Annotated in this window: 105 protein-coding genes, 2 tRNA genes and 1 riboswitch (1 of these 108 cut by a window edge); of the genes, 63 read left to right on the top strand and 44 right to left on the bottom strand. The window is 71.4% G+C overall.

Features of this window, described 5'->3' with window-relative positions; all coding sequences use genetic code 11:
- On the bottom strand, nt 1-852 hold the 5' portion of the coding sequence (locus ACZ7J0_RS19850; protein ID WP_470889278.1) for a VldE C-terminal domain-containing protein. The gene continues 96 nt to the left of window position 1, outside the view; only the first 852 of its 948 coding nucleotides appear in the window; it begins with the start codon at nt 850-852; its stop codon lies off the left edge, out of view.
- Nucleotides 853-883: 31 nt separating this feature from the next.
- Between ACZ7J0_RS19850 and dapE the strand changes: the two genes are divergently transcribed.
- Nucleotides 884-1,984: a succinyl-diaminopimelate desuccinylase gene (gene dapE, locus ACZ7J0_RS19845; RefSeq protein ID WP_470889010.1), complete on the top strand. Its 1,101-nt coding sequence runs from the start codon at nt 884-886 to the stop codon at nt 1,982-1,984.
- 75 nt (nt 1,985-2,059) lie between these two features.
- Nucleotides 2,060-2,809, top strand: a complete 750-nt coding sequence (locus tag ACZ7J0_RS19840; RefSeq protein ID WP_470889008.1) for an LOG family protein — start codon at nt 2,060-2,062, stop codon at nt 2,807-2,809.
- A gap of 64 nt (nt 2,810-2,873) precedes the next feature.
- On the opposite strand, the gene folP is transcribed toward ACZ7J0_RS19840, so the two are convergent.
- On the bottom strand, nt 2,874-3,734 hold the full coding sequence (gene folP, locus ACZ7J0_RS19835; protein ID WP_470889006.1) for a dihydropteroate synthase: 861 nt from the start codon (nt 3,732-3,734) through the stop codon (nt 2,874-2,876).
- 104 nt (nt 3,735-3,838) lie between these two features.
- Here folP and ACZ7J0_RS19830 point away from each other — a divergent pair, with 104 nt between their 5' ends.
- Nucleotides 3,839-4,189, top strand: a complete 351-nt coding sequence (locus tag ACZ7J0_RS19830) for a DivIVA domain-containing protein (RefSeq protein WP_470889005.1) — start codon at nt 3,839-3,841, stop codon at nt 4,187-4,189.
- Nucleotides 4,186-4,845 carry a DNA-3-methyladenine glycosylase I gene (locus ACZ7J0_RS19825; RefSeq protein WP_470889003.1) on the top strand — a complete coding sequence of 220 codons (660 nt, stop codon included), beginning with the start codon at nt 4,186-4,188 and terminating at the stop codon, nt 4,843-4,845. Before ACZ7J0_RS19830 ends, ACZ7J0_RS19825 begins: the two co-directional genes overlap by 4 nt.
- Nucleotides 4,846-4,951: 106 nt before the next feature.
- On the opposite strand, the gene chcB is transcribed toward ACZ7J0_RS19825, so the two are convergent.
- Nucleotides 4,952-5,752 carry a 2-cyclohexenylcarbonyl CoA isomerase gene (gene chcB / locus ACZ7J0_RS19820; protein ID WP_470889001.1) on the bottom strand — a complete coding sequence of 267 codons (801 nt, stop codon included), beginning with the start codon at nt 5,750-5,752 and terminating at the stop codon, nt 4,952-4,954.
- A 300-nt stretch (nt 5,753-6,052) separates the two neighbouring features.
- On the opposite strand from chcB, the gene ACZ7J0_RS19815 reads away from it, so the two are divergent.
- The gene (locus ACZ7J0_RS19815) at nt 6,053-6,220 is read left to right on the top strand and encodes a DUF3117 domain-containing protein (protein WP_003966491.1); all 168 of its coding nucleotides are present in this window, start codon (nt 6,053-6,055) and stop codon (nt 6,218-6,220) included.
- A 169-nt stretch (nt 6,221-6,389) separates the two neighbouring features.
- Here ACZ7J0_RS19815 and ACZ7J0_RS19810 read toward each other — a convergent pair whose 3' ends face one another.
- A complete protein-coding gene (locus ACZ7J0_RS19810) occupies nt 6,390-7,055 on the bottom strand; it encodes an O-methyltransferase (RefSeq protein ID WP_470888999.1) in 666 nt (221 codons plus the stop codon).
- Nucleotides 7,056-7,217: 162 nt separating this feature from the next.
- Between ACZ7J0_RS19810 and sigE the strand changes: the two genes are divergently transcribed.
- A complete protein-coding gene (gene sigE, locus ACZ7J0_RS19805; RefSeq protein ID WP_469119131.1) occupies nt 7,218-7,976 on the top strand; it encodes an RNA polymerase sigma factor SigE in 759 nt (252 codons plus the stop codon).
- Nucleotides 7,973-8,920, top strand: coding sequence for a zf-HC2 domain-containing protein (locus ACZ7J0_RS19800; RefSeq protein ID WP_470888997.1), 948 nt, complete (start codon nt 7,973-7,975; stop codon nt 8,918-8,920). The genes sigE and ACZ7J0_RS19800 overlap by 4 nt, the downstream gene beginning before the upstream one ends.
- Before the next feature lie 113 nt (nt 8,921-9,033).
- Here the strand turns inward: ACZ7J0_RS19800 and ACZ7J0_RS19795 are convergent, their stop codons facing one another.
- Nucleotides 9,034-9,360 (bottom strand): hypothetical protein, encoded by a 327-nt coding sequence (locus tag ACZ7J0_RS19795; RefSeq protein WP_470888995.1) that lies wholly within the window; start codon nt 9,358-9,360, stop codon nt 9,034-9,036.
- 337 nt (nt 9,361-9,697) lie between these two features.
- Between ACZ7J0_RS19795 and ACZ7J0_RS19790 the strand changes: the two genes are divergently transcribed.
- The 3 genes from ACZ7J0_RS19790 to ACZ7J0_RS19780 all read left to right on the top strand — a co-directional run bounded on the left by ACZ7J0_RS19790 (nt 9,698) and on the right by ACZ7J0_RS19780 (nt 12,773).
- Nucleotides 9,698-11,308 carry a S1C family serine protease gene (locus tag ACZ7J0_RS19790; RefSeq protein WP_470888994.1) on the top strand — a complete coding sequence of 537 codons (1,611 nt, stop codon included), beginning with the start codon at nt 9,698-9,700 and terminating at the stop codon, nt 11,306-11,308.
- Between the two features lie 90 nt (nt 11,309-11,398).
- Nucleotides 11,399-11,848 carry a sec-independent translocase gene (locus ACZ7J0_RS19785; protein ID WP_470888992.1) on the top strand — a complete coding sequence of 150 codons (450 nt, stop codon included), beginning with the start codon at nt 11,399-11,401 and terminating at the stop codon, nt 11,846-11,848.
- A 256-nt stretch (nt 11,849-12,104) separates the two neighbouring features.
- A complete protein-coding gene (locus tag ACZ7J0_RS19780) occupies nt 12,105-12,773 on the top strand; it encodes a hypothetical protein (protein WP_470888991.1) in 669 nt (222 codons plus the stop codon).
- 167 nt (nt 12,774-12,940) lie between these two features.
- On the opposite strand, the gene ACZ7J0_RS19775 is transcribed toward ACZ7J0_RS19780, so the two are convergent.
- From ACZ7J0_RS19775 to ACZ7J0_RS19765, 3 genes are read right to left on the bottom strand one after another with little or no spacing between them, the layout of a single operon-like run.
- Nucleotides 12,941-14,074, bottom strand: a complete 1,134-nt coding sequence (locus ACZ7J0_RS19775) for an Mrp/NBP35 family ATP-binding protein (protein WP_470888989.1) — start codon at nt 14,072-14,074, stop codon at nt 12,941-12,943.
- Nucleotides 14,075-14,118: 44 nt separating this feature from the next.
- The gene (locus ACZ7J0_RS19770; RefSeq protein ID WP_468711817.1) at nt 14,119-14,673 is read right to left on the bottom strand and encodes a DUF1003 domain-containing protein; all 555 of its coding nucleotides are present in this window, start codon (nt 14,671-14,673) and stop codon (nt 14,119-14,121) included.
- Nucleotides 14,660-15,946 carry a magnesium transporter MgtE N-terminal domain-containing protein gene (locus tag ACZ7J0_RS19765; protein WP_470888987.1) on the bottom strand — a complete coding sequence of 429 codons (1,287 nt, stop codon included), beginning with the start codon at nt 15,944-15,946 and terminating at the stop codon, nt 14,660-14,662. The genes ACZ7J0_RS19770 and ACZ7J0_RS19765 overlap by 14 nt, the downstream gene beginning before the upstream one ends.
- A gap of 175 nt (nt 15,947-16,121) precedes the next feature.
- Here ACZ7J0_RS19765 and ACZ7J0_RS19760 point away from each other — a divergent pair, with 175 nt between their 5' ends.
- Complete coding sequence (locus ACZ7J0_RS19760; RefSeq protein ID WP_470888985.1) at nt 16,122-16,883, top strand: hypothetical protein; 762 nt, start codon at nt 16,122-16,124, stop codon at nt 16,881-16,883.
- A gap of 35 nt (nt 16,884-16,918) precedes the next feature.
- Here the strand turns inward: ACZ7J0_RS19760 and ACZ7J0_RS19755 are convergent, their stop codons facing one another.
- A complete protein-coding gene (locus tag ACZ7J0_RS19755; RefSeq protein ID WP_470888984.1) occupies nt 16,919-17,428 on the bottom strand; it encodes a hypothetical protein in 510 nt (169 codons plus the stop codon).
- A gap of 24 nt (nt 17,429-17,452) precedes the next feature.
- Nucleotides 17,453-18,580 carry a magnesium and cobalt transport protein CorA gene (locus ACZ7J0_RS19750; RefSeq protein WP_468711813.1) on the bottom strand — a complete coding sequence of 376 codons (1,128 nt, stop codon included), beginning with the start codon at nt 18,578-18,580 and terminating at the stop codon, nt 17,453-17,455.
- A 428-nt stretch (nt 18,581-19,008) separates the two neighbouring features.
- Between ACZ7J0_RS19750 and ACZ7J0_RS19745 the strand changes: the two genes are divergently transcribed.
- Nucleotides 19,009-19,593 carry a suppressor of fused domain protein gene (locus ACZ7J0_RS19745; protein ID WP_470888982.1) on the top strand — a complete coding sequence of 195 codons (585 nt, stop codon included), beginning with the start codon at nt 19,009-19,011 and terminating at the stop codon, nt 19,591-19,593.
- 30 nt (nt 19,594-19,623) lie between these two features.
- Here the strand turns inward: ACZ7J0_RS19745 and ACZ7J0_RS19740 are convergent, their stop codons facing one another.
- Entirely contained in the window at nt 19,624-20,862 is a 1,239-nt protein-coding gene (locus tag ACZ7J0_RS19740; RefSeq protein WP_470888980.1) for an MFS transporter, read from the bottom strand.
- A 190-nt stretch (nt 20,863-21,052) separates the two neighbouring features.
- On the opposite strand from ACZ7J0_RS19740, the gene ACZ7J0_RS19735 reads away from it, so the two are divergent.
- From ACZ7J0_RS19735 to ACZ7J0_RS19725, 3 genes are all read left to right on the top strand, one after another.
- Complete coding sequence (locus ACZ7J0_RS19735) at nt 21,053-21,691, top strand: DUF6758 family protein (protein ID WP_470888978.1); 639 nt, start codon at nt 21,053-21,055, stop codon at nt 21,689-21,691.
- 166 nt (nt 21,692-21,857) lie between these two features.
- Nucleotides 21,858-22,718: a PHP domain-containing protein gene (locus ACZ7J0_RS19730; RefSeq protein WP_470888977.1), complete on the top strand. Its 861-nt coding sequence runs from the start codon at nt 21,858-21,860 to the stop codon at nt 22,716-22,718.
- Between the two features lie 100 nt (nt 22,719-22,818).
- On the top strand, nt 22,819-23,424 hold the full coding sequence (locus tag ACZ7J0_RS19725) for a MarC family protein (RefSeq protein ID WP_468711808.1): 606 nt from the start codon (nt 22,819-22,821) through the stop codon (nt 23,422-23,424).
- 100 nt (nt 23,425-23,524) lie between these two features.
- Here ACZ7J0_RS19725 and ACZ7J0_RS19720 read toward each other — a convergent pair whose 3' ends face one another.
- Nucleotides 23,525-23,677 (bottom strand): hypothetical protein, encoded by a 153-nt coding sequence (locus ACZ7J0_RS19720; protein WP_468711807.1) that lies wholly within the window; start codon nt 23,675-23,677, stop codon nt 23,525-23,527.
- Between the two features lie 174 nt (nt 23,678-23,851).
- Between ACZ7J0_RS19720 and ACZ7J0_RS19715 the strand changes: the two genes are divergently transcribed.
- Nucleotides 23,852-24,769 carry an NYN domain-containing protein gene (locus ACZ7J0_RS19715; RefSeq protein WP_470888974.1) on the top strand — a complete coding sequence of 306 codons (918 nt, stop codon included), beginning with the start codon at nt 23,852-23,854 and terminating at the stop codon, nt 24,767-24,769.
- On the opposite strand, the gene ACZ7J0_RS19710 is transcribed toward ACZ7J0_RS19715, so the two are convergent.
- Together ACZ7J0_RS19710 and ACZ7J0_RS19705 are read right to left on the bottom strand one after the other, a co-directional pair.
- Nucleotides 24,760-25,635 (bottom strand): alpha/beta fold hydrolase, encoded by an 876-nt coding sequence (locus ACZ7J0_RS19710; protein WP_470888972.1) that lies wholly within the window; start codon nt 25,633-25,635, stop codon nt 24,760-24,762. The genes ACZ7J0_RS19715 and ACZ7J0_RS19710 overlap by 10 nt on opposite strands.
- Before the next feature lie 138 nt (nt 25,636-25,773).
- Nucleotides 25,774-27,801, bottom strand: coding sequence for a DEAD/DEAH box helicase (locus ACZ7J0_RS19705; protein WP_470888971.1), 2,028 nt, complete (start codon nt 27,799-27,801; stop codon nt 25,774-25,776).
- A 492-nt stretch (nt 27,802-28,293) separates the two neighbouring features.
- Between ACZ7J0_RS19705 and ACZ7J0_RS19700 the strand changes: the two genes are divergently transcribed.
- Nucleotides 28,294-29,064: a ferritin-like fold-containing protein gene (locus tag ACZ7J0_RS19700; RefSeq protein ID WP_470888969.1), complete on the top strand. Its 771-nt coding sequence runs from the start codon at nt 28,294-28,296 to the stop codon at nt 29,062-29,064.
- Nucleotides 29,065-29,091: 27 nt separating this feature from the next.
- Here the strand turns inward: ACZ7J0_RS19700 and ACZ7J0_RS19695 are convergent, their stop codons facing one another.
- From ACZ7J0_RS19695 to ACZ7J0_RS19680, 4 genes are all read right to left on the bottom strand, one after another.
- Nucleotides 29,092-29,361 (bottom strand): hypothetical protein, encoded by a 270-nt coding sequence (locus tag ACZ7J0_RS19695; RefSeq protein ID WP_470888967.1) that lies wholly within the window; start codon nt 29,359-29,361, stop codon nt 29,092-29,094.
- Nucleotides 29,362-29,687: 326 nt separating this feature from the next.
- Nucleotides 29,688-29,915 carry a DUF3107 domain-containing protein gene (locus ACZ7J0_RS19690; protein ID WP_355831773.1) on the bottom strand — a complete coding sequence of 76 codons (228 nt, stop codon included), beginning with the start codon at nt 29,913-29,915 and terminating at the stop codon, nt 29,688-29,690.
- A gap of 142 nt (nt 29,916-30,057) precedes the next feature.
- On the bottom strand, nt 30,058-30,699 hold the full coding sequence (locus ACZ7J0_RS19685; protein WP_470888965.1) for a TetR/AcrR family transcriptional regulator: 642 nt from the start codon (nt 30,697-30,699) through the stop codon (nt 30,058-30,060).
- A 145-nt stretch (nt 30,700-30,844) separates the two neighbouring features.
- Nucleotides 30,845-31,072, bottom strand: coding sequence for a hypothetical protein (locus ACZ7J0_RS19680; RefSeq protein ID WP_470888963.1), 228 nt, complete (start codon nt 31,070-31,072; stop codon nt 30,845-30,847).
- A gap of 149 nt (nt 31,073-31,221) precedes the next feature.
- On the opposite strand from ACZ7J0_RS19680, the gene ACZ7J0_RS19675 reads away from it, so the two are divergent.
- The 7 genes from ACZ7J0_RS19675 to moeZ all read left to right on the top strand — a co-directional run bounded on the left by ACZ7J0_RS19675 (nt 31,222) and on the right by moeZ (nt 39,710).
- Complete coding sequence (locus ACZ7J0_RS19675) at nt 31,222-32,181, top strand: alpha/beta fold hydrolase (protein ID WP_470888962.1); 960 nt, start codon at nt 31,222-31,224, stop codon at nt 32,179-32,181.
- A gap of 8 nt (nt 32,182-32,189) precedes the next feature.
- The gene (locus ACZ7J0_RS19670) at nt 32,190-33,494 is read left to right on the top strand and encodes a DUF3152 domain-containing protein (protein ID WP_470888960.1); all 1,305 of its coding nucleotides are present in this window, start codon (nt 32,190-32,192) and stop codon (nt 33,492-33,494) included.
- 229 nt (nt 33,495-33,723) lie between these two features.
- On the top strand, nt 33,724-35,367 hold the full coding sequence (locus tag ACZ7J0_RS19665) for a DUF3492 domain-containing protein (protein WP_470888959.1): 1,644 nt from the start codon (nt 33,724-33,726) through the stop codon (nt 35,365-35,367).
- Nucleotides 35,368-35,380: 13 nt separating this feature from the next.
- Nucleotides 35,381-36,577, top strand: a complete 1,197-nt coding sequence (locus ACZ7J0_RS19660; RefSeq protein ID WP_470888957.1) for a hypothetical protein — start codon at nt 35,381-35,383, stop codon at nt 36,575-36,577.
- 137 nt (nt 36,578-36,714) lie between these two features.
- A complete protein-coding gene (locus tag ACZ7J0_RS19655) occupies nt 36,715-37,674 on the top strand; it encodes an NAD-dependent epimerase/dehydratase family protein (RefSeq protein ID WP_468707356.1) in 960 nt (319 codons plus the stop codon).
- Complete coding sequence (locus ACZ7J0_RS19650; RefSeq protein WP_470888955.1) at nt 37,662-38,435, top strand: spherulation-specific family 4 protein; 774 nt, start codon at nt 37,662-37,664, stop codon at nt 38,433-38,435. The genes ACZ7J0_RS19655 and ACZ7J0_RS19650 overlap by 13 nt, the downstream gene beginning before the upstream one ends.
- 96 nt (nt 38,436-38,531) lie before the next feature.
- Entirely contained in the window at nt 38,532-39,710 is a 1,179-nt protein-coding gene (moeZ, locus tag ACZ7J0_RS19645; protein WP_470888953.1) for an adenylyltransferase/sulfurtransferase MoeZ, read from the top strand.
- Nucleotides 39,711-39,830: 120 nt separating this feature from the next.
- Here the strand turns inward: moeZ and ACZ7J0_RS19640 are convergent, their stop codons facing one another.
- The 3 genes from ACZ7J0_RS19640 to ACZ7J0_RS19630 form a co-directional block, all read right to left on the bottom strand.
- Nucleotides 39,831-41,402 carry an alpha/beta hydrolase gene (locus tag ACZ7J0_RS19640; protein WP_470888951.1) on the bottom strand — a complete coding sequence of 524 codons (1,572 nt, stop codon included), beginning with the start codon at nt 41,400-41,402 and terminating at the stop codon, nt 39,831-39,833.
- A gap of 103 nt (nt 41,403-41,505) precedes the next feature.
- On the bottom strand, nt 41,506-43,071 hold the full coding sequence (locus ACZ7J0_RS19635) for an alpha/beta hydrolase (RefSeq protein WP_470888949.1): 1,566 nt from the start codon (nt 43,069-43,071) through the stop codon (nt 41,506-41,508).
- 91 nt (nt 43,072-43,162) lie between these two features.
- The gene (locus tag ACZ7J0_RS19630) at nt 43,163-45,784 is read right to left on the bottom strand and encodes a lysylphosphatidylglycerol synthase domain-containing protein (protein WP_470889276.1); all 2,622 of its coding nucleotides are present in this window, start codon (nt 45,782-45,784) and stop codon (nt 43,163-43,165) included.
- 492 nt (nt 45,785-46,276) lie between these two features.
- Here ACZ7J0_RS19630 and ACZ7J0_RS19625 point away from each other — a divergent pair, with 492 nt between their 5' ends.
- The 5 genes from ACZ7J0_RS19625 (at nt 46,277) to nudC (ending at nt 56,583) form a co-directional block, all read left to right on the top strand.
- Nucleotides 46,277-46,666 carry an MGMT family protein gene (locus ACZ7J0_RS19625; RefSeq protein WP_470888947.1) on the top strand — a complete coding sequence of 130 codons (390 nt, stop codon included), beginning with the start codon at nt 46,277-46,279 and terminating at the stop codon, nt 46,664-46,666.
- Nucleotides 46,667-46,884: 218 nt separating this feature from the next.
- Nucleotides 46,885-50,490, top strand: a complete 3,606-nt coding sequence (locus ACZ7J0_RS19620) for an ATP-dependent helicase (protein WP_470888946.1) — start codon at nt 46,885-46,887, stop codon at nt 50,488-50,490.
- Between the two features lie 104 nt (nt 50,491-50,594).
- Nucleotides 50,595-54,161 (top strand): ATP-dependent helicase, encoded by a 3,567-nt coding sequence (locus ACZ7J0_RS19615; protein ID WP_470888944.1) that lies wholly within the window; start codon nt 50,595-50,597, stop codon nt 54,159-54,161.
- 10 nt (nt 54,162-54,171) lie between these two features.
- The gene (locus tag ACZ7J0_RS19610; protein ID WP_470888942.1) at nt 54,172-55,596 is read left to right on the top strand and encodes a dipeptidase; all 1,425 of its coding nucleotides are present in this window, start codon (nt 54,172-54,174) and stop codon (nt 55,594-55,596) included.
- Nucleotides 55,597-55,635: 39 nt separating this feature from the next.
- Nucleotides 55,636-56,583 (top strand): NAD(+) diphosphatase, encoded by a 948-nt coding sequence (gene nudC / locus ACZ7J0_RS19605; protein WP_470888941.1) that lies wholly within the window; start codon nt 55,636-55,638, stop codon nt 56,581-56,583.
- Nucleotides 56,584-56,672: 89 nt separating this feature from the next.
- On the opposite strand, the gene ACZ7J0_RS19600 is transcribed toward nudC, so the two are convergent.
- Nucleotides 56,673-56,915, bottom strand: a complete 243-nt coding sequence (locus ACZ7J0_RS19600) for a mycoredoxin (RefSeq protein ID WP_468707331.1) — start codon at nt 56,913-56,915, stop codon at nt 56,673-56,675.
- Nucleotides 56,916-57,128: 213 nt separating this feature from the next.
- Between ACZ7J0_RS19600 and ACZ7J0_RS19595 the strand changes: the two genes are divergently transcribed.
- The 5 genes from ACZ7J0_RS19595 (at nt 57,129) to ACZ7J0_RS19575 (ending at nt 61,020) form a co-directional block, all read left to right on the top strand.
- A complete protein-coding gene (locus ACZ7J0_RS19595) occupies nt 57,129-59,315 on the top strand; it encodes an ATP-dependent DNA helicase UvrD2 (RefSeq protein ID WP_470888939.1) in 2,187 nt (728 codons plus the stop codon).
- A gap of 170 nt (nt 59,316-59,485) precedes the next feature.
- Entirely contained in the window at nt 59,486-59,821 is a 336-nt protein-coding gene (locus tag ACZ7J0_RS19590) for a hypothetical protein (RefSeq protein WP_470888937.1), read from the top strand.
- A gap of 196 nt (nt 59,822-60,017) precedes the next feature.
- Entirely contained in the window at nt 60,018-60,386 is a 369-nt protein-coding gene (locus ACZ7J0_RS19585) for a WhiB family transcriptional regulator (RefSeq protein ID WP_468707326.1), read from the top strand.
- Complete coding sequence (locus tag ACZ7J0_RS19580; RefSeq protein ID WP_469119170.1) at nt 60,383-60,706, top strand: hypothetical protein; 324 nt, start codon at nt 60,383-60,385, stop codon at nt 60,704-60,706. Before ACZ7J0_RS19585 ends, ACZ7J0_RS19580 begins: the two co-directional genes overlap by 4 nt.
- Nucleotides 60,707-60,819: 113 nt before the next feature.
- Entirely contained in the window at nt 60,820-61,020 is a 201-nt protein-coding gene (locus tag ACZ7J0_RS19575; protein ID WP_470888934.1) for a hypothetical protein, read from the top strand.
- Nucleotides 61,021-61,027: 7 nt separating this feature from the next.
- Here ACZ7J0_RS19575 and ACZ7J0_RS19570 read toward each other — a convergent pair whose 3' ends face one another.
- Nucleotides 61,028-62,503: an ABC1 kinase family protein gene (locus tag ACZ7J0_RS19570; protein WP_470888932.1), complete on the bottom strand. Its 1,476-nt coding sequence runs from the start codon at nt 62,501-62,503 to the stop codon at nt 61,028-61,030.
- A 41-nt stretch (nt 62,504-62,544) separates the two neighbouring features.
- Complete coding sequence (locus tag ACZ7J0_RS19565; protein WP_470888930.1) at nt 62,545-63,696, bottom strand: ThiF family adenylyltransferase; 1,152 nt, start codon at nt 63,694-63,696, stop codon at nt 62,545-62,547.
- A 208-nt stretch (nt 63,697-63,904) separates the two neighbouring features.
- Between ACZ7J0_RS19565 and ACZ7J0_RS19560 the strand changes: the two genes are divergently transcribed.
- The 4 genes from ACZ7J0_RS19560 (at nt 63,905) to ACZ7J0_RS19545 (ending at nt 67,674) form a co-directional block, all read left to right on the top strand.
- Nucleotides 63,905-64,480, top strand: a complete 576-nt coding sequence (locus ACZ7J0_RS19560; RefSeq protein ID WP_470888929.1) for a M48 metallopeptidase family protein — start codon at nt 63,905-63,907, stop codon at nt 64,478-64,480.
- A 108-nt stretch (nt 64,481-64,588) separates the two neighbouring features.
- Complete coding sequence (locus ACZ7J0_RS19555) at nt 64,589-66,205, top strand: TerD family protein (RefSeq protein ID WP_470888927.1); 1,617 nt, start codon at nt 64,589-64,591, stop codon at nt 66,203-66,205.
- Nucleotides 66,206-66,218: 13 nt separating this feature from the next.
- Complete coding sequence (locus ACZ7J0_RS19550; protein ID WP_470888925.1) at nt 66,219-66,899, top strand: AIM24 family protein; 681 nt, start codon at nt 66,219-66,221, stop codon at nt 66,897-66,899.
- Between the two features lie 19 nt (nt 66,900-66,918).
- A complete protein-coding gene (locus ACZ7J0_RS19545) occupies nt 66,919-67,674 on the top strand; it encodes an AIM24 family protein (RefSeq protein ID WP_468707312.1) in 756 nt (251 codons plus the stop codon).
- A 52-nt stretch (nt 67,675-67,726) separates the two neighbouring features.
- On the opposite strand, the gene ACZ7J0_RS19540 is transcribed toward ACZ7J0_RS19545, so the two are convergent.
- Nucleotides 67,727-68,251: an NUDIX hydrolase gene (locus ACZ7J0_RS19540; RefSeq protein WP_470888923.1), complete on the bottom strand. Its 525-nt coding sequence runs from the start codon at nt 68,249-68,251 to the stop codon at nt 67,727-67,729.
- Nucleotides 68,248-69,654, bottom strand: a complete 1,407-nt coding sequence (locus tag ACZ7J0_RS19535) for a zinc-dependent metalloprotease (RefSeq protein ID WP_470888921.1) — start codon at nt 69,652-69,654, stop codon at nt 68,248-68,250. Before ACZ7J0_RS19535 ends, ACZ7J0_RS19540 begins: the two co-directional genes overlap by 4 nt.
- A gap of 191 nt (nt 69,655-69,845) precedes the next feature.
- Between ACZ7J0_RS19535 and ACZ7J0_RS19530 the strand changes: the two genes are divergently transcribed.
- The 4 genes from ACZ7J0_RS19530 (at nt 69,846) to ACZ7J0_RS19515 (ending at nt 73,099) form a co-directional block, all read left to right on the top strand.
- Nucleotides 69,846-70,955: an SDR family oxidoreductase gene (locus ACZ7J0_RS19530; RefSeq protein ID WP_470888919.1), complete on the top strand. Its 1,110-nt coding sequence runs from the start codon at nt 69,846-69,848 to the stop codon at nt 70,953-70,955.
- A gap of 79 nt (nt 70,956-71,034) precedes the next feature.
- The gene (locus tag ACZ7J0_RS19525; protein ID WP_470888917.1) at nt 71,035-71,496 is read left to right on the top strand and encodes a molybdenum cofactor biosynthesis protein MoaE; all 462 of its coding nucleotides are present in this window, start codon (nt 71,035-71,037) and stop codon (nt 71,494-71,496) included.
- 232 nt (nt 71,497-71,728) lie between these two features.
- A complete protein-coding gene (locus ACZ7J0_RS19520; RefSeq protein WP_470888916.1) occupies nt 71,729-71,899 on the top strand; it encodes a hypothetical protein in 171 nt (56 codons plus the stop codon).
- 111 nt (nt 71,900-72,010) lie between these two features.
- Nucleotides 72,011-73,099 carry a YlbL family protein gene (locus ACZ7J0_RS19515; RefSeq protein WP_470888915.1) on the top strand — a complete coding sequence of 363 codons (1,089 nt, stop codon included), beginning with the start codon at nt 72,011-72,013 and terminating at the stop codon, nt 73,097-73,099.
- A gap of 62 nt (nt 73,100-73,161) precedes the next feature.
- Here the strand turns inward: ACZ7J0_RS19515 and ACZ7J0_RS19510 are convergent, their stop codons facing one another.
- Complete coding sequence (locus ACZ7J0_RS19510) at nt 73,162-73,719, bottom strand: PPA1309 family protein (protein WP_470888914.1); 558 nt, start codon at nt 73,717-73,719, stop codon at nt 73,162-73,164.
- A gap of 136 nt (nt 73,720-73,855) precedes the next feature.
- On the opposite strand from ACZ7J0_RS19510, the gene ACZ7J0_RS19505 reads away from it, so the two are divergent.
- From ACZ7J0_RS19505 to ACZ7J0_RS19490, 4 genes are all read left to right on the top strand, one after another.
- Entirely contained in the window at nt 73,856-76,750 is a 2,895-nt protein-coding gene (locus tag ACZ7J0_RS19505; RefSeq protein WP_470889274.1) for a UPF0182 family membrane protein, read from the top strand.
- 108 nt (nt 76,751-76,858) lie between these two features.
- Nucleotides 76,859-76,932, top strand: a tRNA-Met gene (locus ACZ7J0_RS19500).
- Nucleotides 76,933-77,129: 197 nt separating this feature from the next.
- Entirely contained in the window at nt 77,130-79,217 is a 2,088-nt protein-coding gene (locus ACZ7J0_RS19495; protein ID WP_470888913.1) for a tetratricopeptide repeat protein, read from the top strand.
- 67 nt (nt 79,218-79,284) lie between these two features.
- A tRNA-Met gene (locus tag ACZ7J0_RS19490) sits at nt 79,285-79,358 on the top strand.
- A 142-nt stretch (nt 79,359-79,500) separates the two neighbouring features.
- On the opposite strand, the gene ACZ7J0_RS19485 is transcribed toward ACZ7J0_RS19490, so the two are convergent.
- Nucleotides 79,501-79,917: a Fur family transcriptional regulator gene (locus ACZ7J0_RS19485; protein ID WP_470888912.1), complete on the bottom strand. Its 417-nt coding sequence runs from the start codon at nt 79,915-79,917 to the stop codon at nt 79,501-79,503.
- Between the two features lie 123 nt (nt 79,918-80,040).
- Here ACZ7J0_RS19485 and ACZ7J0_RS19480 point away from each other — a divergent pair, with 123 nt between their 5' ends.
- Nucleotides 80,041-81,510 (top strand): catalase, encoded by a 1,470-nt coding sequence (locus ACZ7J0_RS19480; RefSeq protein WP_468707284.1) that lies wholly within the window; start codon nt 80,041-80,043, stop codon nt 81,508-81,510.
- A 75-nt stretch (nt 81,511-81,585) separates the two neighbouring features.
- On the opposite strand, the gene ACZ7J0_RS19475 is transcribed toward ACZ7J0_RS19480, so the two are convergent.
- Complete coding sequence (locus tag ACZ7J0_RS19475) at nt 81,586-81,987, bottom strand: CBS domain-containing protein (protein ID WP_470888911.1); 402 nt, start codon at nt 81,985-81,987, stop codon at nt 81,586-81,588.
- 127 nt (nt 81,988-82,114) lie between these two features.
- Nucleotides 82,115-82,915, bottom strand: coding sequence for a histidinol-phosphatase (gene hisN / locus ACZ7J0_RS19470; protein ID WP_470888910.1), 801 nt, complete (start codon nt 82,913-82,915; stop codon nt 82,115-82,117).
- 123 nt (nt 82,916-83,038) lie between these two features.
- Between hisN and ACZ7J0_RS19465 the strand changes: the two genes are divergently transcribed.
- Nucleotides 83,039-83,635, top strand: a complete 597-nt coding sequence (locus ACZ7J0_RS19465) for a TetR/AcrR family transcriptional regulator (protein ID WP_470888909.1) — start codon at nt 83,039-83,041, stop codon at nt 83,633-83,635.
- Here ACZ7J0_RS19465 and ACZ7J0_RS19460 read toward each other — a convergent pair.
- The 4 genes from ACZ7J0_RS19460 to ACZ7J0_RS19445 form a co-directional block, all read right to left on the bottom strand.
- Nucleotides 83,601-83,924, bottom strand: coding sequence for a DMT family transporter (locus ACZ7J0_RS19460; protein WP_470889272.1), 324 nt, complete (start codon nt 83,922-83,924; stop codon nt 83,601-83,603). The two genes, ACZ7J0_RS19465 and ACZ7J0_RS19460, sit on opposite strands and share 35 nt — an antisense overlap.
- A 91-nt stretch (nt 83,925-84,015) precedes the next feature.
- Entirely contained in the window at nt 84,016-85,029 is a 1,014-nt protein-coding gene (rsgA, locus tag ACZ7J0_RS19455; RefSeq protein ID WP_470888907.1) for a ribosome small subunit-dependent GTPase A, read from the bottom strand.
- Nucleotides 85,030-85,033: 4 nt separating this feature from the next.
- Entirely contained in the window at nt 85,034-86,371 is a 1,338-nt protein-coding gene (gene aroA, locus ACZ7J0_RS19450; RefSeq protein ID WP_470888905.1) for a 3-phosphoshikimate 1-carboxyvinyltransferase, read from the bottom strand.
- 20 nt (nt 86,372-86,391) lie between these two features.
- Complete coding sequence (locus ACZ7J0_RS19445) at nt 86,392-87,075, bottom strand: M50 family metallopeptidase (RefSeq protein ID WP_470888903.1); 684 nt, start codon at nt 87,073-87,075, stop codon at nt 86,392-86,394.
- 49 nt (nt 87,076-87,124) lie between these two features.
- Between ACZ7J0_RS19445 and ACZ7J0_RS19440 the strand changes: the two genes are divergently transcribed.
- The 8 genes from ACZ7J0_RS19440 (at nt 87,125) to def (ending at nt 94,635) form a co-directional block, all read left to right on the top strand.
- Entirely contained in the window at nt 87,125-87,940 is an 816-nt protein-coding gene (locus tag ACZ7J0_RS19440; protein WP_470888901.1) for an SOS response-associated peptidase, read from the top strand.
- Nucleotides 87,941-88,010: 70 nt separating this feature from the next.
- On the top strand, nt 88,011-88,649 hold the full coding sequence (locus tag ACZ7J0_RS19435) for an alpha/beta hydrolase family protein (RefSeq protein WP_470888899.1): 639 nt from the start codon (nt 88,011-88,013) through the stop codon (nt 88,647-88,649).
- A gap of 223 nt (nt 88,650-88,872) precedes the next feature.
- Nucleotides 88,873-89,529, top strand: a complete 657-nt coding sequence (locus ACZ7J0_RS19430) for a sigma-70 family RNA polymerase sigma factor (RefSeq protein WP_352186978.1) — start codon at nt 88,873-88,875, stop codon at nt 89,527-89,529.
- On the top strand, nt 89,526-89,831 hold the full coding sequence (gene rsrA / locus ACZ7J0_RS19425; protein WP_470888897.1) for a mycothiol system anti-sigma-R factor: 306 nt from the start codon (nt 89,526-89,528) through the stop codon (nt 89,829-89,831). Before ACZ7J0_RS19430 ends, rsrA begins: the two co-directional genes overlap by 4 nt.
- Before the next feature lie 193 nt (nt 89,832-90,024).
- Nucleotides 90,025-91,557: an HD-GYP domain-containing protein gene (locus tag ACZ7J0_RS19420; RefSeq protein ID WP_470888895.1), complete on the top strand. Its 1,533-nt coding sequence runs from the start codon at nt 90,025-90,027 to the stop codon at nt 91,555-91,557.
- 38 nt (nt 91,558-91,595) lie between these two features.
- Nucleotides 91,596-92,849 (top strand): HD-GYP domain-containing protein, encoded by a 1,254-nt coding sequence (locus ACZ7J0_RS19415; protein ID WP_470889270.1) that lies wholly within the window; start codon nt 91,596-91,598, stop codon nt 92,847-92,849.
- A gap of 114 nt (nt 92,850-92,963) precedes the next feature.
- A complete protein-coding gene (locus ACZ7J0_RS19410) occupies nt 92,964-93,944 on the top strand; it encodes a tetratricopeptide repeat protein (RefSeq protein WP_468707437.1) in 981 nt (326 codons plus the stop codon).
- A gap of 61 nt (nt 93,945-94,005) precedes the next feature.
- Nucleotides 94,006-94,635 (top strand): peptide deformylase, encoded by a 630-nt coding sequence (def, locus tag ACZ7J0_RS19405; protein WP_470888893.1) that lies wholly within the window; start codon nt 94,006-94,008, stop codon nt 94,633-94,635.
- Here def and ACZ7J0_RS19400 read toward each other — a convergent pair.
- The 7 genes from ACZ7J0_RS19400 to ACZ7J0_RS19370 form a co-directional block, all read right to left on the bottom strand.
- Nucleotides 94,611-95,000 carry a ribosomal maturation YjgA family protein gene (locus tag ACZ7J0_RS19400; protein ID WP_470888891.1) on the bottom strand — a complete coding sequence of 130 codons (390 nt, stop codon included), beginning with the start codon at nt 94,998-95,000 and terminating at the stop codon, nt 94,611-94,613. The two genes, def and ACZ7J0_RS19400, sit on opposite strands and share 25 nt — an antisense overlap.
- Before the next feature lie 4 nt (nt 95,001-95,004).
- Nucleotides 95,005-96,027 (bottom strand): ribonucleotide-diphosphate reductase subunit beta, encoded by a 1,023-nt coding sequence (locus ACZ7J0_RS19395; RefSeq protein ID WP_468707256.1) that lies wholly within the window; start codon nt 96,025-96,027, stop codon nt 95,005-95,007.
- Nucleotides 96,027-98,375, bottom strand: a complete 2,349-nt coding sequence (locus tag ACZ7J0_RS19390; RefSeq protein ID WP_470888889.1) for a ribonucleoside-diphosphate reductase subunit alpha — start codon at nt 98,373-98,375, stop codon at nt 96,027-96,029. The genes ACZ7J0_RS19395 and ACZ7J0_RS19390 overlap by 1 nt, the downstream gene beginning before the upstream one ends.
- Nucleotides 98,376-98,514: 139 nt before the next feature.
- Nucleotides 98,515-98,636: riboswitch (cobalamin riboswitch) on the bottom strand.
- Between the two features lie 63 nt (nt 98,637-98,699).
- A complete protein-coding gene (locus ACZ7J0_RS19385; protein ID WP_470888888.1) occupies nt 98,700-99,203 on the bottom strand; it encodes a GNAT family N-acetyltransferase in 504 nt (167 codons plus the stop codon).
- A gap of 84 nt (nt 99,204-99,287) precedes the next feature.
- Nucleotides 99,288-100,922 carry a monocarboxylate uptake permease MctP gene (mctP, locus tag ACZ7J0_RS19380; RefSeq protein WP_470888886.1) on the bottom strand — a complete coding sequence of 545 codons (1,635 nt, stop codon included), beginning with the start codon at nt 100,920-100,922 and terminating at the stop codon, nt 99,288-99,290.
- Entirely contained in the window at nt 100,919-101,164 is a 246-nt protein-coding gene (locus ACZ7J0_RS19375; RefSeq protein ID WP_469119199.1) for a DUF3311 domain-containing protein, read from the bottom strand. The genes mctP and ACZ7J0_RS19375 overlap by 4 nt, the downstream gene beginning before the upstream one ends.
- A 161-nt stretch (nt 101,165-101,325) precedes the next feature.
- Nucleotides 101,326-102,090, bottom strand: coding sequence for a GntR family transcriptional regulator (locus ACZ7J0_RS19370; RefSeq protein ID WP_470889268.1), 765 nt, complete (start codon nt 102,088-102,090; stop codon nt 101,326-101,328).
- A gap of 322 nt (nt 102,091-102,412) precedes the next feature.
- Between ACZ7J0_RS19370 and ACZ7J0_RS19365 the strand changes: the two genes are divergently transcribed.
- The 4 genes from ACZ7J0_RS19365 (at nt 102,413) to ACZ7J0_RS19350 (ending at nt 107,257) form a co-directional block, all read left to right on the top strand.
- Nucleotides 102,413-103,696 (top strand): extracellular solute-binding protein, encoded by a 1,284-nt coding sequence (locus tag ACZ7J0_RS19365; RefSeq protein ID WP_470888884.1) that lies wholly within the window; start codon nt 102,413-102,415, stop codon nt 103,694-103,696.
- A 136-nt stretch (nt 103,697-103,832) separates the two neighbouring features.
- Nucleotides 103,833-104,855, top strand: coding sequence for a carbohydrate ABC transporter permease (locus ACZ7J0_RS19360; protein ID WP_470888882.1), 1,023 nt, complete (start codon nt 103,833-103,835; stop codon nt 104,853-104,855).
- Between the two features lie 65 nt (nt 104,856-104,920).
- Nucleotides 104,921-105,739, top strand: a complete 819-nt coding sequence (locus ACZ7J0_RS19355) for a carbohydrate ABC transporter permease (protein ID WP_468707429.1) — start codon at nt 104,921-104,923, stop codon at nt 105,737-105,739.
- A 9-nt stretch (nt 105,740-105,748) separates the two neighbouring features.
- Nucleotides 105,749-107,257, top strand: a complete 1,509-nt coding sequence (locus ACZ7J0_RS19350) for a glycoside hydrolase family 3 protein (protein WP_470888880.1) — start codon at nt 105,749-105,751, stop codon at nt 107,255-107,257.
- Nucleotides 107,258-107,336: 79 nt separating this feature from the next.
- Here ACZ7J0_RS19350 and nagB read toward each other — a convergent pair whose 3' ends face one another.
- Nucleotides 107,337-108,122 carry a glucosamine-6-phosphate deaminase gene (gene nagB, locus ACZ7J0_RS19345; RefSeq protein WP_470888878.1) on the bottom strand — a complete coding sequence of 262 codons (786 nt, stop codon included), beginning with the start codon at nt 108,120-108,122 and terminating at the stop codon, nt 107,337-107,339.
- A 184-nt stretch (nt 108,123-108,306) separates the two neighbouring features.
- Here nagB and ACZ7J0_RS19340 point away from each other — a divergent pair, with 184 nt between their 5' ends.
- Entirely contained in the window at nt 108,307-109,353 is a 1,047-nt protein-coding gene (locus tag ACZ7J0_RS19340; RefSeq protein WP_470888876.1) for an SIS domain-containing protein, read from the top strand.
- A 785-nt stretch (nt 109,354-110,138) separates the two neighbouring features.
- Nucleotides 110,139-111,605, top strand: coding sequence for a sensor histidine kinase (locus ACZ7J0_RS19335; protein WP_470889265.1), 1,467 nt, complete (start codon nt 110,139-110,141; stop codon nt 111,603-111,605).
- A gap of 175 nt (nt 111,606-111,780) precedes the next feature.
- On the opposite strand, the gene ACZ7J0_RS19330 is transcribed toward ACZ7J0_RS19335, so the two are convergent.
- Both ACZ7J0_RS19330 and ACZ7J0_RS19325 read right to left on the bottom strand, forming a co-directional pair.
- Entirely contained in the window at nt 111,781-112,038 is a 258-nt protein-coding gene (locus ACZ7J0_RS19330; RefSeq protein ID WP_003953983.1) for a WhiB family transcriptional regulator, read from the bottom strand.
- Between the two features lie 316 nt (nt 112,039-112,354).
- Entirely contained in the window at nt 112,355-113,323 is a 969-nt protein-coding gene (locus tag ACZ7J0_RS19325) for a diacylglycerol/lipid kinase family protein (RefSeq protein ID WP_470888875.1), read from the bottom strand.
- A gap of 80 nt (nt 113,324-113,403) precedes the next feature.
- Between ACZ7J0_RS19325 and ACZ7J0_RS19320 the strand changes: the two genes are divergently transcribed.
- Entirely contained in the window at nt 113,404-113,838 is a 435-nt protein-coding gene (locus ACZ7J0_RS19320) for a hypothetical protein (RefSeq protein WP_470888874.1), read from the top strand.
- Nucleotides 113,839-113,929 lie beyond the last annotated feature (91 nt).

The raw sequence follows: 113,929 nt of genomic DNA, 5'->3' as shown, positions 1-113,929 counted from the left end.
GCGCCCCGCGTACATGACCTCGTCGATCCGCAGGACGTCCGCCCGCGCGACGGCCCACTGCGCCAGCTCCCAGCCGCGCCGCGCCTCGCCCCCGCCGCCCGCCCCGGCAGGAGCCCGTACGGGCACGGAGACCTCGGCGGCCGCCGGAGCGCCCGCCCGGCCCGCGCCGCCCGGCAGCACGTCCTTGCCGAACGCCCGGACCAGCTCCGCCCGCACCTGCCCGGGATCGCCCGGGCTGCCGTCCCCCCGGCCCGTCGTACACGTCAGCGACGCGGCCGAACGGCCGGTGAGCGCGGCGGCCAGCAGCGTGGCGTCCGGCTCGTGCTTCGCGTACGCCTGTGGGAAACCGCTGCGCTGGACCCGCTGGGCCGCCACCGTCAACGGAAGCCGCGAATAGCCCGGGACCTCGGCGAGCCGCTCGTAGAAGATGCCCGCCGAGTACACGGGATCGAGAATCTGCTGCGGGGTTCCCCAGCCCTGTGAGGGGCGCTGCTGGAAGAGGCCGAGGGAATCGCGGTCGCCGTGGCGGATATTGCGCAGCGCCGACTCCTGGAGCGCGGTCGCCAGCGCGATCGTGACCGCACGCTCGGGCATGCCCCGGGCCGTGCCGACCGCCGAGATCGTCGCCGCGTTCGACGCCTGCTCGGGGGTGAACTCGTACGCGTTGTCCCCGCTGCCCACCCGGCACTTCGGTGGACCACCGCCGGACATCACGTAGTGCACCACCACATATCCGACCACCGCGAGCAGCACGAGAAACGCCGCGACGAAGCGGCCTCGGCGGCCGCGGCGGCCCCCGTGACCTCGGGGGGCGGAACCGGGAAGGATGGCGGACTCGGACACGGAGCCCACCGTACTGGAGCCCCGCGTTAGGGTCGGCACCATGTCAGACACCGCTCCCGCCCCCTCTCTCGATCTCTCTCTGGACGGTCCGGCGCTGACCGCCGCGCTCGTCGACATCCCCTCCGTCAGTGGCACCGAGAAGCCCCTCGCCGACGCGATCGAGCGGGCGCTGCGGGCCCTGCCGCACCTCACCGTCGACCGCCTCGGCAACAACGTCGTCGCGCGGACGCGCCTGGGACGGGCCGAGCGAGTCGTCCTGGCCGGACACATCGACACCGTGCCGATCGCCGACAACGTCCCCTCCCGGCTCGACGCCGACGGCATCCTGTGGGGCTGCGGCACGAGCGACATGAAGTCCGGCGTGGCGCTCCAGCTGCGGATCGCCGCGACCGTCCCCGAGCCCAACCGGGACCTCACCTTCGTCTTCTACGACAACGAAGAGGTCGCCGCGGACCTCAACGGTCTGAAGCATGTGGCCGACGCACACCCCGACTGGCTCGAGGGGGACTTCGCCATCCTCCTCGAACCGTCCGACGCCCAGGTCGAGGGCGGCTGCCAGGGAACCCTTCGGGTCTTCCTGCGCACCGAGGGGGAGCGGGCACACTCCGCGCGCAGCTGGATGGGTTCCAACGCCATCCACGCGGCCGCGCCCATCCTGGCCCGCCTCGCGGAGTACAAGCCGAGGCGGCCGGTCATCGACGGGCTCGAGTACCACGAGGGCCTCAACGCCGTACGGATCGAGGGGGGCGTGGCCAACAACGTCATCCCCGACGCGTGCACGGTCGTCGTCAACTACCGCTACGCGCCGGACCGCTCCATGGCCGAGGCCGAGGCGCACATCCGGGAGGTCTTCGCCGACTGCCCGATCTCGGAGTTCGTGGTGGACGACCACAGCAGCGGCGCCCTCCCCGGGCTTTCGCACCCGGCCGCGGCGGCGTTCATGGAGGCGGTCGGCGGGACCGCGCAGCCCAAGTTCGGTTGGACCGACGTGTCGCGGTTCAGCGCGCTGGGCGTGCCGGCGGTCAACTACGGCCCCGCGGACCCGCTCTACGCCCACAAGCGGGACGAGCATGTGGCCATCGACAAGATCCGTCACTGCGAGGAGCGGTTGCGGGACTGGCTCACTGCAGGACTGCGGTAATTTCGCTTTTTGTCACGTCTGTGGACCTACCCTGACCGGACCGGAAGATCAGTGGATCGGTGGAGGGAGCAGGCCATGGTCAACCCCGAGGACGCGGCGAAGCCGGAGGAGCAGCGACTGGGCCCGGTCGTCAGGCGCAGGGACCAGATCCAGGCGGGCACCACGGATCAGCGGCTGCTGGACACCGAGGGCGACTCCGAGTGGGTGCACACGGACCCCTGGCGGGTCATGCGCATCCAGTCGGAGTTCGTCGAGGGCTTCGGTGCCCTGGCCGAACTGCCGAGCGCGATCAGCGTCTTCGGCTCGGCCCGTACCAGGCCGGACACCCCCGAGTACGACGCGGGCGTAAGGATCGGCAAGGCGCTCGTCGACGCGGGCTTCGCGGTGATCACGGGCGGCGGGCCCGGCGCGATGGAGGCGGCGAACAAGGGGGCGCGGGAAGCCCGCGGCGTCTCGGTCGGCCTCGGGATCGAGCTGCCCTTCGAGCAGGGGCTGAACCCACACGTCGACATCGGCGTCAACTTCCGCTACTTCTTCGTCCGCAAGACGATGTTCGTGAAGTACGCGCAGGGCTTCGTGGTCCTGCCGGGGGGCCTGGGCACCCTCGACGAGCTCTTCGAGGCCCTGACCCTGGTCCAGACCCGCAAGGTGACCCGCTTCCCGATCGTGCTCTTCGGGACCTCGTACTGGAGCGGCCTGGTCGACTGGCTGCGCAACACCGTGGTGGCCGAGGGGAAGGCCTCGGAGCACGACCTGCTGCTGTTCCACGTGACGGACGACGTCGAGGAGGCGGTGGCGCTGGTCACGAAGGAGACGGGGAGGTAGGAGGGCGGTGCGCCGGGGCCGGTGTCCTCGCGGGCTCCGACGGCCCCGGCGCGTCATCCACTGCTCAGGCGAGGCCCCTGCGGGCCACCGCGGGGGGCCGGTGGCCCGCGATGGACGCCACCATGTCCAGCACCTGCCGCGTCTCCGCCACCTCGTGCACCCGGTACACCCGCGCCCCCAGCCACGCCGACACCGCCGTCGTCGCCAGGGTCCCGAGGACCCGTTCCTTCACCGGCTTGTCGAGGCTCTCGCCCACGAAGTCCTTGTTGGACAGCGAGACCAGCACCGGCCACCCCGTCCGCGTCATCTCCTCCAGGCGTCGTGTCGCCTCCAGGCTGTGACGGGTGTTCTTGCCGAAGTCGTGGCCCGGATCGATCATGATCCCGTCCCGCCGCACGCCCAGCTCCACCGCCCGCTCGGCCAGCCCGACCGTGACGCGCAGGATGTCCTCCATCACGTCGTCGTACTCGATCCGGTGCGGACGCGTCCGGGGCTCGGCGCCGCCCGCGTGGGTGCAGACCAGGCCCGCGCCATGGCGCGCGGCGACCTCCGCCAGCCTCGGATCGACCCCGCCCCACGCGTCGTTGAGGACGTCCGCGCCGGCCTCGCAGACCGCCTCGCCGACCTCGTGACGCCACGTGTCCACGCTGATCACCACGTCCGGGTGGCGCCGGCGGACCTCCGCGACGAAGCCGACCGTGCGGCGGGCCTCCTCCTCGGCGCTCACCTCCTCGCCGGGGCCGGCCTTCACCCCGCCGATGTCGATGATGGCCGCGCCCTCCGACACGGCCTGCTCCACTCGCGCGAGAGCCGGTTCGTCCCTGAAGGTCGCACCCTGGTCGTAGAAGGAATCAGGGGTCCGGTTCACGATCGCCATGATCACCGGCTCGTGGGGCCCGAATTCACGCCGTCCCAAGCGCAGCATCCCGTGTGTCCTCCTCGCGTTCGGTCGCCTGCGACCTTAACTGTCGGTGGCGCATGGCACGATCGGGACCGGTACGTTTTCCGCTCCCGGGGAGAGGCACGCGCGTGTTCTGGTTCTTGCTGATCGCGATGGTCGTGGTGGTCGCCGCGGTCACCCTCGCGGTGGTCGGCGGCGGTGACAGCGAGGTGCTGCCCGAGGTCGCGCCCGAACAACCGGTGGATCCGCTGCCGACGACCCGTCCGGTCGGTCGCGCCGACATCGAGGCCGTGCGGCTGCCGGTCGCGCCCCGGGGGTACCGGATGGCGGACGTGGACGACGTACTGGGCAGGCTGGGCGCGGAGCTCGCCGAGCGGGACGCGCGGATCGCCGAGCTGGAGGCGGAGCTCGCCGGGGCCCGGGCGAGCGCGGCGCGGCCCGACCTCCTGCGCAAGCCCGGAGAGGAGGAGGGGCGGTGAGCGAGCCCGTAGCCGGTGCGCCGGTCCTCGGGGCGGCCGTGCCGGGGCCCGACGGACGACTCCGCTGCCCCTGGGGGCTGTCCACCGAGGACTATGTGACCTACCACGACGAGGAGTGGGGCCGGCCGGTCCGCGGCGACGACGCCCTCTTCGAGCGGCTCTGCCTGGAGGCCTTCCAGTCCGGGCTGTCCTGGATCACCATCCTGCGCCGCCGTGAGGGCTTCCGGCGGGCCTTCGCCGACTTCAAGATCGCCGCGGTCGCGGAGTTCACCGAAACCGACAGGGAGCGGCTCCTCGCCGACGAGGGCATCATCCGCAACCGCGCCAAGATCGACGCGACCCTCGCCAACGCGAAGGCGCTCGCGACCTGGCAGGCCGGGGAGCTGGACACGCTGATCTGGTCGCACGCCCCCGACCCGGCGATACGCCCGGCCCCGCACACCCTCGCCGACGTCCCCGCGATCACGGACGAGTCGGTGGCCCTGTCGAAGGAGCTGAAGAAGCGCGGCCTGCGCTTCATCGGCCCGACGACGGCCTACGCGCTGATGCAGGCCTGCGGCCTGGTCGACGACCACCTCGACACCTGCGTGGCGCGCGGGGCGGGCAGGGCGGCGGCACGGGCGGACAGCGGCCGGGAGCGGGTGCGGGAGGCCTGAGGCGGCCTCCCCGACCCGTGCCGCGGTCCTCGGGACTGTCTCTTGGATCTTGCCCGGGGCCGATCCCGAAGACGGGCCCCAGCCGCCCAGGTACCTCGGCCGGCCTCTAGCGGCCCAGATACTTCGGCTTCTCCTTCGACAGGAACGCCTGAACCGCGATGGTGTGGTCCTCCGACGCGCCCGCCCTCGTCTGGAGCTCGTCCTCCTTCTCCAGCGCCTCGGCCAGGGAGTGGTCCGCCCCGTATGCCAGGGACTCCTTCAGCGCCGCGTAGGCCACCGTGGGGCCGTCGGCCAGGGCGCGGGCCACCGCGGCCGCCTCCGTGGCCAGGTCCGCCGAGGGGACCAGCTTGTTCACGATGCCCAGGTCGTGGGCCTCCTTCGCCGAGATCGTGCGCGGGAAGAGAAGCAGGTCGGAGGCGCGGCTCGCGCCGATCAGCCGGGGGAGCGTCCAGGAGATGCCGGAGTCGGCGGTGAGCGCGACCCCCGCGAAGGACGTGTTGAACGCGGCCGTGTCCGCCACCACGCGGTAGTCCGCCGCCAGGGCGAAGCCGAAGCCCGCTCCCGCCGCGACGCCGTTCACCCCGGCCACCACGGGCTTCGGCATCCCCGTCAGCGCCCGCACGATCGGGTTGTAGTGGTCGCGCACGGTGTTCATCGTGGCGCGCGAGCCGGTCTCCCGGTCGGCCGCGAGCAGGCCGACATGCTCCTTGAGGTCCTGGCCCACACAGAACGCGCGGCCCGTCGCCGTGAGCAGAACCGCCCGTACGGCCGGATCGGCGGCAGCGGTTTCCACGGCCTCCCGCAGCGCCACCTTCGCCTCGATGTTCATCGCGTTCATGGCCTCGGGCCGGTTGATCGTGATCGTGGCGAGTCCGTCGGTCACGTCGTACAGCACTGTGTCGGCCATTGCGGGGTCCCCTTTGCGGCGTGGACGTCGATGTCCCGCTCAGCATGGCGGAGATCATCGGCCACCGACATGTGACCTGCGTCAAAGAATCGCCGCCCCCGCCTCGACCTGCGGCGGCGAAGTATCGCAGGCCGATCCCCGAAATGAGGGGTTTTGCGCGAGCGCGTTGCGCAAGCGATGCCGTCCGATGTTGGTCATCGGGTCCTGCCATGCGGGATAATGGCCAGGAAGCAATGTGTTCGATGCCGGTGACACCTGGGTTGTCGGTTGCATGAGCTGGTTTCAGGAAGGGGAACGAGCATGGCGGCCATGAAGCCGCGGACGGGCGACGGCCCGCTCGAGGTGACCAAGGAGGGGCGGGGCATCGTCATGCGCGTTCCGCTCGAAGGCGGCGGTCGGCTTGTCGTCGAGCTGACTCCGGACGAGGCCGATGCGCTCGGCGATGCTCTCAAGAAGGTCGTCGGCTGAGGCGGGAACGCACATAACAGCTCTCCTCTGCCCCGGCTCGGGTGATTCACACCGAGCCGGGGCAGAGGTGCGTCCGGGCCCGGGACCGCGGACCCGGGCGGTCATGACGATCGTCGACACCTGAGACCGACACCGACACCCGGCGCCGGCGTACGAGGAGGGCGAGAGGTCAGCCGCGGCGGGCCGCGCACAGCAGGCCGTCGCCGATCGGCAGCAGCGCCGGCAGCAGCTCCTGGCTCTCGCGCACCGCCCGCAGGAGCTCGCGGACCTTCAGTACCTCGGCCGGCTGGGCCGCCGAGTCGACCGTGCGGCCCTCGGAGAAGACGCCCTCGAAGCAGACCAGACCGCCCGGTCGCAGCAGGCGCAACGATTCAGCGAGATAGTCCAGCGACTCCAGCGGGTCGCCGTCGCAGAAGACGAGGTCGTACCCGCCGTCCGCCAGCCGGGGCAGTACGTCCAGGGCGCGGCCGGGGATGAAACGGGCCCGGTTCACGGCGAAGCCCGCCGCGCGGAACGCCTGCCGCGCGAACTGCTGGCGCTCCGGCTCGGGATCGACGGTCGTCAGCACGCCGTCCGGCCGCATTCCGTGCAGCAGATAGATCCCGGATACGCCCGTGCCCGTACCGATCTCCGCCACCGCCTTGGCGTCCGCCGTGGCAGCCAGCAGGCGCAGCGCTGCGCCAGTGCCTGGCGACACCGAGGGCAGGCCTGCCTCCCGGGCCCGCTCACGGGCCCAGCGCAGTGCTTCGTCCTCGGCGACGAAGGCGTTGGCGAACGCCCAGCTCGTCTGCCGGTTGGCGGTAATGACCCTCTCCTGTCCCCGTAGTTGGCGCAACGGTGACTGTATCCGCTGCGCACGGGAACCCGCAGATGGGACCGGGCGTTGGAAAGAGACAGGGGGAAGCGCGTGGAGAGAGACGAGACGGGGACCCGTTCGACCGGGCAGGCCCCAAATTCGCGTAAAGATTCTTATCCGGAGCTAACGGGCGAGGTGGCTATGGTAGGGGCTCCGCTGGACACCACCAGAGCCGACAGGGGAGGTGCGGCTGCGCCTGTGGACCGGGGAGGAGTGCTGAGGCGCCTTCTCAGGTCGGCGGGTGAGCCGAAATCCGTGACCAACACCGCTGACCGTTTCCGCACCGCCGACTCCGCACCCACCACCGCGACCTTCGCATCGGATGCGGAATCGCAGGCGTGGACCCCTCCCAGCTGGGAGGAGATCGTCAGCACGCACAGTGGCCGGGTCTACCGCCTCGCGTACCGCCTGACCGGCAATCAGCACGATGCCGAGGATCTCACCCAGGAGGTCTTCGTCCGCGTCTTCCGCTCTCTGTCGACGTACACGCCGGGGACGTTCGAGGGCTGGCTGCACCGCATCACCACCAACCTGTTCCTGGACATGGTCCGCCGCAAGCAGCGGATCCGGTTCGACGCGCTCGGCGACGACGCGGCGGAGCGGCTGCCGTCGCGCGAGCCCTCGCCGCAGCAGGTCTTCAACGACACCCACTTCGACGCCGACGTACAGCAGGCGCTGGACACCCTCGCGCCCGAATTCCGCGCGGCCGTCGTTCTCTGTGACATCGAGGGACTCTCGTACGAGGAGATCGCCGCGACGCTCGGAGTGAAGCTCGGAACCGTCCGCAGCCGCATCCACCGCGGGCGCTCGCACCTGCGCAAGGCGCTGAAGCACCGTTCGCCGGAGGCCAGGGCGGAGCGTGCGTTCGTGGCCGTCGGAGGGGAGGTCGGACCCGCGTGAGTGGCACAAGCCCGACCCCTGCGGAACAGCACCTCGGGGACCGGCTCGCCGCGCTGGTCGACGGCGAGTTGGGCCATGACGCCCGCGAGCGGGTGCTGGCCCATCTGGCGACCTGCGCCAAGTGCAAGGCGGAGGCCGACGCCCAGCGCCGGCTGAAGAGCGTCTTCGCGCAGGCCGCGCCGCCTCCTCTGTCCGAGGGGCTTCTGGCGCGCCTTCAGGGGCTGCCCGGGGGACCAGGATCGGGGGGTGACGACGACGAGCGGGGGAGACCCTTCGGCTCGGGACGTTTCGCCGACGGAATCTTCGGAGTGAGACCGGACGGCTTCGGCACGGCGCCGAGGGTGCCGTCGGGGACTTCGGCCGGCGTCCTTCCGGGCGGCGCCCGGGGCTCGGGTTTCCGGATCCACGAGGTCGGGCGCCCGGAGCAGGACCGGTCCCCGTGGCGTGGCCGCAGGTTCGCGTTCGCCGCGGCGAGCGCGGTCTCCTTCGCGGCGATCGCGCTCGGCGGCGCGCTGCCCATGGAGGCGGGGGTCGAGGCGAGCGCACGCGGTGAGGGGACCGGTAGCAATGTCACCCCCGTCCGCGCCTCGGGCAGCGCGGCCGACCGGGTCGCGGACGGCACGACCGCCGTCGGTACGCAGATGGAGCGCCGGCGCGGCTCGGGCAACGGCCCGGCGCGATCGGCGGAGCGGCCCGCGGGTGCGGTGCCGGGCATGCCTCCGGTGTCGGCGCTGAACGCGACCGCGACCGCGCTGACCGCCCCGAGTACCCCAGCGCAACTGCTCCAGCCGTTCGCGGCGACCGCGCTGTCGCCGCTGATACGTCCGACGGGGCCCGCGCTCCAGCTGGCGTTCGCCCCCGGTGTCACCCCGTCGGCCACCCCTGCACCCACCCACCTCGCGGCGCCCACGCAGTCCGGCACCCCTCTCGTCGCCCGGCGCTGACCGGTCCCCTGCGCGGAGATCGGCAGACCTGGTTGAATCCAGGGGCATGGGCGCCCGCTGGGGCGCGGACGGGCCAGTTGCGGGGAGAACATGGACGACGGGAAGCCCACCGGTCAGAAGCCGAAGTGGTGGAGCCGCCCTGCGCGGCCGGCGACCCACCCCACCCCGGCCGGGCCCGGGCACCCCACGCCGACGGAGCCCCCGACCACCGAGGGGGCGCCGGGCCCGTCGGCGTCGCCCGCGGCGACCGAGGCGGCCGCGGAATCGGCAACGCCGGAGACCGGCGCGGCGGCCGAAGCGGCACTCCCCGGTTCCTCCGGCGCCCTCGCCGTGCCGCCCGGTGCTTCCGAGGCTCCTGGGAACACCGCGCCGACGGCGGCGGAGCCGGGAGCGGCTTTGCCCGCGGCCACGACGCCGTCGGCCGCCGAGACCGAGTCCACCGATGCCGACAGCGTGCGCGGGGGGCGTGCCGGAGAGACCGCGTCCACCGGTGGGGGCGTCGCACTCCCGGCGTCTGCCGGTGAGCCCGGCCGCGCTCCGGGGGACGCGACGCCGTCCGCCGTGGAGACGGCAGCCGCTTTCCCGGCTCACGCCTCGCCGGCGCCCGCGGCGACCGCACCCGCCGATGGCGGCGATGTCCCCTTGGCACCGCCCACCGAGACCGGACCGGCTTTCCCGGCCGACGCGATGCCTGCCCCAGCGGCATCCGCACCCGACGGCGGGGCGCAGTACCCCGACGCGACGCCTGCCGCCGGTGACACCGTCCCGGCCGACGTGATGCCTACCCCAGCCGGATCCGCACCCGACGCCGGGGCGCAGCACCCCGACGCGATGCCTGCCGCTGGCGTCACCGTCCCGGCCGACGCGACGCCTGCCGCATCCGCACCCGACGCTGGGGCGCAGCACGCCGACGCGACGCCCGCCCCAGCCGCACCCGACGCCGGGTCCCCGCACCCCGTACCGCCTCGTGTCAGCCCGCTTCATGAGCCGGATCCCTACAGCACCCCGCCCTACGGGGGGCCGGGGCCCTGGGCGCCCGCTCCGCCCGTGCAGCGGCCCGTCGGGACTCCGGCGCACGGGACCCCCGTACCGCCGCCCGCGTACGGCATACCGCAGCCGCACCCCGCGCCGCACCCTCAGCCGCAGGGAGCCCACCCGCACCCCCAGCAGCCCATGCCGGCCGCCGCGGCCCCCCTGCTTCCCCTTCCGTACGACCCCTGGAGCACGCCCGGGCAGCATCCGCTGACCCACTCCGGCGCTCCCGCGCCCAAGAAGGCCAGGCGCGGTGTCGGTCTGGCCGCCACGCTCGTGCTCGTCGCGGTCGCCGGGGTCCTCGGTGGGGGCGTCGGTGCCTATGTCGAGCGCAACGGTGGCATCACGACCGTCGAACTCCCGCAGGCCGGCCCCGAGGACACCGGGCGCGCCCCGGACAGCGTCGCCGGGATCGCCGCCAGCGCGCTGCCCAGCGTCGTCACCATCCACGTCAGTGGCGGTGGTTCCCAGGGCACCGGCACGGGCTTCGTCCTCGACCCGCAGGGTCACATCCTCACCAACAACCATGTCGTCGAGCCGGCCGGAACGACGGGGAACATCTCCGTCACCTTCAGTGGCGGCGAGACCGCCCGCGCCAAGCTCGTCGGCAAGGACAGCGGTTACGACCTCGCCGTCGTCCAGGTCACCGGCGTCTCCCACCTCAAGCCGCTGCCGCTGGGCAACTCCGACAACGTCCGCGTCGGCGACCCGGTCGTCGCCATCGGCGCCCCCTTCGACCTCCAGAACACCGTCACCTCCGGCATCATCAGCGCCAAGGAGCGGCCGATCACCGCCGGCGGCGAGAAGGGCGACGGAAGCGACATCAGCTATGTCGACGCACTCCAGACCGACGCCCCGATAAACCCGGGCAATTCGGGTGGCCCGCTGCTCGACTCCAAGGCGCGTGTCATCGGCATCAACAGCGCCATCCGCGCCGCCGGCAGCGCCTCGGGACCCGAGGGCGGCGGCACCCAGTCCGGCTCCATCGGCCTCGGCTTCGCCATCCCCGTCAACCAGGCCAAGCGCGTCGCCGAGGAGCTCATCAACACCGGCAAGGCCACGCACCCGGTCATAGGGGTCAGCCTCGACATGAAGTACACCGGCGACGGCGCCAAGGTCGGCGACAAGGGCAAGGACGACTCCCCGGCCATCACCCGCGGCGGCCCCGCCGAGCGGGCCGGCATCAAGCCGGGCGACATCATCACCAAGGTCGACGGGCAGCGGGTGCACGGTGGCGAGGAGCTGATAGTGAAGATCCGATCGCACCGCCCCGGCGACCGGCTGGAGCTGACGGTGCTGCGCGGTGGCAAAGAACTGACCAAGACGTTGACGCTCGGTTCCTCACAGGGCACCTGAGCGCCAGGCGGCCGTCACCGGAAGGTACCGCGCCGACAGTTTCGACGGGTACCGTGGAACGGGCCCCGGACCCCGTGAAGGAGCAGCAAGGTGTTCAACGACATAGGCGCACTCGAGCTCGTGACGCTCGTGGTCCTCGCCGTGCTCATCTTCGGCCCGGACAAGCTGCCGAAGGTCATCCAGGACGCCACGCGCTTCATCCGCAAGATCCGTGAGTTCTCCGAGAGCGCCAAGCAGGACATCCGCAGCGAGCTCGGACCGGAGTTCAAGGACTTCGAGTTCGAGGACCTGAACCCGAAGAACTTCATCCGCAAGCAGATGGCGGAGAACGAGGATCTCAAGGAGCTCGGCGAGCTGCGCAGCAGCTTCGATCTCAAGAAGGAGATCACCGAGGTCGCCGACGCCGTCAACGGCAAGGCGTCCGCGGACGTCGCCGCCTCCGTCCCGGCCGCGGTGAACGGCTCCGGCACCCCGGACCTGCTCAAGAAGCGTGACGTGGACCAGCCCGAGCGCCCGCCGTTCGACGCCGACGCGACCTGACCCTCTCCGCGCGACCTCACCGCTCCCGACGCGGCCCGTCCTGGCCGGATCGGCCTTCCCGACGCGGCCCTGCCGGCCCGGTTCGGCCACCTCCGCACCGGGCCCGTCCCGCGCCCCTCGACACGCCCGGAAGACGCCGGATCGTTCACCCGACCACGCCATCTGACCACGGCCAATCCCGGAGAGGCCGGACAAGATGGCTATCCTCCATCTGTCCGCCGATGTGGACACGACCGATAGAGGAGGCGTCCGGGAGATGGAGACGACAAGTCGGGTGAGGACGGAAGGCGTACCCACCACCCCGTCCGACTCCGAGGAGGGGGTGCCGACGTCCCGGCGTTCGGTTGACGGGTACCTGCGCGCGGCCTTCCCCTGGTACGGACTGGACGCGGCGTTCACCGGGCCGCGCTGGCTCATGCAGGTCACCACCGCCGCGGACGGCACCGTGCAGCACGGTTCGACCGGTCACGGCGACGAACCGACCATAAAGTCCGATGCGGGCGGCGCCGAGAAGGAGCGCTTCGCGGTCGTGGTCACCGTCGCCGCGAGCCCGGTACGCCGCTCCGGTGACGGTACGGGCGTCCTGGACGCCACCACCGTCTCCTCGGCGGCCTGGCTGGCCGGCTCGGGGCTGCTGGCCTACACCTGGCCCGCACAGCTGGACCACGCCCTGCGTGACAACTGGCTGGACCAGCAGACGGAGACGGCCTTCGAGCTCGCCGACGACCTCGGCGGACCCGAGTGGTCGGCGCTGTCGCTGCCGGTGGACGGCGCGCCGATGCCCTTCCACTACCGCGAGTCCGAGTTCGGCTGGGTGCTGGCCGGGTCGACGACGAGCGGTGTGCACATCGGGGCGTTCGGACGGGGGATGAGCGCGTACGGGCTCGCGTTCTCGGTGATCGAGGACATCACCACGTACACCTGACGGCCGAGCGGGACCCCAGCAAGACCCCCACAGGACCCGGCAGAACCGCGGCACGAAGGGCGACGGGACCTCAGCAGGTCCCGCGCCCGGTTCCGGTCGTACGGCCACGAGGAAGGGGCGCCGCTCACGAGCGGCGCCCCTTCCTCGCGCGTGGGTCGGAACGCGCGTCAGAACTTGTTGCGCGGGGTGATTCCCAGGCTCATGCCCGACAGGCCCCTCGCGCGGCCGCCCAGTTTGCCCGCGATCGTGCGCAGCGCCGCCCCCGCCGGGGAGTCGGGGTCGGACAGGACGACCGGCTTGCCCTCGTCGCCGCCCTCGCGCAGGCGGACGTCGATCGGGATCGAGCCCAGGACCGGCACCGTCGCGCCCGTGGTCTTCGTCAGACCGTCGGCGACCCGCTGGCCGCCTCCCGTGCCGAAGACGTCGACCATCTCGTCGCAGTGCGGGCACGGCAGGCCCGCCATGTTCTCGACGACACCGACGATCTTCTGGTGGGTCTGGACGGCGATGGAGCCGGCCCGCTCGGCGACCTCGGCGGCGGCCTGTTGCGGGGTGGTGACGACCAGGATCTCGGCGTTCGGCACGAGCTGGGCGACGGAGATGGCGATGTCGCCGGTGCCCGGGGGAAGGTCGAGGAGGAGGACGTCCAGGTCGCCCCAGTACACGTCCGCCAGGAACTGCTGGAGCGCGCGGTGGAGCATCGGGCCGCGCCACACGACCGGGGCGTTGCCCGGGGTGAACATGCCGATCGAGATGACCTTCACGCCGTTCGCCGACGGGGGCATGATCATGTTCTCGACCTGGGTCGGGCGGCCGTCCGCGCCGAGCATCCGGGGCACCGAGTGGCCGTAGATGTCGGCGTCCACGACGCCGACCTTCAGCCCGTCCGCGGCCATCGCGGCCGCCAGGTTCACGGTCACCGAGGACTTTCCGACGCCGCCCTTGCCGGAGGCCACCGCGTACACACGGGTCAGCGAACCGGGCTTGGCGAACGGAACCTCCCGCTCGGCCGTGGTGCCGCGCAGCGCGGCCGCGAGCTCCTTGCGCTGCTCGTCGCTCATCACGTCCAGCGTGACGTCGACGCGGGTGACGCCCTCGACGCGGGAAACGGCGTCGGTCACGCGCTGAGTGATCGTGTCGCGCATCGGGCAGCCGGAGACGGTGAGGTAGACCGTGACGGCGACTGCGCCGTCGGACCCGATCTCCACCGACTTGACCATGCCGAGCTCAGTGATCGGTTTGTTGATCTCGGGGTCGTTCACCGTCGCCAGTGCTTCGCGCACCGCGTCTTCCGTAGCCATACGGACGATGGTACGGCGCGGACCACACCTTGCGGAAAGCCCTCTCAGCGGTCGGCTTCGTCACTCCGGTACGGCGACCCGGGCGGGAATAGACCGCGCCGCTCCTCCATCTCCTTCAGGAGGTCCTCCAGCTCCGAGCGGATCCAGTCCCGGGTGGCGACCTCGCCGAGGCCCATCCGCAGGGCCGCGATCTCCCGGGTCAGATACTCGGTGTCGGCGATCGAGCGCTCGTTCTGCTTGCGGTCCTGCTCCAGGTTGACCCGGTCGCGGTCGTCCTGCCGGTTCTGGGCCAGCAGGATCAGCGGGGCCGCGTAGGAGGCCTGAAGCGACAGCATCAGCGTCAGGAAGATGAAGGGGTACTGGTCGAAGCGCAGCGCGTCGGGCGCCGAGACGTTCCAGACCACCCAGGCGATGATCGTGACCGTCATCCAGACGAGGAACCGCCCGGTGCCCAGGAAGCGGGCGATCCGCTCGGAGAGCCGCCCGAAGGCCTCGGGGTCGTACTCCGGCAGAAGCCTGGCCCGCCGCTCGCGCGGCTGGTCGAGCCGGATGCGCGGAACGGCCCGCTCCCGTTCCGTCGTGCGCTCACCGGCGGCCATGGGTGGGGTCCTCCTCCGCGTGGAACTCTGTCTCCCGCCAGTCCTCCGGCAGCAGATGGTCGAGTACGTCGTCGACGGTGACCGCGCCCAGCAGGGCGCCGCTCTCGTCCACCACCGGCGCCGCGACCATGTTGTACGCCGCGAGGTAGCTCGTCACGGCACGCAGCGGGGTGGACGGCGCGAGGGGCGGCAGATCGCTGTCCACCAGCGAGCTGACCAGGGTGAACGGTGGATCGCGCAACAGCCGCTGGAAGTGGACGGTGCCCAGGTACCTGCCCGTGGGGGTCTCGTCCGGCGGCCGGCAGATGTAGACCTGAGCGGCGAGCGCGGGGGAGAGGTCCTGCTGGCGTACGCGCGCCAGCGCGTCCGCGACCGTCGCGTCCGGGCGCAGCACGATCGGCTCGGTGGTCATCAGACCGCCCGCGGTCCGCTCCTCGTACGCCATGAGCCGGCGCACGTCCGCGGCGTCGTCGGGCCGCATGAGGGTCAGGAGCCGCTCCTTGTCCTCCTCAGGCAGCTCGGAGAGCAGGTCGGCCGCGTCGTCCGGGTCCATCGCCTCCAGAACGTCCGCCGCCCGCTCCTCCTTGAGCTTGCCGAGGATCTCGATCTGGTCGTCCTCGGGCAGCTCCTCCAGGACGTCGGCGAGCCGGTCGTCGTCGAGGGCGGCCGCGACCTCGGCGCGCCGCTTGGGTGAGAGGTGGTGGAGCACATTGGCGAGGTCCGCGGGGCGGAGCCGCTCGAAGGTGGCGACGAGGTTCTCGGCGCCCTGCCCGTGCTCCTCCAGCGAGAAGCCGGTGACCGCGGACCACTCCACGGTCAGCGTCTCGCCCTTGCGGCGCAGCGCGCCGCCCTTACCGCGCCGCACGAAGACCTTGTCGATCTCCCAGTCGCGGCGGGCGGGCAGCTGCTGGATGGCCACGTCGAGAACGGTGACCTCCTCGCCGTCGTGCACGCCACCCACCAGCCGCACCCGCCGGTCGAGCAGCTCGCCGAGGACGAGGCGCTCGGTGGGGCGCTGCTCGAAGCGCCGCATGTTGACCACACCGGTGGTGATCACCTGGCCCGATTCGACGCCGGTGATCCTGGTCATCGGGACGAAGACACGGCGCCGGCTGAGCACTTCCACGACCATGCCGAGCAGTCTGGGCGGGCGGCGGCCGATGCGGAGCATGGCGACGAGGTCGCTGACGCGGCCGACCTGGTCGCCGTTGGGGTCGAAGACCGGGACGCCGGCGAGGTGCGAGACGAAGATGCGGGGGGCGCCTGCCGCCATGCGATGCGCCTCCTCCGATGCCGTGCATTACTCCCGTATGCCGGGTTCAGGCTAGCTGGTACCCTTCCGCGCCGCCCCGGAAGCGGGTCCGTACGGCTGCCTGCGGAGGCACTCGGTCCGCCCGGGTACGCTGCGATCTGCCATCCCCCACAGGCAGACGAGAGGCAGTGCGCCGGTGACCGCTCTCACCCCGGTATCGCGAGCCCGCAGGGCCGCTCTCCCCGTCGCGCTCTGCGCCGGACTGACGGCGGCGCTCACCGGTTGCGGAGCGGACCCGGACGAGGGCACCAACGGCGTGGGCAAGCTCTCCGCGACCGCCATCGAGTCCAAGGCGCAGGCGGCGGCGGGCGGCGCGAAGGCGGTACGGCTCTCGGGCACCCTCGTCAGCAAGGGCGGCACGTACAAGCTGAACATGCGGCTCAAGCAGGCCGGAGCGACCGGCTCCGTCGTCACGAAGAACAGCACTTTCGAGCTGCTGCGGGTCGGCGACGCGCTCTACCTCAAGGCCGACGCTGGCTTCTGGTCGCACGCCGGAAAGGCGAGCGCCTCGCCGAGCCGGCCCGGCAGCGAGGCGGCGGACAAACTCGACGACAAGTACGTGAAGGTCCCGCAGGGCGACCCCTCGTACAAGCAGCTCCGCGGCTTCACCGACATGCGCTCGCTGCTGCAGGGCCTGATCGGGCTGCACGGCGAGGCCGTCAAGGGCGACCGCGACCGGATCGGCGGCACCCGCACGGTCAAGCTGAAGGGCGGCGAGCAGGGCGAGGGCGGCACGATGGACGTCTCGCTGGAGGGCGAGCCGTATCCGCTGCAGTTCGCCCGGGCCGGCGGGGCGGGCGTGGTAGTCCTCTCCGAATGGAACAAGGACTTCCCGCTGACGCCCCCGAGCCCGGACCAGACGGTCGACTACGGTCGCGAGCTCCCGCGCTCGAGCTGAGCCGGGGTCCGCGGCCGGTCCACCGGCCGGCCCCCTCAGTGCTTGCCGCGGCGCTTGAACAGGAGGCGGGGCACCGAGGCCGGGATCGGCCGGCGCGTCGTGGCCGGGGTGGGGAGCGGGGGTTCCGAGAGGGACGTGACCGGAAGGTCCGTACGGGAGTCCTGGGGAGTGAGGCGGACCACCCGGCACTCGCGGGCCCAGCGGTCCGTCATGGCCTCGCCGTCCGGCGCGTTCAGGCGCTTGCCCTTGAGCTCGCCGACCGCCGACTCCCACGCCTCCGAGCCCGGCTCCAGCTCGCTCACCACCGCGGTCCAGGCGACCAGGCGGCCGCCCTTGTCCTTGCTGCGCACGGTGACCTCGGCGGTGGCCCCGTCGACCAGCCCCGGCAGCGGCTGCTCGCCGGGGCCGTCGCCGAGGACATGCGCGGCACCCTCGTGCCACACATGCCACAGCGCCCGGGCGGGGCCCGTGCCCCGCACCCAGATGAGGCCGGACTTCTTGGTGGCCTCCTCGACGAGGGCGGGGCCGAGCAGCGTCTCTGTCATGCCCGCAGCTTAGAACAGCCCCCGCTACAGCCAGCCGTTGCGCTTCAGGGTGCGGTGGATCGTGAAACAGATCGCGACGATGCCGGTGAGCACCATCTCGTAGCCGTACTTCCAGTGCAGCTCCGGCATGTGGTCGAAGTTCATGCCGTAGACCCCGCAGACCGCGGTCGGCACGGCCACGATCGCCGCCCACGAGGTGATCTTGCGCATGTCCTCGTTCTGCGCGACCGTCGCCTGCGCCAGGTTCGCCTGCAGGATCGAGTTGAGCAGCTCGTCGAAGCCGATGACCTGCTCCTGGACGCGGGCCAGGTGGTCGGCGACATCACGGAAGTACTTCTGGATGTCCGGGTCGACCAGCCGCATCGGCCGCTCGCTCAGCAGCTGCATCGGCCGCAGCAGCGGCGACACGGCCCGCTTGAACTCCAGCACCTCTCGCTTGAGCTGGTAGATCCGTCCGGTGTCGGCGCCGCGGGTGCTGCCCTTCGCGGGCGGGGAGAAGACGTCGATCTCGATCTGGTCGATGTCCACCTCCACGGCGTCCGCCACCGCGATGTAGCCGTCGACCACATGGTCGGCGATCGCGTGCAGCACGGCCGAGGGGCCCTTCGCGAGCAGCTCGGGGTCGTCCTGGAGCCGGTGCCGGAGGTTGCGCAGGGACCCCTTGCCGCCGTGCCGGACCGTGATGACGAAGTCCCGGCCGGTGAAGCACATGACCTCGCCGGTCTCGACGACCTCGCTGGTCGCGGTGAGCTGGGCGTGCTCCACGTAGTGGATGGTCTTGAAGACGGTGAAGAGGGTGTCGTCGTACCGCTCCAGCTTGGGCCGCTGGTGGGCGTGGACGGCGTCCTCCACGGCAAGCGGGTGGAGCCCGAACTCCGCCGCGATACCAGCGAATTCGGCCTCCGTCGGCTCGTGCAGACCGATCCAGGCGAAGCCGCCGTCCTCCCGCACCTGCCGCATCGCCTCACGCGGCGTCAGGCACTCCTGGTCCTTCAGCCGGCGGCCGTCGCGGTAGACGGCACAGTCGACGACGGCACTGGAGGCGGAGGGGTCACGGGTGGGGTCGTACGAGCTGTAGGGGGCGCCGCCCTTGTGCGGGGCGGGGCGCAGCGCGGGGCGTACGGCCGCGCGCAGGTCACGGATCATCGACATGGCGTGCTCCTTCACGGAGAGGCCGCCGGCGAGGCGTGGCACAGCCCGGAATGGGGACGTGGAACCACATCCGCAAAGCGGGCGGCACCGCGGGATCGCGGTGACGGCGTTCGCTACAGACAGGCAAAGATGACGTGCTCTTCCGTCGTGCGCGATGCCGTGAACCCGATGCCCGGTGAAGTCAGGCCGAGATGCGGGGGCTCAGATCACCGAGGGGAGGCGTCCTGCGGAAGAGCGGTTGGTACTGCCCGATCGACTTCGATCCACCGCAGCCCCACCTCCTCCGGCCGGTCCCCCGTGGGGGATGACGTGTCGTCGGGACTCGAAAGCACGCTCGGCGTGCTGCCCCGACCAGCGGCCAAGACTATCAGCCGACTGAGGGTCAATCCCTTCCTTTGCCCATTCCGTACGCGCTTTATGCTCGCTGCATGGGAGAAGTTCTGGATCTGGTAGAGGCCCGGCTGCGTTCCGCGCTCGGCGAGCCGGACGCGCGCGCCGCGGTGACGTTCCTCGGCACGGACCGGATCGAGGTGTTGCGCTTCACCGACGGCGATGTCGTCCGGTACGCGACGCTCGGCATGTCCGCGTTGCCGATGGCCGACCCGACGGCGGTGCTCGCCGACCCGGTCAAGGGGCCGCGCGCCGAGCTGGTGCTGTCGGTACGGGCGGGGCTCGCGGACACCGACAAGGTACTGCGCCCGCTCGCCGTCCTGGCCGCGTCGCCGCAGGTCGAGGGCGTCATCGTGGCGCCCGGCGCTTCGCTGGACGTGGGCGAACCGCTCTGGCCGGGCGCGCCGTTCAGCTCCGTCCTGGTCGCCGAGCCCGGAGGTCTGGTGGAGGACCTCGACCTGGACGAGCCGATGGATCCGGTGCGCTTTCTGCCGCTGCTCCCGATGACCTCCAACGAGGCGGCCTGGAAGCGGGTGCACGGGGCCCAGGCGCTGGAGGAGCGCTGGTTGGCGAACGGAACGGACCTGCGCGATCCGCTGCGCAGGTCCGTGACGCTCGACTGACAGATGGCCTGAACTGCCTTCGAAGAAAGGCTAGTTCGCGAAGACGGTGACGCCGTCCTCCGTCAGGTCGCTGGGCTCCGGGCGCGCCGCCTCCAGGGTCAGCGAGGCCCGCCGCGACCAGACGATTCCGGCGCCGACGACCGCCGCGGCGCCCGCGACGAGGAACGGCGTGTGGACGTCGCTCCACTCCTCGATCTTCGGAGCGAGGTAGGGGGCGGCGGCCGCCGCGAACCAGCGGACGAAGTTGTACCCCGCGCTTGCCACCGGCCGGGGCGCGTCCGACACGCCGAGCGCCAGCTCGGTGAAGACCGTGTTGTTCACCCCGATGAAGGCGCCGGAGAGGATCGTGCAGACGATCGCGGTCGTGTGGTCGCCGTACCCAAGGACCGTCACGTCGGCGGCGAGCAGCACCAGCGAGCCGCCGAGCACCTTCAGTGACCCGAAGCGCCTCTGCAGCCGAGGGGCGACCAGCACGGAGAAGACCGCCAGGAGCACGCCCCAGGCGAAGAAGACGGCACCCGACTTGTACGGCGTCATGTCCAGTACGAACGGCGTGAATGCGAGCACCGTGAAGAACGCGTAGTTGTAGAAGAACGCGGACGCGGCGGCCGACGCGAGCCCGCCGTGGCCGAGCGCCTTCAGGGGGTCGAGCAGTGAGGTCTTGCGGGCGGGCTTCGGCTGTTCCCGCAGGAAGGCCGTGATGCACAGGAAACCGACGGCCATCAGGGCGGCCGTGCCGAAGAACGGGTAGCGCCAGCTGGCGTCGCCGAGGACGGCTCCGAGGAGCGGCCCGCAGGCCATGCCGAGGCCGAGCGCCGACTCGTACAGCAGGATCGCCGCCGCGCTCCCCCCGGCCGCCGCGCCGACGATGACGGCGAGCGACGTGGAGACGAAGAGCGCGTTGCCCAGTCCCCAGCCGGCCCGGAAGCCGACGAGCTCGCCCACCGAGCCGGAGGTCCCCGACAGCGCGGCGAAGACGATCACCAGCGCGAGCCCGGCGAGGAGCGTTTTGCGGCCCCCGATTCGGCTGGACACGAAGCCGGTGACCAGCATCGCGACGGCGGTGATCAGGAAGTACGAGGTGAAGAGCAGGGAGACCTGGCTGGGCGTGGCGCGCAGGCCTTGGGCGATCGAGGGGAGGATCGGGTCCACCAGGCCGATGCCCATGAAGGCGACGACGGACGCGCCGGCGGTCGCCCATACCGCCTTCGGCTGGCGCAGCAGACTTCCCGAGCCCTGGTTCTCTGCGAACGGATCGTGTCCGCGCATGACTTCTCCTCCGACATCGACTGGCATCGACAGATCGTTGCGATATACACAGAATAAGTTAGAGGAGCTAATGAATGCAAGTTACATCTAGTTTTGGCAGGTGGGAGCCCCGGGGTACGGGTGACAGGCGACAGGCCGGACGGGTGATCGTCCTTGACGGGAGGACGGCCGGGGAGGACCGTTGAACGCTATGAGGGGCGAACCCAGTTGCCCGAAGTGCGGTGGCCGGGTCAGGGCGCCCGGTCTCTTCGCCGACTCGTGGCAGTGCGACCTGCATGGCTCGGTCCACCCGCTGCAGCCCGTGATCCCGCCCAGCGTCGAGGCGCTCGGGGTGGTCGTGCACCGCGCCAAGGTCCCCGTGTGGATGCCCTGGCCCCTGCCCGTCGGCTGGCTCTACACCGGTGTCGCCTACGCCGGGGACGACCGCAGCGGCGGACGTGCCACCGCCGTCGCCTGCTCGGGCCCCGGCCCGCTCGGCGGCATCGGAGAGCTGCTCCTCGTCGCCGAGGAGCTGGGCGTGGGACTCGGGGCCCGCTACGCCGGGATAGACGGGCCCGATCCCGGGCCCGCCATGTGCGTGGACAAGCCGCCCCAGGCGAAAGTGCTCGCCGCCGGCCGCCCCACGCCGCTCTGGCATGTCTCCGGCGCCCCGGAGGACCGTGCCGTCTTCGCGGGCGAGGCGCGCGGCCTGTGGCTGTGGGCCATCGTGTGGCCCGAGCAGTCGGGGCTGCTGATGTACGACGAGCTGGTGCTGACCGATCTGCGGGACGCGGGCGCGGAGGTGGAGCTGCTGCCCTGCGGGGCGCTGACGCCACGGCTGCTGTCCTGACTGGCGGGCCGCGCGAGCCGTACGGGGTGTGCCGGCCGGGGGAGGCGAGAGGTGGGGATGTGACCGAGTCGGCCCTGGTGGGCTGCCCGGAGTGCTCCCGAGTGTTCGAATCGCCCGTTATCCTTGAGCGTCCCGCTGTCCGTCCCGAGCCCCGGAGTCCCGCGTCGTGCGCATCGACCTGCACACCCACTCCACGGCTTCCGACGGTACGGACACCCCGGCCGAGCTCGTCCGCAACGCGGCCGCCGAGGGCCTGGACGTCGTCGCACTGACCGACCACGACTCCACCCGCGGCCACGCCGAGGCGATCGCCGCACTCCCCGCCGGCCTCACGCTCGTCACCGGCGCCGAACTCTCCTGCCGCCTCGACGGCATCGGCCTGCACATGCTGGCCTACCTCTTCGACCCCGACGAGCCGGAGCTCGCGGGCGAGCGCGAACTGGTCCGCGACGACCGGGTCCCGCGCGCGCGGGCCATGGTCGGCAAGCTCCAGGAGCTGGGGGTTCCCGTCGAGTGGGCGCAGGTCGCGCGCATCGCGGGGGCCGGCTCGGTCGGCCGGCCGCACATCGCGGAGGCCCTCGTCGAACTCGGAGTCGTCGCGAGCGTCTCCGACGCCTTCACGCCCCAGTGGCTCGCCGACGGCGGCCGGGCCTACGTGGAGAAGCACGAGCTCGACCCCTTCACGGCGATCAAGCTGGTCAGGAACGCCGGCGGAGTCACCGTCTTCGCCCACCCGGGCGCCGCCAAGCGCGGCCGTACGGTCTCAGAGGACGCGATAGCGGCCCTCGCGGACGCCGGTCTCGACGGCATCGAGATCGACCACATGGACCACGACGAGCCGACCCGGGCCCGGCTGCGCGCCGTCGCGGCCGACCTCGGGCTGCTGGTCACCGGTTCCAGCGACTACCACGGCAGCCGCAAGACCTGCCGGCTCGGCGAGTACACCACCGACCCGGAGATCTACGGCGAGATCACGCGCCGCGCGACGGGCGCCTTCCCTATTCCGGGCGCGGGCGGACGCGCGTAACCGACGCTCCTCGCGCTTTCCCCCTCCTGGCGGGGCCGGCGCCGTGCCGGCGCGCCCCGCTCCCCTCTCTGTACGACCCTTCTCCCGCAAGGCCCTCACTGTGTTCGACGTTGCCGTTTTCGGCTCACTCTTTCTGACCCTGTTCGTCATCATGGATCCCCCGGGGATCACGCCGATCTTCCTCGCCCTGACCTCAGGCCGGGCCACCAAGGTGCAGCGCCGGATGGCGTGGCAGGCCGTCGCCGTGGCGTTCGGCGTGATCACCGTCTTCGGCATCCTGGGGCAGCAGATCCTCGCGTATCTGCATGTCTCCGTACCCGCGCTGATGATCGCGGGTGGTCTGCTCCTGCTGCTCATCGCCCTGGACCTGCTGACCGGCAAGACCGACGAGCCCAAGCAGACCAAGGACGTCAATGTCGCGCTCGTGCCGCTGGGCATGCCGCTGCTGGCCGGCCCCGGTGCGATCGTCTCGGTGATCCTGGCGGTCCAGCACGCCCAGGGCGTCGGGCAGCAGGTCTCCGTCTGGGCGGCGATCGTCGCGATGCACGTGGTGCTGTGGGTGACCATGCGCTACTCGCTGCTGATCATCCGGGTCATCAAGGACGGCGGCGTCGTGCTGGTCACGCGGCTCGCGGGCATGATGCTCTCCGCGATCGCGGTACAGCAGATCATCAACGGCATCACGCAGGTGATCCAGGGCGCCTGATCCGCGCCGGTCGGTCCCCCCGGACACCACTGCGCCCCCGTACGGATTCCGGTTCTTCCGGAGTCCGCGCGGGGGCGCGGTGCGTCATGACGCGTGAGTGTTACGAGGCCGTGGATTCGGCCGGGCGGATCCAGATGCGCTGGCCGATTGCGGCGGCCTGCTGCACGATCCGATTGACGGAGGCGGCGTCCACGACGGTGCTGTCGACGGCGGTGCCGTCGACGTCGTCGAGTCGCAAGATTTCGAAGCGCATGGGCTTCTCCCTTCGTCTGCGTGATCCTCCTGGAGGAGAACTGTGGTTCTGTAAGTCTTCAACGGGATGCATCCTGCAAACATTCCCTACGCTAAGGAAATTTTTCGGATGGCTAACTACTAGGAGGTAGGGGAGCTGGCGGCCGGGCCCTGATCCCCGGAGAATGAGGCCCGTATGAACGACGCAGAGAGCACCCACACCGACCGGCCCGCCGACCTCGGAGAGCGCCTGGAGCGCACCAATGAGCTCCTCCAGCGCATGTTGGTCGAGGTGGCGAAGACCCCCTCGACCCATGCCATCTTCGTGGACGCCGGTTACGTCTATGCTGCGGCCGGGTTGCTTGTGGCAGGCACCGAGGACCGGCGCTCCTTCGACCTGGACGCCGAAGGTCTCATCGAGGCCTTCATCGACAAGGCCCGCACGATCTTCGCGGACAGCCGGCTGCTGCGGGTCTACTGGTACGACGGCGCCCGGCGCCGTATCCACACCCCCGAGCAGCAGGCGATCGCCGAACTGCCCGACGTCAAAGTGCGCCTCGGCAACCTCAACGCCAACAACCAGCAAAAGGGCGTCGACTCACTGATCCGCACCGACCTCGAGTCGCTCGCCCGCCACCGGGCCATCAGCGACGCGGCGCTCGTGGGCGGCGACGAGGACCTCGTCTCGGCGGTCGAAGCGGCCCAGGGGTACGGGGCGCGCGTCCATCTGTGGGGCATCGAGGCGGCCGACGGGCGCAACCAGGCGGAGCCGCTGCTCTGGGAGGTCGACAGCCGGCGCACGTTCGACCTCGACTTCTGCCGCCCGTACGTCACCCGGCGCCCCGTCACCACGTACGAGAACGAGGGAGAACCGCCGCCGTCGCGCGACGAGGTGCGCTTCATCGGCGCCCAGATCGCCGCCACCTGGCTGTCCGAGCGCGGCCGGAACACCATGGCCGAGCTGCTGCCCGGCCATCCGTATCTCCCCGGACCCGTCGACCAGGACCTTCTCATCGAGGCCGAGAAGCTGCTCAGCCGGTCCCTGCGGGGGCACGCGACCCTGCGCAGGGCCCTGCGGGACGGCTTCTGGCACCACCTGCAGTCTCAGTACTGATCCCAGAAGCCGATCAGAGCGGCGGCGGTCTCGGCGGGGCGGTCCGTGTTGGGGGAGTGCTCGGCGCCGTCGATGACCGTGCGGCGCGCGCCCAGCCGCTCCGCCATCGCGTCCAGGAGCGGGACCGGCCAGGTGTCGTCCCGTACGCCCGAGACGACGTGTTTGGGGAGCGGGCGCACGGCGGCCAGCGCGTCGACCCGGTCCGGCTCGACGGTCAGCTGACGGCCCGTCGCGAGGAGTTGGGCGGGGTGGTGGAGCAGCCAACGCCTGCGCAGGGCCGCGCCGTTGGCGGCCGCGACCCGGGCGCCCTGGGCGTCCTTCACGTCCTCGGCGTCCTCCGGGGGATCGAAGGCGCGCATCGCCTCCCACACCTCCGCCATGCTCATCACCGCGAGCGCGTCACTCAGCAGCTTCACCTTCTCCTGCTGGGCCGGCGCGACCTGCGCCGGCCCCGAGGACATGAGCGTGAGCGTGGTGAACGGCGTGGCGTCCAGGAGGACGGCCGCCCGGGCGATCTGACCGCCCAGCGAGTGCCCGACGAGATGGACCGGGGTGCCGACAGCCTCGGCCTGAGCGAGCACGTCACGGGCCAACTCATCCTGTCTGTAGGCCAGTTGATCGTCAGTGCCGGGAGTCTCGTACTGTCCCCGACCGTCGACGGCGACGGCGCGGTAGCCGGCCTCGGCGAGCGGCTCCAGCATCGCGATGAAGTCCTCCTTGCTCCCGGTGTACCCGGGCAGGAGCAGGGCGGTCCCCCTGGGGGCGCCCGAGGGGAGCGCGTCCAGTACGGCGAAGTCGCCGCGGGTGGTGGCGAGGGAGTAGGCGCGGGTGCAGGGGGGCGGGGTGAACGTGGGCGGCCGGCTCATGGGACGAGGCTAGCCGGGGCGGAGGCGGTGTCTCCCCCGCGGTTTCCCCTCGCGTGTACCGGGACGCCTTCGTACGGGGCTTGGAACGGCGAAGGCCCCGCCTCCCGGTGAGGGAAGCGGGGCCTTGTCGATCGTGCGTCAGCTCTCGGGCTGGGCGGCGACGGCCTTCTTCGTCGTGCGGCGGCGCGGCTTGGCCTCGGTCGCCTCCGGCGCGGCCTCGACGACCGCTTCGGCGGCCTTCTTGGTGGTGCGGCGGCGGGGCTTGGTCTCCACGATGGCCTCGGGGGCCTCGACGACGGCCTCGGCGGCCTTCTTGGTGGTGCGGCGGCGGGGCTTGGTCTCCGCGACGGCCTCGGGGGCCTCGACGACGGCCTCGGCGGCCTTCTTGGTGGTGCGGCGGCGGGGCTTGGTCTCCACGATGGCCTCGGGGGCCTCGACGACGGCCTCGGCGGCCTTCTTGGTGGCGCGGCGCCGCGGCTTGGCCTCGGCGACCTCCGCGACCGCGGGGGCCACGGCCTCGACGACCGCCTCGGCGGTCTTCTTCACCGCGCGGCGACGGGGCTTGGTCTCGACGACCTCCGGGACCTCGACGACGACCGGGGTCACGACGGCCTCCGCCTCGACCGGCTTCGCGGCACGCGTCCGGCGGCGACGGGGCTTCGTGGCCTCCTCGACCTCGGCCGGGGCGACCGGCGCGGCCTCGACGACCGGCGCGGCCTCGACGACCGGGGTCACCACGGCCTCCGACGGCGCGCCCACACGGGTGCGACGGCGGCGACGCGGGGTGCGCGGCTCCGACGGCTGCTCGGCCGACCGCTCGGCCGACGGGGTCTCGACCGCGGGCGCCTCGGTGAGCGGGGCGCCATTACGCGTACGGCGACGCTGACGCGGCGTACGCGTACGGGCCGGACGCTCCTCGGTCACCGGCGCGGCCGCCGACTTCGCACGCGAACCGGAGCGGCCACCGCGGCCGCCCGTCTCGCCGAGGTCCTCGACCTCCTCCGCGCCCAGACCCGCACGGGTCCGCTCGGTGCGCGGCAGGACGCCCTTGGTGCCCGTCGGGATGTCCAGCTCCTCGAAGAGGTGCGGGGACGTGGAGTACGTCTCGACCGGGTCGTTGAAGTCCAGCTCCAGCGCCTTGTTGATCAGCTGCCAGCGCGGGATGTCGTCCCAGTCGACCAGCGTGACCGCCGTGCCCTTCGCACCGGCGCGGCCGGTACGGCCCACGCGGTGGAGGAACGTCTTCTCGTCCTCGGGCGACTGGTAGTTGATGACGTGAGTGACGCCCTCGACGTCGATACCGCGCGCGGCGACGTCGGTGCAGACGAGGACATCCACCTTGCCGTTGCGGAAGGCCCGCAGGGCCTGCTCGCGGGCGCCCTGGCCGAGGTCGCCGTGGACCGCGCCGGACGCGAAGCCGCGGCGCTCCAGCTGCTCGGCGATGTCGGCCGCCGTGCGCTTCGTACGGCAGAAGATCATCGCGAGCCCGCGGCCGTTGGCCTGCAGGATGCGCGAGACGAGCTCCGGCTTGTCCATGGAGTGCGCGCGGTAGACGCGCTGGGTGATGTTCGCGACGGTCGCGCCCTGGTCGTCCGGCGCGGAGGCGCGGATGTGCGTGGGCTGCGACATGTAGCGGCGGGCCAGGCCGATGACCGCGCCCGGCATGGTCGCCGAGAACAGCATGGTCTGACGCTTCGCCGGAAGCATGTTGATGATCTTCTCGACGTCGGGCAGGAAGCCCAGGTCGAGCATCTCGTCCGCCTCGTCCAGCACGAGTGCCCTGACGTGGGAGAGATTCAGCTTCTTCTGTCCGGCCAGGTCGAGGAGCCGGCCCGGGGTGCCGACGATCACGTCGACGCCCTTCTTGAGGGCCTCGACCTGCGGCTCGTACGCACGGCCGCCGTAGATGGCGAGCACGCGGACGTTGCGCACCTTGCCGGCGGTCAGCAGGTCGTTGGTGACCTGGGTGCAGAGCTCACGGGTGGGGACGACCACGAGCGCCTGCGGCGTGTCGGTCAGCTGCTCGGGCTTGGCGCGGCCGGCCTCGACGTCGGCGGGAACGGTGACGCGCTCGAGGAGCGGCAGACCGAAGCCGAGCGTCTTGCCGGTGCCGGTCTTGGCCTGGCCGATGACGTCATTGCCGGAGAGGGCGACCGGAAGGGTCATCTCCTGGATGGGGAACGGGGTGACGATGCCGACGGCCTCGAGGGCCTCGGCCGTCTCGGGAAGGATTCCGAGATCGCGGAAAGTCGTAGTCAGGGTGCTGCCTCTTCTGTGAGACGCGGCGCGAGGCGAACGACAGGGGTCGTACCGTGCCGGATCACTTCCGGCTGCGGATCGGAACGATCACAACCGGGGTGGCGCGGGACCACTGCCATCGCTCGAGCGTCGTGCCGCTGAGGGGGCCCCTCATGTGCAAAGGAGCGCACGGAGGGCTGTCGGGTCGGAGCCGATCGGGCCACCGACCGGGCATCCTCATTCATGAGATGGCCCACCGAGCATGTTCGAACATGGCTGGCATGTCTGAATACTCAGCAGGCGCTTTATCACTGTACCCCGGATTCGTGCATGTGTGTTGGGCGAATTCGTAATGAGGGCGCCGTCACAGTGACTGACCAGGGCCTTCCCCGGTCCTGCGAGCGGGCTATTGTGCGCTTCATGGAGACGCCTGACAACGCCACTGCCGCCGAAGGACCCGCCGGAAAGTCCGACGGAAAGCCCGCCGGGGAACTCACCGGGATCGCCGCCCAGGACTGGGCCACGGCCTCCGCGGAGCCCCAGTACCGCGCCGCGGTCGTCGACCTGCTCGGCGCGCTGGCCTACGGCGAGCTCGCGGCCTTCGAGCGCCTCGCCGAGGACGCCAAGCTCGCGCCGACCCTGGGGGACAAGGCCGAGCTGGCGAAGATGGCCTCCGCCGAGTTCCACCACTTCGAGCGGCTGCGCGACCGCCTCACCGCGATCGACACCGAGCCCACCGCCGCGATGGAGCCCTTCGCCAAGGCGCTGGACGACTTCCACCGCCAGACCGCGCCGTCCGACTGGCTGGAGGGCCTGGTCAAGGCGTACGTCGGCGACTCGATCGCCAGCGACTTCTACCGTGAGGTCGCGGCCCGGCTCGACTCCGACACCCGCGCCCTGGTGCTCGCGGTCCTCGACGACACCGGCCACGGCAACTTCGCGGTGGAGAAGGTGCGCGCCGCGATCGACGCCGACCCGCGGGTCGGCGGACGGCTCGCCCTGTGGGCGCGCCGTCTGATGGGCGAGGCGCTGTCGCAGGCGCAGCGTGTCGTGGCGGAGCGGGACGCGCTCTCCACCATGCTGGTCGGCGGCGTCGCGGACGGCTTCGACCTCGCGGAGGTCGGCCGGATGTTCTCCCGCATCACCGAGGCGCACACCAAGCGGATGGCCGCGCTGGGGCTGGCCGCCTAACTCCTCGTGGTCCGGCGGCGGCGTGGGTCACGCCGCCGCTGATCGGCGCAGGCGGCGTGCCGCCGGGCGGATCAGGAGCGAGAGCAGGACGGCTCCGACGAAGACCGCACCCGCGAGGGTGCCGAGGAAATGACCCGGTCCCAGCGCCGCATGGGTCACGACGGCACCGAACGCGGAGCCCAGTCCACCCGTGGAGAGGACGACCGGGCGCGCGGGGAGCCGGTCGGGCAGCCGGTGCACGGCGGCCCAGGCCAGGGCGAGTCCGAGCAGGGCAGAGCCGAGAGCTTCCAGAAACACTGCGGATCACCTCGCGGGCGGTGCGGGGCGGGCAAAACGGTCGTAGGCGGTCCTACCCGTCGGGCGCGGAACGCAATCCTCCTCCCGCCCCAGTGGGCGCCATGAACACGACGAGGAGCCCACCGCCCGGGGCGCCACGGACACCTCGCGGGAGCCGGTTCTTCTCGCGGCGCCCAGCGCCCGGGCGCCCGGTGGGCCGACTGCCGGGGGACCCGCGACAGCGACGAAAGAGCCCATCGCCCTGGCCGTGGGGACATGACGAAGGGCCCGGCGGTCTCCCGCCGGGCCCTTCGTCATGTCTGCTGCGTCGTGCCGCCTCGTGCCGCTTAGAGCGCGCCGAAGCCCACCCGGCGCACCGCCGGCTCGCCGATCTCCACGTAGGCGATCCGGTCCGCCGGGACCAGGACCTTGCGGCCCTTGTCGTCCGTCAGGCTGAGCAGCTGCGCCTTGCCGGCCAGCGCGTCGGCCACCGCGCGCTCGACCTCCTCGGCGGACTGCCCGCTCTCCAGAACGATCTCCCGGGGCGCGTGCTGCACGCCGATCTTGACCTCCACGGCTATGTCCCTCCGAACGGTCAGCGTTGCGCGGTCAACCGCGCCGTACGCAGCACACATTAGCCCGGAGAGAGCACACGGCAGCCTCGCGGCCGCACGCCAGGAGCGAACAGTGTCCGGGAACAACCGCCCCCGGCAGCGCTCAGTGGCCCTCGGTCCCGTGCAGCGGGAAGCCCGCGATACCCCGCCAGGCCAGGGAGGTCAGCAGCTGCACCGCCTTGTCCCGCGGGATGGCCGACTCGCTGGAGAGCCAGTAGCGGGCGACGACCTGGGACACGCCTCCGAGGCCCACGGCCAGCAGCATCGACTCGTCCTTGGACAGTCCGGTGTCCTCGGCGATGACGTCCGAGATCGCCTCGGCGCACTGCAGGCTCACCCGGTCGACCCGCTCGCGCACCGCCGGCTCGTTCGTCAGGTCGGACTCGAAGACCAGACGGAACGCGCCGCCCTCGTCCTCCACGTACGCGAAGTAGGCGTCCATCGTCGCGGCGACGCGCAGCTTGTTGTCCGACGTGGACGCCAGGGCCGTACGCACGGCATGAAGCAGCGACTCGCAGTGCTGGTCGAGCAGCGCCAGGTAGAGCTCGAGCTTGCCCGGGAAGTGCTGATAGAGGACCGGCTTGCTGACCCCGGCCCGCTCGGCGATGTCGTCCATCGCCGCGGAGTGGTACCCCTGCGCCACAAACACTTCCTGGGCGGCGCCCAGGAGCTGGTTGCGTCGGGCTCGGCGCGGAAGCCGCGTGCCCCGCGGGCGGGCCGCCTCTGTCTGCTCGATGGCTGTCACGCCGCCTCCCAAGATCGATCCATGCGCGCTGTGCGCAGCGCCCGCCATCGTACTTTTGGGTAACCCGGCTGTGCGCGGTGCGGACGCAGAATTTCACGGACCGGACGCCTGCGGTAGCTGCAGATTCACCGGTTTACCGAACAAATCATCGGTAGTCGTCCTCGTCCAGTGTCACGACTCGTGCCTGTTCGACGACATCGGCTTCGTTCGCCTTGCCGGGATCGATGCGTTCCACCGGGTCGTCCCCCCGCTGTTGCAGGTCGGTGTGCTGTTCCGCGGCGTCGGCCTCGGGAGTCTCCTCGTCGAGCTCGACGTCCGTGGCGGTGACGTCGGCTTCCTCGAGGGTTTCCGGGTCGGTGGGGTCAACAGTCATACGGCTCCCTTTCTGGCGGGAGGGTGCTGAGGGGAAGCCCTCTACTTTCGAGCGTAGGAGGTCCCTTCCCGACGCGCTACGCGGTATGCCACCCCATCTGTGACCGCGAACACACGGACCCTCGCGTGATCGTCTCGTAACATTGCCGCATGTCTTCGACCGAGCTGCCGGGAACCCGCACCGCCGCGCCGGCGCCGTGGGTCGGTGCCGTACGGGTCGCCGCAGGTGAGGAGCTGCGCTCCGTGGCTCTCCCCGGGCTGACGCTGACCGTGCGTGCCCGTCCCGCCACGCGCCCGGGGCTGCCGCCCGCGCTCTATGTGCACGGCCTCGGCGGTTCCTCGCAGAACTGGTCGGCCCTGATGCCGCTGCTCGCGGACAAGGTCGACGGTGAAGCCCTCGACCTGCCGGGCTTCGGGGACTCCCCACCGCCGGACGACGGCAACTACTCGGTGACCGGACACGCCCGGGCCGTCATCCGGCTGCTCGACTCGGCCGGCCGGGGCCCGGTGCATCTGATCGGGAACTCGCTGGGCGGTGCGGTCGCCACCCGGGTCGCGGCGGTCCGCCCCGATCTCGTACGGACGCTCTCCCTGATCTCCCCGGCGCTTCCCGAGCTGCGTGCCCAGCGCACCGCCTGGCCCACCGCCCTGCTCGCCCTCCCCGGTGTCTCCTCGCTCTTCGCCCGGCTCACCAAGGACTGGACGGCCGAGCAGCGCGTGCGCGGCGTGATGGCGCTCTGCTACGCGGACCCCGGTCGGATCACCGACGAGGGCCTGCGCGACGCCGTGGAGGAGATGGAGCGCCGCCTGGCGCTCCCCTACTTCTGGGACGCCATGGCCCGTTCCGCGCGCGGCATCGTCGACGCCTACACCCTCGGTGGTCAACACGGGCTGTGGCGGCAGGCCGAGCGGGTGCTCGCGCCGACGCTGCTGGTGTACGGAGCGCGTGACCAGCTGGTTTCCTTTCGCATGGCCCGCCGGGCGGCCGGCGCCTTCCGGGACTCGCGGTTGCTGACGCTTCCGGACGCGGGCCATGTTGCGATGATGGAGTACCCGGAGACGGTCGCCAAGGCCGTCCGGGAACTCATCGACAACAACGGCGGGAGCTGATCAGGGGCGTGGGACGACACAGCCGCAAAGGCCCCGCATCCCAGGGCTCCAACAGCACGGTGACCGACCCGGCGGAGGACGCCAGGGGCGGTACCGGCCGGCGCCGGAGGGCCCCCGGCTCGCCCGAGCAGTACCCGGGCGCGTACGGAACTCCCGCCCACGGAACCCCGGTCTACGGCACGGGTGACTACGGCACCCCCGCCCACGGCATCCCCGCCCACGACGCGCCGAGAGTCAGAGGCGGACACCCCGAGCATCACGAGCCGGGCGGCGCCTGGGGCCACAACCAGACCCCCTTCGCCGCCTCGGCCGATGCCCGGACCCGGATTCGGCCCCAGGGCGAGCTCCGGAACCAGGCGTACGGGGAGCGGCAGGAGGCGCCGCGCACGCAGGACGTGCCGTTCATACCGGGACAGCGCCGGGGCCCCGAGACCTCAACGGAGCCGTCGGACCCCGGCTCCGAACCGCCGTCCGCTCCCGAGACCGCCAAGGGCGGCAAGTCCCGCGCCTTCACCGGCATCGCGGCCGCCGCCGTCACCACCGTCCTCGCCGTCGTCGTCGCCGGCCAGGTCACCGGTCATGGCCCGGGCGACGACACCGTGACGCGGTCCGTCGGCGAAACCGGCGATCGCGCCGCCGACGACGGCTCCGCGTCACGGTCCGACGCCCGGCCCGCACCCCAGCAGCCCGCTCGGCCGGCGGCGCCGCCGGTGACGTACGAACAGCTGATGACCCGCCAGTTCCCCATCGACCCCAAGCTGTCCGGCTCGGGCCGGTTCGAGACGGTGCCGGGCTTCGCCAAGGCGCCCGGCAAGGGCCGGAAGGTCCGCTACCGGGTGGATGTCGAGAAGGGGATCGGTCTCGACCCCCTGCTCTTCGCCGACGCGGTGCAGAAGACCCTCAACGACGACCGGAGCTGGGCGCACAACGGGGCGATGACCTTCGAGCGGATTTCGAGCGGCGAGCCCGAGTTCGTGATCACCCTGGCCAGTCCTGCCACCACCGCGACGTGGTGCGCCAAGTCCGGCCTGGACACGACGGTCGACAATGTCTCCTGCGACTCCGCGGCCACCCAGCGGGTGATGATCAACGCCTTCCGCTGGGCGCAGGGCTCGGAGACGTACGGTCCGAAGGCGATGTTCACCTACCGCCAGATGTTGATCAATCACGAGGTCGGGCACCGGCTCGGACACAGTCATGTCAGCTGCCGCACGCCCGGCGCGCTGGCCCCGGTGATGCAGCAGCAGACCAAGTCGCTGGACATCGACGGGATCAAGTGCCGCCCCAATCCCTGGGTGCATCCCGGCGGTTGAGGCCTCCCCCCGGCACCGCGGCGACGCGGCGAGCGTCTGACGGTGAGTGACGGGATCGCACCGTAGCGCCACGGAACGCTACCGGGGTGCGAAAGTTACGTGCATTCACCCCTTCCGGTGGCGCGATGGACAACCGTCCATCGCGCCACCGGCATATCCGCTTACCTTCATCCCGCTGCGAGTCGCCGACCAACGGTGACCGCACAGAAGGAAGACCGGGGGTGTACTCGTGCGGATCGGACTGCTTACGGAGGGTGGCTACCCGTATGCGACGGGTGAGTCCAGGGTCTGGTGCGACCGGCTCGTGCGCGGGCTCACGGGGCACGAGTTCGACCTCTACGCGCTCAGCCGCAGCGCCGGCCAGGAGCGTGCCGGTCATGTCGAACTGCCCGCGCACGTGCGGCGCGTGCGGACCGCGCCTCTGTGGGCGCCCGAGGACGACGGCCACACCTACGGCCGGCGCGACCGGCGCCGCTTCGCCCGCCACTTCGCCGAACTGACCTCGGCGATCTGCGTCGAGGGCGCCGACGACGCCTTCGCCGAGGGCCTCTACGGCCTGGCCGAACTCGCCCGCGACCGCGGCGGCCTCTACGCCGCCCTCCGCTCCGAAGTCGCCGTGCGCACCCTGGAGTCCGCCTGCCACGCCTCCGGCGCACGGCGGGGCGTACAGGGCGCGACCGTCCCCGATCACCTCGCCTTCGCCGATCAGCTGGAGCGCGCCCTGCGCCCCCTCTCCCTGGACTGGTACGACGAGGACGACCTCGGCGCGGTCGACCTCTGTCACGCCGCTTCCGGCGGCTCGGCGGCCTTGCCCGGGCTTCTGGCCAAACGCTTCTTCGGGGTTCCCCTGCTGGTCACGGAGTACGGCGTACAACTGCGGGCGCACTATCTCGCCGCCCCCGTCGCCACTCTCGGCGCGCCCGTGCGCGCACTGCTCGCCGCCTTCCACGGCCGGCTCGCCGCCGAGGTCTACCGGCAGGCCGCCGTCATCACCCCCGGCAACACCCACGCCCGGCGCTGGCAGGAGAAGTGCGGCGCCGAGCGCGCCAAGCTGCGGACCGTCTACCCCGGCATGGAGGCCGAGCGGTTCACGGCGGTCGGCGAGGACGAGGAGGCCGGCGAGCCGGACACCCTGGTCTGGGTCGGCAGGATCGAGCCCGCCAAGGACCTGATCGCGCTCCTGCACGCCTTCGCGGAGGTGCGCAAGGAGGAGCCGGGCGCCCGGCTGAGGATCATCGCCGCGCCCGTACGCGAACCGGAACCGGTCACCTACCTCGCCCACTGCAAGGCCCTCGCCGCCCAGCTCTTCCCGGACGAGGCCGCCGGCGCGCACGACATCGGCGACAACCCCGTCTCCTTCGAGGAGATCGGCTGCCCCGAGGCGCCCGGCCTCGCCGACGCCTACGCGGCGGGCGCGGTCGTCGTCCTCTCCAGCGTCGTCGAGGGCTTTCCCATCAGCCTGGTCGAGGCGATGTTCTGCGGCCGGGCCACCGTCTCCACCGACGTCGGCGCGGTCGTCGAAGTCATCGGCGGCACCGGCCTCGTCGTGCCCCCGCGCAATCCGCGGGCGCTCGCCGACGCGTGCCTCGCGCTGCTGCGCGACCCGGAGCGCAGGCACCGGCTGGGCGCGGCGGCGCGCGCCCGCGCGCTCGAACTCTTCACCGTCGAGCAGAACATCACCGCGTTCCACGGCATCTACCTGGAACTCCTCTCCCACTCCCCGGTGCACCGCATCGCCGACGGTGTGCCCTTCGCGCACCCGGCGGAGTCGTATCTGCCCGGCAGCTGGACAGGTCCCGGCCGGACCGCCGCCCAGGGCGGCGCGCCCGAGCCCGCGGGGGCCGGCGCGGGGCGGGGGGACGGCGATGCGTGAAGGAGGCAGATCCATGCGAGACCCGCGCACGACCGAACCGGCCGAACCGAACACCGGCGGCTGGGACACCCGGTCCGAGGCGCTGTTGGCGGCACACGCGCTGACCTCGGCCGTCGAGCCATCGGCAGCGGGGGCCCCGGCTCCCGCGCCCCGTCCCGCCCGGCGCGGCCCCGCCGACCCCGTCAAGGCGCTCATGCACCGCCACCGGGAGCTGTGCGAGCGGGCCGTCGACCCCCTGGAGATCGCCGCCGGCCTCGAAGCGCACGGCGTCACCGACCGGACCGCCGCCCGGTTCCGGCACCGGGACGTCTTCTCCCTCGCCGAGGAGCTCTACGCGCGGGTGCCCCGCGGGAACGGACCCGTGTCACGGTCCGCCGCGCCGGACGCCACCGGGACCGACAGCGGATGGGCGGTGCTCGCCCTCCTGCCGGGGGGCGCCTGCGCCCTGACCGTCGCCGGTCTCGCCCTGACCTCCGACGGCGCGCCCCGGCTCGCCGTGGGAGCCGCCGGGGCGCTCGCGACCGCCCTCGCCCTCCTCGTCTCCCTGCGCCGCGGCCCCCTGCGCGCCACAGGCCGGACAGTCCGCACCACCCCCCTCTGGGTCTGTTGGCTCCTGGCCTACGCGGCCGGCGGCGACGGGCTCCTCGGCCAGCTCCTCACCGGCGGCCCCGACGGGCCCTGGCCCCTCACCACCGGACCGCTCCTCGCCCTCGCGCTCGCCGTCCTGCCCGCCGCCTGGTGCGCCCGGCTCTTCGCCGTACGGGCCCGGCGCAAGCTCGGTGCCAGCCGGGGCCTGGAGGACTTCGCCGCCGGGGCGCGGCCCCTGCTGCTCGGTGTCGTCGGACTCCATCTCCTCGTCCTGGCCGGGCTGCTGACCATGGTCGGCCTCGTCCACGGAAGCGACGGGACGGTCCCCGCCGCCGCCCTCGGCACCCTGCTGCTGCTCGCCCGGCTGCTCACCGTCCACGGCTTCCCCGAGCCGGCCGCCACCGCCCTCGGCGCCGCCTGCGCCGCCGAGGCCCTCGCGCTGGCGGCCGTCCCCGGCTCCTGGCTCCCCGGCTGCGACGTCCTGGCCGCCCCGGTCAGGGCGGCCGTCGGCGCCTGGGGCACCGAAGCCGTCCCCACCCTCGTCTGCGGCGCGGCGGCCGTCGGCCTGCTGGCCCACGCCACCGCCGCTCTCTCCCGGGCCTCGGCCCACGCCCCCCACTGACCCCCTGCGGACCGGCGGAGCCGACGCCGCCGGCACGCGTTCCCTTCCGACGGCACCCGCCGCACCATCCTCAAGGAGACACCAGAGATGACCCCCCTACCCCCAGCACCGGCCGGTCGGCACCAAGGGGCCGCGCGATGAGGGTCCTGCTGCTCGGTGCCAACGGCTTCATCGGCCGTTTCGTCGCGGACCGGCTCCTCGCCGACCCCGCGGTGCACCTCACCACCCTCGGGCGGGGCGACGACGCCGACGTGCGGTTCGATCTCGCGGGCGGCAGCCCCGGGGCCCTCACCCGCTTCCTCGACGCCGTCCACCCCGGGGTGGTGGTCAACTGCGCCGGAGCCACCCGCGGTGGCGCCCGCGACCTGACCCGGCACAACACCGTCGCCGTCGCCACCGTCTGCGAGGCCCTGCGCCGCAGCGGTTGCGGGGCCCGCCTCGTCCAGGTGGGCTGCGCCTCGGAGTACGGGCCCTCCCAGCCGGGCTCCTCCACCGCCGAGGACGCCGTGCCGCGCCCCGGAGGGCCGTACGGGGTGAGCAAGCTCGCCGCGACCGAGCTGGTCCTCGGGGCCGGACTCGACGCGGTCGTCCTGCGGGTCTTCTCGCCCGTCGGGCCCGGAACCCCCGCCGGCTCCCCGCTCGGCCGGCTCGCCGAGGCGATGCGCCGCGCCATGCAGTCGGGCGACGGTGAGCTGAAGCTCAGCGGCCTCGGCGTACAGCGTGACTTCGTCGACGTACGGGACGTGGCCCGCGCCGTCCACGCCGCCTCGCTCTCCGCGGCCCAGGGGGTCGTCAACATCGGCACCGGGCGCGCGGTGAGGCTCCGTGACGCCGCCGCCGTCCTCGCCAGGGTCGCCGGCTACGCGGGCGCCCTGCACGAACTGGACGGCCCCCCGCCGAGGCAGGTCATCGGTGCCCCGCGCACCGAGGCGATGGCCGACCACCTGTCCGCCGGCCCCTTCCCCTACCCGGACGGCTGTGGCAGCTGGCAGCAGGCGGATGTGCGCACCGCTCGGGACCGGCTCGGATGGCGGCCCCGGATCAACCTCGAGGAGTCCCTCGCCGACATCTGGATGGAGGCGGCATGTCGCATCTGACCACCACCGGGACCCCGCTCTCCGCCACGGGCTCCGAGAGGCTCGGCTTCGGTGTCCCCGGCTACGCCCATCCGCTGCTCGCGCCGGTCGAATGGGCCGAGCTGACCCGCCCGGGAACGCCCTTGCACTGGGCGGTGCTCAATGTGGCCGACGGCCCCGGCGACCGTCCCGACCCGCACTGTCTGGAGGCGGCGGGCAGGCTCCGCAACGCCGGGGTGCGGGTCCTCGGGCATCTCGACCTCACCCATGGTTCCCGCGACTTCGGCGAGATCATCTCGGACGCCCACCGGTTCCTGGACTGGTACAAGGTCGACGGCTTCCTGCTCGACCGATGTCCCACGGACCGGGCGGATCTCCCCGAGGTGAGGCGTACGACGGCCACCCTGGAGACGGTCCTCGACAGGGCCGACGGCTGCCATCTCGTCCTCGGCCACGGCACGCATCCCCACCCGGGTTACGCGGAGATCGCCGACCAGCTGGTCACCTTCTCCGGGCCGTGGACGGATTACCGCTGGTCGCAGGTGGCGGAGTGGACCGCGGACCATCCGCCGGAGCGCTTCGTCCATCTCGTCCACGGGGTGCCGCGCAGCCACCTCGACGAGGCCGTGCGGATCGCGCGCTGGCAGGGTGCGGGGACGATCTTCTTCACCGACCGCAGTGACCGCGATGCCCACCGTGGCGGACATATCGACCCATTCCAGACGCTGCCCGGCTACTGGGACGAAATCGTCTCGCGTATCGGACCGGGTGTCTCGGAATGAGAAGGGGCGTGGCAGTGTTACGGAAGGAAGAAACGCTCCCCACCTGCGTGGGGGCGTCCCCGTATACACCCGACCAGCTGTATTGATGAGGTCTCCGTGTCGCTGCCACCCCTGGTCGAGCCGGCTGCCGAGCTCACCGTAGACGAGGTCCGCAGGTACTCTCGCCACCTGATCATCCCGGATGTCGGGATGGACGGGCAGAAGCGGCTGAAGAACGCCAAGGTGCTGTGTGTCGGCGCCGGCGGTCTCGGCTCGCCGGCCCTGATGTACCTGGCCGCGGCGGGCGTGGGCACGCTCGGCATCGTGGAGTTCGACGAGGTCGACGAGTCGAATCTGCAGCGCCAGATCATCCACAGCCAGGCCGACATCGGCCGTTCCAAGGCCGAGTCCGCGAAGGACTCGGTCCTCGGTATCAACCCGTACGTGAACGTGATCCTTCACGAAGAGCGGCTCGAGGCCGACAACGTGATGGAGATCTTCAGCCAGTACGACCTGATCGTCGACGGCACGGACAACTTCGCCACGCGCTACCTCGTCAACGACGCCTGCGTGCTGCTGAACAAGCCGTACGTCTGGGGCTCGATCTACCGCTTCGACGGCCAGGCGTCCGTCTTCTGGTCCGAGTACGGCCCCTGCTACCGCTGCCTCTACCCGGAGCCCCCGCCGCCGGGCATGGTCCCCTCCTGCGCCGAGGGCGGCGTCCTGGGCGTGCTGTGCGCGTCCATCGGCTCCATCCAGGTCACTGAGGCGATCAAGGTCCTCGCCGGCGTCGGCGACCCGCTGGTCGGCCGTCTGATGATCTACGACGCCCTGGAGATGCAGTACCGCCAGGTCAAGGTCCGCAAGGACCCGGACTGCGCGGTCTGCGGCGACAACCCCACCGTCACCGAGCTCATCGACTACGAAGCCTTCTGCGGCGTCGTGTCCGAGGAGGCGCAGGAGGCGGCGCTCGGTTCGACGATCACTCCCAAGCAGCTCAAGGAGTGGATCGACGCGGACGAGAAGATCGACATCATCGACGTCCGTGAGCAGAACGAGTACGAGATCGTCTCGATCCCCGGCGCGCGGCTGATCCCCAAGAACGAGTTCCTGATGGGCACCGCCCTCCAGGACCTTCCCCAGGACAGGCGGATCGTCCTGCACTGCAAGACGGGTGTCCGCAGTGCGGAAGTCCTCGCGGTGCTGAAGTCGGCGGGCTTCGCCGACGCCGTCCACGTGGGCGGCGGCGTGATCGGCTGGGTCAACCAGATCGAGCCGGAGAAGCCGATCTACTAGGCTCCGCGCTCCGAAGGCCCCATCGGCCCTCGAAGCCACACGAAGACGGGCCGGACCCTCACGGGGCCGGCCCGTCTTCGCGTTCTGCGCCGCGCCGCGGGCGGACGGTCGCGTGGGGCCCTATCCGCAGGTCTTGCCGTTCTGCGGGACCTTCCCGTCCAGCAGATAGCCGTCGACGGTCGCCGTCACACAGGACGACGTGCCGTACGCGCCGTGCCCCTCGCCCTTGTTGGTGAGCAGGACGCCGACGCCCTTGCCCAGCTCGTCCGCCATCCGCTGCGCGCCCTCGTACGGCGTCGCCGGGTCGCCGGTCGTGCCGACCACCAGGACCGGGCCCGCGCCCGGGGCGCTCGCCTCCGGGGTGTCGTGCTCGCCCTTCACCGGCCAGTCGGCACACCAGCCGGCCGTGTCCCACGCCAGGAACTCGCCGAAGACCGGCGAGATCTTCCGGAACTCCGGGAGCAGCGCCCTGGCTTCGGACGCCGTCGCGCGCGCGGTGCTGTCCGCGCAGGAGATGGCCCTCTGCGAGTGGCTCTGCGTGCCGTAGTGCCCGCTCTCGTCCCGGTCGTTGTACGAGTCGGCCAGCGCCAGCAGTCGGTCGCCCCGGCCCTGGTCCTCGGCCTCCTTGAGGGCTTCCGTCAGGTACGGCCAGTTGCTCTCGGCGTACAGCGGCAGCACGATTCCGGTGAGGGCCAGGCTGTCGGTGACCTTGCGGCCGTCCGTGGTCGGCAGCGGCTTCGCGTCGAGCTTCTTCAGCAGCGCGGCGAGCCGCTCGGTGCCCCGCCGCGGATTCTCGCCCGTGCTCCTGAAGTAGTTGTTCAGTGCCCGCTGGAAGCCGGTGGCCTGGTTGCGGGCGTGGCCGGTGGTGTCGGCCGTCGGGTCGACCACCGCGTCCAGCACGGTCCGGCCCACGTTCTTCGGGAACAGGTGGGCGTACGTCCCGCCCAGCTGCGTTCCGTAGGAGATGCCGAAGTAGTTGAGCTTGGCGTCACCGAGGACTCGGCGGATCAGATCCAGGTCCCGCGCGGCGTTGCTCGTGCCGACGTGCGGCAGGACCTTGCCCGAGCGGCGGGCGCAGTCCGCGCCGAAGGTGGCGTTGTCCTTGAGGAACGCCACTTCCTCGGCGGCAGTGTCCGGGGTCAGGTCGGTGCGGGCCTCGGACGCGGCCTGAGCCTTGTCGTCCCGGCACACCACGCCCGCGCTCTGCCGGACTCCGCGCGGGTCGAACCCGACGAGGTCGTAGCGGCTGTTGAGCTTGGAGTACTCCCCGGCCGCACGCGGCAGGATGTCCACGCCCGAGGCGCCGGGGCCGCCGAAGTTGAAGAGCAGCGAGCCGAGCCGCGCGTCCTTGTCGCGGGCCTCCTTGCGGATCAGTGCGATCGAGATCGTGTCACCGGACGGCTTCGCGTAGTCCAGGGGGACGTCGACCTTCGCGCAGCGCCACTGCGAGCTGGGCTTCTGGCCACCGGCGGGCGCCTCGCAGCCGCCCCAGTCGAGCCGCTGCCCGGTCAGGGAGGCGGGAAGCGGCGGAACCTGTGGCGACACGTCCTTGTCGTCCGGCGCGGACGGCGTCGTACCGTTCGGCCCGCCCGGCTTCTGCGCCCCTTCGGCGCCCTCCGCGTCGCAGCCGGCGGCCGCGCCCGCGACCAGCAGTGCGGCGACCGTCAGTGCTGCCGCCCGTACCCGCATCATGCGTAACCCCCACCTTCGAACCGGACCGCCATCCTAGGGGTCGCTACTGACAGTGATGAGTCTCGGGTTGTTCGTCACCGGGAGTGCCTGCCCGGGAGGGCCGCTAGGCGCACACGGTGCCGGCGGCCGGGACCCGGCCCTCCAGGAGGTAGGCGTTCACCGCGGCCCGTACGCAGGCGTTGCCGCTGTTGTAGGCACCGTGCCCCTCGCCCCGGTAGGTCAGCCCGACCCCGACGCCCTTGCCCAGCGCCTCGACCATCTTCCGGGCGCCGGCGTACGGAGTCGCCGGGTCGCCGGTGTTGCCGATGACCACGATCGGGGCGGAGCCGGGCGCGCTGACGTCGGGGTAAACCCAGGCACCGGGCACTGGCCACTGCGAGCAGTTCAACAGGGCCCAGCCCATGTTGTCGCCGAAGACGGGCGAGGCCGCACGGAACTTCGGAAGCGCCGCCTTCACCTGGTCCAGGGTGTAACGGGACTTGTAGTCGACGCAGTTGATGGCCGCGTTGGCGGCCTGGATGTTGCTGTAACCGCCGTTCTGGTCGCGTCCGTTCAGGGCGTCGGAGAGGGCGAGCAGCAAAGAGCCGTTGCCGCCGTCGGCCTCGTCGAGTCCCTGCTCCAGGAGCGGCCAGAACTTCCGCGAGTACAAGGTCTCGAGGATGCCGTTGACGGCCTGGGTCTGGGTGAGCTCCCGGTCCCCGATGCCCGGGATGGGCTTCTTCTCCAGCTTGGTGAGGAGGGCGGTGATGAACTCCTCGATCTCCTTGGGGCTGCTGCCGGGGATCTTGCACGCGTCGCCGCGCTCCACACAGTCGGCGGCGAAGTGGTCGAGGGCCAGCTGGAACCCCCTGGCCTGGGTGAGGGCGCCCTGTTCGGCGTCCGCGCTGGGGTCGACGACCGCGTCGAAGACCGCCCGGCCCACATGGGTGGGGAAGACATGGGCGTAGACGCCGCCGAGTTCGGTGCCGTAGGAGATGCCGAAGTAGTTGAGCTTGGCGTCGCCGAGGACCTGGCGCATGAGATCCATGTCGCGGGCGGCGTTGACGGTGCCCACGTGGGGCAGTTCGTCGCCGGAGTTCTTCTCGCAGCCCGCGGCGTACTTCTTCAGACCGTCGGTGAGGGTCTTCTCCTCGGCCGGGGTGTCGGGCGTCGCGTCCTCGGCGTAGTACGCGTCGAGCTCCCGGTTGCCGAGACACTCCACGCCCTCGCTCCGGCCGACCCCGCGCGGATCGAAGCTGACCAGGTCGTAGCGGCTGCGGAGGGTCTCGAAGTCCTTCGCGAAGGACGGCAGGCCGGTGACCCCGGAGGCGCCGGGGCCGCCGAAGTTGAAGACCAGGGAGCCGATCCGCTTCCCCGGCTCGGAGGCCTTGGCGCGGATCAGCGCGAGTTCGACGGTCTCGCCGCCGGGCTTGGCGTAGTCGAGCGGGGCGTCCATGAACGCGCACTCCCAGCGCGTGCCGCCGGGCAGCGGGGAAGGGGCTTCGCCGGCGCCCTCCGCCTCGGACGGCGCCGGGCAGGGGCTCCACTCCAGCTTCTGCTCGGCGAGGTCCTGGGGCCTGTCCTCGTCGTCGCCACCGCTGTCCGAGCAGCCCGCGGTGATCAGTACGGCGGCGCTGGCGGTGGCAGTGGCCAGGATCGCGGCCCGCCGCACGGCGGAAGTGGTCGGCATGCGTCCATCGTGCGCCGCGGGGACGGGGGACGCGCGGGACGGCGTCCATGCGGGTGGCGCGAGTAGGCGGGGGAGCGGAGGGGCGGGGCGGCTAGAGCGAACCCCTGCGCGTCAGCGAATTGAAGCAGACCCACCCCGGCAGCACCGGCAGCCACAGCGTCAGGAGCCGGTAGAGCAGCACCGCCGGCGTCGCGACCTCCAGCGGCAGCCCGACCGCGACCAGGCCGAAGGTCAGGGCGCCTTCCACCGCGCCGACACCGCCGGGCGTCGGCGCCGCCGATCCCAGGGCGTTGCCCGCCAGGAAGACCACGGCGACGCTCGCATAACTGAGCTGCTGGTTGCCGTGGTCGAAGGCGCGGATCGACGCGTCCAGACAGAGCACGAAGACACCGGTCAGCAGCAGCATCCCGCCGATGCCGGTGAGCAGCTTCATCGGACGCTGGAGCACGTCCAGCATGCGCGGCACGACACCCGCGAAGAGCGAGCGCAGCCGGGTCGAGACGAACTTCCGCAGGAACGGGATGGCGGTGACCACCAGCACCAGGACGGCGACCGTGAGGAGACCCGCGATCACCGTCCGGGACGGCGTGAACGACCGTGTCTTCTCCGTACCGGTGAGATAGCCGAAGGAGAGCAGCAGCATGATGTGCGCGCCGAGCCCGAACAACTGGGACGCGCCCACGCTGGCCACCGCCAGCCCGGGACGGACCCCCGACCGCTGGAGGAAGCGGGTGTTCAGGGCGACACCGCCGACCGCGGCCGGCGCGACGATCTTCACGAACGACCCGGCGACCTGCGCCACCACGGTCCGCCAGAACGAGACCCGCTCGGGTACGAAGCCGAGCAGGCTCATCGCCGCGGCGACATAGCTGAGCGCCGAGAACAGCACGGCCGCCGCGACCCAGCCCCAGTCCGCCTGGCTGATCGTCGACAGCGGCGTGCGGGCGATCTGCGAGAGCAGGAAGTACGCGGCGATGGCGCCGGCGATCAGGCTGATGAGGGTGCGCGGCTTGATCCGCTCCAGGCGGACCGGCTCCACCGGCGCCTGTGGCTTGATCAGCAGCACCTGCTGGCGGATCTGCGCGAGCAGATCCTCCTCGCGGGCCTCGTCGAGCGCCACGTCCAGGGCCCGCTTCTCCGCCTGCTTCTCGGCCCGTACGGCCTTGCGGTCCGCCTTGCGGCCGGTGGCCGCCTCCCCGCCCTCCAGGCGGGCGCGCTTGGCCGCCTCGGAGGCCTCCAGAACCGCCTCCCGCTCCCGCTTGGAGCGCTCGCGGGCCTGCCTGCGCAGGGTGGCCCGGGTGGAACGGCTGAGCGCGATGGGCTGGAGCAGCGGCAGACAGTCGGCGATGGCGTCGGGTCCGAGGACCTCGACGGCGGCGGCCACCGCGCGCTCGGCGCCCACCCGCAGACCGAGCGTGGTGAGCAGCTGCGCGATGTCCATCCGCAGTACGAGGTCGCCGGCCGCGATCTCGCCGCCGCGCAGATCGGTGAGGATCACCTTGCCGGAACGATCCACCAGGATCGCGTCGCCCGTCAGCCTGCGGTGCGCGATACGACGCGACTGGAGCGCCTGCACCTGGTGCCAGGCGCCGCGCACGAGCTCGTTGGTGATCTCCTTGTCCTCCAGCGAGTCCAGTGACCGGCCGCCCAGGTGCTCGTAGACGAGCATCACGGCGTCCGGGCCCAGCTCGGAGGTGGCGATCAGCTTGGGGGCGTTCGCGCCGGCGGCGATGGCCGCGTAGGCGAGCAGAGCCTCCTGCTCCAGGGCCTGGCGCAGCGACTGGATGGAGCGCCGAGTGGTGATCGTCCGCAGGGTCAGCCGGCGCCAGACGCGGTAGAAGAAGCCCTGTGCCTGCTGCTCGCGGTCGACGACGGTGACGTCCAGCGGCGGTCCGTCCTCCAGGGTGACGCTGTAGCGGCGGCCGCGGTCGCCGTGGTCCGAGGAGTCCGGGACGCCTTCGACGCGCATCGCGGTGACGGGACGGAAGCCGACGCGGCGCAGGCCGGCGAGCAGGTTCTGGCCGGTGGGCCGGACGTTGGGGGAGCCGACGGTGTACAGGGTCCCGTACGCGACGGTCCAGCCGATGAGCACCGTGAGGATGATCGAGAACGGTGTGGTGTACCCGGCGACCAGCATCGCGAACGCGTCCAGGAGCAGCACCACCCACAGCACCACGCGCCAGCGCGGTCTGCGGGCCATGCCCACGGCCGTCATGTAGGCGATCACCGGGGCGAGGTAGCCGTGCACCGGGTCGGTCAGACCGCCGCCGGTCTGGACCCGGGTCAGTGCCTCGGTGATGGACCCGGGCGCGGCCTTGGCGACCCACAGGTCGGTGGCGAGGGTGACGCCATGGGCCAGTACGGCGGCGAGGACGCCGTCCGCGATGCGCAGCCCGTCGCGCTTGATCAGCCGCTCGATGGCGAAGGCGACCGGGACCAGCAGGACGGCGATGCTGGAGGCCAGTCCCGCGATCTTGACGAACACGTCCGGCGCCTGTTCGGTGCCCTTGCTGATGTCCGCTTCGAGACCGGTCGTGGTGCCGTGCGCGAAGGCGGCGATGGCGAGGACGACGGCGATGGCGAGGATGCCGACGAGCAGGCGCAGGAGATCGGAGGGCCGGTGCACGCGGGCGGCGAGCAGCGGCTCGTCGCCCGAGACGCGCTCGACGTGCTCTTCCGCGGCCGGGGGCCGAGTCGTTCCGGGGACTTCCAGGGCCTCCGCCGGGTGCGGGGTGACGGCGGTGGCACCGGCGAGGGGCGGCCTGGCGGCCCGTTCGGGGGTCCCGGAGGGCCGGGGCGTCCCGGACGGCTTGGAGTGCTCGGGGGTGGCGGACGGCTCGTCGGGCTTGCCGGGGACGGGCGGCTCGGGCGCGCCGGAGGGGCCGGCCTCGGAGTCCGCACCCGGGTCCGCGCCGGAGTCCGCGCCGGACGCCTTCCGGTCGTCCTTCCCGGCTGCCGGAGTGGATGGTTCCGGGCGCGGCTCGTCGTCAGGGGTACGCGCGCCTTCGGGAGGCTGCACGCCGTGCCCCTTCGTCGTCTCGGTCTCTTCTTGATCTCGTATCACCAGTCACCGCCCGCACGATGGTGGCATGACCGGACCGCACCGGGGGGCATCAGGGTGCACGGCGGGGGCGCTCGGCGCCAGAGGTACGCCGTGTCGCTTTCGCGTCCCAGGCTGTCGGAGCCGTAGGGCAGGATGGGTCGGATGAGCGATGAGGTGCCGGGACCGCCCGAACCGGGGGAGCTGCCCGAGTACGCCGAGCGGGTGCTGGAACTCACCGAGCTGATCCCACCTGGACGAGTGATGACGTACGGGGACATCGCCGAATGGCTCGGCGAGGGCGGACCACGCCAGGTGGGCCGGGTGATGGCCCTGTACGGCGGCGCGGTGCCCTGGTGGCGCGTCGTGCGATCGGACGGCACACTGCTGCCCGGCCACGAACTGCGGGCGCTCGGCCACTACCGCGCGGAGGGCACTCCCCTGAGGGAGGCCGCGCGCAGCGCCGAGGGTCACGTGCCGCGTCTCGACATGAGGCGGGCGCGCTGGGACGGCGGCGGCACGGACGCCGGCGCGAGTGCGGGAGCTCACACGTGACAGCTTGGGCCATCCGGCGGTGCGACGGGCACTGTGAGGAGCGGACGGAGTACGTGGCGGCGGAGTAAGGGGCGGACGGACCGCCGGTCCCGCTGCGATCCGGACGCCGCGTCGCGTAGCGTCGTCGGGACGGTCCGTCGGCGGCTCGGGCCGCACCGGCGCCTCAGCGACCGTCACGAGCATGACCACCAGCACACCCACCAGGACCGGCGAGCCACGTGAGTTCCTCCTCCACCACCCGGCGTACGCCGTACCAGGGACAGGTACGGCAGGGGACCCCGGGCGCGTACCGACTGGTGCGTACTCCACCGGCCCCCGTGAACCCCCCTCTCCTGGACGCATCGCAGCGCGCCGTGGTTGAACACGAGGGCGGGCCGTTGCTCGTTCTGGCAGGTCCGGGCACCGGGAAGACCACGACGCTGGTGGAGGCGGTCGCCGCGCGGGTGGCCAAGGGCGGTGACCCGGAGCGCATCCTCGTCCTCACCTTCAGCCGCAAGGCGGCGGTGGAACTCCGGGACCGGATGGCGGCACGGCTGGGGGGCGCGCAGGCGCCGCAGGCCACCACCTTCCACTCCTTCTGCTACGCGCTGATCCGGGCGCACCAGGACGCGGACCTGTTCGCCGAGCCGCTGCGGCTGCTGTCCGGACCGGAACAGGACGTGGCCGTACGCGACCTGCTGGCCGGCCAGCTCGATCTCGGACGCGAGGGCCGGGCGGGCATCCGCTGGCCCGACGAACTGCGGGCCTGCCTGACCACGCGCGGTTTCGCCGACGAGGTACGGGCCGTCCTCGCCCGGACGCGTGAGCTGGGCCTCGGGCCCCGGGCGCTGGCGGAGTTCGCGCAGCGCGTCGGGAGGCCGGACTGGAAGGCGGCGGCCGGGTTCCTCGCCGAGTACCTGGACGTCCTGGACCTCCAAGGGGTCCTGGACTACTCCGAGCTGGTCCACCGGGCCGTGCTGCTCGCGGACGCCGTGGCTCTCCCCGACTACGACGCCGTCTTCGTGGACGAGTACCAGGACACGGACCCGGCGCAGGTCCGGCTGCTGCGGGCGCTGGCCGGGGGAGGAAGGACGCTGGTCGCCTTCGGTGACCCCGACCAGTCCATCTACGCGTTCCGGGGCGCCGACGTGAACGGCATCCTCGGCTTCCCCGAGACGTTCCGCCGCGCCGACGGGGCCCCGTCCCCGGTGCGCGTCCTCACCACCTCGCGCCGCTCCGGCGCCCAGCTCTTGGCGGCGACCCGGCTGCTCACCCAGCGCATGCCGCTGACCCGGCTCCCGTCGGAACAGGCCCGTGCCCACCGCGCCCTGGCGCCGGTCAGGGCGGGCGGCCGGGTGGAGACGTACACCTACCCGACCCCTTCGACCGAGGTCGACAACATCGCCGACCTCCTGCGCCGTGCCCACCTGGAGGAGGGCGTCCCCTGGAACGAGATGGCGGTCCTCGTCCGCGCGGGCACCCACATCCCGTCCCTGCGCCGTTCCCTGACCTCGGCCGGCGTTCCACTGGAAACGGACACGGCCGACGTCCCGCTGCGCCACGAGCCGGCGGTGGCGCCGCTGCTGACGGCACTGCGGGCGACGGCGACGGCGGCGCGGGCGGGAGCGGCGGCCGGGGCGGCGCTCGGGGTCGCCGAGCCGATCGAAGGGGCGCCTGCGGAGGTTGCTGCGGCAGAGAGTGCCGTTGGGGTCGCCGTGCCGGCCGAAGGGGCGCCTGCCGAGGTTGCTGCCGGAGGGAGTGCCGTCGGGGTCGCCGGGCCGATCGAAGGGGCGCCTGCCGAGGTTCCTGCCGGAGGGAGTGCCGTTGGGGTCGCCGGGCCGATCGAAGGGGCGCCTGCGGAGGTTGCTGCGGCAGAGAGTGCCGGGCTGTCCGCGGAGCTGTCCCGGGGGGCGCCCGCTGAGGACCGCGCCGAGCCCCCCGCCGAGGACCGCCCCGCCCCCGGTACGGACACCTGGCTCGACACCGAGACGGCGCTCAGCCTCCTCACCTCGCCCCTCGGCGGCATGGACGCCGCCGACCTGCGGCGGCTCGGGCGCGCCCTGCGGGACGAGGAGCGGGCCGGAGGGAACCGGGTGCCGCCGCCCTCCGACGTACTGCTCGCCCGTGCCCTCGCCGAGCCCGAGCGTCTCGTCGCCCACGACCCCGCCTACGCGCGCGGCGCCCAGCGTCTGGGGGAGCTCCTTCGGGACACCCTGGCCCTGCTCCGGCGCGGCGGCACCGCGGAGGAGGCCCTCTGGCTGCTCTGGGACGGCACGCCGTGGCCCGGCAGGCTGCAGCGCGCCGCACTGCGGGGCGGCGCGGCCGGGCGGAACGCCGACCGCGACCTCGACGCGGTGTGCGCGCTGTTCGAGACCGCCGCCAGGGCCGAGGAGAAGACCGGCGGCCGGGGCGCCCTCAACTTCCTGGAGGAGCTCGACGCCCAGGACATCGCCGCCGACACCCTCTCCAAGCGGCAGGTCCGGCCCGACGCCGTCCGTCTGATGACCGCTCACCGCTCCAAGGGCCTGGAATGGGGCCTGGTGGTCGTCGCCGGCGTGCAGGAGGGGCTCTGGCCCGACCTGCGCCGCCGCGGCTCCCTCCTCGAAGCGGACAGGATCGGCCGCGACGGTCTCGCCGAGCCGCTCACCCCGGGCGCCCTCCTCGCCGAGGAGCGCCGGCTCTTCTACGTCGCCGCGACCCGCGCGCGCGACCGCCTCGTCGTCACGGCGGTGAAGGCGCCCGCCGACGACGGTGACCAGCCGTCCCGCTTCCTCACCGAACTCGGCGTCGAGCCGCGGGACGTCACCGGCAGGCCCCGCCGCCCGCTCGCCGTCGCCGCGCTCGTGGCCGAACTGCGGGCGACGACGGTGGACCCCGACGCCGGCCCCGAACTGCGCGACGCCGCCGCCCGGCGCCTCGCCCGCCTCGCCGCGCTCACCGACGACGAGGGCCAGCCGCTGGTTCCGGCCGCGCACCCGTACCGCTGGTGGGGCCTGTACGACCCGACCCACTCCGCGGTCCCGCTGCGCGACCGCGACCACCCCGTCGCACTGTCGGGCAGCGCCCTGGACCAGCTGGCCAACACCTGTGCCCTCCAGTGGTTCCTGGGCCGGGAGGTCAAGGCGGACGCCCCCGCGACCGCGGCCCAGGGCTTCGGCAACGTCGTCCATGTCCTCGCGGACGAGGTCGCCTCCGGACGTACCCCCGCCGACCTCGGCGTCCTCATGGAACGCCTCGACTCCGTGTGGGACGCCCTCGCCTTCGACGCGCCCTGGAAGTCGGTCCAGGAAAAGGAGCACGCGCGCGTGGCGCTGGAGCGCTTCCTGCGCTGGCACGTCATGGACCGCGGCGGCCGCACCCCCACCGCCACCGAGCACGACTTCGACGTGACCCTGGAGGCGGGGGAGTACGCGGTGCGGATCCGCGGCTCCATGGACCGGGTCGAACAGGACGAGCACGGCCGCGCCTATGTCGTCGACTTCAAGACCGGCAAGTCCGCCCCGACCAAGGACGAGGTCGCCCACCACCCCCAGCTCGCCGTCTACCAGCTCGCCGTCCGTGAGGGTGCCGTGGACGACGTCTTCGACGGCCGCCGCCCGGACCCTGCGGGCGCCGAACTCGTACAGCTGCGCCAGCCCGCCCCCAAGAAGGAGGGCGGCGAATCCCTGCCGAAGGTGCAGGCCCAGGCGCCGCTCGACGGCGAATGGGTCGGCGACCTCCTCGCCACCGCCGCGGGCCGCGTCCTCGACGAACGCTTCACTCCCTCCACCGGCCAGCACTGCACCCACTGCGCCTTCCGCGCCTCGTGCAGCGCGCTGCCGGAGGGCCGCCACATCGTGGAGTAGCGGCGGCGCGGCAAGGGACGGTCCCAGCGGTGGCGGGTGCGCGGCGAGCGGCTGTCCCCTGACACCGGCGGAGAGTGTCAGTGGCCCCCGTTAGCCTCTCTGAGGTGACCCCACGCCTCACCGACCCCGAGCAGCTCAAGGAGCTCCTCGGCATCCCGTTCACCCCGGAGCAGACGGCCTGCATCACCGCGCCGCCCGCCCCGCAGGTCATCGTGGCCGGAGCCGGCTCCGGGAAGACGACGGTGATGGCCGCCCGCGTGGTCTGGCTGGTCGGCACGGGGCAGGTCGCCCCCGAGCAGGTGCTCGGCCTGACGTTCACCAACAAGGCCGCGGGCGAGCTCGCCGAGCGCGTCCGCAAGGCGCTCGTACGGGCCGGGGTGACGGACCCCGACGTCATCGACCCGGACAATCCGCCCGGTGAGCCGCGCATCTCGACCTACCACGCCTTCGCCGGGCAGCTCCTGACCGACCACGGCCTGCGCATCGGCCTGGAGCCCACCGCCCGCCTGCTCGCCGACGCCACCCGCTACCAGCTCGCCGCGCGCGTGCTCCGCGAGGCCCCCGGGCCGTACCCCGCGCTGACCAAGTCCTTCCCCACCCTCGTCAGCGACCTCCTCGCCCTCGACGCCGAGCTCGCGGAACATCTCGTACGCCCCGCCGACCTCCTCGCGTACGACTCCGAGCTCCTCAACGCCCTCGCCCGCGCCAAGCTCACCAACGCCGACCTGCGCAAGCTCCCCGAGGCCGCCGCGGCCCGTCGTGAAATGCTCGACCTCGTCGTCCGCTACCGCGCTGCGAAGCGCGCCCGCGACCTCCTCGACTTCGGCGACCAGATCGCGCTCTCGGCGGAGCTGGCGACGACCCGCTCCGAGGTGGGGGCGATCCTGCGTGACGAGTTCAGGGTCGTTCTCCTCGACGAGTACCAGGACACGTCCGTCGCGCAGCGGCTGCTGTTGTCGGGCCTTTTCGGCTCCGGTACGGGCCACGCCGTGACCGCCGTCGGCGACCCCTGCCAGGCGATCTACGGCTGGCGCGGCGCGTCCGTCGCCAACCTCGACGACTTCCCCGCCCACTTCCCGTACGCGGACGGCAGCCCCGCCACCCGGTTCTCGCTGAGCGAGAACCGCCGCAGCGGCGGCCGCCTCCTCGACCTCGCCAACGGTCTCGCCGAGCCGCTGCGCGCCATGCACGCCGGCGTGGAGGCGCTGCGCCCGGCCCCCGGCGCGGAGCGCGACGGCGTCGTCCGCATCGCGCTGCTGCCCACCCACGCGGAGGAGATCGACTGGCTCGCCGACTCGATCGCCCACCTCGTGCGTACGGGAAAGGAACCGGGCGAGATCGCCGTCCTGTGCCGCACGGCAACGGACTTCCCGGCCATCCAGGCCGCCCTCGTCGCCAGGGACGTCCCGGTCGAGGTGGTCGGCCTGTCCGGGCTGCTGCACCTCCCCGAGATCGCCGACCTCGTCGCGGTCTGCGAAGTCCTCCAGGACCCCGGTGCCAACGCCTCGCTCGTCCGGCTCCTCACCGGACCCCGCTGGCGCATCGGGGCCCGGGACCTGGCCCTGCTCGGCCGCCGGGCACGGCTGCTCGTCCACCGCGCCCCCGCCGGCACGGACGACCCCGACGAGCGCCTGGCGTCCGCGGTCGAGGGCGTCGACCCGGCCGAGGTCATCTCGCTGGCCGATGCCCTGGACACCTTCATCGGCGCGGGCGGCGGAAGCGACGACGACGGCCTGCCCTTCTCCGCCGAGGCCCGCGTCCGCTTCGCCCGCCTCGCCACCGAACTGCGCGACCTGCGCCGCTCCCTGGCCGACCCTCTGATGGACGTCCTGCACCGGGTCCTCGCCACGACCGGCCTGGAGGTGGAACTCTCCGCGTCCCCGCAGGCGCTGGCCGCCCGTCGCCGCGAGACCCTCTCCAACTTCCTGGACACAGCCGCGGGTTTCGCGTCCCTGGACGGCGACGCGACCCTGCTCGCCTTCCTCGGCTTCCTGCGGACCGCCGCCCAGTACGAAAAGGGCCTGGACAACGCCCTCCCGGGCGGCGAGAACACCGTCAAGGTCCTCACCGCGCACAAGTCCAAGGGACTGGAGTGGGACGTCGTCGCGGTACCGGGCCTGGTGGCGACGCAATTCCCCAGCGCCAGGTCCCGCGAGTCCTGGACGTCCCAGCCGCAGGTGCTCCCGCACGCCCTGCGCGGGGACGCCCCGACGCTGCCCGCGGTCGACAGCTGGGACGCCAAGTCCCTGGCCGCGTTCAAGGACGCCATGAGGGCGCACCAGCACACCGAGGAACTCCGCCTCGGCTATGTCACGTTCACCCGCCCCCGCTCCCTGCTGCTCGGCTCCGCCCACTGGTGGGGGCCGTCCCAGAAGCGCCCCAGGGGCCCGTCGCCGTTCCTCCACGCCCTCTACGACCACTGCTCGGCCGGCTTCGGCGAGATCGAGTCCTGGGCGGACGAGCCGGAGAAGGACGCCGAGAACCCTTCCTTGCGGGAGTCCGGCTCCTCCGAGGCCTGGCCGCTCCCTCTGGACCCGGCCTCCCTGGAGCGCCGCCGGACGGCGGCGGACACGGTCCTGGCGTATCTGTCCGAGCCGCACGACTCCGAGGAGGACGGTCCCGAGCCGTACGCCTCCGAGCCGTACGACTCCGAGCTGTACGACCCCGAGCCGGTCGACCTCGAGACAGGGCCCGGCGAGCCGTACGCGGCCTACGAACCGGAGGCATACGAGCCGTACGACACCCACGAGCGGCACGAGATCTCCGAGGAGACGGACGGCCTCACCCTTTCCGACTGGGACGCCTGGACCTCGGCGGTCCCCGAGCGGACACCGCCCGAGCCGCCGCTTCCCCCGCGCCCCCGCGCCGCCGCGCCCGCCGACGTCCCGGCCCCCCGGCAGGCCCCGGGCCGGCCTCCCGGCACGGCCCCCCGCCGTGCTCCCCGGCTCACCCCCGAGGACGCGCGCACCATCGAATCCTGGGACCGGGACCTGGAGGCCCTCACCACCGAGCTCCGGCGCGCCCGTGCCACCAGCCGGGACGTCCCCCTCCCGGCCTCCCTCTCCGCCTCCCAGCTCGTCCGGCTCGCCGCCGACCCCGACGGCTTCGCCGAGGAGCTGGCCCGTCCGATGCCCAGGCCCCCGCAGCCCGCCGCCCGCCGTGGCACGCGGTTCCACGCCTGGGTGGAGTCGCGGTTCGAGGCGCTGCCTCTGCCCATGCTCGGTCCCGACGAGCTCCCCGGCGGGGAGGCGTTCGCCGACGAGCCGGAGATCGCGGACGAGCGCGACCTCGCCGCGCTCAAGGACGCCTTCGAGCGGACCCCGTACGCCCACCGCGTCCCCCACAGCGTGGAGGCGCCCTTCCAGCTCGTCCTCGGCGGCCGCGTCATCAGGGGCCGGATAGACGCCGTCTACCGGGACGAGACCACTGGCGCGTACGAGATCGTCGACTGGAAGACCAGCCGGTCCCGCACGTCCGACCCGCTCCAGCTCGCGCTGTACCGGCTCGCCTGGGCCGAGCAGCACGACCTTCCGCCGCAGGACGTGACCGCCGCCTTCGTCTACGTACGCACCGGCGAAGTCGTCCGTCCCGAGCGCCTGCCCGACCGCCCGGAGCTGGAGCGCATCCTGCTGACTGGGACGCCCGGCCGGGCCGCCCCCGACGCCGGATAGGCTCAGGAGCATGAGCGACACCCCGGACAGCGCCGTCCAGACCGCACCGACCCAGGCCGTACGCACGTACATCGAGCAGCACCGCGCCGCCTTCCTCGACGACCTCGCCGCGTGGCTGCGCATCCCGTCCGTGTCGGCCCGGCCCGACCGTGCCCCGGACGTACGGCGCAGTGCCGAGTGGCTGGCCGCGAAGCTGTCGGAGACGGGGTTCACGACGGTCGAGGTCTGGGAGACCGACGGCGCTCCCGCCGTCTTCGCCGAGTGGCCCTCCGGGGACCCGTCCGCCCCGACCGTCCTGGTCTACGGTCACCACGACGTCCAGCCCGCCGCCGTCGAGGACGGCTGGCACACCGACCCGTTCGAGCCGGTGATCAAGGACGGCCGGATGTACGGCAGGGGTGCCGCCGACGACAAGGGCCAGGTCTTCTTCCACACGCTAGGGGTCCGCGCCCACCTCGCCGCGACCGGCCGCACGGCCCCGGCCGTCAACCTCAAGCTGCTTGTCGAGGGTGAGGAGGAGTCCGGCTCCCCGCACTTCCGCGCGCTCGTCGAGGCCCGCGCGGGCCGCCTCGCCGCCGACGTCGTGATCGTCTCGGACACCGGCATGTGGTCGGAGGAGACCCCCACCGTCTGCACCGGAATGCGCGGTGTCGCCGACTGCGAGATCGAGCTGTTCGGCCCCGACCAGGACATCCACTCCGGCTCGTTCGGCGGCGCTGTGCCCAACCCGGCCACCGTCGCCGGCCGTCTGGTCGCCGCGCTGCACGACGAGAACGAACAGGTCGCCATCCCCGGCTTCTACGACGGCGTCGCTCCGCTCACCGACGCCGAGCGCCGGCTGATCGCCGAGCTTCCCTTCGACGAGTCGACCTGGCTGAGCACCGCCAAGTCCCACGGCACCCTGGGCGAGGCCGGCTACTCCACCCTGGAGCGGGTCTGGGCCCGCCCCACCGCCGAGGTCAACGGCATCGGCGGCGGCTACCAGGGCCCCGGCGGCAAGACGATCGTCCCGGCCTCCGCCCAGCTGAAGATCTCCTTCCGGCTGGTGGCGGGCCAGGACCCGGACAAGATCGAGGTCGCCGTGCGGGACTGGCTCGCGGCTCGCGTCCCGGCGGGGATCCGCCACGAGATCACCTTCGGCGCCCCGACCCGCCCCTGCCTGACCCCGCTCGACCACCCCGCCCTCCAGTCCGTCGCACGCGCGATGAGCCTGGCCTTCGACGGGGCGAAGATCCGCTTCACGCGCGAGGGAGGCTCCGGTCCGGCGGCCGACCTCCAGGACGTCCTGGAGGCACCCGTACTGTTCCTGGGGATCTCCGTGCCGTCCGACGGCTGGCACGCGCCGAACGAGAAGGTCGAACTGGACCTGCTGTTCAAGGGCGTGGAGGCCACCGCCCACCTGTGGGGCGACCTGTCCGCCGCCGCACTCCGCTGAATGCTGGACCCACAACGATCCGGGGGAGTTGGAAGTACCGTGAGCACCATCAGTAACGAGGCCGGGCACCGTCCCATCGGCCTGACCGCCCCGAGCGGCATCGACCGCGTGGCGCACCACCGTCTCGACGAGGCCTGGCTGGCGGCGGCGTGGAGCCACCCGACCACGCGGGTCTTCGTGGTCTCCGGCGGCCAGGTGCTGATCGACGACACCGCGGACGGCCGGACCGAGCTGGTCATGACGCCGGCCTTCGAGGCCCCGGTCACCGAGACCCACCGGTACTTCCTGGGCACGGACGCGGACGGTGTCCGGTACTTCGCGCTGCAGAAGGACTCCCTGCCGGGCCGCATGGACCAGTCGGCCCGCCCGGCAGGTCTGCGGGAGGCGGGCCTCCTGCTGTCGCCCCGGGACGCCGGTCTGATGGTCCACGCCGTTGCCCTGGAGAACTGGCAGCGCCTCCACCGTTTCTGCTCGCGCTGCGGCGAGCGCACGGTGATCGCCGCCGCCGGGCACATCCGCCGCTGCCAGGCCTGCGGCGCCGAGCACTACCCCCGGACCGACCCGGCCGTGATCATGCTGGTCACGGACGACCAGGACCGCGCGCTCCTCGGTCGCCAGGTGCACTGGCCGGAGGGCCGCTTCTCGACCCTCGCGGGCTTCGTCGAGCCGGGCGAGTCGATCGAGCAGTCGGTGGCCCGGGAGGTCTTCGAGGAGGCCGGTGTGACGGTCGGCGAGGTCGAGTACGTCGCGAGCCAGCCGTGGCCCTTCCCCTCCAGCCTGATGCTGGGCTTCATGGCCCGCGCCACCTCGTCGGAGATCAATGTGGACGGCGAGGAGATCCACGAGGCGCGCTGGTTCTCCCGGGAGGACCTGACCGCGGCCTTCGAGTCCGGCGAGGTGCTGCCGCCGTACGGGATCTCGATCGCGTCCCGGCTGATCGAGCTCTGGTACGGCAAGCCGCTGCCGAAGCCCGGAGACCTGGCCTGACGGGCCAGCACCGGGGCAGTACGCGAAACCCCCGCTCCGGAACGCTCCGGGCGGGGGTTTCGGTACCGAGGACGACCGGCGGTCGTCGCTCAGACGGCGATCTTCTGCTTGACCTGCGCCAGCGACGGGTTCGTCAGCGTCGAACCGTCACCGAAGAGAACGGTCGGAACGGTCTGGTTGCCGCCGTTCGCCTTCTCCACGAACGCCGCCGACTCCGGGTCCTGCTCGATGTTGATCTCGGTGTACGCGATGCCCTCGCGGTCCATCTGGCTCTTCAGCCGGCGGCAGTAGCCGCACCACGTGGTGCTGTACATCGTCACAGTCCCCTGCATTGCTGGCGCTCCTCTGTTCGCTGGGTGGGTCGCTCCCAGACTGAACGTATGCGTCGTCGCCGCCATTCCCGTATGAGGAGGACCACGGCGCGCGACCTCGGTGACGACCCTCGGTGACGACCCCTGCGGCGACCGGGGTGTTAGTACGACCACGCCGTGAAGCCTGTGGACAACGCGCCGCACCGACCCCCGTGAACCTGGCAGCATGGCGGGGTGACAGCAGCAACGCACTCCACTCTCTTCCCACCGGTCCCCGAGACGGCGGACGCCGTCCTCGACGGGCTCGACCCCGAGCAGCGCGAGGTCGCCCTGGCGCTCAGCGGCCCGGTGTGCGTGCTGGCGGGCGCCGGCACCGGCAAGACGCGGGCGATCACCCACCGCATCGCCTATGGCGTGCGGTCCGGGATACTCCAGCCCGGCAGTGTGCTGGCTGTCACGTTCACCAACCGTGCCGCGGGCGAGATGCGCGGCCGTCTCCGCCAGCTCGGCGCGGGGGGCGTCCAGGCCCGCACCTTCCACTCCGCCGCCCTGCGTCAGCTCCAGTACTTCTGGCCGAAAGTCGTCGGTGGGGATCTTCCGCGACTGCTGGAGCGCAAGGTCCAGCTGGTCGCCGAGGCCGCCGCGCGCTGCCGCATCCGCCTCGACCGCAATGAGCTCCGCGATGTGACCAGCGAGATCGAGTGGGCGAAGGTCACTCAGACCGTTCCCGGCGACTATCCGGCCGCCGTCGCCAAGTCCCACCGCGACGCTCCGCGCGACCCAGCCGAGATCGGCCAGATCTATGCGCTCTACGAACAGCTCAAGCGGGACCGTTCGGTGATCGACTTCGAGGATGTGCTGCTACTCACGGTCGGCATCCTCCAGGACCGGCACGACATCGCCGACCAGATCCGCCGCCAGTACCAGCACTTCGTCGTGGACGAGTACCAGGACGTGTCCCCGCTCCAGCAGCGCCTCCTCGATCTGTGGCTCGGCGACCGGGACAGCCTCTGCGTCGTCGGTGACGCCAGCCAGACGATCTACTCGTTCACCGGCGCCACCCCGGACCATCTGCTGAACTTCCGCACCCGGCATCCGAACGCCACCGTCGTGAAGCTGGTCCGCGACTACCGCTCCACCCCCCAGGTCGTCCATCTGGCCAACGGCCTGCTCAGCCAGGCCCGCGGCCGCGCCGCCGAGCACCGCCTGGAGCTGATCTCGCAGCGCGACCCCGGCCCCGAACCCGCCTACACCGAGTACGGCGACGAGCCCGCCGAGGCCGAGGGCACCGCCCGGCGCATCCGCGACCTTATCGCCGCCGGGGTCCCGGCCGGAGAGATCGCCGTCCTCTACCGGGTCAACGCCCAGTCCGAGGTCTACGAGCAGGCCCTGGCCGACGCCGGCGTGCCCTACCAGCTGCGCGGCGCCGAGCGTTTCTTCGACCGGCCCGAGGTGCGGGAAGCCGGGGTCGCCCTGCGCGGCGCCGCCCGCGCCGGCGGGAACGACTCGCTGCTCGACGACGTCGACACCCTTCCCTCGCAGGTCCGGGCGGTCCTCTCCACCAAGGGGTGGACCACGGAGCCGCCGGCCGGCTCGGGCGCCGTCCGGGACCGCTGGGAATCCCTCGCGGCGCTGGTCCGCCTCGCGGAGGACTTCGTACGGATCAAGCCCGAGGCGACCCTCGGCGATCTGGTCGCGGAGCTGGACGAGCGGGCCGCCGCCCAGCACGCCCCGACCGTCCAGGGCGTCACCCTCGCCTCGCTGCACGCCGCGAAGGGCCTGGAGTGGGACGCGGTGTTCCTGGTCGGCCTGACCGAGGGCATGATGCCGATCACCTACGCCAAGACCGACGAACAGGTCGAGGAGGAGCGCCGCCTGCTGTACGTGGGCGTGACCCGCGCCCGGCTCCACCTCTCCCTGTCGTGGGCCGTCTCCCGGTCGCCCGGCGGCCGTGCCTCCCGCCGCCCGACACGCTTCCTCAACGGGCTGCGGCCCGGCTCCGGAGCCCTCGGCGGCCGTGGCGCCGGTGGAGCCGGCGGCATCGAACGCGGTGGCGGCGGCGCCGGCGGCAGCCGGCGCAAGCGCCGGGGACCCGTGCTGTGCCGGGTCTGCGGCACCACACTCACCGACGCCGGCGAGATGAAACTGATGCGCTGCGAGGACTGCCCCTCCGACATGGACGAGGCGCTGTACGAGCGGCTGCGCGAGTGGCGCTCCGAGCAGGCCAAGGAGCTCGGGCAGCCGGCCTACTGCGTGTTCACCGACAAGACGCTGATGGCGATCGCCGAGTCCGTACCGTCCACCGACGGCGAGCTCGCCGGCATCTCCGGGGTCGGTGCCCGCAAGCTGGACCGGTTCGGCGCCGATGTTCTCGCCATCTGCGCAGGTGAAGAGGTTGGAGGAGCCGACGACGAGGACTGATGAAAACTCGTCGAAAAAATAGTTTGCGCCCGCCCCGGGAAGCCCCATAGGTTCTTAACCACGGAAACGGGAGCTTCTCTGAAGCCCTGTCTCCGTGCTGTACTTATCCGAATACGCGCGGGACCGGCTCACCCCGATCCCCCCAGAGACGCCGAGAGGAGGCGATTCCAGTGATCAGCTACACCACCAGCACCAGCATCCGCACCGCCAAAATGACCGATCGCTCTGTCGTCTCCACCTGCTCGCTCGGCCTCTCCGGCTCGGCGTTCATCGGCACCGGTATGCCCGGCTTCGCAGCCGTGCGTCCGGCGTCCCTCCTGGCGGCTCTTCCCGTCCTGGAGCGCAATGAGCGACCGACCAAGGCACTGGAAGCAGGAGTAGCAGCGGGCGAGGCCAAGAAGGCCCATGCCTTTGCCGCGACCGGTGCCGAAACCAAGCAGCAGACGACGCAGCACGACACGAAGTGGGCCTTCCGTGGGCTCGAACCCTGGAGTGATCCAGTCTGATCCATGATCAGACCGGCGCCTTCAGGGCCGCGGAACCCCACCCGGGATCCGCGGCCCTTCTGTTTTGCCCGAACCGGGCGGACCAGAGCGACAGGCGCCACGGGACCAGCAAGACCGGTACCAGCCACCCCCGGCCCCGTCGGGGGACCACCCACCGGCCAACAGGCCGGAACGACCAGACGAGGAAGACCACACCGTGCAACTCGAAGCGCACGCCCCGTCCGTACCGCCTTCCGAAACGCTTCCCCCGCCCGGTCTCACGGAGGACTCCACCTTGACCCCCCTCACCGCGCTCACCGCGCTCGACGACGCCATCGAGAACCTCGGCGTACCCGTCCCCTGCCGTGCCTACGACCCGGAGGTCTTCTTCGCCGAGTCGCCGGCGGACGTCGAGTACGCCAAGTCCCTCTGTCGCACCTGCCCGCTGATGGAGGCCTGCCTGGCGGGCGCCAAGGAGCGGCGCGAGCCGTGGGGCGTCTGGGGCGGCGAGCTGTTCGTCCAGGGTGTCGTCGTGGCCCGCAAGCGGCCGCGTGGTCGCCCGCGCAAGAACCCGGTCGCGGCATGAACACCACCGGAACCATCGACCGACCCCTCACGCACGATCCCCAGAAGCTGGCTCCCATGACCTCTTCCACCAGCGAGCCGTCCGGCTCCGCCACCCCGAACGTCACCACCATCGGCGCGAACGCCTCGCGTCAGAACAGGACCCGCGAAATGCAACTCATTCCAGAAGCCCTGGCCCGTGCGCATATGCACGACCGCATGAGGGAAGCCGACGCGGAACGCCAGGCCGTGCGCCTGATCGCCGCCCGGCGCATGCAGCGGCGAGCCGAGCGCGTGTCACTGCGCGCCCGCCGCGCGCTGGCCATGGCCGTCATGCACTGAGTGCCCCGTGCACTCACCCCTGAGCACAGACCCCGCGGGGGCCGGTCCGAACGGACCGGCCCCCGCGGTGCGTTGCCCCAGCCCCCGCCCCGAGCCGGGTTATCGTCTCCAGGGTGCTGAGTAGTGACTCCGGGGACGACGCCCCGGCCCCCGAGGAGATCATCGCGTGCGCCTGCTGCGGCGCGGTCGCCGAGGGCACCCCGGTGACCTGGACCTGCTCGGTGGAGAACGGCGCCCGCCAGTACATCTGCGACGACTGCGCCCGCGCCAACATCAGGGCCATCGAGGGCAGACTCGACTCGGCCTGGTGGTGACGGCGGGTCAGCCGCCCGCCACCTCCGTCGCCGGCTCCACTCCTGTCACCGGCCCCGCGCCCGGCACGAGCTCCTGCCCCGCTTCCGGCACGGGCTCCGGCCCTGCGCCCGGCACGAGATCCTGCCCGGGCTCCGCCGGGAGGAACCCCGGCAGCCACTCCTCCAGCTCGTCGCGCAGCCGGACCGTCGCGTTCAGCTGACAGAGCACCCCGATCGTGCTCAAGGTCACACGGTGTATCAGCAGGTACGACGGCGGCAGATTCAGCTGCTTGCCCAACTGATGTGCCGGCGACCGCGGATCGGCTATCCGGGCGGCCTGGTTCCGCAGCCAGCTCCGCGTGAAGGCGAACTCGTCGACCTCGGCCGGCTCGATGATCGGCAGCAGATAGTCCAGTACCGCCTCCGGATCGAGGTCGATGCTCTCCTTGACGAACCCCTCCGCGCAGAGCAGTTCGTAGACCGTCTCGGCCTCGCCCTCCAGCGTCATCCGCAGACAGGCTCCGATGGTCGGGGGCAGCCCGCCCGGCAGCCGGTCGACGGTGCCGAAGTCCAGTACCCCCAGCCGCCAGCTCTCCGGGCCCTGCTCACCGTCCTCACCGTTCTCATCGGCCGGGAGCAGCCGGAAGTTGCCCGGATGCGGGTCCGCGTGCAGCAGCCCCGTGCGCGCCGGGCCCGAGAAGAGGAAGCGGGCCAGCAACTGCCCCGCTCGGTCGCGCTGCTCCGGCGTACCGTCCGCGATCACCTCGGCGAGCGGTATGCCCTCGATCCACTCGGTCACCAGGACCTGTTCGCACTGGTGCACCACATCGGGCACCACCACATGAGGGTCGTCCGCGAACTCCGCCGCGTGCTCCCGCTGCGCCTGCGCCTCCAGCGCGTAGTCCAGCTCCTCCGACACCCGGTCGCGCAGCTCGGTGATCAGGGGCTTGATGTCCATCCCGGGAATGAGCGGACCCAGGAGCCGGGCGAACCGGCTCAGCTGCGTCAGATCCGAGAGCAGGGCCTCACCCGCCCCGGGGTACTGCACCTTCACCGCCACCTCGCGGCCGTCGCGCCACACCGCCCGGTGCACCTGACCGATGGAGGCCGCCGCCGAGGGCTTGTCCTCGAATTCCAGGAAAAGCTCCCGCCACTGTGCGCCCAGCCGCTCCTCCAGGACCGCGTGGACCGTGCGCGTCGGCATCGGCGGGGCGGCCTCCTGGAGCTTGGTGAGTGCCGCGCGATAGGGACCCGCCACCTCCTCCGGCAGCGCGGACTCGAAGACGGACAGGGCCTGACCGAGCTTCATCGCGCCCCCCTTCAGCTCACCGAGGACACGGAACAGTTGCTCCGCGGTGCGCTGTTGCAGTTCGCGGGCGACGATCTCCGCGGACTTGCCGCCGATCCGCTTGCCCAGGCCCCACGTGGCTCTCCCGGCGAAGCCCAAGGGCAACGCGGCCAACTTGGCGGTCCGGGTGACCGCCTTCCGGGGAAGATCAGACATGCGCCCCTCCAAATCCCAGACTGCCGTGCCGCGTACGGCCGTTACCCCGCCATTGTGTCGTGCGCCGCTCCCGCTTCCGAGACGCGCTCCCCCTGTCTGCCACCAGCCGCCCCGCAAGGGCACTCCTCGTGCGGCACCATGCGCTCCGTCCGCCACTCCAGCAACGGCAGCGAGGTCTCCCACCGGGTGCCCGTGCTCGCCGGCAGCTCACCGTCCAGGAACGACAGCGCGTGTGCCGCCGTCAGTCCGGCGACCGCCGTCGCCAGTCCCAGATCGCAGGCCGGGACCGCACGGCGCGCACCCGACCGCCACTGCGCCAGCATCCGGGGCCACACCGGATCCCGGTCGGTACGCGTGCGCTCCACGCACCCCGCGCAAGCCGTGCCCCCGGGCAGAACGAGCGGGCCCACCACACCGGTCGCCTCGATCACCCCCGCGTACAGATGGGGAACGCCGGTCACGAGCCATTCCTCGGCGGCCCTCGGATCGGGGAGATACGCGGCCGGCCCGTCCCTCGGCGCGACCACGATCAGCGAGAGCCCGCGATCGGTGTCGCCGTCCGGCCCGTCGGCGGCCTCCCTCGCCCGGGGTACCCGCCCTCCCGGCGCGCACCGGCCCACCACCCGCCGGGCCGCCACCGCCCTCCGCTCACCCACCGCATCCGCCGGCAGTCCGCCCGGCGACACGTCCCACGGCTCCACCACACCGCTGTCCAGCACTTCCACCCGCCCCACCCCCGACGCGGAAAGCAGGGCCGCGACCGCCGTGCCGACCCGCCCGGCTCCCCGCACCTGAACCCGCGTCGCGCGCCGCGCCGACCATCGCCGCGCGGCGCCGTCCGGTTCCGGAGCGACGACCGAGAGAGACGCGAGATCGGCGCGCAGCGGATCGAGTGCGCCCTGCCCGCGCCGCGCCGCCTCACCTCGGTGCCGCCCGCCGTCCGCGTCGAGGAGCAGCCCCGCCGCGGTCAGCCGGCCGAGCAGGGAGTCCACCTGTCCGTCGGGCAGCCCCAGCGCCCGGCCCTCCTCGCGCAGCAGCTCCACTCCACGCGTCCCGTCGAGCAGGTCGATCAGGCTGCCGGTGGTGGTGTCCACGGGTCCGACGGCCACGGCGTGGGCGGGTGTCACCCCGAACTGCACATACTGAAGATTCCGCCAGGCCCGGCGCAGCGCCGGATTCACCATCGGATGCATATCCGCCCCCCGTGCCCTCGTTGATCATCACCGGTGATCGTCCTGGAGCGACCGCCGTTGTCAGAATGCACGGCCGCCGGGAACGGCGGGGAAAGTTATCCACAGGGCAGGGGTATTAGTCGTTCAAATGGTGCACGACTTGGGTGGATCATGGCCGAACCGTCCCGGAGGCGGGACTTCCCGTGCTGACAGCGGGTAACGTCGGGGCGTGCCCGCCGACCCACAACGCAGCGTGACGAAGCAACCGCCCCGCGGGTCGGGGACGAGTGCGGTCGAGGTCCGAAGGAGCTCCCGGCGGAGGAGAACAGTCTCCGCCTACCGGGAGGGCGACCGGACCATCGTGCTCATCCCCGCCCGGATGTCGGAGGCCGAGGAGCATCGCTGGGTGACCGTGATGCTCGACAAGCTGGCCGCCCAGGAGAGCAAGCGCATCCTCGGCGACAGCGAACTCGGCGAGCGCGCCGAGCGGTTGTCCTCCCAGTACTTCGGCGGGCGGGCGCGGCCCGCCTCGGTCCGCTGGGTGACCAACCAGAACACCCGCTGGGGCTCCTGCACTCCGTCGGAGGGCAGCATCCGGCTGTCGCACCGGCTCCAGGGGATGCCCGAGTACGTCGTCGACTACGTCCTGCTCCACGAGCTCGCCCATCTGCTCGTCCCCGGCCACGGGCCGGACTTCTGGCGCCTCCTCGAGGCGTACCCGCGCACCGAGCGCGCCCGCGGGTACCTCGAAGGCGTCGTCGCCGCCGACCGGTTGCCTCATCTGCCGGCCGCTCGCGGAGAGTGACAACCGTCAATCCTGTACCGAACCTGTACCGACTTGGCTCAATGTCGCGGACAGCCGTTAGCCTGGCGCGACGCATTCACATTTCGGGATGGGGGACGGTCGTTACGCATGGCCAGGGAATTCCAACGCGGCCACAAGGCCAAGATCAGTGATCTCACACCTGGGACCGACCTGTACGTGGGCGTGCAGATCGCGGCACCCGGGCTGACCTTCGACATCAGCTGCTTCGGGCTCGACGCCAACGAGCAGCTGTCCGACGACCGGTATTTCATCTTCTTCAACCAGCCGAAATCGCCCGAGGAGTCCGTCCAGCTCCTCGGCGCCCAGGCCGGTGACACCGAGTCCTTCCGCGTCACCCTGGACCGCGTCCCGGCGAACATCCACAAGCTGTCGTTCACCGCGACCGTCGACGGCGCCGGCCAGATGTCGCAGATCGGCCCCGGCTACATCCGGATCGTCGCCGGCGGCGAAGAGGTGGTCCGGTACGCCTTCAACGGCTCGGAGTTCACCACCGAGCGCGCGGTGATGCTCGGCGACTTCTACCTGAAGGACGTCTGGCGGTTCGCCGCTGTCGGCCAGGGCTTCGACGGTGGACTCGAGGCGCTCCTGAAGAACTTCGGCGGCGAGGTCGCCGAGGAGGAGCCGGCCGCGCAGGCTCCGCAGGGCGCACCGGGGTTCGCCCCGCCGCCGCAGGGCGCCGCACCCGCTCCGTCGTTCGGTGCTCCCACGGCGCCCCAGGCGCCGCAGCCCGCCCCGTCCTTCGGCGCCCCGGCCGCACCGGCTCCCGCCCCGGCCCCGCAGCACATGCACGCGGCGCCGACCATCGCGGCGCCGCTCGCTCCGCAGACCGCGCCGTCGCCGTACGGCCAGCCGCCGCAGCCCCAGCAGCCGCAGTTCGGACAGGTGCCCGGCCAGGGTCAGCCGCCCGCCGCGCCCGCGCCCTACGGACAGCCCGCACCTGCCCCGTACGGACAGCCGCAGTTCGGCCAGCAGCCCCCGGGAGCTATGCCGCCCGGCGCCATGCCGCCCGGCGGGATGCCCCAGGGCGTTCCCCAGCAGCCCGGCGCCGGTCTCGCGGCCGCGCTCCAGCCGTACAAGGAAGCCGCCACCGGCCAGCGCTGGACCCCGCAGAACCAGCAGCTCATGCGGGTCGACCTCGCCATGGGCGGGGTTCCCGTCCTCGCCCGGCAGGGCAGCATGGTCATGTACCAGGGCAAGGTCGAGTTCGGCTACAAGGGCGCCGGTTTCGCCGGCCGGATCGTCGGCAACGCCACCGGCCAGGAGATGCAGCTGATGCGCTGTACCGGTCGGGGGCAGGTGTTCCTCGCCGAGAACGGCGCGCATCTGCACCAGATCGAGCTCCAGGGCGACGGCATCTGCGTCTCCGCCGAGAACGTGCTCGCCTTCGACGAGTCGCTCCAGCACGAGGTCCGCAGGATCGAGGGCCACGGCATCCCCGGCGGCGCGCTGTTCACCATGCTGTTCCAGGGCACCGGCACCGTCGTGGTGAAGACCCACGGTGTCCCCGTGGTGCTGCCCGTCACGCCGACCACCTTCGCCGACTGCAACGCCGTCGTCGCCTGGTCCGCCGCCTCGCAGGTGATCCTCTCCAGCCAGGTCAGGCTCCGCCGCAACGCCTACCCGGGACACAGCGGAGAGACCGTCAACCTGCAGTTCCGGGGCGCCCCCGGCAACTTCATCGTCGTCCAGCCGTACGAGGTCTGAGGGAGCCCGAAGAATGAACCAGCAACTCGCGGGCTACGCCCCGACCCCGACCGTGGCGCGGATGGAGAACCACGGCCGCGCCATGCTCAAGGTCGCCATGGCCTCGGGCCAGGACCTGTTGGCACGCACCGGCTCGATGGTCGCCTACGAAGGGTTCGTGCAGTACGAGCCCAACCCGCCCGCCGTCCGCCAGATCGCCTCCCAGTGGATCTCCGGCGAGGGCGCGCCCCTCATGAAGTGCTCCGGCGACGGTCTGCTCTATCTCGCGGACTACGGCGCCGACGTGGTCGTCATCAACCTCAACAACGACTCGCTCTCGGTCAACGGGACCAATCTGCTGGCCTTCGACGCCCACCTCCAGTGGGGCGTCGAGCGGGTCAAGGGCCTGGCCAAGTTCGCCGGACAGGGCCTGTGGAACGTGCAGATCGCGGGCACCGGCTGGGTCGCCCTGACCTCGCGCGGCACCCCGATCGTCGTCGACTGCGGTCGCGGTGAGGACGAGACGTATGTGGACCCCGACGCCCTCGTCGCCTGGTCGCCGTCCCTGAAGGTCAAGGGCAAGCGCAGCTTCAAGGCCTCCTCGCTCATCGGGCGGGGGAGTGGAGAGGCGTACCAGATGGCCTTCTCCGGACAGGGCATCGTCGTCGTACAGCCGAGCGAGGACAGTACGGACCGCCTGCGGATCCGGCACTGAGGGGGAGCGAGAACACACCATGCAGAGCCCGCTTTTCAACTACGCCGAACAGCAGAGCCAGGACCGGTACGTCGTCCAGAACCCGCAGATGCTGCGCGTCTCGCTGACGGGCCAGGACGACATCCTCGCCCGCAAGGGCGCCATGGTCGCCTACCAGGGACTCGTCGACTTCGACGGCGAGTACCGGACGAACAGCCAGCGCAACGCCCGCGCCAGGACCGGGGAGGGCCTCGATCTGATGCGCTGCTCCGGGCAGGGCACGGTCTACTTCGCCAACCTGGCCCAGTACATCCATGTCGTGGACATCGAGCAGGAGGGCATGACCGTCGACAGCGCCTATGTGCTGGCGCTGGACTCCACCCTGCACACCGAAGTCATCGCCGTGGACAGCCAGTACGGCATCTCCGGTTCCGGCAAGTACCAGCTCAACATCTCCGGCCGGGGCAAGGTGGCCCTGATGACCTCCGGTCAGCCGCTGATGATGCAGGTCACCCCGGACAAGTACGTCAACGCCGACGCCGACGCGATCGTCGCCTGGTCGTCGGGGCTGCGGGTCCAGATGCAGGCCCAGACGCACTCCTCCGGTGTCATGCGCCGGCGCGGCAACACCGGTGAGGGCTGGGAGCTGAGCTTCCTCGGACAGGGCTTCGCCCTCGTCCAGCCGAGCGAGGTCATGCCGCCGCAGAACGCCGAGATCGGGCAGGGCCTGCGGGCCCAGTTCGGTGCCGGTCAGCACGGCGCCCACGCGCAGAACCAGAACAACGCCTGGAACTGAGCGTCATGGGTAAGGGGCGGTCGTCATGGCGACCGCCCCTTACACCTGCGTCCTATCGGAGCGCCGCTCGCGCGGCCTCCACCAGCCGGACGACCGACGCGTCGGCCACGGCCGCCACCTCGTCGTACCGGAACCAGCGCAAATCCAGCGACTCGTCGCTGATCTGCTCCACCGCGTCCGACGGCGCGAGCGCCGCGTACTGCACGTCCAGGTGCCAGTTGCAGGGCGCCGGAATGGGGTGCCGGTCGAGCCGTGCGGGTCCGCCCGGCAGCAGGGACAGCCCGTGGATCCCGGACTCCTCGGCGGCCTCGCGCAGCGCGGCCGCCGCGAGGGTCGGGTCACCCGGTTCGCAGTGACCGCCCATCTGCAACCACATGCCCAGCTTCTTGTGCAGGGTCAGCAGAACCCGCCCGCGCTCGGGATCGATCACCAGCGCACTCGCCGTGAGATGGCCGGCCTCACAGGCCTTCCACATCCCGTCCGCGTGCGCCGCCAGGTGATCCAGATAGTCGCGGCGCAACTCCTCCTGGTCGTCGTACGCCTTCAGTACGAGGACGGCGTCTTCGTGCAGGCTCACTTCTTGTCGTCGCCCTCGTCCCGCTTGCCACTGTCGTCGCCGTCGCCGCGCTGGGCCGCTTCGCCGAGCATCTTGTCGATCTCGGAGAAGTCGAGCTGCTCGCGGTGCACGAAGCCGTCCGGGTCGTCCAGGTCCGTCGCCGTGGGCAGCATGTCCGGGTGGCCCCACAGATCGTCACGGCCGTCCACGCCCCGCGCGTCCGTGAGCGACGCCCACAGGCGCGAGGCGTCCCGCAGCCGGCGAGGACGCAGCTGGAGACCGATCAGGGTCGCGAACGTCTGCTCGGCCGGGCCGCCCGTGGCACGCCGCCGACGCAGCGTCTCGCGCAGCGCGTCCGCCGAGGTCAGCCGGGACTTGGCGGCCTCGTGCACCACCGCGTCCACCCAGCCCTCGACCAGGGCGAGCGCCGTCTCGAGACGGGCCAGCGAAGCCTTCTGCTCGGGCGTGTCCTCCGGCTGGAACATGCCCTGCTGAAGCGCCTCCTGTAGCTGCTCGGGATGCGTCGGGTCGAGCTGGCCGACCGCGTCCTCCAGCTTGGAGGTGTCGACCTTGATCCCGCGCGCGTACGCCTCGACAGCGCCGAACAGATGCGAGCGCAGCCACGGCACGTGAGCGAAGAGCCGCTGGTGGGCGGCCTCGCGCAGGGCCAGGTAGAGCCGCACCTCGTCCTTCGGAACCCCGAGGTCCTTGCCGAAGGCCTCGATGTTCAGCGGAAGCAGCGCGGCCTTCCCGGCCGGTCCGAGCGGCAGCCCGACATCGGTGGAACCGACGACCTCTCCCGCGAGGACACCGACCGCCTGCCCGATCTGCTGGCCGAACATGGCGCCGCCCATGGAGCGCATCATGCCGATCAGCGGGCCCGCCATGGCCTGCATCTCCTCGGGCAGCACATCGCCCATCGCGGCGCCCACACGCTCGGCGACCGGGTCCACCAGCTGCTGCCAGGCCGGCAGCGTCGCCTCGACCCACTCCGCGCGGCTCCAGGCCACGGCCGTGCTCGCACCCGAGGGCAGCGAGGTCGCACCGTCCAGCCACAGATCGGCGAGCCGCACGGCCTCCTGGACCGCGGACTTCTCGGCCGGGCCGACACTGGCGTCCTTGGTGCCGTCGGCGGTGCCCTGCGCGACGGTCTGGCGGGCGATCTGCTTGGCCATGTCCCAGTTCACCGGGCCGCCCTCGTAGCTCAGCATCTGGCCGAGCTGCTGGAAGGCCGCACCGAGGTCATTGGGGTTCAGAGAGCCGAACATCGCCGCGAACGGATTGTCCGCGCCGCCCGGAAGGCCGCCGAACCCGAAGGGGTCACCGGATCCCTGGCCACCTCCGGCGGGGTCCTTCTTTTTGCCCTCGTCGCCGTTCTCCGGCTCCTCCGGCGGAAGGCCGAATCCGAATGGGGTGTCACTCACGGGTTTCCTCGGCTCGTAGGGCCGCCGGCTTCCTGCCGACGGCGGCTGCCCGACAACACCACCCAGCGTAGACATGGAGGCCGGATAAGGCCTCAGTGCTCCGTCGGCTCTTGGCCTGCGGCAGGATGGACGCCACCTGGTACGCACGCGTCATTCACGTACGTACTGAAGACAACCGCTGGAGACGCCCGGTGAGTTCCCCAGATCCGCAGGTTCGCGCAGCGCGAAACCTCTCAACCAGGTCGCGAGGACGCGGCCCCGTCGTCGCGGTCACCGGCGCCGCCACCGGCGTCGGCGAGCTGCTGACCCGTCGCCTCGCCGCGTCGGAGGAGATCAAGCAGGTCATCGCCATCGACGAGCGGCGGGGAGACATCCCCGAGGCGCAGTGGCACATCCTGGACGTCCGCGACCCGGCCATCGCCGAGAAACTGCGCGGCGCCGATGTCGTCGTGCACCTGGCCCTCGATCTCGATCTGGAGACCGACGCGGCCGCGCGCACCGCGTACAACGTCCGGGGCGCCCAGACCGTCCTCACCGCGGCGGCCGCGGCGGGCGTGCACCGGGTCGTCCTGTGCACCTCGGCCATGGTCTACGGCGCCCTGCCCGACAACGACATCCCTCTGTCCGAGGACGCCGAGCTCAAGGCGACCGCCGAGGCCACCGGCGTCGGCGACCTCCTGGAGATCGAGCGTCTGGGCCGCCGGGCGCCCCGCGCCCATCCCGGTCTCCACGTGACCGTCGTGCGGCCCGCCGTCCTGGTCGGCGGCACCGACACCGCCCTCACCCGCTACTTCGAGTCCCCCCGCCTCCTGGTGGTCGCGGGATCCCGCCCCACCTGGCAGTTCTGCCATGTCGAGGACCTGGTCAGCGCCCTGGAGTACGCCGCTCTGGAGAAGGTCGAGGGGGAGTTCGCCGTCGGCTGCGACGGCTGGCTGGAGCAGGAGGAGGTGGAGGAGCTCAGCGGCATCCGCCGGATGGAACTGCCCTCGGCCGTCGCCCTCGGAGCCGCCGCCCGGCTGCACCGGATCGGCCTGACCCCGTCCCCGGCCGGTGATCTCGCCTACACGATGCACCCGTGGGTGGTCAGCGTCGGGCGGCTCCACGACGCGGGCTGGCGGCCCCGGTGGACCAACGAGGAGGTACTGGCGGCGCTGCTCGAAGAGGTCGAGGGCCGGCACACGGTCGCCGGGCGCCGTCTCGGCCGCAAGGACGCGACCGCGGCCGGAGCCGCGGGTGCGACCGTCGCGCTCCTCGGAGCGGCCGCCGTCGTGCGGCGGGCCCGAAAACGCCGGGGCCTGTAGGACCCTCCTACGGAGGGTCCCGACCGCCGGTCGAAAACGCTATTCCGGGATGTCAGTGCCGTGCGGCACCATGGACCGCATGGCACGTACGAATGAGCACCCCGGCGAGCAGGCGGCAGCCGACCCCATCCGGCTGCTGGCGGTCCGTGACACCCCGCTCTCCCTCGACGAGGTCTTCCGGGCCGTCGGCGACGAGGCCGCGGGTGGCACCACGCTCTTCGTAGGCACGGTGCGCAACCACGACGGGGGCGCCGATGTCGACGCCCTGGGCTACTCGTGCCACCCCTCGGCCGAGGCCGAGCTGCGCCGAGTCGCCGAGAAGGTCGTCGCCGACTACCCGGTCCGCGCCCTGGCCGCCGTCCACCGTGTGGGTGATCTGAGGGTCGGCGACCTGGCCGTCGTCGTCGCCGTCTCCTGCCCGCACCGGGGAGAGGCCTTCGAGGCCTGTCGCAAGCTGATCGACGACCTCAAGCACGAGGTGCCGATCTGGAAGCACCAGACGTTCTCCGACGGCACCGAAGAGTGGGTCGGAGCCTGCTGAGCCTCAGGCCCGTAGCTGGGGTCTTCCCCGCACGAGGCCGGGCGAGGGGGCTTGCTGAGCCGCCGCCTCCCTGTGAGCAGGGGATTCGTCCTTCGAAACACACTCCGGGTGCATCCGCCCCGATTTGCGTAACCGGACCCCGGGCAGCAGCGTTGTAGCAGCGGATCGCTAATCTGCTGATCACTCGTTGCGGTCACTCAGATGGTCGCTCATGTGGGGATGGGAGGACGGGATGGCAGCGCTCGCCTGGTTGTTGATTCCGCTTTTCGCTGTCATCGGCGCGGCGATATGGGCAGGCTGGGCCTCGCGGAACCGCACCACCGAAGACATCGCCGAACTCGCCGGCTACGCGCGCTTCCGGCACGCGATGGAGAAGACGCATTCCGGTACCGGACCTGCCTGACGGCGAAGCCACCGTACGCAGTTGCCACGCTTCCGGCCGCTTGCCCGGCCGGCCGCCTCGTACGGACCGCCCCGACAGCGCGTGCGCGGGCCCGTCCCGTACTGTCGTTCCATGCCACGCCGCACTGCGACGATGCTCGCCTCCACTCTCGTTCTGATCACCCTGCTCTGTGTGGGCGTCTTCTTTCCAGTGCCGTACTCCGAGATGAGCCCGGGCCCGACGTACAACACCCTCGGCGAAGCCGACGGTGAGCCCGTGCTCCAGATCTCCGGCCACCAGACGTACCCCACCACCGGTCACCTCAATATGACCACCGTGAGGGTCACCGGTGCGGGCTACAGAATGAACCTGGTCGAGGCCGTATACGGCTGGCTGGCCCATGACAGCGTCGTGGTCCCGCACGACACGCTCTACCCGGACGGCAAGACCGAGGAGCAGTCCACCCAGGAGAACGCTGAGGAGTTCAGCCAGTCCCAGGAGAGCGCCAAGGCCGCGGCCCTCGGAGAGCTGGGCGTCCCGGTCTCCACCCGGGTCGTGGTCGCCACCGTCCAGAAGGACAGCCCCTCCGAGGGGATCCTGCACGCGGGCGATGTCATCAAGGCGGTCGACGGCGTGGCGGTGAAGCAGCCCGACGACGTCGCCGCGCAGGTGGTCAAGCGCAAGCCCGGCCAGAAGGTCGTCTTCACGATCGTCCCGGCGAAGGAGGCCGCCGCGGCCGAGAAGACCGGTAAGCAGCCCACCGGCACCCGCAAGGTCACCATCACCACGATGAAGTCACCCGAGGCGGACCGGGCGATCGTCGGAATCCGGGCGGGGACCGATCATGTCTTCCCGTTCACCATCGACATCAAGCTGGAGGACGTGGGCGGCCCGAGTGCGGGTCTGATGTTCTCGCTCGCCATCGTCGACAAGCTGACGCCCGGAGACCTGACCGGCGGAAAGTTCATCGCCGGCACCGGCACTATCGACGAGAAGGGCCAGGTCGGCCCCATCGGCGGTATCGAGATGAAGCTCGTGGCCGCCCGCAACGCGGGCGCGCGGTACTTCATGACCCCGGCCGACAACTGCGCGTCCGCCGCCTCCGACACCCCCGACGGTCTGACGCTGATCAAGGTCGACACGATCGACGACGCGACGAAGTCACTGGAGAAGGTCCGCAAGGGCGACACCGCCTCGCTGCCGAGCTGCTCCAAGAGCTGACGCCGCCCCACGGCCGTGCGACGACCGCCCCGAGACTCCTGCGGGGCCCCGGGGCGGACCGCTCACGACTCGAACGTGGCGGCCAGCGCCTCGGCCAGGCCCGGGACCAGGTCGGCGCCGGTCAGGACCTCATTCGGGGAGTCCTTCTCGCGCAGCCGCAGCGCCGACTCGCGCGCGCCGTCGCGGAGGACGGCGACCGTCATCCGCACCTCCTGCCGGTCAGGGTGGGCGGAGACCCACTTGGCCAGGCCGGCCTCGTCGAGACCCTCCGGGACGGACGCCTCCGCGGACGGCGGGAGCATCAGCCGCTCCACCGTCATCGCGCACCCGGCCACCGCGTCGGGCCAGGCGATCGTGCCGAGGAATTCGTCGAGGGCCTGACCGGCGGGCAGCTCGTCCTGCTCGATCGGGGTGAGCGGGGCGGCGGCCTCGTCACCGGACAGACCGAGCTGGGTGGCCAGGCCGGGCTCCTGGGCGCGCAGCTGAGCGGTGTCGACGAGGGCGAAGAGCCGGGCGGGCTGGTCCCAGCCCAGCCCGGAGGCGTACTCGTCGATTTCGAGGACGGCGCGGGTCAGCGGGCTCGCGGCCATGGGCGTACCTGAGGGGGAAACGTTGGACATGGTCAATATCCTGCCTCCTTTCGACCCCGAGGCGGGAACTAGGTAAAGCCTCAGTAAGTTGCATCAGTGGGCTCTACGATCGCGGGGCCCGCTTCACACGACCGCGAACTTCGAGGGGCGCACGTTGGCTTTCCAGATGCCGGACCGCGGCGGAGGCCCGACCGGGCCACGGATCAGAGTCGGCCGGCCGTCCCGGCGGGCCCGCACCTTGCTCATGACACTGGGCGTCCTGGCCGTGCTGGCCATGGTGTTCGTCATGTTCGCCGGGTTCTGGACGGACTGGCTCTGGTACCGCTCGGTCCACTACTCGTCCGTCTTCACGACCACGCTGTGGACCAAGATCGGGCTGTTCGCCGTCTTCGGTCTGCTCATGGCGGCGGCCGTCGGCCTCAACATCTGGCTCGCCCACCGGCTGCGGCCGCCGCTGAGCGCGATGTCGCTCGAGCAGCAGAGCCTCGACCGGTACCGGATGGGCGTGGCGCCGTACAAGAAGTGGGTGCTGCTGGCGGTCACCGCTCTGGTCGGTCTGATCTCCGGTGCCTCCGCCTCCGGACAGTGGCGCACCTGGCTGATGTACGTGAACGGCGTGCCCTTCGGCCAGAAGGACCCGCAGTTCGGCATGGACGTCGCGTTCTACGCGTTCGACCTGCCCTGGTACCGCTTCCTGCTGGGCTTCGGCTTCGCGGCGACGGTTCTCTCGCTGATCGCCGCCGCGCTGACCCACTACCTGTACGGCGGGCTGCGCATCACCAGCCCCGGAGCGCGGGCCACCGCCGCGGCCACCGGCCATCTGTCGGTGCTGCTCGGTGTCTTCGTCTCGCTCAAGGCCGTGGCGTACTGGCTCGACCGGTACGGCCTGGCCGTGAAGTCCAGTGACTTCAAGGCCACCGGCAACTGGACGGGCCTGCGGTACGTCGACGCCAATGCCTACCTTCCGGCGAAGACGATCCTCTTCTGCATCGCGGTCATCTGCGCCGTGCTGTTCTTCGCGACGCTCTGGCGCCGCACCTGGCAGCTTCCGGTGATCGGCTTCGGGCTGATGGTGCTCTCGGCGATCCTGATCGGCGGCCTCTACCCGGCGATCGTGCAGAAGTTCCAGGTCCAGCCGAACGAGCAGGCCAAGGAAGCCCCGTACATCAAGAAGAACATCGACGCGACGCGCAAGGCGTACGCCATCGATGGGACCAAGCCCGAGAACTACTCCGGCAAGTCCACGGTCAAGGCCAAGGACAAGCTGCGCAACGACGCGGACTCGGCGGCCGCCTACCGGCTGCTCGACCCGAGCATCGTCTCGCCGACCTTCCAGCAGCTGGAACAGAAGCGGAAGTACTACCAGTTCCCGACGACCCTCGACATCGACCGCTACAAGGGCAAGGACACCGTCGTCGGCCTGCGTGAGCTCAACATCAAGGGCATCCCGAAGCGGAACTGGATCAACGACCACTTCACGTACACGCACGGCTATGGCGCGATCATGGCCACGGGTACGACGACCGATGCCAACGGCTCCCCGGTCTTCACCGTGTCGGGTCTGCCGACCACTGGTCAGCCCGAGGTGTACCAGCAGCGGATCTACTACGGCGAGAAGACCGATCAGTACTCGATCGTCGGCGGGCCGCAGAAGGAGCTCGACTACGAGGAGAACGGCGAGAAGACCACCAGCTACCAGGGCAAGAGCGGGGTCAACCTCTCCAACGCGTTCAACCGGGCCGCGTACGCCGTGGCCTTCAGCGAGCCGCAGATCCTCTACTCGGGAGCCATCGGCGAGGGCTCGCGGATCCTCTACAACCGCACGCCCAAGGAGCGGGTGGAGGCCGTCGCGCCCTGGCTGACCATCGACGGCGACGCCTACCCGGCGGTCGTGGAGGGCCGGATCCAGTGGATCGTCGACGCCTACACGACGACGAACGGCTACCCGTACGCGTCCCGTACGACGCTCGGGGACACCACCGCGGACTCGCTGACCGTGGGCAACCAGCAGCGCGCGGTCGTCGCCCAGCAGAACCAGGTCAACTACATCCGCAATTCGGTGAAGGCCACCGTCGACGCCTACGACGGCACGGTCAAGCTGTACCAGTGGGACACCGCCGACCCGGTCCTCAAGACCTGGATGAAGGCGTTCCCGGACACGGTCGAGCCGCGCGCGGACATCAAGCCGAGCCTGATGCAGCACCTGCGGTACCCGCAGGACATGTTCAAGGTCCAGCGCGAGCTGCTGACCCGCTACCACGTCCAGGACCCCGCTCAGTTCTACAGCGGCAGTGACGCCTGGCAGGTACCGGACGACCCGACCACCAAGGAGGGCAGCGCTGTCCCGCCGTACTACCTGAGCATGAAGATGCCCGGGGACAGCGGCCAGCGCTTCTCGCTGACGACCACGTTCACGCCGAACGGACGCCCCAACCTGGGCGGCTTCATGGCGGTCGACGCGGACGCCGGCAGCAAGGAGTACGGCCGGATAAGGCTTCTGAGAGTGACCCAGGACGTTCCGGGCCCGGCGCAGGTGCAGAGCAAGCTCAACGGCCTGCCGTCCGTCGCCCAGTTCGTCCGGGACATGAAGGGCGCCGACTCCGACATCCAGTACGGCAACCTGCTCACCGTGCCCCTGGACGGCGGGTTCCTGTACGTCGAGCCGGTGTACGCGCAGGGACGCAACGCGCTCTACCCGCTGCTGAAGAAGGTGGCCGTGTCCTATGTGGACGCGGATCAGCCGGAAGGTGACACGACCAAGGACACCACCGTGTTCGAGGACAACCTCGGCAAGGCGCTGAACGCGGTCTTCGGGGTGGAGGGGCAGACGCCCACGACGCCCCCGCCGCCGGGTGAGACCACCAAGCCGCCGGCCACCGCCGACGCGGCGCTGACCCAGGCGATCGCGGACGCTCAGAAGGCGTACGCGGACGCGGACGCGGCGCGGCAGAAGGGCGACTGGACGGCCTACGGCAAGGCGCAGGACGCGCTGCGGGACGCCATCCAGCGGGCCGCGGACGCCAGCGCCAGGCTGAAGGCGGCCCAGAAGCCGACGGGCTAGAACCCGGCAGGCCCGGGAGTGCGTGACCGGGAGCGTGTGACCGGGGGACCGTGAGAAGTCCCCCGGTCAGGCTCCCCCTCGCACCGTGGTACGGTTGGGACACAACGACGCGGGGTGGAGCAGCTCGGTAGCTCGCTGGGCTCATAACCCAGAGGTCGCAGGTTCAAATCCTGTCCCCGCTACTGAAGAGAAGGGCCCGGATCCATCAGGATCCGGGCCCTTCTCCATGTGTGCGGACGGTCACGAACACCCGTGCTGGGGAGCCGAGTTGGGGCTGGACGTGTTTGACTTATCTCTCTGTGGGCATGTCGACAAAACGCTGAAGTGACCTCACTGGCTGCGGTATACCAGGTGTACGCGGGTTGCAGGTGGTGCGACGATGGAATTTATGGGGGACAGGGCAACTCTGTTGGAGACAGGGCGGTTTGTGCAACGGCATACCGAGAACGCCGCAGATGCGGCAGGGGCGGCAGCCGTGGAGAGCGTCGAGACCGTCGAAAGTGTGGAGAACGTCGAGACCGTCGACGTGGGGGACACCGCCGAGACCGAGGCGGGACACCGGCGGGCCGCCGAAAGTGGCGACCCGGCGGCCATGAGCATGCTGGGGGCGCTGCTGCTGCGCCGGGGCGACCTCGACGGCGCCGAGCCGTACCTGCGCGGGGCCACCGCCGAGGGGGACCGGGCCGCGGCCAACAACCTGGGGGTCCTGCTGCACCAGCGCGGGTACGCCGACGAGGCGGCCGGATGGTGGCGCATCGCCGCCGTCGCGGGCTCCGCCGCGGCCGCGCACGCGCTGGGGCGCCACTACCGCGAGCGCGGTGACGAACCCGCCGCCGAGTACTGGCTGCGCCAGTCCGCCGAGCAGGGCCACGCGCTGGGCGCCTACGCCCTGGCGGACCTGCTGGAGCACCGCAGCGACGTCGGCGCCGAGCGCTGGCTGCGCGCCGCCGCCGAGCAGGGCCACCGCGAGGCCGCCTACCGTCTCGCCCGCACCCTTCAGCGGCGCGCCGAGGCGCCCTCGGCGGGCGGGGAGGGCGCCGAGCGCGACTACTCCACCGGCACCGGGCTCACCACCGACCTCACGCACGCCACCGGCACCCGCCACAGCACCGAGGCCTACGCGACGGGCACCCGCCACGCCACCGACCCCGCGCACAGCACGGGCACCCGCCACAGCACCGACCCCGCGCACACCACGGGCACCCGACACAGCACCGAGGCGGCGTACTCCACCGGCACCCGCCACCGCGCTGGTGACGCCGCCCAGGAGGCCGAGCAGTGGTACCGGCAGGCCGCCGCGCGAGGGCACCGGCGTGCCGCGCTGCACCTCGGCGCCATCCTGGAGAAGCGCGGAGAGCTGAAGGAGGCCGGCCGCTGGTACCTGAACGCCGCCAAGGACGGCGAGGCCCGTGCCGCCTGCGCGCTCGGGTTCCTGCTGCGGGACGCCGGCGACGAGGAGAGCGCCGCGGTCTGGTGGCTGCGCGCCGCCCAGGAGGGCGATGGCAACGCTGCCAACGCCCTCGGCGCCCTGCACGCGGCACGGGGCGAGCAGCAGAACGCCGAGCGCTGGTACCGCGCCGCCATGGACGCGGGCGACGTGAACGGCGCGTACAACCTCGGGCTGCTCTGCGCCGCCCAGGACCGCACTGCCCAGGCCGAGCAGTGGTACCGCCGCGCCGCCTACGCCGGGCACCGTGAGGCCGCCAACGCGCTCGCCGTCCTCCTTCTGCAGGCCGGGGACGCGAACGGCGCCGAGCCGTGGTTCTCCAAGGCGGCGGAGGCCGGCAGCGTCGACGCCGCCTTCAACCTGGGCATCATCTACGCGGGTCGCGACGACGACCGTACGGCCCTCGGGTGGTACGAGCGCGCCGCCGCGGCGGGGCACACCGAGGCCGCGCTCCAGGTGGGCATCGCCTGCCTGAGGGACGGGGACGAGCAGGCCGCCGAACGCCATCTGCGGTGCGCGGCGGGTGGCGGGAGCGCCGAGGCCGCGTTCCGGCTGGCGACCGTCCTGGACGCCCGCAGGCCGGAGCCGGGGCCGCCGGCCCTGGGCGCGCCGTGCGCGGAGAAGACCGAGTGCGAGGAGTGGTACGAGCGCGCCGCCGAGCAGGGCCACCGCCGGGCCCAGGTCCGGGTGGGGATGCTCGCCGCCGCGCGCGGGGACACCGCCGACGCCGCCCGCTGGTACCGCGAGGCCGCCGACGCGGGCAGCCGCAACGGCGCCTTCAACCTCGGGCTGCTCCTGGCCCGTGAGGGCAACGAGCGCGAAGCCGCGCTGTGGTGGACCCGGGCGGCCCGCGCCGGGCACGGCCGCGCCGCACTGCGTCTCGGCCTGCTCGCGGCCCGGCGTGGCGAGCTGACCGAGGGCCGGCGCTGGTGCACGCGCGCCGTGGAGCTGGGCCCCGCCGAGGTCGCCGAGCGTGCGGCACGGCTGAGCGAGGCGCTGCACCAGGAGCTCACGGCGTAGCGGACGTGAGGCCCCCGGCCACGGATTTGCGCTGGTCCGGGGGCTCACGTAAGGTTGGGTTCACCGACGCGGGGTGGAGCAGCTCGGTAGCTCGCTGGGCTCATAACCCAGAGGTCGCAGGTTCAAATCCTGTCCCCGCTACTCAAAGAAGAAGGCCCGGATCCCCTGGATCCGGGCCTTCGTCGTCTGCCGTACAGGTGTGCCGTCGCCGCACACATGCGAAAGGCCCCCACCGTCCGAAGCGGCGTGGGGGCCTTTCGTCGTCGAGACGCGGGCGCCGGTGTCAGGCCGAGGCGCAGTTCGGGCAGACGCCCCGGTACGTGACCTCGACCGCCGAGATCGTGAAGCCGAAGCGCTCCCCGTCCGGCAGATCGGTCAGGGGGTCGCCCGACGGGTGCACATCGCGGATCGCGCCGCACTGGGCGCACACCAGGTGCTGGTGGGGCCGGTGTGCGTTCGGGTCGTAGCGCTTGGCGCGGCGGTCCGTGGAGACCTCCAGCACCTCACCAAGGGTGACCAGCTCGCCCAGCGTGTTGTAGACCGTCGCCCGGGAGATCTCGGGCAGCCTCTTCACGGCTCGGGCGTGGACCTCGTCGGCGGTCAGGTGCACATGCTCTCCGTCGAGGACCTCGGCCACGACGCGGCGCTGCGCGGTCATGCGCCAGCCGCGTCCGCGCAGTCGTTCCAACAGGTCACTCATGGGGCCAGCCTAACAGCCGGGGGACGAATCCCGAACGGGTGTGAGTTTGGAAGTTCACTTGACTTAGACAATGTCTATCGTAGGATCGACTTCGGCACCAGCCAGGGACAGGACTCAGCAGGAATGACGCAGGAGGCGCACGTGACGCAGGGACCGCTCACTACGGAGGCCGGTGCGCCGGTAGCCGACAACCAGAACAGTGAGACCGCGGGCGTCGGCGGTCCGGTTCTGGTTCAGGACCAGCTGCTGCTCGAGAAGCTCGCGCACTTCAACCGGGAGCGCATCCCGGAGCGTGTCGTGCACGCCCGCGGCGCGGGTGCCTACGGCACCTTCACGCTGACCCGCGACGTCTCGCAGTGGACCCGTGCGAAGTTCCTCTCCGAGGTCGGCAAGCAGACCGAGACGTTCCTGCGCTTCTCCACCGTGGCGGGCAACCTCGGTGCGGCCGACGCGGTCCGTGACCCGCGTGGCTGGGCGCTGAAGTTCTACACCGAAGAGGGCAACTACGACCTCGTCGGCAACAACACCCCGGTGTTCTTCATCAAGGACGCCATCAAGTTCCCGGACTTCATCCACACCCAGAAGCGCGACCCGTACACCGGCTCGCAGGAGGCGGACAACGTCTGGGACTTCTGGGGGCTCTCGCCCGAGTCGACCCACCAGGTGACCTGGCTGTTCGGCGACCGCGGCATCCCCGCCTCGTACCGTCACATGAACGGCTACGGCTCCCACACGTACCAGTGGAACAACGAGGCCGGCGAGGTCTTCTGGGTCAAGTACCACTTCAAGACCGACCAGGGCATCAAGAACCTGACCACCGACGAGGCCAACCGTCTCTCCGGTGTGGACCCGGACAGCCACCAGCGCGACCTGCGCGAGGCCATCGAGCGCGGTGACTTCCCGTCCTGGACCGTGCAGGTGCAGATCATGCCGGCGGACGAGGCGGCCAACTACCGCTTCAACCCGTTCGACCTCACCAAGGTGTGGCCGCACGAGGACTACCCGCCGATCGAGATCGGCAAGCTGGAGCTCAACCGGAACCCGGAGAACATCTTCGCCGAGGTCGAGCAGTCGATCTTCAGCCCCGCGCACTTCGTGCCGGGCATCGGCCCCTCGCCGGACAAGATGCTCCAGGGCCGTCTCTTCGCGTACGGCGACGCCCACCGCTACCGCGTCGGCATCAACGCCGACCACCTGCCGGTGAACCGCCCGCACGCCACCGAGGCGCGCACCAACTCCCGTGACGGCTTCCTGTACGACGGCCGCCACAAGGGCACGAAGAACTACGAGCCCAACAGCTTCGGTGGCCCGCACCAGACGGACCGCCCGCTGTGGCAGCCCGTCCCGCTGGTCGGCGGCACGGGCAACCACGCCGCCCCGGTCCACTCCGAGGACAACGACTTCGTCCAGGCGGGCAATCTCTACCGTCTGATGTCCGAGGACGAGAAGGTCCGCCTGATCGACAACCTGGCGGGCTTCATCGCCAAGGTCTCGCGCGACGACATCGCCGAGCGCGCGATCAACAACTTCCGTCAGGCGGACGGAGACTTCGGCAAGCGGCTCGACGCCGCGGTCCAGGCCCTGCGCGGCTGACGGACGCTTGTCGTAGGAAGAGGGCCGGATTCCCGCACGCGGGGATCCGGCCCTCTCGCATGGGCGGTGACGGCTCTAGTGGGCCAGGGTGGCCGTGTGCCGTCGCGCCGGAGACCAGCAGCGGATGATGTCGCGGACGGAGACGATCCCGACGGGGCCGTCCCCGTCGAGCACGATCAGATGACGGAAGCCGCCGTGCGTCATGGCCTCCGCGGCTTCCTCGAGGGTCCAGCCGGGTGCGGCGAAGACGACGTCGGTGGTGGTGTGGGTGCCGGCGGTCTCGTGGTCCGGGTTCTGGCCCGCGCCGACGGACGAGAGGATGTCGCGCTCGGTCAGAATGCCGAGCCCGCTGGTGTCGGTGTCGAGGACGACCGCCGCGCCGACGCGGCGGGCCGCCATCAGCCCGGCGGCCTGCCGGAGGGTGTGAGCGGGTCCGATGGTCAGCACCACGGTGCTCATGGCGTCACGGACGAGCATGAAAGGAGCCACCTCCTTCGTGAATCCCTCCTGTGAGAAAGAATTCACAAGTTCACAAGTGGGGGAATCCTTAGAGTCGCAGCGTTACGGAGCATGAACAAGGGGGCGTGCGCGGACCGCTGTGCTTCTAGTACTGCTGGTTCAGATAGCCGAGCAGTTCCTCGTGCAGCACGCCGTTGGACGCCGCGGCGTTGCCGCTGTGTGGTCCGGGGCGTCCGTCGAGGCCGGTGAAGGTGCCGCCCGCCTCCTGGACCACGATCGCCGTCGCGGCCATGTCCCACAGGGACAGCTCCGGCTCCGCGCAGATGTCCACCGACCCCTCGGCGACCATCATGTACGGCCAGAAGTCGCCGTACGCACGGGTCCGCCAGCACGCGCGGGTGAGGTCCAGGAACCCGTCGAGACGGCCCCGCTCCTCCCACCCGCTCAGCGAGGAGTACGCGAACGAGGCGTCCGACAGCTCGCCGACCTTGGAGACATGGATCCGCGAGGCCGAGGTCAGACTGCGTCCGGTGAACGCGCCCGCGCCCTTCGCCGCCCACCAGCGGCGGCCGAGGGCCGGCGCCGAGACCACGCCCACGACCGGCTGGAAGCCGTCGGGGCCCGCCTCCATCAGCGAGATGAGGGTCGCCCAGACGGGCACTCCGCGGACGTAGTTCTTCGTGCCGTCGATGGGGTCGATCACCCAGCGACGGGGGCCGGTGCCCTCGACGCCGTACTCCTCGCCGAGGATCGCGTCACGCGGCCGCGCCCGCTGGAGATGGCCACGGATCAGCTCCTCGGCGGCCTTGTCGGCCTCGCTCACCGGGGTCATGTCCGGCTTGGTCTCGACCTTCAGGTCGAGCGCCTTGAACCGGTCCATCGTGGTGGCGTCGGCCGCGTCCGCGAGGACATGAGCCAGCCGGAGATCATCGTGGTAATCGGCCATGAGGGCACCCTATCCCGGGCGGGAGCAGGGGTCCGCTGGGGCTATTGACACTGCGTGTTCACCCGTCAACTCTGTGCGAAGCAACTCCGTGCGGCGCGGAACCGCACGGCCTGGGAGGCGATGATGCCGACGGCGCGAGAGACGCTGCTGAACGCCGCGCACGCGGCACTCGCGGGTCTGCCCTGGTCGGCGGTCCGCATGGTCGACGTCGCGGCCAGGGCGGGCGTCTCCAGGCAGACCCTCTACAACGAGTTCGGCAGCAAGGAGGGCCTGGCCCGCGCACTGCTGCGACGTGAGGCGGACGCCTATCTGCACGGCGTCGAGCGGGTGCTCGCCGAGCCGAGCGGCCCCGCGGACCGGCTGGCCTCCGTCGCCGAGTGGATCGTCGGCGAGGCCCGCGCGAGGCCCCTGCTCCGGGCGCTCCTCACCGGCTGCTGGGACGACCGGCTGCCCGCGCCCCGGCCGGCCCGCCCGGTCGCGCTCGCCTCCCCCGTCCCGGCGCAGCGGCGCGCCGACGCCGGGACGCCGGCCCCCGGAGAGCTGGCCGACGCGGTTCGGGACCGCTCCCTGGCCGCCCTCGACGACGCGACGGAGGCGCACTGCTGCGAACTGGCCGTCCGGCTCGCCCTCTCGTACGTCGTGGCGCCGGGGCGGCAGACGGTGGGGCAGTTGGTGCGTACAGCGGTCAGTGGGACGAGCCCGACAACTGGAGACCGATGACACCGACGATCACCAGCGTGATCGACACGATCTTCAGCGCGGAGACCAGATCGTCGAGGAAGATCATTCCGTAGATCGCGGTACCGGCCGCCCCGATGCCCGTCCACACCGCGTACGCCGGGCCGACGTCGAGCTTGCGCAGGGCGAGCGTGAGCAGTCCGAAGCTGCCGAGCGCGAAACAGGCGAAGGCGACGGTGGGCCAGAGTCTGGTGAAACCGTGCGAGAGCTTGAGGCAGACCGCGAACCCCGTCTCCAGGAACCCCGCGACCACCACCAGCAGCCACGCCATCGTCGGTGCCTCCCACGCTTCGGTGACTGCTTCGTCGCACTTGGTGCGATTATGCATTTACCAGGCGTGGGCAACGGCAAACGCGCGCGACTCAGTCGCCCTCGCGGCGCTCACGGGTCGCCAGCAGCCGCCGCAGCGAGTACAGCCGGGCCGGATCGGCATGGCCCTCGGCCACCCACGCGTCCAGCGCGCAGTCCGGTTCGTCATGGCTGCACGCGCGCGGGCAGCCCTCCGTACCCGGTACGAGATCGGGGAAGGCGAGGATCACCCGGGACGGGTCGACATGGTTCAGCCCGAACGACCGCACACCCGGGGTGTCGATCACCCAGCCGCCCTGCTTGTCGTTCAACGGGAGAGCCAGCGCCGACGTCGTGGTGTGCCGTCCCCGGCCCGTCACCGCGTTCACCACACCCGTACTGCGCCGCCGGTCCTCCGGGACCAGCGCGTTGACCAGCGTCGTCTTGCCGACGCCCGAGTGCCCGACGAACGCGGTCGTGCGGCCCTTGAGATGTTCATGGACCCGCTCGGCGGCGACCCCGTCCACGAACTCGTCGCGGGTCGTCACCACGTACGGGACACCGAGCGCGCCGTACTTCTCCAGCAGGTCGTCCGGCGGTGCCAGGTCCGACTTCGTCAGCACGAGCAGCGGCTCGAGACCGCCGTCGTACGCGGCGACCAGACAGCGGTCGATCAGCCGCGGCCGGGGCTCGGGGTCCGCGAGGGCCGTCACGATCGCCAGCTGGTCGGCGTTGGCGACCACGACCCGCTCGTACGGATCGTCGTCGTCCGCGGTGCGGCGCAGCACGGACGTGCGCTCCCCGATCCGCACGATCCGGGCCAGGGTGTCCTTCTCGCCGGACAGGTCCCCGACGATCGAGACGCGATCACCGACGACCGCGGCCTTGCGGCCCAGCTCGCGGGCCTTCATCGCCATCACGACACGGTCGTCGACGAGACAGGTGAGCCGGCCCCGGTCGACGGTGAGGACCATGCCCTCGACCGCGTCCTCGTGCTTCGGACGGATGTTGGTCCGAGGCCGGTTGCCCTTGCGGTTGGGGCGGACGCGGATGTCGTCCTCGTCGGGGTTCTTGCCGTATCGGCGCATGTCGTCAGGCCTCGAGCATTCCGGTCCACATCTGCGGGAAGTCCGGCAGGGTCTTGGCGGTGGTCCCCACATTCTCGATCCGGACGCCCTCGACCGCGAGGCCGATGATCGAGCCGGCCGTGGCCATGCGGTGGTCGTCGTACGTGTGGAAGACCCCGCCGTGCAGCGGGCGCGGGCGGATGTGGAGACCGTCCGCGGTCTCCGTGACATCACCGCCGAGCTCGTTGATCTCCTTGGTGAGCGCGGCCAGCCGGTCCGTCTCGTGGAGCCGCAGATGGGCGACCCCGCGCAGCGTGGAGGGGGAGTCGGCGAGCGCGGCGACCGCGGCGATGCCCGGGGTGAGTTCGCCGACCTCGCTCAGGTCGACGTCGATGCCGTGGATCGTGCCGGTGCCGGTGAAGGTCAGGCCGGCGTCGGTCAGCTCGCAGGAGCCACCCATCTCGGTGAAGATCTCCCGCAGCGCGTCACCGGGCTGGGTGGTCCTCTCGGGCCAGTCGGGGATGGTGACACGGCCGCCGGTGACCAGGGCCGCGGCCAGGAACGGCTGGGCGTTGGAGAGATCCGGCTCGACGGTCAGATCGCGGCCGAGCAGCGCCGACGGCGAGACCCGCCAGACGTTCGGCTCGCCGCCGGTCTCCGGCTCGTCGACCTGCGCGCCGACCGTACGGAGCATGTCGACGGTCATCCGGATGTGCGGGAGCGAGGGCAGCCGGTCGCCGGTGTGCCGTACCTCCACGCCCTGGTTGAAGCGGGGCGCCGACAGCAGCAGCGCGCTGACGAACTGCGACGACGACGACGCGTCGATCTCCACCGGACCACCGTCCAGCGCACCGCCGCCGTGCACGGTCAGCGGGAGGGAGCCGCGGCCGTCGTCGTCGATCCGGGCGCCGAGGGTCCGCAGGGCGTCGATGACGCCGTTCAGGGGGCGCTCGTAGGAGCGGGGGTCGCCGTCGAAGCGGACCGGGCCGTCGGCGAGCGCCGCGACCGGAGGCAGGAAGCGCATGACCGTTCCGGCGTTGCCGACGTCGACGGTCGCCGGGCCGTGCAGCCCGGCCGGGATGATCCGCCAGGCCTCGCCCGTGGCGTCCGGCGCCCCCGTCACGGAAGACGAGGACACGGTCTCCTCGATGCCGACACCCATGGTGCGCAGCGCCTCGGCCATGAGCAGGGTGTCGCGGGAGCGCAGCGGGCGGCGCAGCCAGCCGGGCTCTGCCGCCAGCGCGGCGAGGACCAGGGCCCGATTGGTGACCGACTTCGAACCGGGCACGGTGACGGTCGCGTCGACGGCCCCACGCGCGTACGGGGCGGGCCAGAGGGCGGGGTGCACGGAACTCTCGGTCATGCCCTCACTTTAGTGGGGGCCTACAAGTGGAGAAGCCAGCGCCCGCCGCCGATGAGCGAGCAGAGCGACACGGCGTGGAAGAGGAACAGCCACAGCACCGGGGGGACGTGGGTGAGCCGGGACAGCTGGTCGGCGTCCGAGTCGGGGGCGCCGCCGTGCCGCCGCTTGGACTGCAGCTCGAAGCCGGGACGCACGCCGCCGAGGAGCAGGAACCAGACCGCCGCGTAGGCGAAGCCGGACTGCACGGCGGGCTCCGTCAGCCAGGAGACGAGGAGGAACGCGGCACCCGTGAGGATGACGGTGAGCGCCCCGTAGGCGTTGCGGATCATCACCAGCATGGCCAGCAGCAGGGCCGTCGCGAGCCAGAGCAGCAGGGTGATGTGGCCGGCGGCGAGCAGCCAGGCGCCGCCGAGGCCGAGGAGCGGTGGGGCGGTGTAGCCGGCGGCGGCGGTGAGGATCATGCCAAGGCCGGTGGGCCGGCCCCGGCTGACGGTGAGGCCGCTGGTGTCGGAGTGCAGCCGGATGCCGTCGAGGCGGCGGCCGGTGACGAGGGCGATGAGTCCGTGGCCGCCCTCGTGAGCGATGGTGATCGCGTTGCGGGAGAGCCGCCACGCGGTCCGGGGGACGACGGCGAGCAGCGCGGCGAGCGCGGTCGCTATGACGAGCCACTGCTCCGGGGCGGGCTGGGTGGTGAAGACATCCATTTCTCGGGCCGCTCCTCGGGGTGGCGTCGGGCATGGCAGTGTGGCACGTATGTGCGGACGGTATTCAGCGAGTCGTGGACCCGAGGACCTGGTTGCGCTCTTCGAGGTCGAGAAGTGGGAGCCGGAGGAGACGCTGGCGCCCGACTGGAACGTGGCCCCGACCAAAGAGGTGTACGCGGTACTCGAACGCCCTCTGAAGGACGCTGGATCGCCCCGGCCGGTTCGCCAGCTGCGCGCACTGAAGTGGGGACTCGTGCCGTCGTGGGCCAAGTCGCCGGAGGGCGCGGCCCGGATGATCAACGCGCGGGCGGAGACCGTCCACGAGAAGCCGTCGTTCCGGCGCGCGTTCGCGTCCCGCCGGTGTCTCCTTCCGGCGGACGGCTATTACGAGTGGGTGACCGGCGCGGGGGAGCGGGAGCTGGAGGTCGAGGGCAAGCGGAAGCGGTCCAGGAAGCAGCCGTACTTCGTGACCCCCTCCGACGGGTCGGTCTTCGCCATGGCGGGCCTCTACGAGTTCTGGCGGGACCGCACCCTGGCGGACGACCACCCCCGGGCGTGGTGGGTCACCTGCTCGGTGATCACGACCGAGGCAGAGACGGGCGCGCTGGGCGTGGCGCCGGTGGAGGGCCCGCGTTCGCTGTCGGACATCCACCCCCGGATGCCGCTGATGCTGACGCCGGACCGCTGGGACGCGTGGCTGGACCCGTCCCGCACGGACGAGGAGGAGCTGAGGTCGCTCCTCGCGCCGCCGCCGGAGGGACTGATGAGGGCGTATCCGGTGCCGACGGCGGTGAGCGACGTCCGCAACAACGGACCGGAACTGCTGAAGGAACTGGACGGTCCGGAGGAGATCACCCTGTTCTGAGCGGGCCGTCCGGGGGCAGGCCCCCGTGCGGCGGCCGGTCTCCCGGCGCGGCGCACGCAAGGATGGACGCGTGAGTCGAACGCAGAGTGTGGAGACGGACGCGGGGACCGCTCGGGTCACCTGGGTCGAGGCGGCGGAGGCCTGGGCCGTGCTGGCGCTCGGGCACGGGGCCGGGGGCGGCATCGAGGCACGGGATCTGCGGGCGCTGGCCGGGAGCCTGCCCGCGCGCGGAGTGACCGTCGCCCTGGTCGAGCAGCCCTGGCGGGTCGCCGGGAAGAAGGTGGCGCCCGCGCCGAAGACGCTGGACACCGGCTGGCGCGGCGTGTGGCCCGAGCTCGCCGGGGCCGGGCTGCCGGTGGTCGCCGGCGGGCGCAGCGCGGGGGCGAGGGTCGCCTGCCGCACCGCCGCCGAGCTCGGCGCCCGGGCCGTACTGGCGCTCAGCTTCCCTCTCCACCCGCCCGGCAGGCCCGAGAAGTCCCGCGCCGACGAGCTGCTTGGGGCAGGCGTCCCCACGCTCGTCGTCCAGGGCGGGAACGACCCGTTCGGCAAGCCCGCGGAATTCCCCGGCGGGACGTACGACCTCGTCGAGGTGGACTCCGGCGATCACGGCTTCGCCGTGCCCAGGCGCGCCCCTCTCACCCAGGAGGACGCGCTCGCGGTCATCACGGACGGCGTCGGCGAGTGGATCACCGCCCTCCGGGAATGTTGAGCGCGCGATCACTGTTGTGACGGGCATCGGTAAGAGCTTTGGAGAGGGAGTCAGTCGCATGGGTTCGACCATCTGCCCGAGCCGCCCGCACGCCGCTGACCTGGACTGGACGGTGTTGCCCGCGGCGAGGACCGCCCCTATTCGGGCGGCGGGTGGAGGGGTTCCTCGTCTATCCTCCGAAGCGAGCGGGTCCGCATTCGGGTTCGCCGCAGCGTTGGAGGAGGTGGGTCCGGTCACTGGGACCGACACAGGGACCGACGACGGCCCCGAGGAGACGACCGCCGAGCGCAATGCGCGCTTCGAGCGGGACGCCCTCGGCTACCTCGACCAGATGTACTCCGCCGCGCTGCGCATGACGCGCAATCCCGCCGACGCGGAGGACCTGGTCCAGGAGACGTATGCCAAGGCGTACGGCTCCTTCCACCAGTTCCGTGAGGGCACCAACCTCAAGGCGTGGCTGTACCGGATTCTCACGAACACCTTCATCAACTCGTACCGCAAGAAGCAGCGCGAGCCCCAGCGCAGCGCCGCCGAGGAGATCGAGGACTGGCAGCTCGCCCGCGCCGAGTCGCACATGTCGACCGGTCTGCGGTCCGCTGAGTCGCAGGCCCTGGACCACCTCCCGGACTCCGATGTGAAGGAAGCCCTGCAGGCGATCCCCGAGGAGTTCCGCATCGCCGTCTATCTGGCCGATGTAGAGGGCTTTGCCTACAAGGAGATCGCGGACATCATGGGGACACCCATCGGTACGGTGATGTCCCGGCTGCACCGGGGCCGCCGCCAGCTGCGCGGCATGCTCGAGGACTACGCCCGCGACCGCGGGCTGGTACCCGCGGGCGCCGGAGAGTCGTCGAACGATCTGAAAGGCTCGGGCTCATGAGCTGCGGAGAGCCGCACGAGACGGATTGCGCTGAGGTCCTCGATCATCTCTACGAGTTCCTCGATCATGAGATGCCCGACAGTGACTGCACCAAGTTCGAGGTCCACTTCGAGGAGTGCTCCCCGTGCCTGGAGAAGTACGGCCTCGAGCAGGCCGTGAAGAAGCTGGTCAAGCGCTGCTGCGGGCACGATGACGTCCCGACCGACCTGCGTGCCAAGGTCATGGGCCGGATCGATCTGATCCGTTCGGGGCAGGCCGTGCCGGAGCACGACGTGACCGCCGCCGCCCCTCAGGAGAGCTGAGCGGCTTCTCGCCCCAGGGGCGCGTCGCGATTCCCGCGGCGCGCCCCTCGCGCGTGTACGCGTCTTCCGCGCCCCCGGAGCTTCCGGAACCCGACATCACCCGATGGTGCGAATCGGCTGCTACGAGCCCTGCCCCGCGCGCCAACTCGCTAGCGTGACGGACGATTCACGCGACACGGGGAGGGTGGCGACGGTGACGGCGATTCCGGTCGCGGCGCGCGCGTACATCGGGTGCGTCACCCTCTGCGCCGTGGCGTGCGTCCTGCCCGCGGCGCTCCCCCTCTCCGCCGTGTCCGCGCAGCCCTGGAGCACCGTGGCCCTGGTCGCCGGGGTGTACGCCGTGTGCGAGATGCCCGCCCGCTGCCCGTTCCTGCGACGCGCGCCGAGCGGCTCGGTCCCCATGGGCGCCGGCTCCTTCTTCCCCGTACTCCTCGCGGCGGCCCTGCTGCTGCCGCCCGCCGGGGCCGCGCTGGCCGCGGTGCCCGGCGCGCTCGTCGCCCGGGTGGAGCAGCGCCCGGCCGGCGTACGGCGCCTGTGGCGGGCCGGTCAACTGGCCCTCGCCACTTGGGCGGCGGCGGTGGCGGCGGCGCTGCTCGGTGGGCCGGCCGCGCTCGGCGGCGGTGGCCACGGGCTGCGGTTGCCGGACTTCCCCTACATCCTGCTGCCGGCCGGCGCCTCGGCGCTCACCTTCTGTCTGGTACTCGCCGCCCTCGACGGCGGCATCCTCGCCACCGCCGAACGGCTTCCGCCCCGCACCGCCTGGCGCGGTCTGCTGGGCCGCTCGCTCGCCCCGCACGCCGTGCACGGACTGGCGGGCCTGATGATGGCGGTGCTGTGGCGCAGTGAGTACGGGCCGGTGGCCGCGCTGTTCGTGCTGCTGCCGATGTACATCACCTGCTGGGTCTTCGCGCAGTACCACCGCGAGCGGGCCGCCCACCAGGCGACGATCAGGGCGCTCGTCCAGGCTGTCGACATCAAGGACAAGTACACCCGCGGCCACAGCGAGCGGGTCGGCCGGGCATCCGTGCTGATCGCCCGTGAACTCGGCATGGAGGAGGGCCGGCTGGAGGTCCTGCGCTTCGCCGGGATCCTGCACGACGTCGGGAAGCTCGGTGTGCCGACGCGGGTGCTGCGCAAGGACGGTCCGCTGACGCCGGACGAACGCCGTGTCATCGAGCTGCACCCGGAGTACGGGCACGAGATGGTGCGCGGCATCGGATTCCTGGGCGAGGCCCGGTCGGCGATCCTGCACCACCACGAGCGGATGGACGGCAGGGGCTATCCGTACGGACTGAGCGGGCACCAGATCCCGGAGTTCGCGCGTGTGGTGGCCGTCGCGGACGCCTTCGACGCCATGACCTCCACCCGGTCCTACTCCCGGGCCAGGCCGGTGGCCACGGCGGTGGCGGAGCTCGAGCGCTGTGCCGGGACGCACTTCGACCCGAGGATGGTACGGGCGCTGGTGCGCGCGCTGGACCGGCACGGCTGGCAGACGGCGGTCACCTCCGACGAGCCGCATCCGCCTCCGGGAGGGAACGTTCCGCCGCCGCGGCCGGCGGCGCCGGAGGCCGCGCGGGCCCCAGAGGAGGAGACCGCCCGGCCCGCGGCGGAGGACACCGGTCGGCGCGCGGCCGGAGAGGCCGACCGGGCCTCCTCCGCCCGCCCCCATCCCCCGGCCGGGGCACCCTCCGGTCCCCGCGCGCCCCGCCCCAAGGGCCGCGCGTGAGAGCGGCACCCCGGCCCCTCGTCCCGCCCCTCATCGGCGTGATCCACTGCGCCGCCGGCACCCTCACCCTCGTCGCCCTCGCGCACACCCTCTGGTACGGCGTCGGCGAGCCGCGCATCGCCCTCGCCTTCGGGGTGCTCATCGCCGTCGGGGAGCTGGCCCGCTGGGGCGCCCTGCCCGGCGAGCGTGAACCCGCGCCCCTCTCGGCCGCCGGGGCGCTCGCGTACGCGCTGCTGGGCGAGAGCGGCGGCCGGCCCACCACGCACGGGGTCCTCCAGGTCGTCGCCGTCGTGGTGGCCGCGGCCCTCGCCGGGACCGTGCCGCACGTGGCCCGGGGGCGCGGACCCGCGCTCGACCATGTGGCACGGCGGATCCTGACCGTCGCCTTCGCCGCCGTCTGCTTCCAGCCGCTCTACAACGCCGGCGAGGTCACCCACCGCCTCGGCCACGGCCCCGCCCACGCCCTCTTCCTGCTGATCCTGCTGCTGCTCACCGCCCTCTGCGACGCCGTGCTGGCCGCCCTGACCCGGCGGGCCCGCAGCCTCCCGCGCGAGGCCCGGCGCAGAGGGGGCACTCCCGCCCCCTTCGGCCCCCTCCTCCGCGACGAGCTGCGCACCCTCATCGGCATCGGCTCCGCGGTCTGCGCGACCTGCGCCGTCATGGCCCTCGGCGTCGCCGTCGCCGGGCTGTGGGCGCTGCCCGTCTTCTGCGTACCGCTGCTGCTCACGCAGCTGTCCTTCCGGCGCTACACGGCCGTGCGCACCACCAACCGCCAGACCATCGCCTCCCTGGCCCGGGCGACCGAGGTGGCCGGATACACCCCGGCGGGGCATGCCCGCCGGGTCGCCGCCCTCAGTGGGGCGGTCGGACGCGAGATGGGGCTGTCCGGCTACGAACTGACCGTCCTCGAGTACGCGGCCCTGATGCACGACATCGGACAGTTGTCCCTCGTCGACCCCGTCCCGGAGGGCGCCACGGCCCTCCTCCCGGCCGAGGAACAGCGCCGCATCGCCCTCCTCGGCGGCGCCGTGGTCCGCCAGACCGGCGTTCCGCCCACCGTCGCCCTCATCGTCGAACGTCAGGCCGACCCGTACCGCGAGCAGCCCCTGCCCGCCCGGATCGTCCGGACCGTCAACGCGTACGACGATCTCGCGGGGGACAGCGCCGGAGGTGCCCTCACGGCCCTCGAACGCCTGCGGCTGGGTACCGCGCGCGACTATCAGCCGGAAGTCGTCGAGTCCCTCGCCAAGGTCCTCACCCGCGGCGGTCTTACCGCGTCCCCGCCTGGGTAACCCATGGGTAATGAGCGGGCGTCCGACCGGGCATGGTTGGATGCGAACAAGAGGGTGACAAGAGTTGTCGAGGGCTCCTCGGGCCTGGACCCGAGCGACCGGCAGGCGGGAATCGTGAGGATCTTCGGGAAGGTACGGCATCGGCCCTCCGCCTCGTGGCGGCAGGCCACCGACCGCGCGTTCACGCTGATCGGTGACGGCCGGTACGAGGACGCGGGCGCGCTGCTGACGCGCGCGGCTGACCTTGAGCCCTGGCTCTCCGAGTCCTGGTTCAATCTGGCGCTGCTGCACAAGTTCCGGCACGACTGGGAGCAGGCACGCGCCGCGGGCCTGCGGGCCGTCGCGCTGCTCGACAAGGAGACCGGCGCCCCCGACTGGTGGAACGTCGGCATCGCCGCCACCGCGCTCCAGGACTGGCCGCTGGCCCGTCGCGCCTGGCAGGCGTACGGGCTGAAGGTGCCCGGCGCCTCGGCCGGGACGGGCGAGCCCGCCGGCATGGATCTCGGCAGCGCCGCCGTGCGGCTCTCCCCCGAGGGGGAGGCGGAGGTCGTGTGGGGCCGCCGGCTCGACCCGGCCCGCATGGAAGTGCTCTCCATCCCACTGCCGTCCTCCGGGCGCCGCTGGGGCGAGGTCGTGCTGCACGACGGCGTCCCGCACGGCGAGCGGACCACGTCCGCCGGCCCGTCCTTCCCCGTCTTCGACGAGATCGAGCTCTGGGCGCCGTCGCCCGTCCCGACCTGGGTGGTGCTCCTGGAGGCCGCGACCGAGGCGGACCGGAACGCCCTGGAGCAGCTCGCCGCCGACGCGGGCTTCGCCGCCGAGGACTGGTCGTCGTCGGTGCGGCTGCTGTGCCGCGCCTGTTCCGAGTCGACCATGCCGAGCGCCGAGGGAGAGGGCGAGCACCTGGACCCGCACGACCACAGCGAGCCGGGCCACCCGGGGCCGCTCGGCCACCGTTCGCCGGGCGAGCTGTGGGTGCCGGAGCGCGAGTGCGGCATCGCCGCCCCCGCCGGTCTGGTCCGCGGTCTCCTCGACGGCTGGGTGGCGGACAGCCCGGACAGCCGTGAGTGGCGGGATCTCGAAGAAGTCTGCTGACCGCTGCCCGTAGGCTGTACGCGACCACAGGCTGAGGTTTTGAGGAAGGCGTACGGCGGACATGGCGCAGCAGGAGACTGACGAGCAGGTGAACGACGGCTTCGTCGTCGACACGGAGGACTGCGAGGCGCGTGAGCTCGCGTACCGCGAGCGCGGCACGTCGCGCCCGATCACGGTCGTCGGCAACCCGGTGCTCCACAAGGAGTGCAAGGACGTCACGGAGTTCGACGACAAGCTCGCGTCGCTGATCGACGACATGTTCGCCAGCCAGAGGACGGCCGAGGGCGTGGGCCTGGCGGCCAACCAGATCGGCGTGGACCTGAAGGTCTTCGTCTACGACTGCATGGACGACGAGGGCGTGCGTCACGTCGGCGTGGTGTGCAACCCGGTCCTCGAGGAGCTGCCGGCCGACCGCCGCGTCCTCGACGAGGCCAACGAGGGCTGCCTGTCGGTCCCCACGGCCTACGCCGAACTGGCCCGCCCCGACTACGCGGTGGTGCGCGGTCAGGACGCCCAGGGCAACCCGATCAAGGTGCGGGGCACGGGCTACTTCGCGCGCTGCCTCCAGCACGAGACGGACCACCTGTACGGCTACCTGTACATCGACCGGCTCTCCAAGCGGGACCGCAAGGACGCGCTGCGGCAGATGTCCGAGGGCACCCCGCGCTACGAGACCGTCCCGAACGACTGACGCGCGACCAGGGCGCGGTGGACGGCCCAGCCGACCGCCGCGCCGACCGCGTACCAGAGCAGATCCGGTGCGTTGAACGAGGTGCCCAGCACCAGGCGTGCGAGCGTGCTGTGCGCGGCCAGCTCCGCGGGCACACCGGTGAGCTGGAACAGCTCCACCGCGCAGCTGAAGCCCAGCGCGACGCCCGCGGCCGTCGCCGGCCTGACCCTGGGTGCGAGCAGCACCACCAGGGTCAGGACCAGCACGGTGTAGAGCGCGTCACCCGCGTACTTGGCCACCTCGCCCGTCGCCGCGGACCTGATGCCCAGGCCCGCGGCGACGGTGAGAGCGGCGGCGGCGCAGGCTGCCGCCCGGGTGCGGATCACTCGCTCAGAAGTCCTCGTCCAGGTCCACGGAGCCCTCCACCGCCACCTGGTACGCGGACGGCCGGCGCTCGAAGAAGTTCGTGAGCTCCTGGACGCCCTGGAGCTCCATGAACGCGAACGGGTTCTCGGAGCCGTACACCGGGGCGAAGCCCAGGCGCGTCAGGCGCTGGTCGGCGACGCACTGGAGGTACTCGCGCATCGACTCGGTGTTCATACCGGGCAGACCGTCACCGCACAGGTCGCGGCCGAACTGGAGCTCCGCCTCGACGGCCTCCTTCAGCATGTCCGTCACCTGCTGCCGCAGCGCGTCGTCGAAGAGCTCGGGCTCCTCCTTGCGGACGGTGTCCACGACCTCGAAGGCGAAGTTCATGTGCATCGTCTCGTCGCGGAACACCCAGTTGGTGCCGGTCGCCAGGCCGTGCAGCAGACCGCGCGAGCGGAACCAGTAGACGTAGGCGAAGGCGCCGTAGAAGAACAGGCCTTCGATGCACGCCGCGAAGCAGATCAGGTTCAGCAGGAAGCGGCGGCGGTCGGCCTGGGTCTCGAGGCGCTCGATCTTCTCCACCGAGTCCATCCAGCGGAAGCAGAACTGCGCCTTCTCCCGGATGGAGGGGATCTCCTCGACCGCGTCGAACGCGGCGGCGCGGTCGGCCGGATCGGGCAGATAGGTGTCGAGCAGCGTCAGGTAGAACTGGACGTGCACGGCCTCCTCGAAGAGCTGTCGGCTCAGATAGAGCCGCGCCTCGGGGGAGTTGATGTGCTTGTAGAGCGTGAGCACCAGGTTGTTGGAGACGATCGAGTCGCCGGTCGCGAAGAAGGCGACCAGCCGGCCGATCATGTGCTGCTCACCGGGGGTGAGCTTGGCGAGGTCGGCGACGTCGGAGTGCAGGTCGACCTCCTCCACCGTCCAGGTGTTCTTGATCGCGTCCCGGTAGCGCTCGTAGAAGTCCGGGTAGCGCATCGGCCGCAGGGTCAGCTCGAAGCCGGGGTCCAGGAGGTTCTTCTCGGCGTTGGTCGTCGTCGTCATTACTGGCAGGCCTCGCAGGACTCGGGGTTCTCAAGGGAGCAGGCGACAGCCTCTTCGGGCGTGGCCTGCACGGGGATCGGCGCGGCGGCGGCCGCGCGGGCGATCCGGGTCGCCGGGCGGGAGCGCAGGTAGTACGTCGTCTTCAGCCCCCGCTTCCAGGCGTAGGCGTACATCGAGGAGAGCTTTCCGATGGTCGGCGTCTCCAGGAAGAGGTTCAGCGACTGCGACTGGTCCAGGAACGGGGTGCGGTCCGCCGCCATGTCGATCAGGCCGCGCTGCGGGATCTCCCACGCCGTGCGGTACAGCTCGCGGACGTCGGCCGGGATCCAGCTGAAGCCCTGGACCGATCCGCTCGCCTCGCGCAGCGCCTCCCGGGTCTGCGCGTCCCAGACGCCGAGCTTCTTCAGCTCGTCGACCAAGTAGCCGTTGACCTGGAGGAATTCGCCGCTCAAGGTCTCGCGCTTGAAGAGGTTGGAGACCTGCGGCTCGATGCACTCGTACACGCCCGCGATGGAGGCGATGGTCGCCGTCGGAGCGATGGCGAGCAGCAGCGAGTTGCGCATGCCGACCGAGGCGATCCGGGCGCGCAGGGCCGCCCAGCGCTCCGGCCAGTTCAGCTCCACGTCGTAGTGGTCGGGGTGCAGGACACCGCGCGCGGCGCGGGTCTTCTCCCAGGCGGGGAGCGGGCCGCTCCGCTCGGCGAGGTCGGTGGACGCCTCGTACGCCGCGAGCATGATCCGCTCGGCGATCCTCGTCGACAGGGCGCGGGCCTCGGCCGAGTCGAAGGGCAGCCGCAGCTTGAAGAAGACGTCCTGGAGGCCCATCGCTCCCAGGCCCACCGGACGCCAGCGGGCGTTGGAGCGGCCCGCCTGCTCGGTCGGGTAGAAGTTGATGTCGACGACCCGGTCGAGGAAGGTGACGGCCGTACGGACCGTCTGGTCGAGGCGCTCCCAGTCGATGTCGCCCGAGGCGAGCACGAACGCCCCGAGGTTGACCGAGCCGAGGTTGCAGACGGCCGTCTCGCCGTCGTCCGTCACCTCCAGGATCTCGGTGCACAGGTTCGATGAGTGGACCGTGTGGCCGGGCTCCGCCGTCTGGTTCGCGGTGCGGTTGGACGCGTCCTTGAAGGTCATCCAGCCGTTGCCGGTCTGGGCCAGGGTGCGCATCATACGGCCGTACAGGTCCCGGGCCGGCATGGTCTTGCGCGCCAGACCCCTGGCCTCGGCCGCGCGGTAGGCGGCGTCGAACGCGTCGCCCCAGAGGTCGACCAGCTCGGGCACGTCGGCCGGGGAGAACAGCGACCACTCGGCGTCGGCGTTCACCCGGCGCATGAACTCGTCGGGGATCCAGTGCGCGAGGTTGAGGTTGTGCGTACGGCGCTGGTCCTCACCGGTGTTGTCGCGGAGCTCCAGGAACTCCTCGATGTCGGCGTGCCAGGTCTCCAGGTAGACGGCGGCGGCGCCCTTGCGCCGGCCGCCCTGGTTCACGGCGGCGACGGAGGCGTCGAGGGTCTTGAGGAACGGCACGATGCCGTTGGAGTGCCCGTTCGTGCCGCGGATCAGCGAACCGCGGGCGCGGATGCGGGAGTACGAGAGCCCGATGCCGCCGGCGTGCTTGGAGAGGCGCGCCACCTGGTGGTAGCGGTCGTAGATCGAGTCGAGTTCGTCCTGCGGGGAGTCCAGCAGGTAGCAGGAGGACATCTGCGGGTGCCGGGTGCCCGAGTTGAAGAGCGTGGGGGAGGAGGGCAGATAGTCGAGCCGGCTCATCAGGCCGTACAGCGCGGCGACCTCGTCCAGCGCGCGGACGCTCTCGTCCTCGGCGAGCCCGGCGGCCACCCGGAGCATGAAGTGCTGCGGGGTCTCGACGACCTTGCGGGTGATCGGGTGCCGGAGCAGATAGCGCGAGTAGAGCGTCCGCAGACCGAAGTAGCCGAAGCGGTCGTCCGCGTCGGGATCGATGAGCGCGTCGAGCCGTGCCGTGTGGAGGCCGACGAACTCGGCCGTGCGGTCGGCGATCAGGCCTTCGCGGTGGCCGACGGCGACCGACGCGGAGAACGACACGGCGCCCTGGCCCGCGGCCTCGTCCGCGATCGTGCGGGTGAGCAGCCGGGCGGCGAGCCGTGAGTAGGCGGGGTCCTCGGAGATCAGCCCTGCGGCCGCCTCGGTGGCCAGCTCCCGCAGTTCCGCCGCGTCCGAACCGGCGTGCCGACCGCGCAGCGCGGCGGCCGCGACCCGTCCGGGGTCGGTGTCGGGCAGGTCGGCGGTGAGGTCGGTCAGGATCCGCAGAAGCACGGTCCCGGGTCCGTCGGTCTCGATCACCGATGCCGGATCGGCGGGCGCGATGGTCACGTGGGGGCTCTCCCTCGCTCGGCTCGGGGCCGGCGGGGGGAGGCGGCGGGGCGCACGGGCACACACCGGCGAGCGGTGGATGCGCGGCGTCCACCGGCCCACTCCACGAGGCCCGGACGTCTTGGCGCCAGGACCGGACGGACCAGGCGCACCATCGGCAGGTGTTCGGACTTGAGGGTGCACGGAGGCACCTGACACACCGTTGCGGGACAGTTCCGGATTCGCACCGGATTCCCCTGCGGCGACAGCGAGCATGAGCATACATGTGGGGGGCGATGGATGCGTCACCCCCCACATGTTGTGTCTTCGCGTGTGGAGGGCGGTTCAGAGCTCCAACGCGTAGGTGAGCAGCGGCGGGAGCTCGGGGACCGGCTTCCAGTCCCGGTCCGGGGTCCTGGTGAAGCCCAGCCGGTCGTAGATCCGGTGGGCGGAGGTCATGGAGGGGTGCGTGGACAGCACGAGCCGTACGCAGCCCTCCGTGGCCCGTGCCCGCTCCACGCAGGCCCGGACGAGCGCCTCCCCGATGCCCCGCCCCCGCGCGTCCGTCGCGACCGCGAGCATCCGGAACTCGGCCTCGCCGTCCCGGGCGAGATCGGCCCAGGGGCCGCCGGAGCCGACGAACGCCACGCCGCCGAGCAGTCGCCCGTCCGTGTCGACGGCGACGAGCACCTCGGCCTCGGCGTCCCGCCGGGCCACATCCCGCAGGACGTGCAGATAGCTGTCCTCCTCGCCGAGGTCGAGGAGGCCGTCGCCGAGGTAGACGCGGGCGGTGAGCGCGCCCAGTTCCTCGTACTCGGCGGGGGTGACGCGCCTGATGGTGAAGTCCATGGTGGGCAGTGTGCCCGGCGGACACGGCGAAGGGCCCGGAATTTCCCTCGCGGGAACTCCGGGCCCTTCGTACGGTCGTGCTGGTCAGTGCCCGCCCGGCGACCCCGCCGTGGCCGGCGGCAGCTCCACCTGCACGCCCGGGTCGCCCGCGTCCGCCGTGTAGTCCGACGGGGACGTCTCGTCGATGCCGTCGGGGGCCTTGACGGCCCGCAGGACGAAGGTCAGGACCACCGTCACCACCACGTTGAGGACGAACGCGGTGAGACCGATGTAGCCGATCTCGCCGATGCCCGGGATCTCCGCGGACGAGCCGCCGAAGTGCTTCTGCGTGGGGCTCGCGACGCCGTACGCGGCCGCCGTGCCGTAGACCATGCCCACGGCCCAGCCGGCGAGCAGCGCCCAGCGGTGGCACCAGCGGGTGAACAGGCCGCCCACCAGCGCCGGGAAGGTCTGCAGGATCCAGATGCCGCCCAGCAGCTGGAAGTTGATCGCGACGGTCTTGTCCATGGTGAGGACGAAGGCCAGCGCACCCACCTTCACCAGCAGCGACACCAGCTTGGACACCTTGGTCTCCTGCTCCGGAGTGGCGTCCGGCTTCAGGAAGTCCTTGTAGATGTTGCGGGTGAAGAGGTTCGCGGCGGCGATCGACATGATGGCCGCCGGGACCAGCGCGCCGATGCCGATGGCGGCGAAGGCGACACCCGCGAACCAGTCCGGGAACATGTTCTCGAACAGCTGGGGGATGGCCAGCTGGCCGTTCTTCACCTTCACGCCCGCGGCGATCGCCATGAAGCCGAGCAGCGCCAGCAGACCCAGCATCAGCGAATAGAGCGGCAGGATCGTGGTGTTGCGGCGGATCACGTCACGGCTGCGCGAGGAGAGCGTCGCGGTGATCGAGTGCGGATACATGAAGAGCGCGAGGGCCGAGCCGAGCGCGAGCGTCGCGTAGCCCCACTGGCCCATCTCCCCGGGCACGAGCGCGCCGCGCGGCTTGCCGGTCGCCGGGTTGATCTGCGCGTACGCCTCACCGGCCTTGGCGAAGATCTCGTCGAAGCCGCCGAGCTTGATCGGGATGTAGATGATCGCCACCGCGATGACGATGTAGATCAGCGTGTCCTTGACGAACGCGATGAGCGCCGGGGCCCGCAGACCCGAGGAGTAGGTGTACGCCGCGAGGACACCGAAGGCGATCAGCAGCGGCAGGTCCTTGATGAACCAGTGGGTGGTCTCGCCGCCGCCCACGCCCATCACGTCGAGCACGGCCTGGATGCCGACGAGCTGGAGCGCGATGTACGGCATGGTGGCGAGGATGCCGGTGACCGCGACCGCCAGGGAGAGGCCCTTTGAGCCGAAGCGGCCGCGGACGAAGTCGGAGGTGGTGACGTAGCCGTGCTTGTGCGACACCGACCAGAGCCGCGGCAGGAAGGTGAAGATCAGCGGGTAGACCAGGATCGTGTACGGCACGGCGAAGAAGCCCGCGGCGCCGGCCGCGTAGATCGCCGCCGGGACGGCCACGAAGGTGTACGCGGTGTAGAGGTCGCCGCCGAGCAGGAACCAGGTGACCCAGGTGCCGAACGAGCGGCCGCCCAGGCCCCATTCGTCGAGGCTGTTCTCGTTCTCCGCTCTGCGCCAGCGCGAGGCGAGGAACCCGAGGACCGTGACGGCCAGGAAGAAGAAGATGAAGACGGCGAGTGCGACGCCGTTCACGCCGTCCTTCACTTCGACGCACCTCCCTTGCGGGCGCGCTGGTCACGCTGCCACAGCTGATAAGCGGTCATGGTCAGCGCGGTGGAGATGAGGACCCAGAGCATCTGGTACCAGTAGAAGAACGGCATGCCGAGGAACGTCGGCTCCACCTTGGCGTAGGAGCTCACCCAGAGCATCGCCACGAACGGCACGACGAGGCAGAGCGCCACCACCACCCTCACGGGTGTGACGGCAGGTTGCTTTTCTTGTGACATACGGCGTTTCCGTCCCCTCACTGAACACCATGGCTCACCTGCGTAATGCGCAGGAAATCTAGGGGACGGTTTCGCTTCATGGAACCCCCGTCCGAATAACGGACGAGTATCGGTGCCCCGACACCCGTCACGTATTCAGGAGGTCAAAGGTTCACGGCGGTTCAGCCGTTGGGGCGCTGGAGCCTCGCGACGAACTTGTACCGGTCGCCCCGGTACACCGACCGCACCCATTCCACCGGCTCGCCGTTCCCGTCCAGTGAGTGCCGGGACAGCATCAGCATCGGCAGGCCGACGTCGGTGCCCAGCAGGCCCGCCTCGCGCGGGGTCGCCAGGGACGTCTCGATCGTCTCCTCGGCCTCGGCGAGATGGACGTCGTACACCTCCGCCAGCGCTGTGTAGAGGGAGGTGTACTTGACCAGGGACCGACGCAGCGCGGGGAAGCGCTTCGCCGACAGATGCGTCGTCTCGATCGCCATCGGCTCGCCGCTCGCGAGCCGCAGCCGCTCGATCCGCAGCACCCGCCCGCCCGCGTTGATGTCGAGCAGCCCGGCGAGGGTGTCGTCGGCCGTGACATAGCCGATGTCGAGCAGCTGGGAGGTGGGTTCGAGCCCCTGGGCCCGCATGTCCTCGGTGTACGAGGTGAGCTGGAGCGCCTGCGAGACCTTCGGCTTGGCCACGAAGGTGCCCTTGCCCTGGATGCGCTCCAGGCGGCCCTCGACCACCAGCTCCTGAAGGGCCTGGCGCACCGTGGTGCGCGAGGTGTCGAACTCGGCCGCGAGGGTGCGCTCCGGCGGCACCGGTGTGCCGGGCGGGAGCGTCTCGGTCATGTCGAGCAAGTGCCGCTTGAGCCGGTAGTACTTGGGCACGCGCGCGGTGCGGGTCGTGGCCCCGCCCTCGGTCTCCGTGCCGCCCCCGTCCGTGGCCATGGCCTGCCTTCCCGACTCCTGTGCTGCTGCCGTCACCGGCTCCTCCGTCTGTAGCGGCTCACATGGTGGCACGGACCGGTCACAGGTCGTCGCCCCACCTCAGGTGTCGGTCCGGTAACGGACGCGACTGCCCTTCTTATACACCCTTGACACCCCTAAAGGTCTAGGCCAAGCTCCGGGTACTGGTCTAAACCATTAAAGACCAGGTCCCAGCCCCACGGGCAGTACCCGCCGCGCATGTCGCAGGTCCTGGCATGTCTCGGCGGAGCGGAGTTCTCGGGCGGTGGTGGGGGAAGTCTCTTGCATCCCTGAGGAGGGTGTCGTGAAGCGCAAGCTCATCGCGGCGATTGGTGTCGCGGGCATGATGGTCGGCATGGCCGCCTGTGGCAGCGACAAGGGTGACGGTGGCAAGGAGGCGGGCGGCGACAAGACGCTGACCGTCTGGGTCATGGACGGTTCGGCTCCCGACGCCTGGATCAAGCAGGTCAACAAGGAGTTCGAGGCCAAGCACAAGGGCGTCAAGGTCAAGGTAGAGATCCAGCAGTGGAAGGGCATCCAGGAGAAGGTCACCACGGCCCTCTCCGAGGACACCCCGCCGGACGTCCTGGAGCTCGGCAACACCCAGACCGCCGGTTACGCCGTCACCGAGGGCCTCGCGGACCTCACCGCCGACAAGTCGAAGCTCGGCTACGACGGCTGGAACAAGGGCATGCTCGCCTCGAACGAGCTCGACGGCAAGCTCTACTCCGCCCCCTGGTACGCCGCCAACCGTGTCGTCGTCTATGACAAGGCCCTCTTCAAGAAGGCCGGCGTCACCCCGCCGAAGACCCGCGCCGAGTGGATCGACGGACTGAAGAAGATCAAGGCGTCGGACTCCAAGGTCCAGCCCCTCTACCTGCCCGGCCAGAGCTGGTACGTCTACGCCGGCCTCCTGTGGGACGAGGGCGCCGACCTCGCCGTCAAGGACGGCGACAAGTGGAAGGGCAACCTGTCCTCCCCGCAGGCCGCCGCCGCCATGAACTTCTACAAGGAGCTGCAGTCCTACTCGACCGCTCCGAAGGACAAGGACGAGGCGACCCCGCAGCAGTCCACCGACATCGTCCCCAAGGGTGGAGTCGCGTCCTGGATCGGCCTCGGCTGGGAGGCCGGCGGCGCCATCGACGCCATGAAGAAGGCCGGCAAGACCGCCGACTTCGGCTACTTCCCGATCCCGGGCAAGACCGCCGACAAGCCGGGCTCCGTCTTCTTCGGCGGCTCCAACCTCGCCGTGGCCGAGCGCTCGCAGAACAAGGACCTCGCCAAGGAGTGGCTGGCCCTGGCCGCGGGCAAGGAGCAGATGGCCAAGTACGCCGCGGCCACCGGTGGCGCGCTGCTCCCGAACAACGACGCGTCGCAGTTCAAGGCGCCGGCCGGTTCCTTCGCCGAGGCGATGGCCCTGGCCGCGCCCGTCGGCAAGATCACCCCGGTGACCTCCGGCTGGGCGAACGTCGAGACCGAGCCCAACCCGATCAAGGACTACATGACCAAGGTCCTCAAGGGTGAGGACGCCGCGAAGGCCGGCGAGGCGGCCGACAAGGTGATCACCGAGCGCATCAACCAGAAGTAGCCGTCGCACCCGGTGGTGCGGCCGGTGCCCCGGGCACCGGCCGCACCACCGGGGCATCGCAGTGCACAGCGGCCCGTTCCCCCGGGGCCGCGGGCCCGTTGGGCGCGGGAGCCCCAGAACCGCGAGGAAGAAGACCATGACCGTGGACTCCCAGGGAGCGGTGACCTCCGCTCCCCAGGACGCGTCGGGGAGGGCGGCAGGGCCGTCTCAGACTCCGCCACCCGCTTCCGGATCGAAGGAAGTCCTTCAGCCTCCTCGCGGCAGGCGCGCCCTGCCCGGCGGGCTGCTGCCGTACCTGCTGATCGGCCCCGCCGTTCTCTCCATGGCGGTGCTGCTGCTCTATCCGCTGGCCCGCAATGTGATCCTCTCCTTCCAGCAGGTCAACCGGAAGGAACTGATCACCCGCAGGCCGCAGTGGATCGGCTTCGAGAACTACACCGAGCTGATCGGTGACCCGGACTTCTGGACCGTGGTGGTCCGGAGCCTCCTCTTCACGGCCGCGAACGTCGCCGTGATCATGGGCGTCGGCACGCTCCTCGGCCTGCTGCTCAACCGGCTCGGCAAGAAGATGCGCCTGGTGCTCTCGCTGGCGCTGATGATGGCCTGGGCCATGCCGATCGTCGCCTCGGTCACGGTCTTCCGCTGGCTCTTCGACGAGCAGTTCGGCGTCGTCAACTGGCTGATGCGGACGCTCGGATTCAGCGGCTACGACCAGCACAACTGGTTCGAGACCGGCTTCTCCTCGCTCGTCATCATCACGATCCTGGTGGCCTGGGGCTCCATCCCCTTCGTCGCGCTCAACATGTACGCGGGTCTCACCACGATCGGCACCGAGCTGTACGAGGCCGCCAAGATGGACGGCGCGAACGGCTGGCGCACTTTCTGGTCCGTGGTCTTCCCGAACCTGAAGCCGTTCTTCATGATCACCACGTTTCTGGAGATCATCTGGGTCTTCAAGGCCTTCACCCAGGTGTACGCCATGAACTCCGGCGGCCCGGACCGCACTTCCGAGACCCTCACGGTCTACGCGTACATCGTCGGTCAGAGCCAGGCCCACTACGGCCTCGCCGCCGCGGTCTCCGTCCTCACGATCGTGATGCTGATCGCCGTCATGTCCTTCTACTTCCGCCTGATCCTGAAGCAGGAGGAGGAGCAGTGAGCACGACCACCCTCTCCAAGACCCCCGCGGCCTCCGCCGCCCCCGCCCGGCGCCGCGGGAAGCCCGTGCGGCCCGGCGCGATCCTCAAGAACCTGACGGCGCTCGTCCTCGCCGTGGTGTTCGTCTTCCCGGTCTACTGGATGCTCTCCTCCTCGCTGAAGCCGCAGAGCGAGATCCTCAGCAAGGACCCGGTCTTCCTCTTCGTCCCGACCGGCGAGAACTACACGACCGCGACCGGCGTCGACCTGTTCTGGACGTACGTCGTCAACAGCCTCACGGTCACGGTCGGCGCGGTGCTCCTGGCCCTGGTCGTCGCCCTGGCGGCGAGCTTCGCGATCGCGCGGATGAAGTTCCGCGGCCGCAAGGGCCTGGTCCTCGGCGTGATGATGGCGCAGATGGCCCCGTGGGAGGTCATGGTCATCGTCATGTACATCATCGCCCGGGACAGCGACATGCTGAACAGCATCCCGCTGCTCACGCTGGTGTACTTCGTGATGGTCCTGCCCTTCACCATCTGGACGCTGCGCGGTTTCATCGCGGCGGTCCCGGTCGAACTGGAAGAGGCGGCGCTCATCGACGGCTGCACCCGCGGCCAGGCGTTCCTCAAGGTGATCTTCCCGCTGCTCGCGCCCGGCCTCATGTCGACCTCGCTCTTCGGCTTCATCACCGCCTGGAACGAGTTCGCCATGGTCCTGATCCTCAACAAGGACAAGGAGTCGCAGACGCTGACGCTCTGGCTGACACAGTTCCAGACCGCGTTCGGCAGCGACTGGGGGGCCACCATGGCGGCCTCCACCCTCTTCGCCCTCCCCGTGCTCATCGTCTTCCTCTTCCTCCAGCGCCGGGCCGTCGGCGGTATGACCGCCGGCGCCGTGAAGGGATAACGCCGCCTCATGACGACGCTCGTATCCGGCACCGGGACGCTGACCCGGGACGCCCTCACCGTCCTCCAGCCCGGCTTCGTCGGCACCACCGCGCCCGACTGGCTGCTCCGCCGCATCGGCGAAGGGCTCTCCTCCGTCGGCCTCTTCGGCCGCAACATCGCCTCACCGGCACAACTCGCCGCACTCACCGCCCAGCTGCGGGCCGAGCGGGACGACGTCCTCGTCGCCATCGACGAGGAGGGCGGCGACGTCACCCGTCTGGAGGTCCGGAGCGGCTCCTCCTTCCCCGGCAACTACGCCCTGGGCACCGTCGACGACACGGACCTGACCCGCGCCGTCGCCCGCGAACTGGGCCGGCGCCTCGCCGCGTGCGGGGTCGACTTCAACTGGGCGCCGTCCGCCGACGTCAACTCCAACCCGGACAATCCGGTCATCGGGGTACGGTCCTTCGGCGCCGGCACCGATCTGGTGGCCCGCCACACCGTCGCGTACGTCGAAGGCCTCCAGGCCGCCGGCGTCGCCGCGTGCACCAAGCACTTCCCCGGCCATGGCGACACCAACGTCGATTCGCACCACGCGATGCCCCGCATCGATGTGGACCTCGCCACACTGCACGCCCGTGAGCTGGTGCCTTTCCGCGCGGCCATCACGGCGGGTTCCAAAGCGGTGATGAGCGCGCATATCCTGCTCCCCGCGCTCGACCCCGACCGCCCGGCGACCCTCAGCCCGCAGATCCTCACCGGTCTGCTCCGCGAGGAGCTGGGCTTCGACGGGCTGATCGTCACCGATGGCATGGAGATGCAGGCCATCGCGTCGACGTACGGCATCGAGCGTGGCTCCGTCCTCGCGATCGCGGCGGGCGCCGACGCCATCTGCGTCGGCGGCGGCCTGGCGGACGAGGAGACCGTACTGCGACTGCGCGACGCGCTGGTCGAAGCGGTACGGACCGGCGACCTGTCCGAGGAGCGGCTGGCCGACGCGGCGGCGCGTGTACGCGCCCTCGCGTCCTGGACCCAGGCGCGTCGGGCCAGGGGGGCTGTATCGGAGCCGGGCGCGGCAACGCAGGAGGGGACCGCGCCCGGCACCGACATCGGGCTGGTCGCGGCGCGCCGCGCGCTGACCGTGACCGGTGAGCGGGTGGCCCCTGCCGAACCGGTGTACGTCGCCGCCTTCACGCCCGTGGCCAACATCGCCGTCGGTGACGAGACGCCCTGGGGTGTGGCGGCCGAGCTCGCGCGGCTGTTGCCCGGCACGCTGACCGGTTCGTACGCGGACGCCTCGGTGGAGGCCGTCCTCGCCGCCGCCGGGCAGCGTCGGATCGTCGCCGTCGTCCGCGACGCCCACCGCCACCCGTGGATGACCGCGGCCCTGGACGCCCTGCTGGCCGCCCGCCCCGAAACGGTCGTGGTCGAGATGGGCCTGAACCGGGCGGAGCCGCGGGGTGCGCTGCACATCGCGACGCACGGGGCGGCGCGGGTGTGCGGGATCGCCGCGGCGGAGGTCATCGCCGGCAAATGACGCCCGCGCGCACCATGAAGGGCGCGCGCACATGGCGAAGGGCCGGTACCCGGTGGGTACCGGCCCTTCGCCGTGCGGTCTAGATGCCCTGCCAGCCGGGCTTGTTGGCGTAGGTGTGGCGGAAGTAGTGGGCGAGCTTCAGCTTGGACGCGGCGGCCTCGTCCACGACGACCGTGGCGTGCGGGTGCAGCTGGAGCGCGGACGCGGGCACGATCGCGGCGACGGGACCCTCGACCGTCTGCGCCACGGCCTCCGCCTTGCCCTCGCCGGTGGCCAGCAGTACCAGGTGGCGGGCCTCCAGGATGGTGCCGATGCCCTGGGTGATGACGTGGTGCGGGACCTGCTCGATGTCGTCGTCGAAGAAGCGCGCGTTGTCGACGCGGGTCTGCTCGGTGAGTGTCTTGATGCGGGTGCGGGAGGCGAGCGAGGAGCACGGTTCGTTGAAGCCGATGTGCCCGTCGGTGCCGATGCCGAGGATCTGGAGGTCGACGCCCCCGGCGTCCCTCAGGGCCTTGTCGTACGCCTCGCAGGCGGCCTGGACGTCCTCGGCGGAGCCGTCGGGGCCCATGAAGGACTCCGGGGAGAGGCCGAGGGGCTCCACGACCTGGCGCAGGACGGTCGCGCGGTAGGACTCGGGGTGCCCCGCGGGCAGGCCCACGTACTCGTCGAGCTGGGCGATCCGGGCGCGCGAGACGTCCACGGCGCCCGCGTCGACCTTGGCCTTGAGGGCTTCGTAGATGGGCAGCGGAGTCGAGCCGGTGGCCACGCCGAGCAGGGCGTCGGGCGTGCGGCGCAGCAGGCCGGCGATGCCCTCCGCGATGAGCTCTCCGCCTGCCGTGGCGTCCGGGACGATGACAACTTCCACGCTGGGCCTGCCGATCTGAAAGGGGGTCTCGTGTGGTATAGACCAATCTAGCAGAGTGGCGGCCGTCGCTTCGGGCGCTCGTCCGGTTCCGTACGGCCGCCCCCGCCCCGGCTCTCCACTGGCGAGTGCCCGCCCACCCATGGTCGACTGGGCGCACCGGGACAGCGACCTGGAAGGACCGCCCATGAGCGAGCAGCCCGGCTGCATCATGGCCGGTGAGATCGCGGAGCAGCCCGCCGTGCTGCGCCGGATCCTCGCCGACGGCGCCTCCGCGATCCGCCGCACCGCGGAGGCCGTCTCCGCCCGCCGTCCCCGCTTCGTCCTGCTCACGGCGCGCGGCACCTCCGACAACGCGGCGCTCTACGCGAAGTACCTGCTGGAGATCCGGCTGGGGATGCCCTGCGGGCTGACGTCCATGTCCACGACGACGGCGTACGGAGCGGTGCCCGATCTGCGGGACGTCCTGGTCGTCACCGTCAGCCAGTCCGGCGGTTCCCCGGACCTGGTGGCCTCCACCCGGGCGGCCCGGGAGGCCGGCGCCGTCACCGTCGCGGTCACCAACAACCCGGACTCGCCACTCGCGGCCGTCTCCGAGTACCACGTCGACATCCTGGCGGGCCCGGAGAGAGCGCTGCCCGCGACCAAGACGTACACCGCCTCGCTGCTGGCCCTCCACCTCTTCGTCGAGGGTCTGCGCGGCGGCGACGCCGGGTCGGCCCGGGAACTGCCGGAGCTCGCCGAATCCGTCCTGGCGCGCCGGGACGAGGTGCGGCGGCTGGCGTCCCGCTACCGCTTCGCCGAGCGCATGGTGATCACCTCGCGCGGCTACGGCTACCCCACGGCGAAGGAAGCGGCCCTGAAGCTGATGGAGACCAGCTACATTCCGGCGCTGTCCTACTCCGGCGCCGACCTGCTGCACGGTCCGCTCGCCATGGTGGACAACATCTCGCCGGTCATCGCGGTCGTCCCCGAGGGGCACGGCGGAGAGGCCCTCCAGCCGGTCCTGGACCGCCTGCGGGGCCGGGGCGCGGACCTGATGGTGGTCGGCCCGAAACCGGCGGTCGACGCGGCCTCCGCGGGCTTCGCCCTCCCGACCCGGGGCGTCCCGGAGGAGATCCAGCCGATCCTGGAGATCCTCCCGCTCCAACTCCTCGCGTACGAGGTGACCATCGCCAGGGGCCAGGATCCGGACGCGCCCAGGGCTCGGATGAAGGTGACGGAGACGCGCTGACCCGCCCGGGAGGCCCGGGCCCCCCGCGCCACTACAGCGGCGGGAGCAGCAGACCGCCCCTCGCGTCCAGGTGCTGGGCCCGTTACCCAGCGGGCGTCGGGCGAGGCCAGAGGGCGACCACGTCCGCGACCCGTGGTCCGAGGCGGTTTGAAGACCGAGCGGGAGGCCACGTGGGCGCGGGCCGAGCGGGTTCGGCGAGCCAGGACGCGTCCAGGTCGGTCTCGACGACCCGGGACCGACCGCGTTCACGGTGATCCCGTGCGGGGCGAGCTCCGCCGTGAGGGAGCGGGTCAGCGCGTTCACCGCGCCTTGGCCATGATCGTGGCGAGGCCGGCCGGTAGGGCGATGTCCGGCGTCCCGGTGACCGTGACGATCCCCCCACCCGTCCCGCAGGCGCCCGAGACCGTGCTCGATCACGCTGGAGGCGCTGGGGGAGCGCGCGATGCGGGGTCTGGCCGCCCGGGCCCTGAGACACCCGCGGGCCGCGGCGCCAGGACGGGACCCTCAACCCGTCCGGCACCGCAGCCCGGAGCAGCAGGCCGGGGGTGTGCGGTCCCTCGGCCGTGAGAGGTCTCGACGCAGTCAGGGCAGAGAGCGCCGGTACCTCGTTCCACCCTCCTGTGCGGGGAGAGTGGAGGCTTTACCTGCCCATTGTGGACTAGACCATTCTTGTCTGTCCATCCATGGGAACAGGGTCCTTCCCGGCCCATCCTCCAACACGGACGCCCCGAGATCCAGGTTCACCGCCTTGTAATTCCGCAGGTACGCTCGCACACGTGCCCTCCATGAACGACCTCGTACGCCAGCACACCGCTCTGAGTGAGACCGACCTCGAGTGGCTCCACCTGCTGGTCTCGGAGTGGCAGCTGCTCTCCGACCTCTCCTTCGCCGACCTCGTTCTCTGGGTTCCCACCCTGGACGGCACCCGCTATGTCTCCGTCGCCCAGATGCGGCCGAACACGGGTCCCACCTCCTACCAGGACGACATGGTCGGCCATCTCGTCCCGCGCGGCCGCCGCCCGCTGCTCGACGCCGCCCTCGACGAGGGCCGGATCGTGCGCGAGGGCGACCCGGAGTGGCGCGAGGAGGTTCCGGTGCGGGTCGAGTCCATCCCCGTACGCCGCGAGGGCCGCGTCCTCGGAGTCATCGCCCGCAACACGAACCTCCTCACGGTCCGTACGCCCTCGCGGTTGGAGCTCACATACCTCCAGTCCGCGTCCGACCTGGCCCAGATGATCGCGGCCGGAACGTTTCCGTTCCCCGGCCAGCAGGTCGACATGGACGCCTCCCCGCGCGCGGGCGACGGCCTGATCAGGCTCGACGCCGACGGCGTCGTCCAGTACGCCTCGCCCAACGCCCTCTCCGCGTACCACCGTCTCGGCCTCGCCGCCGACCTGGTCGGCCAGCACCTCGGCCAGATCACCGCCGAACTCGCCCCCTCCCGCGGCCCGGTCGACGAGGCACTGGTCAAGCTGGCCAGCGGCTACGCCCCCCGCGAGACGGAGATCGAGGGCAACGGCGGCGTCATCCAGCTGCGGGCCATTCCGCTGAAGCCCAAGGGCACCCGCGTCGGCTCGCTCGTACTCCTGCGCGACGTCACCGAACTCCGCCGCCGCGAGCGTGAGTTGATCACCAAGGACGCCACCATCCGGGAGATCCACCACCGGGTGAAGAACAACCTCCAGACGGTCGCCGCCCTGCTGCGGCTCCAGGCCCGCCGGATGGATTCCGAGCAGGGCCGCGAGGCGCTGAACGAGGCGGTGCGGCGCGTCGGTTCGATCGCGATCGTGCACGAGACGCTCTCGCAGAACCTGGACGAGCGTGTCGAGTTCGACGAGATCGCGGACCGGGTGATCGCCATGGTGGCGGAGATCTCCCCGGGCAAGGTGAGCTGCCGGCGCAACGGTCGCTTCGGCATCCTCGACGCCGAGGTCGCCACCCCGCTCTCGATGGTCCTCACCGAGATCCTGCAGAACGCCCTGGAGCACGCCTTTGCCCAGGGGGAGCAGGGCACGGTCGAGGTGACGGCGGTCCGCGGCGAGGCCCGCGCCGACGCCCGGCTGCTCATCACGGTTCAGGACGACGGCCGCGGGCTCCCCGAGGGCTTCGACCCGCAGCGCGCGGGGAACCTCGGGCTGCAGATCGTACGGACCCTGGTGGAAGGGGAGTTGGGCGGCACGTTCGACATGCAGCCCGCTCCGGAGCGCGGCACACGGGTCGTGCTCGACATCCCCGTCCACCCTCAGAAATGACAGCGGGCGGGAACGACGGCGGGCGAGAACAGCCCGCGAAGAGCAGCGAGCCCCGGACCGTGTGACACGGTCCGGGGCTCGAATGCTGTGGGTTACTGCTGCGCGCTGCGGCTCGGGGGCGGTGATTGCGTACGCGATGTACGCGCCGCTCGGCTCAGGCTCGTAACAGGGGGCGTCAGGCGCTGGCGTTGCGCGCCCGGTTGCGAGCGGCGCGGCGCTTCATGGCGCGACGCTCGTCCTCGCTGAGGCCACCCCAGACGCCGGAGTCCTGGCCGGACTCGAGCGCCCACTGCAGGCACTGCTCCATGACGGGGCAGCGGCGGCAGACGGCCTTGGCTTCCTCGATCTGCAGCAGCGCAGGACCGGTGTTGCCGATGGGGAAGAACAGCTCGGGGTCTTCCTCACGACAAACGGCGTTGTGACGCCAGTCCATGGCTGCTACCTCTCTTGTGTGACATGCACGTTGCTTGTGAATGTGAACGCTTTCACGAATCCCCCCGCAAGGGAAGGGCCGACTGCCAGTTGGACTGGTGTGGTCCTTGGGATGAGGAGGGGTTCTGGTGCTCAGTGGAGGCCGTTCCTGCGGGCCGTCCCGAGCGCCATGTAGAGATTCGCAAACCTCGGCGGCGGATACAACCCCTTCCGGAAAGTTTTTTTTGATTCCTCGGTGTCGGCTAGGTCACAGCCGTACTTCTATGGGGTGGATGCCAGCCTAAACGTTCGAGTGAAAGGCCTTTGGGCTCTTCCGCTCACACAATCACACGCAGTGCACGGCGAACGCCTGTGAACGTCACGCTGGTACGCAGACCCAGGTGGTCTCCGTCCATCTGAAAGGGGAGCGGAACCTTCGAATGCAAGGTGAAGTCGGTCAAGTCATGCAGAGTGAGGGCATGCTTGCCATGCGGACCGCGCTCCGGCGTCGAGGTCAGCAGCTGGGTGGCGTAACGGGCCACCGCCGGCGTCGACAGACGGCTCAGTCCGAGCACGTCCAGCGCGGTGTCGAAGGACGCCTCCGGGGACGCGTACACCGGACGATTGCCCAGGTAGGTCCAGGGAGAGGTGTTGCAGACTATGGACACCACAAGATCGTCGACGGGGTCCTGGCCGGGCCTCTCCAGCGTGATCGTCCCGTGCCGCCGGTGCGGCTCCTCCACGAATTGGCGGACCATCTGGCGGACGTAGAGCGCGTGCGTGGATCTTTTCCCGCGTTCCCGCTGCTGTTCGACCCGGCCGATCACTCCGGCGTCGAAACCGAGCCCGGCGCAGAACGTGAACCAGCGGGCCGGAACCGATTCGTCGTCGGTTCCCGGCGTGCCGGACGCCAGTCCCAGACCGACCGTCCGTTCGCGGCGCTCACGCAGCGCGTCCAGAATCGCGCCGGTCGCCTCCACCGCGTCGTTCGGAAGGCCGAGCGCGCGGGCGAAGACATTGGTCGAGCCGCCGGGGACGACCGCGAGGATCGGAATCCGGTCCGGATCGGGGCCGTGGTGCAGAAGCCCGTTCACGACCTCGTTGACCGTGCCGTCGCCACCGAGAGCGACGACCATCTCTATGTCCTTGGACTCCACGGCCCGGCGGGCGAGGTCCCGGGCATGTCCGCGGTACTCGGTCGTCACCGCCTCGAGCTTCATCTCGCTGGCCAGGGCGTGGATCAGGACGTCGCGCGTGCGGGCACTGGTGGTGGTTGCTGCCGGATTGACCACAAGAAGTGCGCGCATGGCCGCCAGCGTACCTACCGCGCGGTACCTGGCCCAGCCCCGTCCGGAGCGTGGAAGGCGCCGGCGGCTACCCTGCTCGGGTGAGCAGTACCGAGCAGAACACCCCGACGGACACCGCCCCGCGCCCCGCCCGCCTTACCGCCGCGGCGGCGCTCGCCGCGCTGGAGGCCCTGGCTCTGGTGGTCGGTGGCGTCTACGTACTGGTGACCGGATTCACGGGCAGCCCCGACAGCCGGACCCAGGCGGTCACCGGCGGCGCGACCCTGATCGCCCTCGGTCTGATCCCGCTGGCGGCCGCGCGCGGACTGCTGCTGCGCCGTTCCTGGAGCCGGGGTCCGGCGATCATCACGCAGATCCTGGCGCTCCCGGTCGCCTGGCAGCTGCTCCAGGCGACCAGCGCCCTGATCCCCGCCGGCATCGCCCTCGCGGTGACCGCCGTGGCGGCCCTCGTCCTCCTGCTGAGCCCGGAGACGACCCGGGCCCTGGGCATCCGGGGGCCGGGAAGCGACGCCTAGGTGTATTGATCACGAGCGTTGTTGACAGTCGCGGGTCTTGATCATGGCGAAGACCTCCGGTGTGGTGGAGCTGTCTAGGAACACACCACGC

This window comes from Streptomyces sp. NPDC038280 (assembly GCF_055600045.1).
This window is presented reverse-complemented; position numbering and strand designations above follow the sequence as displayed.

Coding starts and splice junctions, on each gene's coding strand:
- ACZ7J0_RS19680 (WP_470888963.1), bottom strand. CDS start 31,072: ATGACTGTTGACCCCACCGACCCGGAAACCCTCGAGGAAGCCGACGTC.
- ACZ7J0_RS19440 (WP_470888901.1), top strand. CDS start 87,125: ATGTGCGGACGGTATTCAGCGAGTCGTGGACCCGAGGACCTGGTTGCG.
- ACZ7J0_RS19735 (WP_470888978.1), top strand. CDS start 21,053: ATGAGGGGCGAACCCAGTTGCCCGAAGTGCGGTGGCCGGGTCAGGGCG.
- ACZ7J0_RS19510 (WP_470888914.1), bottom strand. CDS start 73,719: ATGTCCAACGTTTCCCCCTCAGGTACGCCCATGGCCGCGAGCCCGCTG.
- ACZ7J0_RS19675 (WP_470888962.1), top strand. CDS start 31,222: ATGTCTTCGACCGAGCTGCCGGGAACCCGCACCGCCGCGCCGGCGCCG.
- ACZ7J0_RS19765 (WP_470888987.1), bottom strand. CDS start 15,946: ATGGCGGCAGGCGCCCCCCGCATCTTCGTCTCGCACCTCGCCGGCGTC.
- sigE (WP_469119131.1), top strand. CDS start 7,218: ATGGTAGGGGCTCCGCTGGACACCACCAGAGCCGACAGGGGAGGTGCG.
- ACZ7J0_RS19330 (WP_003953983.1), bottom strand. CDS start 112,038: ATGGACTGGCGTCACAACGCCGTTTGTCGTGAGGAAGACCCCGAGCTG.
- ACZ7J0_RS19395 (WP_468707256.1), bottom strand. CDS start 96,027: ATGACGACGACGACCAACGCCGAGAAGAACCTCCTGGACCCCGGCTTC.
- ACZ7J0_RS19755 (WP_470888984.1), bottom strand. CDS start 17,428: ATGACAGAGACGCTGCTCGGCCCCGCCCTCGTCGAGGAGGCCACCAAG.
- ACZ7J0_RS19790 (WP_470888994.1), top strand. CDS start 9,698: ATGCCTACCCCAGCCGGATCCGCACCCGACGCCGGGGCGCAGCACCCC.
- def (WP_470888893.1), top strand. CDS start 94,006: ATGGCGCAGCAGGAGACTGACGAGCAGGTGAACGACGGCTTCGTCGTC.
- ACZ7J0_RS19385 (WP_470888888.1), bottom strand. CDS start 99,203: ATGGACTTCACCATCAGGCGCGTCACCCCCGCCGAGTACGAGGAACTG.
- ACZ7J0_RS19460 (WP_470889272.1), bottom strand. CDS start 83,924: ATGGCGTGGCTGCTGGTGGTGGTCGCGGGGTTCCTGGAGACGGGGTTC.
- ACZ7J0_RS19325 (WP_470888875.1), bottom strand. CDS start 113,323: ATGCGCGCACTTCTTGTGGTCAATCCGGCAGCAACCACCACCAGTGCC.
- ACZ7J0_RS19335 (WP_470889265.1), top strand. CDS start 110,139: ATGAACGACCTCGTACGCCAGCACACCGCTCTGAGTGAGACCGACCTC.
- ACZ7J0_RS19775 (WP_470888989.1), bottom strand. CDS start 14,074: ATGGCTACGGAAGACGCGGTGCGCGAAGCACTGGCGACGGTGAACGAC.
- ACZ7J0_RS19625 (WP_470888947.1), top strand. CDS start 46,277: ATGAGCGATGAGGTGCCGGGACCGCCCGAACCGGGGGAGCTGCCCGAG.
- ACZ7J0_RS19375 (WP_469119199.1), bottom strand. CDS start 101,164: ATGTCACAAGAAAAGCAACCTGCCGTCACACCCGTGAGGGTGGTGGTG.
- ACZ7J0_RS19640 (WP_470888951.1), bottom strand. CDS start 41,402: ATGATGCGGGTACGGGCGGCAGCACTGACGGTCGCCGCACTGCTGGTC.
- ACZ7J0_RS19600 (WP_468707331.1), bottom strand. CDS start 56,915: ATGCAGGGGACTGTGACGATGTACAGCACCACGTGGTGCGGCTACTGC.
- ACZ7J0_RS19520 (WP_470888916.1), top strand. CDS start 71,729: ATGGCAGCGCTCGCCTGGTTGTTGATTCCGCTTTTCGCTGTCATCGGC.
- ACZ7J0_RS19840 (WP_470889008.1), top strand. CDS start 2,060: ATGGTCAACCCCGAGGACGCGGCGAAGCCGGAGGAGCAGCGACTGGGC.
- ACZ7J0_RS19505 (WP_470889274.1), top strand. CDS start 73,856: ATGCCGGACCGCGGCGGAGGCCCGACCGGGCCACGGATCAGAGTCGGC.
- ACZ7J0_RS19550 (WP_470888925.1), top strand. CDS start 66,219: ATGAACCAGCAACTCGCGGGCTACGCCCCGACCCCGACCGTGGCGCGG.
- ACZ7J0_RS19815 (WP_003966491.1), top strand. CDS start 6,053: ATGGCGGCCATGAAGCCGCGGACGGGCGACGGCCCGCTCGAGGTGACC.
- ACZ7J0_RS19705 (WP_470888971.1), bottom strand. CDS start 27,801: ATGACCCTTCCGGTCGCCCTCTCCGGCAATGACGTCATCGGCCAGGCC.
- ACZ7J0_RS19635 (WP_470888949.1), bottom strand. CDS start 43,071: ATGCCGACCACTTCCGCCGTGCGGCGGGCCGCGATCCTGGCCACTGCC.
- ACZ7J0_RS19360 (WP_470888882.1), top strand. CDS start 103,833: ATGACCGTGGACTCCCAGGGAGCGGTGACCTCCGCTCCCCAGGACGCG.
- ACZ7J0_RS19700 (WP_470888969.1), top strand. CDS start 28,294: ATGGAGACGCCTGACAACGCCACTGCCGCCGAAGGACCCGCCGGAAAG.
- ACZ7J0_RS19465 (WP_470888909.1), top strand. CDS start 83,039: ATGCCGACGGCGCGAGAGACGCTGCTGAACGCCGCGCACGCGGCACTC.
- ACZ7J0_RS19565 (WP_470888930.1), bottom strand. CDS start 63,696: ATGCATCCGATGGTGAATCCGGCGCTGCGCCGGGCCTGGCGGAATCTT.
- aroA (WP_470888905.1), bottom strand. CDS start 86,371: ATGACCGAGAGTTCCGTGCACCCCGCCCTCTGGCCCGCCCCGTACGCG.
- ACZ7J0_RS19580 (WP_469119170.1), top strand. CDS start 60,383: ATGAACACCACCGGAACCATCGACCGACCCCTCACGCACGATCCCCAG.
- ACZ7J0_RS19710 (WP_470888972.1), bottom strand. CDS start 25,635: ATGAGCCGGCCGCCCACGTTCACCCCGCCCCCCTGCACCCGCGCCTAC.
- ACZ7J0_RS19745 (WP_470888982.1), top strand. CDS start 19,009: ATGGGAGAAGTTCTGGATCTGGTAGAGGCCCGGCTGCGTTCCGCGCTC.
- ACZ7J0_RS19370 (WP_470889268.1), bottom strand. CDS start 102,090: ATGGCCACGGACGGGGGCGGCACGGAGACCGAGGGCGGGGCCACGACC.
- ACZ7J0_RS19750 (WP_468711813.1), bottom strand. CDS start 18,580: ATGTCGATGATCCGTGACCTGCGCGCGGCCGTACGCCCCGCGCTGCGC.
- chcB (WP_470889001.1), bottom strand. CDS start 5,752: ATGGCCGACACAGTGCTGTACGACGTGACCGACGGACTCGCCACGATC.
- ACZ7J0_RS19655 (WP_468707356.1), top strand. CDS start 36,715: ATGAGGGTCCTGCTGCTCGGTGCCAACGGCTTCATCGGCCGTTTCGTC.
- folP (WP_470889006.1), bottom strand. CDS start 3,734: ATGCTGCGCTTGGGACGGCGTGAATTCGGGCCCCACGAGCCGGTGATC.
- ACZ7J0_RS19485 (WP_470888912.1), bottom strand. CDS start 79,917: ATGAGTGACCTGTTGGAACGACTGCGCGGACGCGGCTGGCGCATGACC.
- ACZ7J0_RS19475 (WP_470888911.1), bottom strand. CDS start 81,987: ATGCTCGTCCGTGACGCCATGAGCACCGTGGTGCTGACCATCGGACCC.
- ACZ7J0_RS19780 (WP_470888991.1), top strand. CDS start 12,105: ATGGAGACGACAAGTCGGGTGAGGACGGAAGGCGTACCCACCACCCCG.
- ACZ7J0_RS19515 (WP_470888915.1), top strand. CDS start 72,011: ATGCCACGCCGCACTGCGACGATGCTCGCCTCCACTCTCGTTCTGATC.
- ACZ7J0_RS19740 (WP_470888980.1), bottom strand. CDS start 20,862: ATGCGCGGACACGATCCGTTCGCAGAGAACCAGGGCTCGGGAAGTCTG.
- ACZ7J0_RS19340 (WP_470888876.1), top strand. CDS start 108,307: ATGAGCGAGCAGCCCGGCTGCATCATGGCCGGTGAGATCGCGGAGCAG.
- ACZ7J0_RS19715 (WP_470888974.1), top strand. CDS start 23,852: ATGAACGACGCAGAGAGCACCCACACCGACCGGCCCGCCGACCTCGGA.
- ACZ7J0_RS19480 (WP_468707284.1), top strand. CDS start 80,041: ATGACGCAGGAGGCGCACGTGACGCAGGGACCGCTCACTACGGAGGCC.
- ACZ7J0_RS19720 (WP_468711807.1), bottom strand. CDS start 23,677: ATGCGCTTCGAAATCTTGCGACTCGACGACGTCGACGGCACCGCCGTC.
- ACZ7J0_RS19610 (WP_470888942.1), top strand. CDS start 54,172: ATGAGCGACACCCCGGACAGCGCCGTCCAGACCGCACCGACCCAGGCC.
- ACZ7J0_RS19650 (WP_470888955.1), top strand. CDS start 37,662: ATGTCGCATCTGACCACCACCGGGACCCCGCTCTCCGCCACGGGCTCC.
- rsgA (WP_470888907.1), bottom strand. CDS start 85,029: ATGCGCCGATACGGCAAGAACCCCGACGAGGACGACATCCGCGTCCGC.
- ACZ7J0_RS19525 (WP_470888917.1), top strand. CDS start 71,035: ATGGCACGTACGAATGAGCACCCCGGCGAGCAGGCGGCAGCCGACCCC.
- rsrA (WP_470888897.1), top strand. CDS start 89,526: ATGAGCTGCGGAGAGCCGCACGAGACGGATTGCGCTGAGGTCCTCGAT.
- ACZ7J0_RS19555 (WP_470888927.1), top strand. CDS start 64,589: ATGGCCAGGGAATTCCAACGCGGCCACAAGGCCAAGATCAGTGATCTC.
- hisN (WP_470888910.1), bottom strand. CDS start 82,915: ATGGCCGATTACCACGATGATCTCCGGCTGGCTCATGTCCTCGCGGAC.
- ACZ7J0_RS19350 (WP_470888880.1), top strand. CDS start 105,749: ATGACGACGCTCGTATCCGGCACCGGGACGCTGACCCGGGACGCCCTC.
- ACZ7J0_RS19445 (WP_470888903.1), bottom strand. CDS start 87,075: ATGGATGTCTTCACCACCCAGCCCGCCCCGGAGCAGTGGCTCGTCATA.
- ACZ7J0_RS19570 (WP_470888932.1), bottom strand. CDS start 62,503: ATGTCTGATCTTCCCCGGAAGGCGGTCACCCGGACCGCCAAGTTGGCC.
- ACZ7J0_RS19770 (WP_468711817.1), bottom strand. CDS start 14,673: ATGGCCGCCGGTGAGCGCACGACGGAACGGGAGCGGGCCGTTCCGCGC.
- ACZ7J0_RS19495 (WP_470888913.1), top strand. CDS start 77,130: ATGGAATTTATGGGGGACAGGGCAACTCTGTTGGAGACAGGGCGGTTT.
- dapE (WP_470889010.1), top strand. CDS start 884: ATGTCAGACACCGCTCCCGCCCCCTCTCTCGATCTCTCTCTGGACGGT.
- ACZ7J0_RS19660 (WP_470888957.1), top strand. CDS start 35,381: ATGCGAGACCCGCGCACGACCGAACCGGCCGAACCGAACACCGGCGGC.
- ACZ7J0_RS19545 (WP_468707312.1), top strand. CDS start 66,919: ATGCAGAGCCCGCTTTTCAACTACGCCGAACAGCAGAGCCAGGACCGG.